The organism is Sulfitobacter sp. 1A12157 (assembly GCF_043557345.1).
In the GTDB taxonomy this organism is placed as follows: domain Bacteria; phylum Pseudomonadota; class Alphaproteobacteria; order Rhodobacterales; family Rhodobacteraceae; genus Sulfitobacter.
The window spans coordinates 57,166-169,844 of the sequence record NZ_JBIFFV010000007.1 but is presented as its reverse complement, the minus strand read 5'-3'; the positions used below and the strand labels follow the sequence as shown (position 1 = coordinate 169,844).

Annotated in this window: 105 protein-coding genes, 2 tRNA genes, 1 pseudogene and 1 riboswitch (2 of these 109 only partly in view); of the genes and pseudogenes, 77 read left to right on the top strand and 31 right to left on the bottom strand. The window is 63.3% G+C overall.

The features are described from left to right. Positions 1–346 carry the 5' portion of a gamma-glutamylcyclotransferase family protein gene (locus ACGYLC_RS13360; RefSeq protein ID WP_394423312.1) on the bottom strand. The gene continues 245 nt to the left of window position 1, outside the view, so 346 of the gene's 591 nt are visible here — the first part of the coding sequence; its start codon is at positions 344–346; the stop codon falls past the left edge of the window. 101 nt (positions 347–447) lie between these two features. Then, a riboswitch (glycine riboswitch) is annotated at positions 448–534 on the top strand. Positions 535–683: 149 nt separating this feature from the next. On the opposite strand from ACGYLC_RS13360, the gene gcvT reads away from it, so the two are divergent. The 3 genes from gcvT to gcvP all read left to right on the top strand — a co-directional run bounded on the left by gcvT (position 684) and on the right by gcvP (position 5,152). Then, positions 684–1,817 (top strand): glycine cleavage system aminomethyltransferase GcvT, encoded by a 1,134-nt coding sequence (gene gcvT / locus ACGYLC_RS13355; RefSeq protein ID WP_394423311.1) that lies wholly within the window; start codon positions 684–686, stop codon positions 1,815–1,817. A 21-nt stretch (positions 1,818–1,838) separates the two neighbouring features. Beyond that, positions 1,839–2,198, top strand: coding sequence for a glycine cleavage system protein GcvH (gene gcvH / locus ACGYLC_RS13350; protein WP_394399640.1), 360 nt, complete (start codon positions 1,839–1,841; stop codon positions 2,196–2,198). Positions 2,199–2,305: 107 nt separating this feature from the next. Beyond that, positions 2,306–5,152, top strand: coding sequence for an aminomethyl-transferring glycine dehydrogenase (gene gcvP / locus ACGYLC_RS13345; protein WP_394423310.1), 2,847 nt, complete (start codon positions 2,306–2,308; stop codon positions 5,150–5,152). Positions 5,153–5,185: 33 nt separating this feature from the next. On the opposite strand, the gene ACGYLC_RS13340 is transcribed toward gcvP, so the two are convergent. Together ACGYLC_RS13340 and ACGYLC_RS13335 are read right to left on the bottom strand one after the other, a co-directional pair. Beyond that, positions 5,186–7,717, bottom strand: coding sequence for an ABC transporter permease (locus ACGYLC_RS13340; protein ID WP_394423309.1), 2,532 nt, complete (start codon positions 7,715–7,717; stop codon positions 5,186–5,188). Beyond that, positions 7,714–8,382, bottom strand: coding sequence for an ABC transporter ATP-binding protein (locus ACGYLC_RS13335; RefSeq protein ID WP_067265258.1), 669 nt, complete (start codon positions 8,380–8,382; stop codon positions 7,714–7,716). Before ACGYLC_RS13335 ends, ACGYLC_RS13340 begins: the two co-directional genes overlap by 4 nt. Positions 8,383–8,432: 50 nt before the next feature. Here ACGYLC_RS13335 and ACGYLC_RS13330 point away from each other — a divergent pair, with 50 nt between their 5' ends. Beyond that, complete coding sequence (locus tag ACGYLC_RS13330; RefSeq protein ID WP_394423308.1) at positions 8,433–9,089, top strand: arylesterase; 657 nt, start codon at positions 8,433–8,435, stop codon at positions 9,087–9,089. A gap of 49 nt (positions 9,090–9,138) precedes the next feature. Here ACGYLC_RS13330 and ACGYLC_RS13325 read toward each other — a convergent pair whose 3' ends face one another. After that, positions 9,139–9,345, bottom strand: coding sequence for a cold-shock protein (locus tag ACGYLC_RS13325; RefSeq protein ID WP_067265254.1), 207 nt, complete (start codon positions 9,343–9,345; stop codon positions 9,139–9,141). A 331-nt stretch (positions 9,346–9,676) separates the two neighbouring features. Between ACGYLC_RS13325 and ACGYLC_RS13320 the strand changes: the two genes are divergently transcribed. Beyond that, positions 9,677–11,008, top strand: a complete 1,332-nt coding sequence (locus ACGYLC_RS13320; RefSeq protein ID WP_394423307.1) for an NAD(P)-dependent oxidoreductase — start codon at positions 9,677–9,679, stop codon at positions 11,006–11,008. 25 nt (positions 11,009–11,033) lie between these two features. Beyond that, positions 11,034–12,347 (top strand): NAD-dependent dihydropyrimidine dehydrogenase subunit PreA, encoded by a 1,314-nt coding sequence (gene preA / locus ACGYLC_RS13315; protein WP_394423306.1) that lies wholly within the window; start codon positions 11,034–11,036, stop codon positions 12,345–12,347. A gap of 25 nt (positions 12,348–12,372) precedes the next feature. Here preA and ACGYLC_RS13310 read toward each other — a convergent pair whose 3' ends face one another. Together ACGYLC_RS13310 and ACGYLC_RS13305 are read right to left on the bottom strand one after the other, a co-directional pair. Continuing rightward, a complete protein-coding gene (locus ACGYLC_RS13310; RefSeq protein WP_394399625.1) occupies positions 12,373–12,585 on the bottom strand; it encodes a hypothetical protein in 213 nt (70 codons plus the stop codon). A gap of 99 nt (positions 12,586–12,684) precedes the next feature. Then, complete coding sequence (locus ACGYLC_RS13305) at positions 12,685–13,323, bottom strand: TetR family transcriptional regulator C-terminal domain-containing protein (protein WP_394423305.1); 639 nt, start codon at positions 13,321–13,323, stop codon at positions 12,685–12,687. A 156-nt stretch (positions 13,324–13,479) separates the two neighbouring features. On the opposite strand from ACGYLC_RS13305, the gene ACGYLC_RS13300 reads away from it, so the two are divergent. Next, complete coding sequence (locus ACGYLC_RS13300; RefSeq protein ID WP_394423304.1) at positions 13,480–14,730, top strand: Zn-dependent hydrolase; 1,251 nt, start codon at positions 13,480–13,482, stop codon at positions 14,728–14,730. Here the strand turns inward: ACGYLC_RS13300 and ACGYLC_RS13295 are convergent, their stop codons facing one another. Continuing rightward, positions 14,731–14,871, bottom strand: a complete 141-nt coding sequence (locus ACGYLC_RS13295; protein ID WP_394423303.1) for a hypothetical protein — start codon at positions 14,869–14,871, stop codon at positions 14,731–14,733. 115 nt (positions 14,872–14,986) lie between these two features. Between ACGYLC_RS13295 and ACGYLC_RS13290 the strand changes: the two genes are divergently transcribed. The 6 genes from ACGYLC_RS13290 to ACGYLC_RS13265 all read left to right on the top strand — a co-directional run bounded on the left by ACGYLC_RS13290 (position 14,987) and on the right by ACGYLC_RS13265 (position 20,386). Further along, on the top strand, positions 14,987–15,346 hold the full coding sequence (locus ACGYLC_RS13290; protein WP_394423302.1) for a hypothetical protein: 360 nt from the start codon (positions 14,987–14,989) through the stop codon (positions 15,344–15,346). A gap of 12 nt (positions 15,347–15,358) precedes the next feature. Continuing rightward, positions 15,359–16,819 (top strand): dihydropyrimidinase, encoded by a 1,461-nt coding sequence (hydA, locus tag ACGYLC_RS13285; protein WP_394423301.1) that lies wholly within the window; start codon positions 15,359–15,361, stop codon positions 16,817–16,819. Between the two features lie 74 nt (positions 16,820–16,893). Beyond that, positions 16,894–17,679: an ABC transporter ATP-binding protein gene (locus ACGYLC_RS13280; RefSeq protein ID WP_394423300.1), complete on the top strand. Its 786-nt coding sequence runs from the start codon at positions 16,894–16,896 to the stop codon at positions 17,677–17,679. Then, positions 17,679–18,539, top strand: coding sequence for an ABC transporter permease (locus tag ACGYLC_RS13275; RefSeq protein WP_394423299.1), 861 nt, complete (start codon positions 17,679–17,681; stop codon positions 18,537–18,539). The genes ACGYLC_RS13280 and ACGYLC_RS13275 overlap by 1 nt, the downstream gene beginning before the upstream one ends. Next, complete coding sequence (locus ACGYLC_RS13270; RefSeq protein WP_394399614.1) at positions 18,539–19,378, top strand: ABC transporter permease; 840 nt, start codon at positions 18,539–18,541, stop codon at positions 19,376–19,378. Before ACGYLC_RS13275 ends, ACGYLC_RS13270 begins: the two co-directional genes overlap by 1 nt. A 27-nt stretch (positions 19,379–19,405) precedes the next feature. After that, positions 19,406–20,386, top strand: a complete 981-nt coding sequence (locus tag ACGYLC_RS13265; RefSeq protein ID WP_394423298.1) for an ABC transporter substrate-binding protein — start codon at positions 19,406–19,408, stop codon at positions 20,384–20,386. A gap of 243 nt (positions 20,387–20,629) precedes the next feature. Here the strand turns inward: ACGYLC_RS13265 and ACGYLC_RS13260 are convergent, their stop codons facing one another. Together ACGYLC_RS13260 and ACGYLC_RS13255 are read right to left on the bottom strand one after the other, a co-directional pair. Continuing rightward, positions 20,630–21,181 carry a L,D-transpeptidase gene (locus ACGYLC_RS13260; protein WP_394399609.1) on the bottom strand — a complete coding sequence of 184 codons (552 nt, stop codon included), beginning with the start codon at positions 21,179–21,181 and terminating at the stop codon, positions 20,630–20,632. Positions 21,182–21,322: 141 nt separating this feature from the next. Continuing rightward, positions 21,323–21,529 (bottom strand): cold-shock protein, encoded by a 207-nt coding sequence (locus ACGYLC_RS13255; protein ID WP_067265226.1) that lies wholly within the window; start codon positions 21,527–21,529, stop codon positions 21,323–21,325. 373 nt (positions 21,530–21,902) lie between these two features. Here ACGYLC_RS13255 and ACGYLC_RS13250 point away from each other — a divergent pair, with 373 nt between their 5' ends. Next, a complete protein-coding gene (locus ACGYLC_RS13250) occupies positions 21,903–22,880 on the top strand; it encodes a PleD family two-component system response regulator (RefSeq protein ID WP_394423297.1) in 978 nt (325 codons plus the stop codon). A 283-nt stretch (positions 22,881–23,163) separates the two neighbouring features. On the opposite strand, the gene ettA is transcribed toward ACGYLC_RS13250, so the two are convergent. Then, entirely contained in the window at positions 23,164–24,819 is a 1,656-nt protein-coding gene (ettA, locus tag ACGYLC_RS13245; RefSeq protein WP_394423296.1) for an energy-dependent translational throttle protein EttA, read from the bottom strand. A 351-nt stretch (positions 24,820–25,170) separates the two neighbouring features. Here ettA and ACGYLC_RS13240 point away from each other — a divergent pair, with 351 nt between their 5' ends. From ACGYLC_RS13240 to ACGYLC_RS13230, 3 genes are all read left to right on the top strand, one after another. Then, the gene (locus ACGYLC_RS13240) at positions 25,171–25,608 is read left to right on the top strand and encodes a universal stress protein (protein ID WP_394399603.1); all 438 of its coding nucleotides are present in this window, start codon (positions 25,171–25,173) and stop codon (positions 25,606–25,608) included. Positions 25,609–25,619: 11 nt separating this feature from the next. Beyond that, entirely contained in the window at positions 25,620–27,167 is a 1,548-nt protein-coding gene (locus ACGYLC_RS13235; protein WP_394399601.1) for an alanine/glycine:cation symporter family protein, read from the top strand. Positions 27,168–27,249: 82 nt separating this feature from the next. Beyond that, positions 27,250–27,843: a nicotinate-nucleotide adenylyltransferase gene (locus ACGYLC_RS13230; RefSeq protein ID WP_394423347.1), complete on the top strand. Its 594-nt coding sequence runs from the start codon at positions 27,250–27,252 to the stop codon at positions 27,841–27,843. Here ACGYLC_RS13230 and ACGYLC_RS13225 read toward each other — a convergent pair. Further along, the gene (locus ACGYLC_RS13225; protein WP_209217051.1) at positions 27,835–28,668 is read right to left on the bottom strand and encodes a DMT family transporter; all 834 of its coding nucleotides are present in this window, start codon (positions 28,666–28,668) and stop codon (positions 27,835–27,837) included. The two genes, ACGYLC_RS13230 and ACGYLC_RS13225, sit on opposite strands and share 9 nt — an antisense overlap. Positions 28,669–28,768: 100 nt before the next feature. Between ACGYLC_RS13225 and dacB the strand changes: the two genes are divergently transcribed. Continuing rightward, the gene (gene dacB, locus ACGYLC_RS13220) at positions 28,769–30,379 is read left to right on the top strand and encodes a D-alanyl-D-alanine carboxypeptidase/D-alanyl-D-alanine-endopeptidase (RefSeq protein ID WP_394423295.1); all 1,611 of its coding nucleotides are present in this window, start codon (positions 28,769–28,771) and stop codon (positions 30,377–30,379) included. Positions 30,380–30,386: 7 nt separating this feature from the next. On the opposite strand, the gene ACGYLC_RS13215 is transcribed toward dacB, so the two are convergent. After that, entirely contained in the window at positions 30,387–30,809 is a 423-nt protein-coding gene (locus ACGYLC_RS13215; protein WP_067268129.1) for a tellurite resistance TerB family protein, read from the bottom strand. A gap of 122 nt (positions 30,810–30,931) precedes the next feature. Here ACGYLC_RS13215 and ACGYLC_RS13210 point away from each other — a divergent pair, with 122 nt between their 5' ends. The 3 genes from ACGYLC_RS13210 to ACGYLC_RS13200 all read left to right on the top strand — a co-directional run bounded on the left by ACGYLC_RS13210 (position 30,932) and on the right by ACGYLC_RS13200 (position 35,423). Beyond that, a complete protein-coding gene (locus tag ACGYLC_RS13210) occupies positions 30,932–32,512 on the top strand; it encodes a lysine--tRNA ligase (RefSeq protein WP_394423294.1) in 1,581 nt (526 codons plus the stop codon). A gap of 60 nt (positions 32,513–32,572) precedes the next feature. After that, positions 32,573–32,986 (top strand): DUF4864 domain-containing protein, encoded by a 414-nt coding sequence (locus tag ACGYLC_RS13205; protein WP_394423293.1) that lies wholly within the window; start codon positions 32,573–32,575, stop codon positions 32,984–32,986. Positions 32,987–33,134: 148 nt separating this feature from the next. Continuing rightward, a complete protein-coding gene (locus tag ACGYLC_RS13200) occupies positions 33,135–35,423 on the top strand; it encodes a glycosyl hydrolase family 28-related protein (protein ID WP_394423292.1) in 2,289 nt (762 codons plus the stop codon). A gap of 59 nt (positions 35,424–35,482) precedes the next feature. Here ACGYLC_RS13200 and ACGYLC_RS13195 read toward each other — a convergent pair whose 3' ends face one another. Next, complete coding sequence (locus ACGYLC_RS13195) at positions 35,483–36,154, bottom strand: hypothetical protein (RefSeq protein ID WP_394423291.1); 672 nt, start codon at positions 36,152–36,154, stop codon at positions 35,483–35,485. A 133-nt stretch (positions 36,155–36,287) separates the two neighbouring features. Beyond that, entirely contained in the window at positions 36,288–36,473 is a 186-nt protein-coding gene (locus ACGYLC_RS13190; RefSeq protein WP_394399585.1) for a PLDc N-terminal domain-containing protein, read from the bottom strand. Positions 36,474–36,654: 181 nt separating this feature from the next. Between ACGYLC_RS13190 and ACGYLC_RS13185 the strand changes: the two genes are divergently transcribed. Further along, on the top strand, positions 36,655–37,011 hold the full coding sequence (locus tag ACGYLC_RS13185) for a PRC-barrel domain-containing protein (protein ID WP_394423290.1): 357 nt from the start codon (positions 36,655–36,657) through the stop codon (positions 37,009–37,011). Positions 37,012–37,243: 232 nt separating this feature from the next. After that, complete coding sequence (locus ACGYLC_RS13180; protein WP_209217057.1) at positions 37,244–37,513, top strand: GlsB/YeaQ/YmgE family stress response membrane protein; 270 nt, start codon at positions 37,244–37,246, stop codon at positions 37,511–37,513. 58 nt (positions 37,514–37,571) lie between these two features. On the opposite strand, the gene uvrB is transcribed toward ACGYLC_RS13180, so the two are convergent. Both uvrB and ACGYLC_RS13170 read right to left on the bottom strand, forming a co-directional pair. Then, positions 37,572–39,776, bottom strand: a complete 2,205-nt coding sequence (uvrB, locus tag ACGYLC_RS13175; protein WP_394423289.1) for an excinuclease ABC subunit UvrB — start codon at positions 39,774–39,776, stop codon at positions 37,572–37,574. 87 nt (positions 39,777–39,863) lie between these two features. After that, a complete protein-coding gene (locus ACGYLC_RS13170; protein WP_394423288.1) occupies positions 39,864–40,148 on the bottom strand; it encodes an antifreeze protein in 285 nt (94 codons plus the stop codon). A gap of 141 nt (positions 40,149–40,289) precedes the next feature. Here ACGYLC_RS13170 and ACGYLC_RS13165 point away from each other — a divergent pair, with 141 nt between their 5' ends. Both ACGYLC_RS13165 and ACGYLC_RS13160 read left to right on the top strand, forming a co-directional pair. Next, complete coding sequence (locus ACGYLC_RS13165) at positions 40,290–40,601, top strand: ETC complex I subunit (RefSeq protein WP_067268114.1); 312 nt, start codon at positions 40,290–40,292, stop codon at positions 40,599–40,601. A gap of 224 nt (positions 40,602–40,825) precedes the next feature. Further along, positions 40,826–42,280: an alanine/glycine:cation symporter family protein gene (locus tag ACGYLC_RS13160; RefSeq protein WP_394399575.1), complete on the top strand. Its 1,455-nt coding sequence runs from the start codon at positions 40,826–40,828 to the stop codon at positions 42,278–42,280. A 161-nt stretch (positions 42,281–42,441) separates the two neighbouring features. Here the strand turns inward: ACGYLC_RS13160 and ACGYLC_RS13155 are convergent, their stop codons facing one another. Further along, on the bottom strand, positions 42,442–43,860 hold the full coding sequence (locus ACGYLC_RS13155) for an amidase (RefSeq protein WP_394423287.1): 1,419 nt from the start codon (positions 43,858–43,860) through the stop codon (positions 42,442–42,444). Between the two features lie 145 nt (positions 43,861–44,005). Beyond that, positions 44,006–44,812, bottom strand: coding sequence for an IclR family transcriptional regulator (locus ACGYLC_RS13150; RefSeq protein WP_394423286.1), 807 nt, complete (start codon positions 44,810–44,812; stop codon positions 44,006–44,008). A 148-nt stretch (positions 44,813–44,960) separates the two neighbouring features. Between ACGYLC_RS13150 and ACGYLC_RS13145 the strand changes: the two genes are divergently transcribed. The 15 genes from ACGYLC_RS13145 to ACGYLC_RS13075 all read left to right on the top strand — a co-directional run bounded on the left by ACGYLC_RS13145 (position 44,961) and on the right by ACGYLC_RS13075 (position 60,767). Then, positions 44,961–46,517 (top strand): M81 family metallopeptidase, encoded by a 1,557-nt coding sequence (locus tag ACGYLC_RS13145; RefSeq protein ID WP_394423285.1) that lies wholly within the window; start codon positions 44,961–44,963, stop codon positions 46,515–46,517. A gap of 33 nt (positions 46,518–46,550) precedes the next feature. Next, on the top strand, positions 46,551–48,161 hold the full coding sequence (locus ACGYLC_RS13140) for an ABC transporter substrate-binding protein (protein WP_394423284.1): 1,611 nt from the start codon (positions 46,551–46,553) through the stop codon (positions 48,159–48,161). 112 nt (positions 48,162–48,273) lie between these two features. Next, positions 48,274–49,215, top strand: coding sequence for an ABC transporter permease (locus ACGYLC_RS13135; RefSeq protein WP_067266948.1), 942 nt, complete (start codon positions 48,274–48,276; stop codon positions 49,213–49,215). A gap of 1 nt (position 49,216) precedes the next feature. Next, positions 49,217–50,104, top strand: coding sequence for an ABC transporter permease (locus ACGYLC_RS13130; RefSeq protein ID WP_394423283.1), 888 nt, complete (start codon positions 49,217–49,219; stop codon positions 50,102–50,104). Between the two features lie 3 nt (positions 50,105–50,107). Further along, positions 50,108–51,793: an ABC transporter ATP-binding protein gene (locus ACGYLC_RS13125; protein WP_394423282.1), complete on the top strand. Its 1,686-nt coding sequence runs from the start codon at positions 50,108–50,110 to the stop codon at positions 51,791–51,793. Then, positions 51,790–52,962: a M20 aminoacylase family protein gene (locus tag ACGYLC_RS13120; protein ID WP_394423281.1), complete on the top strand. Its 1,173-nt coding sequence runs from the start codon at positions 51,790–51,792 to the stop codon at positions 52,960–52,962. The genes ACGYLC_RS13125 and ACGYLC_RS13120 overlap by 4 nt, the downstream gene beginning before the upstream one ends. 69 nt (positions 52,963–53,031) lie before the next feature. Then, positions 53,032–54,171: a M20/M25/M40 family metallo-hydrolase gene (locus ACGYLC_RS13115; protein WP_394423280.1), complete on the top strand. Its 1,140-nt coding sequence runs from the start codon at positions 53,032–53,034 to the stop codon at positions 54,169–54,171. A gap of 25 nt (positions 54,172–54,196) precedes the next feature. Next, a complete protein-coding gene (locus tag ACGYLC_RS13110) occupies positions 54,197–54,436 on the top strand; it encodes an SDR family NAD(P)-dependent oxidoreductase (protein ID WP_394423346.1) in 240 nt (79 codons plus the stop codon). 54 nt (positions 54,437–54,490) lie between these two features. Continuing rightward, a complete protein-coding gene (locus ACGYLC_RS13105; RefSeq protein WP_394423279.1) occupies positions 54,491–54,859 on the top strand; it encodes a hypothetical protein in 369 nt (122 codons plus the stop codon). A gap of 222 nt (positions 54,860–55,081) precedes the next feature. Further along, positions 55,082–56,212 (top strand): TRAP transporter substrate-binding protein, encoded by a 1,131-nt coding sequence (locus ACGYLC_RS13100; RefSeq protein ID WP_067266961.1) that lies wholly within the window; start codon positions 55,082–55,084, stop codon positions 56,210–56,212. A 75-nt stretch (positions 56,213–56,287) separates the two neighbouring features. Then, positions 56,288–56,872 carry a TRAP transporter small permease subunit gene (locus ACGYLC_RS13095; RefSeq protein ID WP_067266971.1) on the top strand — a complete coding sequence of 195 codons (585 nt, stop codon included), beginning with the start codon at positions 56,288–56,290 and terminating at the stop codon, positions 56,870–56,872. Beyond that, entirely contained in the window at positions 56,869–58,287 is a 1,419-nt protein-coding gene (locus ACGYLC_RS13090) for a TRAP transporter large permease subunit (RefSeq protein WP_394399554.1), read from the top strand. The genes ACGYLC_RS13095 and ACGYLC_RS13090 overlap by 4 nt, the downstream gene beginning before the upstream one ends. Positions 58,288–58,294: 7 nt before the next feature. Then, the gene (locus tag ACGYLC_RS13085) at positions 58,295–59,632 is read left to right on the top strand and encodes an amidase (protein ID WP_394423278.1); all 1,338 of its coding nucleotides are present in this window, start codon (positions 58,295–58,297) and stop codon (positions 59,630–59,632) included. A gap of 10 nt (positions 59,633–59,642) precedes the next feature. Next, complete coding sequence (locus tag ACGYLC_RS13080; protein WP_394399551.1) at positions 59,643–59,804, top strand: hypothetical protein; 162 nt, start codon at positions 59,643–59,645, stop codon at positions 59,802–59,804. Between the two features lie 3 nt (positions 59,805–59,807). Continuing rightward, positions 59,808–60,767 carry a 2-hydroxyacid dehydrogenase gene (locus ACGYLC_RS13075; RefSeq protein WP_394399549.1) on the top strand — a complete coding sequence of 320 codons (960 nt, stop codon included), beginning with the start codon at positions 59,808–59,810 and terminating at the stop codon, positions 60,765–60,767. Between the two features lie 13 nt (positions 60,768–60,780). Here ACGYLC_RS13075 and ACGYLC_RS13070 read toward each other — a convergent pair whose 3' ends face one another. Then, a complete protein-coding gene (locus tag ACGYLC_RS13070) occupies positions 60,781–61,716 on the bottom strand; it encodes a DMT family transporter (protein WP_394423277.1) in 936 nt (311 codons plus the stop codon). 18 nt (positions 61,717–61,734) lie between these two features. Beyond that, on the bottom strand, positions 61,735–62,268 hold the full coding sequence (locus ACGYLC_RS13065; RefSeq protein WP_394423276.1) for a TetR/AcrR family transcriptional regulator: 534 nt from the start codon (positions 62,266–62,268) through the stop codon (positions 61,735–61,737). Positions 62,269–62,354: 86 nt separating this feature from the next. Between ACGYLC_RS13065 and ACGYLC_RS13060 the strand changes: the two genes are divergently transcribed. The 12 genes from ACGYLC_RS13060 to ACGYLC_RS13005 all read left to right on the top strand — a co-directional run bounded on the left by ACGYLC_RS13060 (position 62,355) and on the right by ACGYLC_RS13005 (position 76,738). After that, entirely contained in the window at positions 62,355–63,425 is a 1,071-nt protein-coding gene (locus tag ACGYLC_RS13060; RefSeq protein WP_394423275.1) for an alcohol dehydrogenase family protein, read from the top strand. A 141-nt stretch (positions 63,426–63,566) separates the two neighbouring features. Beyond that, complete coding sequence (locus tag ACGYLC_RS13055) at positions 63,567–64,751, top strand: ROK family protein (RefSeq protein ID WP_394423274.1); 1,185 nt, start codon at positions 63,567–63,569, stop codon at positions 64,749–64,751. 3 nt (positions 64,752–64,754) lie between these two features. After that, on the top strand, positions 64,755–65,681 hold the full coding sequence (locus tag ACGYLC_RS13050; protein WP_394423273.1) for a carbohydrate kinase: 927 nt from the start codon (positions 64,755–64,757) through the stop codon (positions 65,679–65,681). Positions 65,682–65,830: 149 nt separating this feature from the next. Beyond that, positions 65,831–67,294, top strand: coding sequence for a glucose-6-phosphate dehydrogenase (zwf, locus tag ACGYLC_RS13045; protein WP_394423272.1), 1,464 nt, complete (start codon positions 65,831–65,833; stop codon positions 67,292–67,294). Beyond that, positions 67,291–69,099, top strand: coding sequence for a phosphogluconate dehydratase (gene edd / locus ACGYLC_RS13040; protein WP_394423271.1), 1,809 nt, complete (start codon positions 67,291–67,293; stop codon positions 69,097–69,099). The genes zwf and edd overlap by 4 nt, the downstream gene beginning before the upstream one ends. 3 nt (positions 69,100–69,102) lie before the next feature. Continuing rightward, positions 69,103–69,756 carry a bifunctional 4-hydroxy-2-oxoglutarate aldolase/2-dehydro-3-deoxy-phosphogluconate aldolase gene (gene eda / locus ACGYLC_RS13035; protein ID WP_394423270.1) on the top strand — a complete coding sequence of 218 codons (654 nt, stop codon included), beginning with the start codon at positions 69,103–69,105 and terminating at the stop codon, positions 69,754–69,756. A gap of 105 nt (positions 69,757–69,861) precedes the next feature. Then, positions 69,862–70,893 carry a LacI family DNA-binding transcriptional regulator gene (locus tag ACGYLC_RS13030; protein ID WP_394423269.1) on the top strand — a complete coding sequence of 344 codons (1,032 nt, stop codon included), beginning with the start codon at positions 69,862–69,864 and terminating at the stop codon, positions 70,891–70,893. A 115-nt stretch (positions 70,894–71,008) separates the two neighbouring features. After that, positions 71,009–72,313: an ABC transporter substrate-binding protein gene (locus ACGYLC_RS13025; protein ID WP_394423268.1), complete on the top strand. Its 1,305-nt coding sequence runs from the start codon at positions 71,009–71,011 to the stop codon at positions 72,311–72,313. Positions 72,314–72,430: 117 nt separating this feature from the next. After that, positions 72,431–73,297 (top strand): carbohydrate ABC transporter permease, encoded by an 867-nt coding sequence (locus ACGYLC_RS13020; RefSeq protein ID WP_394423267.1) that lies wholly within the window; start codon positions 72,431–72,433, stop codon positions 73,295–73,297. A 12-nt stretch (positions 73,298–73,309) separates the two neighbouring features. Then, entirely contained in the window at positions 73,310–74,140 is an 831-nt protein-coding gene (locus ACGYLC_RS13015; protein ID WP_136720471.1) for a carbohydrate ABC transporter permease, read from the top strand. 15 nt (positions 74,141–74,155) lie between these two features. Further along, complete coding sequence (locus tag ACGYLC_RS13010; protein WP_394423266.1) at positions 74,156–75,160, top strand: ABC transporter ATP-binding protein; 1,005 nt, start codon at positions 74,156–74,158, stop codon at positions 75,158–75,160. 72 nt (positions 75,161–75,232) lie between these two features. Continuing rightward, positions 75,233–76,738, top strand: coding sequence for a mannitol dehydrogenase family protein (locus tag ACGYLC_RS13005; RefSeq protein ID WP_394423265.1), 1,506 nt, complete (start codon positions 75,233–75,235; stop codon positions 76,736–76,738). Positions 76,739–76,741: 3 nt separating this feature from the next. On the opposite strand, the gene arsJ is transcribed toward ACGYLC_RS13005, so the two are convergent. From arsJ to ACGYLC_RS12990, 3 genes are read right to left on the bottom strand one after another with little or no spacing between them, the layout of a single operon-like run. After that, the gene (gene arsJ, locus ACGYLC_RS13000) at positions 76,742–78,004 is read right to left on the bottom strand and encodes an organoarsenical effux MFS transporter ArsJ (RefSeq protein ID WP_394423264.1); all 1,263 of its coding nucleotides are present in this window, start codon (positions 78,002–78,004) and stop codon (positions 76,742–76,744) included. Continuing rightward, entirely contained in the window at positions 78,001–78,999 is a 999-nt protein-coding gene (locus ACGYLC_RS12995; protein WP_394423263.1) for an ArsJ-associated glyceraldehyde-3-phosphate dehydrogenase, read from the bottom strand. The genes arsJ and ACGYLC_RS12995 overlap by 4 nt, the downstream gene beginning before the upstream one ends. Further along, positions 78,996–79,838, bottom strand: coding sequence for a helix-turn-helix domain-containing protein (locus tag ACGYLC_RS12990; protein ID WP_394423262.1), 843 nt, complete (start codon positions 79,836–79,838; stop codon positions 78,996–78,998). The genes ACGYLC_RS12995 and ACGYLC_RS12990 overlap by 4 nt, the downstream gene beginning before the upstream one ends. A 622-nt stretch (positions 79,839–80,460) precedes the next feature. On the opposite strand from ACGYLC_RS12990, the gene ACGYLC_RS12985 reads away from it, so the two are divergent. Both ACGYLC_RS12985 and ACGYLC_RS12980 read left to right on the top strand, forming a co-directional pair. After that, positions 80,461–81,180 carry a LuxR family transcriptional regulator gene (locus ACGYLC_RS12985; protein WP_394423261.1) on the top strand — a complete coding sequence of 240 codons (720 nt, stop codon included), beginning with the start codon at positions 80,461–80,463 and terminating at the stop codon, positions 81,178–81,180. A gap of 67 nt (positions 81,181–81,247) precedes the next feature. Beyond that, positions 81,248–81,955, top strand: a complete 708-nt coding sequence (locus ACGYLC_RS12980; RefSeq protein ID WP_394423260.1) for an SDR family oxidoreductase — start codon at positions 81,248–81,250, stop codon at positions 81,953–81,955. Between the two features lie 15 nt (positions 81,956–81,970). On the opposite strand, the gene ACGYLC_RS12975 is transcribed toward ACGYLC_RS12980, so the two are convergent. After that, positions 81,971–83,776 carry a histidine kinase N-terminal 7TM domain-containing protein gene (locus ACGYLC_RS12975; RefSeq protein ID WP_394423259.1) on the bottom strand — a complete coding sequence of 602 codons (1,806 nt, stop codon included), beginning with the start codon at positions 83,774–83,776 and terminating at the stop codon, positions 81,971–81,973. Positions 83,777–84,191: 415 nt separating this feature from the next. Here ACGYLC_RS12975 and ACGYLC_RS12970 point away from each other — a divergent pair, with 415 nt between their 5' ends. Further along, entirely contained in the window at positions 84,192–85,694 is a 1,503-nt protein-coding gene (locus tag ACGYLC_RS12970) for an MHYT domain-containing protein (protein ID WP_394423258.1), read from the top strand. A gap of 131 nt (positions 85,695–85,825) precedes the next feature. On the opposite strand, the gene ACGYLC_RS12965 is transcribed toward ACGYLC_RS12970, so the two are convergent. Continuing rightward, positions 85,826–85,902, bottom strand: a tRNA-Arg gene (locus ACGYLC_RS12965). Between the two features lie 104 nt (positions 85,903–86,006). On the opposite strand from ACGYLC_RS12965, the gene ACGYLC_RS12960 reads away from it, so the two are divergent. After that, entirely contained in the window at positions 86,007–86,528 is a 522-nt protein-coding gene (locus tag ACGYLC_RS12960; protein WP_394423257.1) for a superoxide dismutase family protein, read from the top strand. A 322-nt stretch (positions 86,529–86,850) separates the two neighbouring features. On the opposite strand, the gene ACGYLC_RS12955 is transcribed toward ACGYLC_RS12960, so the two are convergent. Next, positions 86,851–86,925, bottom strand: a tRNA-Thr gene (locus tag ACGYLC_RS12955). An 85-nt stretch (positions 86,926–87,010) separates the two neighbouring features. Between ACGYLC_RS12955 and ACGYLC_RS12950 the strand changes: the two genes are divergently transcribed. From ACGYLC_RS12950 to ACGYLC_RS12920, 7 genes are all read left to right on the top strand, one after another. Next, positions 87,011–87,187: a hypothetical protein gene (locus ACGYLC_RS12950; RefSeq protein ID WP_394423256.1), complete on the top strand. Its 177-nt coding sequence runs from the start codon at positions 87,011–87,013 to the stop codon at positions 87,185–87,187. Positions 87,188–87,190: 3 nt separating this feature from the next. Next, entirely contained in the window at positions 87,191–88,462 is a 1,272-nt protein-coding gene (gene murA, locus ACGYLC_RS12945) for a UDP-N-acetylglucosamine 1-carboxyvinyltransferase (protein ID WP_394423255.1), read from the top strand. After that, positions 88,459–88,929, top strand: a complete 471-nt coding sequence (locus ACGYLC_RS12940; protein WP_394399502.1) for a DUF2948 family protein — start codon at positions 88,459–88,461, stop codon at positions 88,927–88,929. Before murA ends, ACGYLC_RS12940 begins: the two co-directional genes overlap by 4 nt. Positions 88,930–88,958: 29 nt before the next feature. Then, positions 88,959–89,288, top strand: a complete 330-nt coding sequence (locus tag ACGYLC_RS12935) for a hypothetical protein (protein WP_394423254.1) — start codon at positions 88,959–88,961, stop codon at positions 89,286–89,288. Positions 89,289–89,339: 51 nt separating this feature from the next. Next, positions 89,340–90,641, top strand: a complete 1,302-nt coding sequence (gene hisD, locus ACGYLC_RS12930; protein WP_394423253.1) for a histidinol dehydrogenase — start codon at positions 89,340–89,342, stop codon at positions 90,639–90,641. Between the two features lie 102 nt (positions 90,642–90,743). Then, complete coding sequence (locus ACGYLC_RS12925; protein ID WP_394423252.1) at positions 90,744–91,298, top strand: UPF0262 family protein; 555 nt, start codon at positions 90,744–90,746, stop codon at positions 91,296–91,298. Next, a complete protein-coding gene (locus ACGYLC_RS12920; protein WP_394423251.1) occupies positions 91,299–91,760 on the top strand; it encodes a low molecular weight phosphatase family protein in 462 nt (153 codons plus the stop codon). 4 nt (positions 91,761–91,764) lie between these two features. Here the strand turns inward: ACGYLC_RS12920 and ACGYLC_RS12915 are convergent, their stop codons facing one another. Continuing rightward, the gene (locus ACGYLC_RS12915; protein ID WP_271689040.1) at positions 91,765–92,127 is read right to left on the bottom strand and encodes a hypothetical protein; all 363 of its coding nucleotides are present in this window, start codon (positions 92,125–92,127) and stop codon (positions 91,765–91,767) included. Positions 92,128–92,340: 213 nt separating this feature from the next. Here ACGYLC_RS12915 and lepA point away from each other — a divergent pair, with 213 nt between their 5' ends. Beyond that, a complete protein-coding gene (gene lepA / locus ACGYLC_RS12910; RefSeq protein ID WP_394423250.1) occupies positions 92,341–94,143 on the top strand; it encodes a translation elongation factor 4 in 1,803 nt (600 codons plus the stop codon). Positions 94,144–94,411: 268 nt separating this feature from the next. Here lepA and ACGYLC_RS12905 read toward each other — a convergent pair whose 3' ends face one another. Continuing rightward, complete coding sequence (locus tag ACGYLC_RS12905) at positions 94,412–94,648, bottom strand: hypothetical protein (protein WP_394423249.1); 237 nt, start codon at positions 94,646–94,648, stop codon at positions 94,412–94,414. Next, positions 94,645–95,223: a hypothetical protein gene (locus ACGYLC_RS12900; protein ID WP_394423248.1), complete on the bottom strand. Its 579-nt coding sequence runs from the start codon at positions 95,221–95,223 to the stop codon at positions 94,645–94,647. Before ACGYLC_RS12900 ends, ACGYLC_RS12905 begins: the two co-directional genes overlap by 4 nt. A 251-nt stretch (positions 95,224–95,474) precedes the next feature. On the opposite strand from ACGYLC_RS12900, the gene ACGYLC_RS12895 reads away from it, so the two are divergent. From ACGYLC_RS12895 to ACGYLC_RS12835, 13 genes are all read left to right on the top strand, one after another. Beyond that, positions 95,475–96,305: a 3-keto-5-aminohexanoate cleavage protein gene (locus ACGYLC_RS12895; protein WP_394423247.1), complete on the top strand. Its 831-nt coding sequence runs from the start codon at positions 95,475–95,477 to the stop codon at positions 96,303–96,305. Positions 96,306–96,385: 80 nt separating this feature from the next. After that, a complete protein-coding gene (locus ACGYLC_RS12890; RefSeq protein WP_394423246.1) occupies positions 96,386–97,156 on the top strand; it encodes an MBL fold metallo-hydrolase in 771 nt (256 codons plus the stop codon). 265 nt (positions 97,157–97,421) lie between these two features. After that, entirely contained in the window at positions 97,422–98,477 is a 1,056-nt protein-coding gene (locus ACGYLC_RS12885) for a C4-dicarboxylate TRAP transporter substrate-binding protein (RefSeq protein ID WP_394423245.1), read from the top strand. Positions 98,478–98,503: 26 nt separating this feature from the next. Continuing rightward, complete coding sequence (locus ACGYLC_RS12880; RefSeq protein WP_394399483.1) at positions 98,504–99,037, top strand: TRAP transporter small permease; 534 nt, start codon at positions 98,504–98,506, stop codon at positions 99,035–99,037. Continuing rightward, on the top strand, positions 99,037–100,377 hold the full coding sequence (locus tag ACGYLC_RS12875; protein WP_394399481.1) for a TRAP transporter large permease: 1,341 nt from the start codon (positions 99,037–99,039) through the stop codon (positions 100,375–100,377). Before ACGYLC_RS12880 ends, ACGYLC_RS12875 begins: the two co-directional genes overlap by 1 nt. Next, complete coding sequence (locus ACGYLC_RS12870) at positions 100,374–101,162, top strand: IclR family transcriptional regulator (protein WP_394423244.1); 789 nt, start codon at positions 100,374–100,376, stop codon at positions 101,160–101,162. The genes ACGYLC_RS12875 and ACGYLC_RS12870 overlap by 4 nt, the downstream gene beginning before the upstream one ends. 17 nt (positions 101,163–101,179) lie before the next feature. After that, positions 101,180–103,276 (top strand): 3-hydroxyacyl-CoA dehydrogenase NAD-binding domain-containing protein, encoded by a 2,097-nt coding sequence (locus ACGYLC_RS12865; protein ID WP_394423243.1) that lies wholly within the window; start codon positions 101,180–101,182, stop codon positions 103,274–103,276. Beyond that, positions 103,273–104,448 (top strand): acetyl-CoA C-acyltransferase, encoded by a 1,176-nt coding sequence (locus ACGYLC_RS12860; RefSeq protein ID WP_394423242.1) that lies wholly within the window; start codon positions 103,273–103,275, stop codon positions 104,446–104,448. Before ACGYLC_RS12865 ends, ACGYLC_RS12860 begins: the two co-directional genes overlap by 4 nt. An 11-nt stretch (positions 104,449–104,459) precedes the next feature. Then, complete coding sequence (locus ACGYLC_RS12855) at positions 104,460–105,659, top strand: acyl-CoA dehydrogenase family protein (RefSeq protein ID WP_394423241.1); 1,200 nt, start codon at positions 104,460–104,462, stop codon at positions 105,657–105,659. Further along, positions 105,656–106,789: an acyl-CoA dehydrogenase family protein gene (locus ACGYLC_RS12850; RefSeq protein WP_394423240.1), complete on the top strand. Its 1,134-nt coding sequence runs from the start codon at positions 105,656–105,658 to the stop codon at positions 106,787–106,789. Before ACGYLC_RS12855 ends, ACGYLC_RS12850 begins: the two co-directional genes overlap by 4 nt. Then, positions 106,770–107,177: a PaaI family thioesterase gene (locus ACGYLC_RS12845; protein ID WP_394423239.1), complete on the top strand. Its 408-nt coding sequence runs from the start codon at positions 106,770–106,772 to the stop codon at positions 107,175–107,177. The genes ACGYLC_RS12850 and ACGYLC_RS12845 overlap by 20 nt, the downstream gene beginning before the upstream one ends. Further along, positions 107,174–107,941: an oxepin-CoA hydrolase, alternative type gene (locus ACGYLC_RS12840; RefSeq protein WP_394423238.1), complete on the top strand. Its 768-nt coding sequence runs from the start codon at positions 107,174–107,176 to the stop codon at positions 107,939–107,941. The genes ACGYLC_RS12845 and ACGYLC_RS12840 overlap by 4 nt, the downstream gene beginning before the upstream one ends. A 53-nt stretch (positions 107,942–107,994) precedes the next feature. Next, positions 107,995–109,494 carry a class I adenylate-forming enzyme family protein gene (locus tag ACGYLC_RS12835; protein ID WP_394423237.1) on the top strand — a complete coding sequence of 500 codons (1,500 nt, stop codon included), beginning with the start codon at positions 107,995–107,997 and terminating at the stop codon, positions 109,492–109,494. Positions 109,495–109,527: 33 nt separating this feature from the next. Here ACGYLC_RS12835 and rpe read toward each other — a convergent pair whose 3' ends face one another. Together rpe and ACGYLC_RS12825 are read right to left on the bottom strand one after the other, a co-directional pair. Further along, positions 109,528–110,217, bottom strand: a complete 690-nt coding sequence (gene rpe, locus ACGYLC_RS12830) for a ribulose-phosphate 3-epimerase (RefSeq protein ID WP_394423236.1) — start codon at positions 110,215–110,217, stop codon at positions 109,528–109,530. Between the two features lie 63 nt (positions 110,218–110,280). After that, positions 110,281–112,679: pseudogene (locus tag ACGYLC_RS12825) on the bottom strand (4Fe-4S double cluster binding domain-containing protein); it runs 807 nt beyond the window's last position.

The following is a 112,679-nucleotide window of genomic DNA, read 5'->3' as shown; positions in this document are numbered from 1 at the left end:
GCAGGATAACGTGATCGCCGTGGTTCACCGCGATGTCGGCGGGGATCGCGTAATGGGCGATGTCGGGGGCGGGGGTCAGGTCATGCACCACCGCGCCGCCTGAGGCGCGGCGTTCGTAGCTGTATTCGCGTTTGTCCAGCGCGGCCCAATCCGCGCCCGGGACGGCGGCGATCAGCCCGTCGATCCGGGTCTCGGGATGCTGCACCACGGAAAGGTAGACGATATCGCGCCCCTCGGTGCGGACCCATTGGCGGCGCCATCCGTCGAGCTGCGCCGGGCGGGCGTCGGGGTAGCTATGGGTGTTGCGGTTCACAAGGCTGCCGTAGCCAAAGAAATAGGGTGTCATGCGGGGTGCTTTCCATCTGTCGTGTTGCCGGTAAGAAAACATGTGTCGCATCCGCTCACAACCATGCTTGACGCAGAGGTATGCCCCAGCATACGAAAGGCCCAATCGTCACGGGAGAATCGGTTAACGCCGATGCCGAAGGAGCAACCGCCCCGGAAACTCTCAGGCCCCAGGACCGTGATGTGACCAAGACTCTGGAGAGAGGCGCGGATGCGCACGCCGAAGGGATAACGATCTCAGGCGGAAGGACAGAGGGGGCATCATGTGCTGCAGCAGCGGCGCTAAGGTGCCGGCATGGTCAAAAGGTCATCCGGAAGCGACAGGAAAGGCGAACCGGATGAGCGATCTCAAGCAGACGGCATTGCATGATTTGCATGTGGAACTGGGGGCCAAGATGGTGCCCTTCGCGGGCTATTCCATGCCCGTGCAATACCCTCTTGGCGTGATGAAGGAGCATCTGCACACCCGCGCCGCCGCCGGGTTGTTCGATGTGGGCCACATGGGGCAGGTTGTCGTCCGGGCGAAATCGGGCAGCTATGAGGATGCGGCTCTGGCGATGGAGCGGCTCGTGCCGGTCGATGTGCTGGGCCTTGGTGAGATGCGCCAGCGCTATGCCATGTTCACCGATCCCAATGGCGGTATTCTGGATGACCTGATGCTGGCCAATCTGGGCGATCATCTGTTTGTCGTGGTGAACGCCGGGTGCAAGGATGATGATATTGCCCTGATGCGGGAGGCCCTGTCGGACGTTTGCGAAATCGAGGTGCTGGACGACCGCGCCTTGCTGGCCTTGCAGGGGCCGCAGGCCGAGCCGGCGCTGGCGCGGCTGCAGCCCTCGGTGGCGGATATGAAATTTATGGATGTGGCGCGGGACGTGGACCTTGACGGGATCACCGTCACCCTGTCGCGCTCGGGCTACACCGGGGAGGATGGCTACGAGATTTCCGTCGCCAATGGTGATGCGGTGGCTCTGGTGCAGAAGCTTTTGGCGATGGAGGAGGTCGAACCGATCGGCCTTGGCGCGCGCGACAGTCTGCGGCTGGAAGGCGGGCTTTGCCTTTATGGCCACGATATCGACACCACCACCACGCCGGTCGAGGCGGCGCTGAACTGGGCGATCCAGAAGGTGCGGCGCGAAGATGGCGCCCGCGCGGGCGGTTTTCCCGGCGCGGGCGTGGTGCTGCAACAACTGGCCGACGGCGCGCCGCGCAAGCGCGTGGGGCTTCTGCCCGAGGGCCGCGCCCCGATGCGCGAGGGTGTGGCGATTTATGATGCCGCCGAGGGCGGCAACGAGATTGGCCGCGTGACCTCCGGCGGCTTTGGCCCCACGGTTGGCGGCCCCGTCGCCATGGGCTATGTCAGCGCCGAGCATGCGAAGGTCGACACCGCGCTTTGGGGCGAGGTGCGCGGCAAGCGCTTGCCACTGACTGTCACGAAAATGCCGTTCGTCGCGGCGAACTTCAAACGCTGAATCTACACAGGGAACTCCATTATGAAATTTACCGAAGAGCATGAATGGCTGCGCGTCGAGGGTGACGAAGTGGTCGTGGGCATCACCAACCATGCCGCCGAGCAGCTGGGCGATGTCGTATTCGTGGAACTGCCCGAGGAAGGCACCACCGTCAGCAAGGACGACGAGGTCGTAGTGATCGAATCCGTCAAGGCGGCGTCGGATATCCTTGCGCCCATCGACGGTGAGATCACGGAAGTGAACTCTGCGCTGACCGACAACCCCAGCATGGTCAACGACGACCCGCAGGGCGAGGCGTGGTTCTTCAAGATGAAGGTCTCCGACGCCAGCCAGATGGACGATTTCATGGACGAAGCCGCCTATCAGAAATTCATCGGCTAAACCGCCGCGCGCGCCGGGGGACCGGCGATGCTGATCACCTGCGTCGCCCCATGGGCGGCGCGCCACAAACAGGGGGCGCCCTGCCGCGCCGTGACGAGGAACCCGACATGAGCTTCAAGCCCACCGATTATCTGCCCTATGATTTCGCCAACCGGCGTCACATTGGCCCGTCCCCTTCCGAGATGTCTCAGATGCTCGACACCGTGGGTGCCGAGAGCCTTGATGCGCTGATCGACGACACGTTGCCGAAGGCGATCCGCGCCAAAGAGCCGCTTGATTTCGGCAAGGCGATGAGCGAGCGTGAGGTGCTAGAGCACATGCGCCGCGTCGCGGGTAAGAACAAGGTGCTCACCAGCCTGATCGGGCAGGGCTATCACGGCACCGTCACGCCCCCGGCGATCCAGCGCAACATCCTCGAGAACCCGGCGTGGTACACCGCCTATACCCCCTATCAGCCCGAAATTTCGCAGGGCCGGCTGGAGGCGCTGTTGAACTTCCAGACCATGGTGAGCGACCTCACCGGGTTGGAGATCGCCAACGCCTCGCTTCTGGACGAGGCCACGGCCTGCGCCGAGGCGATGACCATGGCGCTGCGCAGCGCGAAATCGAAGGCCAAGGGCTTCTTCATCGACGCCAACTGCCACCCGCAGAACATCGCCGTGATGAAGACCCGCGCCGAGCCTCTGGGCATCGAGGTCATCGTCGGTGAACCCGAGGAGATGGAGGCCGAGAAGGTCTTCGGTGCGATCTTCCAGTATCCCGGCACCTACGGCCACGTGCGCGATTTCACCGATCACATGGCGGCCCTGCATGAGGCCAAGGCCGTCGGCATCGTTACCGCAGACCCGCTGTCGCTGACCCTGCTGAAAGAGCCGGGCGCCATGGGTGCCGACATCGCCGTCGGCAGCACGCAGCGGTTCGGCGTGCCCGAGGGCTACGGCGGCCCGCATGCCGCCTATATGGCCTGCAAGGACTCGATGAAGCGGTCCATGCCCGGGCGGATTGTGGGTGTCTCCATCGACGCGCACGGCAACCGCGCCTACCGCCTGTCGCTGCAGACCCGCGAGCAGCACATCCGGCGTGAGAAGGCCACGTCGAACGTCTGCACCGCGCAGGCGCTGCTGGCGGTCATGGCCTCGATGTACGCCGTGTTCCACGGGCCGGAAGGGCTCAAGGCCATCGCGCAGCGCATCCACCGCAAGACCGTGCGTCTGGCCAAGGGACTGCAGGCCGCGGGCTTCGACGTTCAGCCCGACGCCTATTTCGACACGATCACCGTCGAGGTCGGCCCGTTGCAGGCCGCTGTGATGAAATCCGCCGTGGACGAGGGCATCAACCTGCGCCGCGTCGGCACCACCAAGGTCGGCATCACGCTGGACGAACGCACCCGCCCCGACACGATCGAGGCGGTCTGGCGCGCCTTCGGCATCCGTCAGGCGGATGACGATTTCACGCCTGAATACCGCCTGCCCGAAGGGCTGGTGCGCACCAGCGATTACCTTACGCATCCGATCTTCCACATGAACCGGGCCGAGACCGAGATGATGCGCTACATGCGCCGTCTTGCGGACCGCGACCTTGCGCTCGACCGGGCGATGATCCCCTTAGGCTCCTGCACCATGAAGCTGAACTCCGCGGCCGAGATGATGCCGGTGACATGGCGCGAGTTCTCGCTCATCCACCCCTTCGTGCCCGCCGATCAGGCGCTTGGCTACCGCGAGATGATCGACGATCTGTCGGAGAAGCTGTGCGAGATCACCGGCTATGACGCGATCTCCATGCAGCCGAACTCGGGCGCGCAGGGGGAATATGCGGGCCTGCTAACCATCGCCGCCTACCACCGTTCGAAGGGTGAGGGGCACCGCAATATCTGCCTCATTCCGATGAGCGCCCATGGCACCAACCCGGCCTCGGCCCAGATGGTCGGCTGGAAAGTCGTGGTGATCAAGACAGCCTCCAACGGCGACATCGACCTCGACGATTTCCGCGCCAAGGCCGAGCAGCACAGCGAGAACCTCGCCGGTTGCATGATTACCTATCCCTCGACCCACGGCGTGTTCGAAGAAACCGTGCACGAGGTCACCAAGATCACCCATGACCATGGCGGGCAGGTCTATATCGACGGGGCCAACATGAACGCCATGGTGGGGCTCTCGCGCCCCGGCGATCTGGGCGGCGACGTGAGCCACCTGAACCTGCACAAGACCTTCTGCATCCCGCATGGCGGCGGCGGCCCCGGCATGGGCCCGATCGGCGTCAAGTCGCACCTGATCCCGCATCTGCCGGGCCATCCGAACGAGGAAGGCGCTGCCGTCTCCGCGGCACCCTACGGTTCGCCCTCGCTGCTGCCGATCTCATGGTCCTACTGCCTGATGATGGGCGGCGAGGGTCTGACGCAGGCGACCCGTGCCGCGATCCTCAATGCCAACTACATCGCCAAGCGGCTCGAAGGCGCCTACGACGTGCTCTACAAGGGCCCGTCGGGTCGGGTGGCGCATGAATGCATCATCGACGTGCGTCCCTATGAGGAGACGGCGGGGATCACCAATGAGGATGTCGCCAAACGTCTGGTCGACTGCGGCTTCCACGCGCCGACCATGTCCTGGCCGGTGGCGGGCACGCTGATGGTGGAGCCGACCGAGTCCGAGACCAAGGCCGAGTTGGACCGTTTCTGCGACGCGATGCTGGCGATCCGCGAAGAGATCCGCGAGATCGAAGAGGGCCGTATGGACCGCGCAAACAACCCCCTTAAGAACGCGCCGCACACGGTGGAGGATCTGGTGGTGGAATGGGGCGACCGGCCCTACAGCCGCGAACAGGGCTGTTTCCCGCCGGGCGCCTTCCGCGTCGACAAATACTGGCCGCCGGTCAACCGCGTCGACAACGTGCACGGCGACCGCAACCTGATCTGCACCTGCCCGCCGCTGGAGGATTACGCCGAAGCGGCGGAGTAAGGCGAAAGTTTCAGAAAGGCCGAGGGCGCGGGATCACTCCTGCGCCCTTAGCATATCTGCGGGACGTGCGTTCAGCGCCTTCAGCGCAAAGCCCAGACCCGCTAGCACCGTGGCCAAGACGCCGCCCGCGATGATCATCAGCGCGTTGGGCCAGACCACGGCGAAATCGGTCTCCATGACGAAATGGCTCACGGCCCAGCCGCCGGTGATCCCCGCCAGCAGCGCCACCGCCCCGGCAAAGAGGCCGAGCAGCGCGGCGCGCAGCACAAAGCTGGTGGCGATGGCGCGGCGCGAGGCGCCCATGGTTTTCAGCAGCGCCGACTCATAGCTGCGCGCCCCGGTGCCTGCGGCCGCAGCGCCGATCAGCACCATGAACCCCGTCGCCAGCGTGGCCAAGGCGCCAAAGGAGATGGCGGAGGCGAGCCCGGCCAGCACCGCCGCGACCCGGTCGATCGCATCGCGCACGCGGATGGCGGTGATATTCGGGTATTCGCTGGCCAGATCGCGCAGAATGGCCGCTTCGGCCTCGGGTTCGGCATAGACGGTCGAGATGAAACTATGCGGCGCGCCGGCAAGGGCGGCGGGGTTCATCGTCAGCACAAAGCCGATCCCGGCGGTCGAGAAATCGACCTCGCGAAAGCTGGTGATCGTGCCGGTGATGTCGCGGCCAAGGATATTGACGCTGAGCGTGTCGCCCAGTTCCAGCCCAATCTCCTCGGCCTCTTCGGCGGCAAAGCTGATCTGCGGATCGCCGCTGTAATCCTGCGCCCACCACTCCCCCGCCGTGATCCGCGTGTCTTCGCCGGGCAGGGCCGCATAGGTCACCCCCCGGTCGCCGCGCACGACCCAGTGATCGCCCGCAACCTCACGCGCGGGGCGTCCGTTGATCTGGGTGATCACACCGCGCAGCATCGGGGCGCTTTCGATACGCGACACGGCCGGATCGCCCTCAAGCCGCGCGGTATAGCCGGGCATCTGGTCTTTCTGGATATCGACGAAAAAGTAGGAGGGCGCCACGTCGGGCAAGTTGCCCGAGATCGCCCGGCGCAGGTTGCCGTCGATCTGGCCCACGGCGGCCAGCACCGACAGGCCGAGGCCAAGCGCCAACACCACCGCCGTCGCCCCTTCGCCGGGGCCGCCGATGGCCGCCAGCGCCCACCGCAGGCGCGGATGGCCCCGCGCCCGGCGGGCCGCAGCACGGGCCAGCAGACGCAAGAGCGCCGCGGCGCATGCCAGCAGGGCGAGCGTCGCGGCCAGCCCACCCAGCGTCCAGAGTGTGAGCGCCCAGGACCCGTTGAACCAGCCCGCCAGCGCCAACAGGGCGGCCAGCAGTAGCGCCATCGCCATGAGGTAGGGCGCGGCGGGCCAAGGCGATTGCCGTTGCCAGTCGTCGCGAAACAGCGTCGCGGCGCGGACATCGCCGCTGCGTGCTAGCGGCCAGAGGGTGAAAAGGGCGGCGGTCAGCAGCCCGTAGAGCGCAGTCTCGATCAGCGGGGCGGGGTAGAGGGTGAAACGCGCGGGCAGGGGCAGGCTTGCCTTGATCAGCGGCGCGAGTAGCAAGGGCAGCCCCGCCCCGATCAGCAGGCCAAGGGCGACCCCGGCCATGGCCAGAATGCCGACTTGGATGAAATAGGTCTGGAAGATCGTCGCCCGCCGCGCGCCCAAGGCGCGGAAGGTGGCGATCACGGCGGTCTTGCGCTGCAGGTAGGCGCGCACCGCCGCCGCCACACCGACGCCGCCCACGGTCAGCCCCGAGAGGCCCACGAGCACCAGAAAGGCGCCCAGACGTTCGACAAAAAGCGCCACGCCCGGCGCGCCGTTGCGCGCGTCGGTCCAGCGCATTCCGGCATCGGCAAAACGCGCCTTGGCCTCGGCTTCGAGCGGGGCGAGGGCGGTGCCTTGGGGCAATTCGAGACGGTATTTGCTGTTGAAAAGCGTGCCGGGGGCAAGCAGGCCGGCGCCTTCGAGTGCCACGCGTTTCACCAGCGTGCGGGGCCCAAGGGAAAAGCCGCTGGCGGCGGAATCCGGTTCGCGTGTGATCAGCGCGGTCAGGGTGAATTCGGCCTCGCCTAGCGCGAAAGTGTCCCCGGGGGAGAGGGCCAGCCGATCCGCCAGCGCCCGCTCCATCACCGCGCCGGGCAGCGTGGTGGCGGAGGGCGAAAGGGCATCTTCCAACGGCAGGGCGGGGTCCAAGACCATCTCACCGATCAGCGGGTAGAGGTCATCCACAGCCTTCACCTGCGTCAACGCGCGGTCCGAGCTCTCGCCCGCGCCGACCACGGCCATGGACCGAAATTCGACGATCTCGGAGACCCGCGTCGCGCGCTCCGCCATCCATGCCTGCTCCTCCTCGGTGGCGAAACGATAGGTGAAATCAAGCTCGGCATCGCCGCCGAGAAGGGCCGCGCCCTCGGCCTCCAGCCCGGCTTCGATCGCCGCGCGGACGGTCCCGACAGCGGCCAGTGCGGCCACGCCGAGCGCCAGACAGGCCAGCAGCAGGCGAAAGCCGCGCAACCCGCCGCGCATTTCCCGAGGGGCGAAACGGGCGGCAAGGCGCAGGCTCATGCGAGACGCCCGTCGCGAAGTTCCACCACCCGGTCGCAGCGCTGCGCCAGATCATCGGCATGGGTGACCAGCACCAGCGTCGCGCCATGGCGGTCGCGCAGTTCAAACAACAGGTCCATGATCGCGGCCCCGTTGCGGCTGTCGAGGCTGCCCGTCGGCTCATCCGCCAAAAGGATCGCGGGGCGGGGTGCTGCGGCGCGCGCGAGCGCCACGCGCTGTTGCTCGCCCCCCGACATCTGCGCGGGATATTGGTTGATCCGGTGGCCCAGTCCCACGGCCTCAAGCTCGGCCCGGGCGCGGTCAAAGGCGTCATCGGCGCCGGAAAGCTCCAGCGGGGTGGCGACATTCTCAAGCGCGGTCATGGTGGGGATGAGGTGGAAAGACTGAAAGACGATCCCCATGCGCCCCTGCCGGAACCGGGCCAACCCGTCTTCCCGCAGCGCGCTCAGGTCATGGCCGAGGGCGGTGACCTTGCCGCCGGTGGCGCGCTCCAGCCCGCCCATGACCATCAGAAGCGATGATTTCCCCGACCCGGAAGCGCCGGTCAGCGCGATGCTCTCCCCTTGCTGGACCTGCAACGAAATGCCGCGCAGAATATCGACGGGGCCGGCATTGCCCTTGAGGCTCAGCGTGACATCTTGAAGGTCATAGACAGGGTCGCTCATCGGGTCGCCTTTGGCTTGGGGTACGTGATGGATATGGAGGTCCGCGAAGGATGCGCAAGGTATTGATCTGTTTTGCCTTTATTTTAGGCAGCGCGGCGCAGGCCGAGGAGGTGGTGATCGCAGCCCTCGGCGACAGCCTGACCCAAGGCTACGGGCTGCCCGCCGAGGAGGGGTTCGTGCCGCAATTGCAACACTGGCTGTATGCCGAGGGGGTCGAGGCCAAGATCCTCAACGCGGGCGTGTCGGGCGACACCACCGCTGGCGGGCTGGCGCGGGTCGACTGGACCCTGACGCCTGAGGTGGACGCGATGATCGTGACGCTGGGGGGCAACGACATGCTGCGCGGGCTGGACCCGGCGCAGGCGCGCGGCAACATCGACGGCATCCTTGCCGCTGCGGAAAAGGCGGAGGTGGAGGTGCTCTTGGTCGGCATGAGCGCGCCGGGCAACTACGGGGCGGGCTATAAGGCGGAGTTCGAAGGGCTCTACCCCGATCTGGCCGAGGCTTACGGGGCGCTGTTCTACCCGGACTTCTTTACCGGCCTGCTGGCCGAGGAAAAGAATGCCGCCAGCGCGCGGAGCGAGACGGTGCAGCGCTATTTCCAAGGCGACGGCATCCACCCTAATGCCGAAGGCGTGGCGCTGATCGTGGAAGACATTGGCCCTGTGGTGGTGGAGCTTGCCACCCGCGCCGCCGCGCGCCGCTAACAAAAACGGACGCCGCAGCGTCCGTTTCGATCATCATGATGTGGCCCGTTCAGGCCAGCGCGATGTTGCTCGCGCTTTCGCGGCCATCGCGGCCGGCTTCGACGTCAAAGCTGACCTTTTGGTTGTCCGCCAGCCCGGTCAGCCCTGCGCGCTCTACTGCGGAAATATGGACAAAGATGTCTTTGCCGCCCGCATCCGGTGCGATGAAGCCGTAGCCTTTTGTCGTGTTGAACCATTTTACGGTGCCAGTAGCCATGCCCCGTGTCTCCCTCTCTCTGATCTGCCCGCAACATGCGGCAGCGCGGCTCGGTCGAATTCGTGATCGCTGGAGCCTTAGGGCAGCCGGGTCGAAAAGTCTTCGCGTCGCAGTTGTGATATTGGAATCTCTATTTTTAAAATCAAGGATTTTTACGGGGCGAGGGGGCACAAGCAAGGAAGCGCCCATGAAATATAACCTGCCTGTTACAAAACTGGCAGGCATCTCGGGAACTTGCAGAAGGCGCGTTTTTCAAAAATTTACCAGTTGATAAAAAAATGATTCCGTGAGAGCGTTTTCAAAACACCAAGAAAACGACAGGGATTTTGATATGGCACGAGATGTGTTTGAGCCGGGGATCGTTCCGGGGCGGTTAGAACCGCAGAGCTATGCCGAGGGGTTTTCGGATCTTCATCCGCCCTTGGACGAACATGAGGCGCTGGTCGCGGCGGACCGCTGTTACTTTTGCCACGACGCGCCCTGCATGACAGCCTGCCCGACCGACATCGACATTCCGCTGTTCATCCGGCAGATCGCCACCGGCACGCCCGATGCGGCGGCCAAGACGATCCTGAGCCAGAACATCCTCGGCGGCATGTGCGCCCGGGTCTGCCCGACAGAGACGCTCTGCGAAGAGGTCTGCGTGCGCGAAGTGGCTGAGGGCAAGCCGGTGTTGATCGGCCAGTTGCAGCGCTATGCGACGGATCATCTGATGGCGCAGGGCGTGCATCCGTTCAAGCGCGCGGCGGCCACGGGCAAGCGCATCGCGGTGGTGGGTGCGGGGCCGGCGGGTTTGTCTTGCGCGCACCGTCTGGCGATGCTGGGCCATGAGGTCGAGATCATCGACGCGCGGCCCAAGCCCGGCGGGCTGAACGAATATGGCATCGCGGCATACAAGACCCCGAACGGCTTCGCGCAGGCCGAGGTGGATTGGCTGATGCAGATCGGCGGGATCACCTTCCGCCATGAGGTTGCCGTGGGGCGTGATGTCACTCTCGAAGAACTGAAGGCCGATTACGATGCGGTTTTCCTTGGCATGGGGTTGGTCGGCGTCAATGCCCTCGGGGCCGAGGGGGAGGATAAGGCCGGGGTTGCCAATGCGGTCGATTTCATCGCCGAACTGCGGCAGGCCAGTGATATCTCCGGCGTGCCGATTGGCCGTGATGTGGTGGTGATCGGTGGCGGGATGACGGCGGTGGACGCGGCGGTGCAGGCCAAACTGCTGGGCGCGCTCAATGTCACGCTGGTCTACCGCCGGGGGCGCGACCGGATGAATGCGAGTGTGTTCGAGCAAGACCTCGCCGCCTCCAAAGGGGTGCGGATCGTAACCCATGCGGTGCCGATTGCCGTGCATGGCAACGGGTCGGTGCGCGAGATCGAGTTTGAATATGTCGATGAGGCGATGAAGGGCACCGGCCAGACCCTGCGCCTGCAAGCGGATCAGGTGTTCAAGGCCATCGGTCAGACGCTGTTGGGCGAGGGGCTGCCCGAACTCGACGGGCGCAAGATCAAGGTCGATGGCACCGGGCGCACCAGCCTCGCCGGGGTCTGGGCCGGGGGCGATTGCGCCAGCGGCGGCGATGACCTGACGGTGACCGCGGTGGCCGAGGGCCGCGACGCGGCGATGGACATTCACACCACATTGATGGGGGCGGCGGGCTGAGGCCGCGCCGAGAGGGAGACATAACATGGCTGATCTGAGAAGCGACTTCATCGGGATCAAATCCCCCAACCCGTTCTGGCTGGCCTCCGCGCCGCCGACGGACAAGGAATACAACGTGCGCCGCGCCTATGAGGCGGGCTGGGGCGGGGTGGTCTGGAAGACCCTCGGCTCCGAAGGGCCGCCGGTGGTCAATGTCAACGGCCCGCGCTACGGCGCGATCTGGGGCGCGGACCGGCGGCTTCTGGGGCTCAACAACATCGAGCTGATCACCGACCGCCCGCTTGAGGTGAACCTGCGCGAGATGAAGGCGGTGAAACGCGACTATCCCGACCGCGCGCTCATCGCCTCGATCATGGTGCCCTGCGAGGAGGAGGCCTGGAAAGCCATCCTGCCGCATGTAGAGGAGACTGGCGCCGATGGGATCGAGCTGAACTTCGGCTGTCCGCATGGTATGGCCGAGCGTGGCATGGGCTCCGCCGTGGGGCAGGTGCCGGAATACATCGAGATGGTCACCCGCTGGTGCAAGATGTACACCCGCATGCCGGTGATCGTGAAGCTGACGCCGAACATCACCAATGTGCTCTACCCCGCCGAGGCCGCCAAGCGCGGTGGCGCGGATGCGGTGAGCCTGATCAACACGATCAACTCCATCACCTCGGTCGATCTGGACCTTTTCGCGCCCGAGCCCACGATCGACGGCAAGGGCACCCACGGCGGCTATTGCGGCCCGGCGGTCAAACCCATCGCGCTCAACATGGTGGCCGAGATCGCCCGCAACCCCGAGACCCACGGTCTGCCGATCAGCGGCATCGGCGGCGTCACCACTTGGCGCGACGCGGCGGAGTTCCTCGCCCTTGGCGCGGGCAATGTGCAGGTCTGCACGGCGGCGATGACCTATGGCTTCAAGGTGGTGCAGGAGATGATCTCGGGCCTGTCGGAATATATGGACGAAAAGGGGCTGACCTCGGTCGACCAACTGGTGGGCCGCGCGGTGCCGAATGTCACCGACTGGAACCAGTTGAACCTGAACTACGTCGCCAAGGCGAAGATCGACCAAGACCTATGCATCTCCTGCGGTCGTTGCTTTGCCGCTTGCGAGGACACCAGCCACCAGGCCATCGCCATGTCGGAGGATCGCACCTTTACCGTGATCGAAGAGGAATGCGTCGCCTGCAATCTCTGCGTCAATGTTTGCCCGGTCGAAGACTGCATCTCGATGGAGGAACTGGCGGCGGGGACCACCGACCTGCGCACCGGCGAGACGGTGACGCCGGACTATGCCAATTGGACCACGCACCCCAACAACCCCTCCGTTCACGCGGTTGAACCGGCAGAGTAAGGCAAGACCCGCCCGCGCCCCGCGTTCAGGGCTTTCTGCGCGACGGGGCGGCGGTATCGGCCGCGGGGGGCGGTATCTCTGCCACCTCCCGCCGTGCCGCGATCAGTGCCATGGCCGCATCCCGGGCCATCTCTTCGCGGGTGACGGGCGGCGCGCCTGCCGGTTCATCGGACGCTGCCGGATCTGCCCCCTCCGCATCCCGCGCAGCGCCTGCGCCGTTCAAATTACCTACATTCATCACTGCCCCTTTTCCCTTGGAAGGAGCCCACACCCGCCGTCAGACTGGGGGGCATGTGTTAACGGGGACTTAAACGCAGGGTGGAGCTGGCCGTTATGGTTAACCGTTTGGCGCTGGCGCGGGCTGATCCAATAGCGCGCCGAACATCGCCTGAAGATGGGCCTGCGCGCGGGGGCGGGGATCGGTCTCGGGGCCGAGCAGGATTTGCGCCTGCGCCTCGAAATCCGCGTAATGCTGGGTCGTCGCCCAGATGGAAAAAATCAGATGTTGCGGGTCCAGCGCGGGCAGTTTGCCCGCCGCTACCCAGCCCGCGATCACGGCGCATTTCTCGTCGAACAGGGGTTTGAGATGGCTGTGCAACTCCGGCTCGATCCGGGGCGCGCCTTGCAGGATTTCATTGGCGAAAAGACGGCTTTCGCGTGGGAGTTCGCGCGACATGGTCAGCTTGCGTTCGACATAGTCCAAAATCTCGCGCCGGGGGTCGCCTTCGGGGTCCAGTTCCACCAACGGGTCGAGCCATGTTTCCATCAGCTGCGACAGCAAAGTGACGTGAATGTCTTCTTTGCCATTGAAGTAATAGAGAATATTCGGTTTGCTCAGCCCAGCCTCGGCGGCGATTTGGTCCAGCGTGGCACCCCGGTAGCCGTGTTTGGAAAAGACTTCGAGCGCGGCATCCAGAATCACCCGGCGGTTGCGTCGTTGGATGCGGCTGGGTTTCTTGGCGGAGCTTTCGGGCAAGGCAATGATCCTTGGTGCTGCTAAAAAAGGCGTTTGCCGGATCGGCGGCGGGTTGTTTCAAACCAGTTCTTGACAGAGCCTAACCTAATCGCAATCGTGGATTTACCAAATGGTAAAAAAACAACACGGCCCCAGCCGATGACAGAGGAGTGACCTATGCCCGCGCCCGGAGAGAACCTCAAGATTGATCCCGACCGTCTTTGGGATTCCTTGATGGAAATGGCCAAGATCGGCCCCGGCGTGGCGGGGGGCAACAACCGCCAGACGCTGACGGATGAAGACGCCGAAGGCCGCGCCCTGTTCCAAAAGTGGTGCAAAGAGGCGGGCTGTACCATGGGGCTCGACCAGATGGGCAATATGTTCGCCCAGCGGGCGGGCACCGACCCCGATGCGCTGCCGGTCTATGTGGGCAGCCACCTCGACACCCAGCCGACGGGCGGGAAATACGATGGCATCCTTGGCGTGCTTGGCGGGTTGGAGATCATCCGCACGATGAACGATCTGGGCATCAAGACCAAACACCCGATCGTCGTGACCAACTTCACCAACGAAGAAGGCACCCGTTACGCCCCCGCGATGCTGTCGTCGGGGGTTTTTGCTGGCATCCACACGCAAGAGTGGGCCTACGCGCGCACCGATGCCGAGGGCAAGAGCTTTGGCGACGAGTTGCAGCGCATCGGCTGGCGCGGCGAGGAGGAAGTGGGCAAGCGCAAAATGCATGCCTTCTTCGAGTTGCACATCGAACAGGGTCCGATTTTGGAGGCCGAGGGCAAGGACATCGGCGTCGTCACCCACGGGCAGGGCTTGAGCTGGACCCAGGTAACGATCACCGGCAAGGACAGCCACACCGGCTCCACCCCGATGCCGATGCGCCGGGATGCCGGTCTCGGGATGGCGCGGGTGTTGGAGAAGGTGAATGAGATCGCGCTCAGCCACGCGCCCCATGCGGTCGGCGCGGCGGGCCATATCGAGGTCTATCCCAATTCGCGCAACGTGATCCCCGGCAAGACGGTCTTTACCGTCGATTTCCGGTCGCCCGAACTGTCGGTCATTGAGGATATGGAGGCCCGTTTGCGCGAAGAGGGTCAAAAGATCGCCGACGATATGGATGTGCAGATCGAATTCGAAAAGGTAGGCGGCTTTGATCCCGTGGCCTTTGACGAGGGCTGCGTGACGGCTGTGCGCAACGCTGCCCAACGGCTGGGCTATAGCCATATGAACCTGATCTCGGGCGCGGGTCACGATGCCTGCTGGATCAACCGCGTGGCGCCTACGGCGATGGTGATGTGCCCCTGTGTCGATGGTCTGAGCCACAACGAGGCCGAGGAGATCACCAAGGATTGGGCCAAGGCGGGGGCGGATGTGCTGCTCCATGCGGTGCTGGAGACGGCGGAGGTTATCCAGTGACTATTTCTTCTTCGGTGGCTTTTTTGATGGCTTCTGAGTGTACGTCAGATGCGCGCTACGGGTCAGCGGTTTTTGCCGGGGAATTACGATGGCCTGAGCAGGCTTCTTCGGGCCGCCGCCGTCACTTGGTTTATCGTTCATGACAAATACCTTATCGGATAACGCTAAAAAGTTGATAGAGTTAAGCTATAGCCGGTGCCATGATCGACTTCAACTTCAGGCTAGCATCGCGAGTGCTGCCGACCAAAGAGCACTTGTGTCTTCAACGCTATCGATTGCTGCTGCTGCACTAGTTTTTGGTGCACTAGCCGATTCAGAAAACAGTTTTTTACGAATTGGATCAGCACTTTTCTTTAGCGGAGCCGCACTGTTCTCGTCCCTTTCTGCGATGCCAGGTAAACTGTATTCGGCAGGAGGAACTGCGAGCGAGCTTCGAGAGGCGATCAACGACAATGCAAACTACCATGATGTGCTTCTTGTGCTCTGTGAAAACTTCGATCTCGATATCGCCGATAATGAGAAAACGGCATCAAAACGGGCACATCTATATCGTTTCGCCAAAGTGCTTTTTGCGATCGGTATTAGCCTAGCGATATGTGCATTTGTACTAATTTAAGAGGGGGAGAAAATGAGCAAGGTAATCAAGGGTGGCATGGTCTGCACGGCGGACCGAACGTGGAAGGCCGACGTGCTGATCGAGGGAGAAAAGATCAAGCGCATTGGCGAAGACCTTACGGGAGGCGAATATATCGACGCCGAAGGCGCCTATGTGATCCCCGGCGGGATTGATCCGCATACGCATCTGGAGATGCCCTTCATGGGCACCACGGCGGCTGAGACCTTTGAGAGCGGCACATGGGCCGCGGCGGTGGGCGGCACCACGATGGTGGTCGACTTCTGCCTGCCCGGCGCCGATGGCAGCATCAAGAACGCGATTAACGAATGGCACCGCAAGTCGGCGCCGCAGATTTGTTCGGACATCGGCTATCACATGGCCGTTACCGGCTGGGACGAGACCGTCTTCAACGAGATGAAGGACGCGGTCGACATGGGGGTGAACAGCTTCAAGCATTTCATGGCCTACAAGGGCGCCTTGATGATCGAGGACGACGAGATGTTCGCCTCCTTCAAGCGCTGCGCCGAATTGGGCGCGCTGCCGATGGTCCATGCCGAGAACGGCGATCTGGTGGCCGAGTTGCAGCAGAAGTATTTCGATCAGGGCATCACCGGACCGGAGGGTCACGCCTATTCCCGCCCGCCCGAGCTTGAGGGTGAGGCCGCGAACCGCGCCATCACCATCGCCGATACGGCGGGTGTGCCGCTTTATATCGTGCATGTCTCTTGCGAACAGACCCATGAGGCGATCCGGCGTGCGCGGCAGAAGGGGATGCGGGTTTATGGCGAGCCGCTGATCCAGTTCCTGACGCTGGACGAGTCGGAATATTTCAACACCGATTGGGACCATGCCGCGCGCCGCGTCATGTCGCCGCCCTTCCGCTCGAAGGATCATCAGGACAGTCTTTGGGCCGGGTTGCAATCGGGCAGCTTGCAGGTGGTCGCCACGGACCATGCCGCTTTCAGCACTGAGCAGAAACGCGCGGGCCGCGATGATTTCCGCATCATCCCCAACGGCTCGAACGGGCTGGAGGAGCGTCTGGCCGTGCTCTGGACCGAAGGGGTGGAGACGGGCCGGCTGACGCCGAACGAGTTCGTCGCCACGACCTCGACCAATATTGCCAAGATCCTGAATATCTATCCGCAGAAGGGTGCCATCGTCGAAGGCGCGGATGCCGATATCGTGGTCTGGGATCCGAAGATCACCAAGAGGATCAGCCCCGCGAACCATCATTCGGTGCTGGATTACAACGTCTTCGAAGGCTTCGAGGTCAAGGCGCAGAGCCGCTTTACCCTAAGCCGTGGCGAGGTGATCTGGGCCTGGGGGCAGAACAGCCAGCCGCAGCCCGGTCGTGGCCGTTTCGTACCGCGCCCGGCCTTCCCGAGCGCCAATGTCGCGCTCAGTAAGTGGAAGGAACTCAACAGCCCCAAGTTGATCAAGCGTGATCCGCTGAACATCCCGGCGGGGATCTGAGCCATGTAGAACCGCCGCGATAACCGGGTAAAGTGCCGCGCCAAAAGCGGCCGACCAACAGGGAAGTAAAATACGTGAATGACAGCCAGAGCGTGATCAGCGCCAGCAATCTTGACCTGACCTTTCAAACCAATGACGGGCCGGTCCACGCGTTGAAAGACGTGAACCTCGAAATCCACAAGGGGGATTTCGTCAGCTTCATCGGCCCTTCGGGCTGCGGCAAGACGACCTTTCTGCGGGTCATGGCCGATCTAGAGCAGCCCACGGGCGGCACCGTGACCATCAACGGCGTCTCGCCCGAGGAAGCGCGTAAATCACGGGCCTATGGCTACGTCTTTCAGGCGGCGGGTCTTTACCCGTGGCGCACCATCGGCGGCAACATTCGCCTGCCGCTTGAGATCATGGGCGTGCCCCGGGCCGCGCAGGACCAGCGGGTGAAACGGGTGCTCGACCTCGTGGAGCTTTCGGGCTTCGAGAAGAAGTTTCCTTGGCAGCTCTCGGGCGGGATGCAGCAGCGCGCCTCGATCGCGCGGGCGCTGTCCTTCGACGCCGACATCCTGCTGATGGACGAACCCTTCGGCGCGCTGGACGAGATCGTGCGCGACCACCTCAACGAGCAGCTCTTGAAGCTCTGGGCGCGGACCGAAAAGACCATCGCCTTCGTCACCCATTCGATTCCCGAGGCGGTGTATCTGTCGACCAAGATCGTGGTGATGAGTCCGCGGCCCGGACGGATCGCCGACGTGATCGAAAGCCCGCTGCCGCGCGAACGGCCCCTGGAGATTCGCGAAAGCCCGGAATTCCTCGAGATCGCGCACCGCGTGCGCGAGGGGCTGCGCGCCGGGCATGGGGACGATTGATGCGGAATATTATCCCCATTCTCACGGTCGTGGGTCTGTTGATCGTCATCTGGTATGGCGCGGCTGTCGCGCTCAACGCGCAATGGGCGCGGGATGTGGCGGCACGGGGCGACAAGACGCTGACATTCTCGGAACTGGTGGCCGACACATGGTCGCAGGAGAAACCGAAACTTCCCGCGCCGCATCAGGTCGGCGCGGAACTGTGGAAGACCACGGTGGAGAAGAAGGTTACCTCGAAACGCTCGCTGATCTACCACACATGGATCACCTTCAGCGCGACCTTTCTGGGCTTCGTCATGGGCACCGCACTCGGCACGCTTTTGGCGGTGGGGATCGTCTTCAACCGGACCATGGACATGAGCGTGATGCCCTGGGTGATCGCCAGCCAGACCATTCCGATCCTCGCCATCGCGCCGATGATCATCGTGGTCTTGAATGCCGTGGGCCTGTCGGGCCTGCTGCCGAAGGCGATCATCAGCATGTATCTGTCGTTCTTCCCGGTGGTCGTGGGCATGGTGAAGGGGCTGCGCAGCCCCGATCAGATGCAGCTTGACCAGATGCGGACATGGAACGCGAGCGGCTGGCAGACCTTCTGGAAACTGCGGCTGCCGTCGTCGATGCCCTATTTCTTCACCTCATTGAAGGTCGGCGTTGCGGCCTCGCTGGTCGGGGCCATCGTGGGTGAGATGCCGACCGGGGCGGTTGCGGGACTCGGCGCGCGGCTCTTGGCCGGTAGCTACTACGGCCAGACCGTGCAGATCTGGAGCGCGCTTCTGATGGCGGCTGCGCTTGCGGCTGCGATGGTGGGGCTCATCGGGCTGGTGCAGCGGCTGACACTCAAGCGGATGGGGATGGCGTGATGGGCTGGGTTCTTTTCGCCATTTTCGCATGGATCGCGGGCCTGTCGCTCAATGTCTGGCTGGCGCGGCAGCGGCCCTCGCGGGGGGCGTCGCTGGCGGCGCCGCTGGTCTTTGGCATCACGCTCATTGCCGTCTGGGAAGGCGTGGTGCGCGGGTTCGAGATCAACCAGGTGCTGCTGCCCGCGCCCTCGGTCATCGCGGCGCGCATGGCCACGTCGCTCGACATCCTGTGGATCGACTTCGTGCAGACCGTCATCAAGGGGGCGCTGAGCGGCTACATCATCGGCTGCGGCGCGGCCTTCCTGACGGCGCTGGCGATCGACCGCTTCCCCTTCCTGCAACGCGGCCTTTTGCCGGTGGGCAATTTCGTGGCCGCGCTGCCGATCATCGGCATGGCGCCGATCATGGTGATGTGGTTCGGCTTTGGCTGGCAGTCCAAGGCGGCGATTGTCGTGGTCATGGTATTCTTCCCGATGCTGGTGAACACCGTGCAGGGGCTGCAGGCCAGCGACGCGATGCAACGCGACCTGATGCGCACCTACGCGGCGGGCTATTGGCGCACGCTTGTGAAGCTGCGGCTGCCGGCGGCGATGCCTTTCGTCTTCAATGGGCTCAAGATCGGCACCACTCTTGCCCTCATTGGCGCCATCGTTGCTGAATTCTTCGGCTCTCCGGTGCTGGGGATGGGCTTTCGCATCTCCACCTCGGTGGGCCAGCTTGCGCTTGATTTGGTCTGGGCCGAGATTGTTGTCGCGGCGATAGCCGGATCGGCGTTCTATGGTATCATGGCCCTTATCGAAGGACGGGTGACCTTTTGGCACCCCAGCCAAAGGAACTAGAGACGACCAACCAACAGGGAGATAAAAATGAAAACCATCACGAAGATCGCTGCCGGGGCGGCCTTGGGCCTCTGGGGGGGCGTGGCGCAGGCCGCCGACGACCTGACGCTACAGCTTAAATGGGTCACGCAGGCGCAGTTCGCGGGCTACTACGTGGCCAAAGACAAGGGTTTCTACGAAGAAGAAGGGCTCGATGTCACGATCAAGCCGGGCGGGCCGGACATCGCGCCGGTGCAGGTGCTCTTGGGCGGCGGGGCCGATGTGATGGTGGACTGGCTGCCCTCGGCGCTGGCCGCGCGCGAGAAGGGCGCGCCGATCGTCAACATCGCGCAGCCCTTCGCGAAATCCGGCCTGATGCTGACCTGCCTCAAGGAACATGGCATCGAAAGCCCCGAGGACTTCCCCGGCAATACGCTTGGGACATGGTTCTTCGGCAATGAGATCCCGCTGATGAGTTGGATGGGCAAGCTGGGCTATCCCACCGATGGCTCCGAAGGCGGCGTGACGATCCAGAAGATCAACTTCAACGTCGATCCGCTGCTGCAAAAGCAGGTCGAATGCGCCACCACCATGACCTACAACGAATATTGGCAGGTGATCGACGCAGGGCTGACGCCCGAGGATCTGGTGGTCTTCAAATATGAGGACGAGGGCATCTCGACGCTGGAAGACGGTCTTTATACCACCGAGGAGAACCTCGAAGACCCCGAGATGGTCGACAAGCTGGCGCGTTTCGTCCGGGCCTCCATGAAAGGCTGGAAATACGCCGAGGAGAATGTCGAGGAAGCTGCCGAGATCGTGCTGGAAAACGACCAGACCGGCGCCCAGACCGAGAAGCACCAGACCCGCATGATGGGCGAGATCGCCAAGCTGACCGAAGGCAGCGACGGGCGGTTGGACGAGGCGGCCTTTGATCGCAGCGCGGCGATCACTATGGAAGGCGGAATGATCACCAAGGCGCCTGAGGGCGCTTGGACCCATGACATCACGGACAAGGCGCTTCAGTAAGCTTTGGCGTCTATGATGAGGGGAGGGGCTGGCGCGCTGCGTTGGCCCTTTTTTGCTGGGGAGGGCCAGCGCCTGCACGCGGGTCGGCGATCCGACGAAGCCTCGTGCCACTTTATGGTTCAGCCATGGCGCGCCTTCGCGATGGCGCACCCGAACTCACTAAATCGCCTACCCGTCGGGGCGGGCAGGCGATGGCCCGGCGCCTGCGGCTTGATTCCGGGCCAGGTGTTGTCGAAAGGGGCCTTAAAGCACCGTGACCTTCGTCCCGATCGGCACCCGCTGGTACAGGTCGATCACATGCGCGTTCAGCATCCGAATGCAGCCGTTCGACACGGACCGCCCGATGGAGTTCGGCTGCGTGGTGCCATGGATGCGGAAGAAGGTGTCCCGCCCGTTCTGGAACAGATAGAGCGCCCGCGCGCCCAAGGGGTTGCCGGGGCCGCCGGGCTGGGCGTCGGTGTTGCCGATGAAACGCTTGTAGGTCTGCGGCTCGCGTTCGATCATCTCATTGGTTGGCCGCCATGTGGGCCACTCCTTTTTGACGTCGATGGTCGCGGTGCCGGTGAATTCCAGCCCGGCTTTGCCGACGCCCACGCCATAGCGCATCGCTTGGCCCGGCGACGTGACGAAATAGAGGTAATGGCTGCGCGGCAGGATCAGCAATTGCCCGGGCGCATATTGCGCCTTGACCGGGACCATCTGCGGGGCGGGGTCATAGGCGGCGGTGCGGGCCTGCGCCATCAGGGGTAGGGCGGCTGCGGCCACGGTGCTGGTCAAAAAGGTACGGCGGCGCATGGCAGGCTCCATCAAAATATTGCGGTTTCCCCGCATTTTGCCATGGGAGGCCATTTTAGCAAGGCTCGACACAAAAAAACCGACCTGCCGGTATCGGCAGGTCGGTTCGAATTCTTACATCAGGGCCGACGCCCCCGGGCCTTAGGCCAGCGCGAGGTTGGTCGCGGATTCACGGCCGTCGCGGCCAGCTTCGATGTCGAAGGTCACTTTCTGGTTGTCGGCCAGGCCGGTCAGGCCAGCGCGCTCAACAGCGGAAATGTGCACGAAAACGTCTTTGCTGCCGCCGTCGGGTGCGATGAAGCCGAAGCCTTTAGTTGTGTTGAACCATTTTACGGTGCCAGTGGCCATATCCGTAGTCTCCATATTGATGCCATCCGCGTTGGTGCGATGGCCCGGCGTGGTTGGTCTGGATCGATAGACTGAGCGCCGTATGAGGGAGACAGTGGTCGAAAAAGATAACGTCTGCACCGTCTATATTGCACTCGGGGGGGATTCGTTCAAGGGGCATCGCATTTTGGCGGGTTTCGGCGGGACCGAGAACACGGTTTTCGGCAAATTCCCGCCACGAAGTTTCGCGATCCCCATATTTTGCGGGGAACGCGCCAAATTGCACCGTCCCGAGTTTGCCGCAAACCGGTCTCATTACTGCCCGGCGCAGGTGGTTTTTTGCCAGAAAGCCCCAAGTGCGCCTGCCAGCGCCCCCCATGTGGAGTAACGAGACATGATGCGTATCCTTGCCGTAGACGATGACCCGGTCATCCTTGATCTGCTCACAGGTTGCCTGACCGAGAATGACAATTACGAGCTGACCTGCTGCGAAAGCTCGGAAGAGGCGCTGGAGATCATGCAGGAGTCGAACCGGCCCTTCGACTCATTCCTGCTCGATATCATGATGCCGGGCATCAACGGGATCAGCCTGTGCGAGATGATCCGCGATGTGCCCTTTTACCGCGCCGTGCCGATCATTATGATCACGGCGAGCAAAGAGCCTGCGATGATGCAACGGGCCTTTGACGCGGGTGCCACGGATTTCCTTTGCAAGCCATTGGACGGTGTCGAACTCAGCGCGCGGATCAATTCTGCCAGCATGCTGAACGCATCCCTGCTGCGCGAACGCGAGGCGCAGCATACGCTGGCCGAGTTGACGCAGATGATGCAGATCCGCTTTGACGAGGATTTCGACCTCGATGTCTCGGCCTGTAGCAATGTCTCCGCGCTTGAGAATTACCTGCTGCGCCTGCCAAGCGGCTGTTTCTCCATGAGCCTGTTTTCGATCTCGGTCGAGGGGGCGCGCGGCATCTATCGCGCGGTCAAGGCTCCGGCCTTCCGCCGCCAGATGGAGCAGGTGGCCCGCGCCTCCGTGCATTCGCTGGAGGGCATGCGTTTTCATCTGGCCTATGCGGGCAGCGGGCGTTTCATCGGCGTGGTGATGAGCCGCGCACGATTGAACACCGCCTCGATGGCCGAGCGGATGCGCGAGCATCTGGAGAAGAACTGGGACGGCAAGGGCATGAACGGCGGACTGGCCCCGTCCTTGCAGGTGCATTCGGTGACCGAGCAGCGCCTCTGGTCGGGTCTGTCGGCCAGCAACAAGCTGCGCGAATATCTCCAAAGCTGGGATCCGCTGCACGGCTTGGTGCGGCATGATGAGGATAACCTCTTTGCCCAGTTGGAAACGGCGATCGACGACGAACGCTGAGGGCAGGAGTCTTTGAAGGGATAGATCCGTCCGCAGTGCGGGCGGGTTTTTGCGTTCATGTGCAGAGGGCGTCGCCCTCCCTGGGGGGCGATCTTAACGGTTTGGGTTTGCGAGGGGTGAGTAGGGCGCGCTGACGTTTTTGCATGTCGGTACGTTGCAAAATCGCCCTCCGGGGGGGAGGGAGGGCGATGCCCGGCGTGCCGCCGGGGGGGCTTCTAGCAAAGGAGCGCACGAAAAAGGGCGCCGGAAATCCGGCGCCCTCCAAATTGCTAAGTTGCAATCCTTACCGCGCGAACTTCTTGTGTTTCAGGCGCTTGGGCTCCAGCGCATCAGCACCCAGACGGCGCTTCTTGTCCTCTTCGTAATCCTCGAAGTTGCCCTCGAACCATTCCACATGCGCCTCGCCCTCGAAAGCGAGGATGTGGGTACAGATCCGGTCGAGGAAGAAACGGTCGTGCGAGATCACCACGGCGCAGCCCGCGAAATCCACCAGCGCGTCTTCCAGCGCCCGCAGGGTCTCCACGTCCAGGTCGTTGGTCGGTTCGTCCAAGAGCAGGACGTTGCCGCCCTCTTTCAGCAGCCGCGCCATATGCACGCGGTTGCGCTCACCGCCCGACAGGAGGCCGACTTTCTTCTGCTGGTCGCCGCCCTTGAAGTTGAAGGACGAACAATAGGCGCGGCTGTTCACCTCGGCATCACCGAGCTTGATCAGCTCCGCCCCGCCCGAGATCGCCTGCCAGACGGTGTCGTCGGGGTTCAGATCGTCGCGGCTCTGATCGACGTAGGAGAGCTCAACGGTGTCGCCGTACTCGATGCTGCCCTCGTCGGGTTGCTCGTGGCCGGTCAGCATCTTGAAGAGCGTCGATTTACCCGCGCCGTTGGGGCCGATCACGCCGACGATGCCACCGGGCGGCAGCGAGAAGTCGAGCCCGTCGATCAACTGCTTGTCGCCCATGTGCTTTTTGAGCCCCTCGACCTCGATCACCTTGTTGCCGAGGCGCGGGCCGTTGGGGATAACGATCTGTGCGCGGGAAAGCTTCTCGCGTTCGGATTGTTCGGCCATCTCGTTATAGGCCGCGATACGGGCCTTGGATTTTGCCTGACGGGCCTTGGCGCCTTGGCGCATCCATTCGAGTTCGCGCTCCAGCGTCTTTTGCTTGGACTTGTCCTCGCGGGCTTCCTGCGCCAGCCGCTTGGCCTTCTGCTCCAGCCAGTCGGAGTAGTTGCCCTCGTAAGGAATGCCCCGGCCACGGTCCAGTTCAAGAATCCAGCCGGTGATGTCGTCGAGGAAGTAGCGGTCGTGGGTGACGCAGAGGATCGTGCCTTTGTAGTCGATCAGGTGCTGCTGCAACCAAGCGATGGTCTCGGCATCGAGGTGGTTGGTCGGCTCGTCGAGCAGCAGCATGTCGGGCGCTTCCAAGAGCAGCTTGCAGAGCGCCACGCGACGCGCCTCACCGCCCGAGAGGTTTTCCGGCATCGCGTCGTCCGGCGGGCAGCGCAGCGCTTCCATCGAGACATCGATCTGGCTGTCGAGATCCCACAGGTTCTGCGCGTCGATGTCGTCTTGCAGCTTGGCCATCTCCTCGGCGGTCTCATCCGAGTAGTTCATCGCCAGTTCGTTGTAACGGTCGAGGATGGCCTTCTTCTCGGCCACGCCCTCCATCACGTTCTCGCGCACGGTCTTTTCGGGGTCGAGTTTCGGCTCCTGCGGCAGGTAGCCGACCTTGGCACCCTCGGCGGCCCATGCCTCGCCCGAGAAATCCTTGTCGAGCCCGGCCATGATCTTGAGCAGCGTGGACTTACCCGCGCCGTTGACGCCGACGACACCGATCTTCACGCCGGGCAGGAAGTTCAGGTGAATGTTTTCGAATGTCTTCTTGCCCCCGGGATAGGTCTTGGAGACGCCGGACATGTGATAGACGTATTGATAGGCGGCCATTGGAGAATCCTTGCAACGCGTTTTGGGGTTTGCAGTGCAATATCCCCCGGGCGGGGCAATATCAAACACTCTGTATCGCGTAGGCACCCCGCCCGGCGAAGCTTTGCAAGGCGGGCAAGGCGCCTGCGCAAGAAGAGGGCAGGGCGGGCTATTTGATGGTTTTGCAAGGGTTTGGCAGGCGATCCGCCCAGTCGATCGGTGAAATTCGGTCGACTTTTCTGCCGTTTTCGCGCTAGACTCTATTCAATCTGCGGTTAGGTGACGAAGTTCACCAACTTCAGAGTAGGGAGGTTGAAGGCGGTTTTCGCCCGTCATGGGGGCTGCCTTTAGCGCAACAACAGGGAAATACTCATGACTAAATCCACCATCGTTGTGGGTCTGGACGGGTCGGAGGCCGGCGCGCGTGCCTTGGCGTTTGCTCAGTCACAGGCCAAACAGATCGGGGATTGTTCGATCACCGTTTGCTTTGTGATCGAATGGTCGCCTTTCACCTTTCAGACCAAGGAAGAGAACGAGCAGCGCCACAAGCGGCGCGAGCAGGAGTTGCAGCGCGCCCACGATGTCGTGCTCGACCCTGCTGTGGCCGAGGCCAAGGCCGCCGGTGTCGAGGTCGAGGGAATCGTGCGGCATGGCGACGTGGCCGACATCCTCGAAGCGGTGGCCAAGAAGCGTGGCGCGATTCAGATCGTCGTTGGGCGGGTTGGTGAGCGGGGCCTCAAGCGGCTCTTTGGTGGGGTGACGGGCCGGTTGGTCGCAGGCTCCAGCGTGCCGGTCACGATCATTCCCTGAAAGGAAACGCCATGAACAAGTTACTGACCTTTGCGATGGCGGCCTTTGCGTCATTGCTGCCGGGCCTTGCCGCCGCGCAAGAGACTATCGGCATCGACCAACGTATCAACCAGATTTTTGCCGATTATACCGGCTGGTACGTATCTTTCATCTTTGCCCCGCTACCGGGCACAAATTTTTCTTGGATCGCGCTTTGGCTGGTCGTGGGGGCCGTGGTCTTCACCGTCTATTTCGGGGCCATCCAGATTAAAGGGTTCTGGCATTCGATCCAGCTTGTGAGAGGGGATTACTCCGATCCCGACGACGCGGGCGAGGTGAGCCACTTCCAAGCGCTGGCGACGGCGCTGTCGGGCACCGTGGGTCTGGGCAATATCGCGGGCGTCGCGGTGGCGGTCAGCATCGGCGGGCCGGGGGCGACCTTTTGGATGGTGATCGCGGGCCTGTTCGGCATGGCGACCAAGTTCACCGAATGTACGCTTGGTGTGAAATACCGCAATGAATTCCCCGACGGCCATGTCTCGGGCGGGCCGATGTATTACATTGTCAAAGGCTTTTCCGAGCGGGGCTTGCCGCTGGGGGGCTTCATGGCGGTGCTCTTTTCGATCTTCACCATCCTCGGCGCGCTTGGCGGGGGCAATATGTTCCAAGCCAACCAAGCCCATGCCCAGCTTGCGGGTGTCTTGGGGGACTATCCGGGCTGGATCACCGGGGTCGTCCTTGCCGGCGTGACCTTCGCGGTGATCGCGGGCGGTCTGAAATCCATCGCGCGGGTGACTGAAAAGATCGTGCCTTTCATGGGTATCTTCTATGTGCTGGTCTCGATCCTGATCCTGATCATCAATTGGGATATGATCGGCTGGGCCTTCGGGCAGATCTTCATGGGCGCCTTCACCGGCCTCGGGGTGGTCGGCGGCTTTACCGGCGCGCTGATCCAAGGCTTCCGCCGCGCGGCGTTTTCCAACGAGGCGGGCATCGGCTCGGCCGCCATCGCCCACTCGGCGGTGCGCACCAAGGAGCCGGTGACCGAGGGCTACGTCGCCCTGCTAGAGCCCTTCATCGACACGGTGGTGATCTGCACCATGACCGCTTTGGTCATCGTGATCAGCGGCGTGCTCAACCAAGACCCCGAGACCGGTCTCTACATCTGGAACGCCGAAGCTGGCCGGATCGCGACCGAGGGCGAAGTCAGCGGCGTGGCCCTGACCTCGGCGGCCTATGCGCGGGCCTTCTCGTGGTTCCCGGTGCTGCTGATGGTGGCGGTGGTGCTCTTTGCCTTCTCGACCATGATCAGCTGGTCCTACTACGGGCTCAAGGCGTGGACCTATCTCTTTGGCGAGGGGGCGGCGAAGGAGCTGACCTTCAAGGTGATCTTCTGCCTCTTCATCGTGATCGGCGCGGCGGCGAGCCTTGGGCCGGTGATCGACTTCAGCGATGCGATGCTCTTCTCGATGGCGATCGTGAACATCATCGCGCTTTATTTCCTGATGCCGATCGTGAAGCGTGAGTTGAACAGCTATGTCGCGCGGCTGCGCTCGGGCGAAATCGTGAAGCACAAGTAGGGGCTTCGCATTGACAAAGGGCTGCAATGCCCCTCCTTTGGCCCCTGATTTCGGATCGGGGGCCATTTTCTTGCGCAATACCATGCCATTCGCCACCAAAGGGCAGGTTGTGGGCCTGTTGGGCGGGTCGTTTGACCCCGCGCATGAGGGCCATGCGCATATCACCCGCGAGGCCTTGAAACGCTTTGGGCTGGATCGGGTCTGGTGGCTGCTGAGCCCCGGCAACCCGTTGAAAGAGCATGGCCCGGCGCCCATGGCGCAGCGCATGGCGCGGGCGCGGGTGGTGATGGATCATCCCAAGGTCGAGATCACGGATATCGAGGCGCAGCTTGGCACGCGCTACACCGCTCAGACGCTGGCGGCGCTGCGGCAGCACTATCCCGGCGTGCGGTTCGTCTGGCTGATGGGGGCCGATAACCTCGCGCAGTTCCACCTCTGGCAAGACTGGCGGCGGATCATGGAGACGGTGCCGGTGGGCGTGCTGGCAAGGCCCGGCCAGCGCATCTCGGCCCGGATGAGCCGGGCAGCGGCGCTTTATGCGCCCTACCGGATTGCAGGGCGGAACAGCCAGTTGCTGGGCCGCGCCACGGTGCCTGCGTGGTGTTTCGTCAATGTGCCGATGGTCGATGTCTCTTCCACCGCATTGCGCGCGGCGGGGGGCTGGCGCTCAGCGTAGCCGGGCCGAAGTGATGCCCGCGGTGATGATCACCGCAAGCCCTGCCCAAGTCAGCGCATCGGGCAGGGTGCTGAACAGGAACAGCCCCAGCAGCACCGCCGCGATCAGTTGGAAATAGACCAGCGGCGCCAGCCGCGTGGCGGGCGCCCGGCGGTAGGCATAGAGCAGCAGCAGATTGCCCAGCATGGAAAACAGCGCGCTCGCGGTGGCCAGCCCCGCGACGGGCAGGGTCGCTGCGGGCAGGTTCATCAGCCCCAAGGGCAGCAACATCACCGCGCTCATCGCCAGTTGGGTAAAGGTCAGCGCAAGGGGTGGGGCGAGGTCAGACAGCCAGCGCGACATGGTGAGAAAGACGCCGTAGAACAGTCCCGCCGCCACGGCAAAGAGCAGCCCCGGCCCGCCTGTGCCGCCGCCCAGCCCCGGACGCACCACCAGCAGCACGCCGCAAAAACCCATGAGGATCAACGCGCTGCGCAGCAGGCTGATGCGCTCGCGCAGAAAGATCGCGGCCAGCAGATAGCTGATCATCGGCCCGATAAAGAAGGCGGCAAAGACATTGGCAATCGCCTCGGTTCTGAGCGCGGTTTGAATGCAGGTGATCCCCAAGGCCAAGGTGCCCGCCCGCAGCCAGAGCCGCCAATCGCGCATCAGCCCCCATGTGCCACGGGGCAGGAACGGCAGCACCATCAGCGCCCCAATGGCAAAGCGCGACCATGCCACGAAGACCGGTGCCACCCCCATGCCAGAGGTCAGGATTTTCCCCGCGCTGTCCCCTGCGGGGATCAGCGACATGGCGATAAACATGATCGGGATAGCGCGTTGCATGACGTTGGGGTAGCAGGTCGGCGGTTTTGTGCAACTGCGAAAGTTCCACCAATGTCAGAGCGGTTGTGGCCGAACGCCGCTTGGGGTTTATATCAAGCCCATGAGCCAGAATTTTTCACGACGTTTCACACGCCGCATTTTCCTTGGGACGGCTGCCGCTGCACTGGCGGCGGCCTCTGCCTGGGCCGAGCCGCCGACCACTTCATTGCGCCCCGTTGGGCGCGATGCGGACCTGTATAAACAGGCCATTCCGAATGTGTCCGAGATCATTGCCGACAGCGGCATCACCGGCACGGTGGCCTTTGCCGTGGTCGATGTCGACACTGGCATCTGGCTGGAGGCGTCCAACGCCACCGATGGCATCCCGCCCGCCAGCAGCATCAAGGCGATCACCGCGCTTTATGCGCTGGATGAACTGGGGCCGGATCATGTGTTCGAGACGCGCCTTTTGGCGACCGGCGGTGTCGTGGGTGGTGAGGTGCAGGGCGATCTGATCCTCGTCGGCGGAGGGGATCCGACCCTCGATAGTGACAATCTGGGGCAGATGGCCGAGGAGTTGAAAGAGGCGGGCATCATCGGCGTGAAGGGGGCGTTCAAGGTCTATGAAGGCGCGCTGCCTGCGACCTTTGCGATTGATCCCGAACAGCCCGACCATGTGGGCTACAACCCCGGCGTCTCAGGCATCGCGCTGAACTACAACCGGGTGCATTTCGAGTGGAAGCGCAGCGGTGACGGCTATGACGTAACGATGGAGGGCCGCGCGGCGCGCTATGCCCCCGCCGTGCGCGCCGCCACGATGGAGGTCGTGGACCGCAGCGGGCCGGTCTATACCTATGAAAATCGGCCCGAACGCGATGTCTGGACGGTTGCAAAAGGGGCTTTGGGCTCGGGCGGGGCGCGTTGGCTGCCGATCCGACGGCCCGGTGTCTATGCGGGCGACATCTTTGCCACCATCGCCCGGAGCCATGGCATCAAACTGGGCGATGCGGAACTGGTCGAGACGCTGCCAGAGGGCGAGACCCTCGTCACCCACCGCAGCGCCGAGTTGCGGCCCATCCTCAAGGACATGTTGGAGTATTCCACCAATCTGACCGCCGAGATGGTCGGCATGGCCGCCAGCGCCAAACGGTTGGGCACGGTGCCGAGCCTGCGCGCCTCTGCCGCCGAGATGAACAAATGGGCGATTGAGGAACTGGGCATGGAAAACCCGGCGATGATCGACCATTCGGGTCTTGGCGACGACAGCAAGATGACCGTGCATGACATGGCCGGAGGGCTGGCGCGCATTCATGGCACGGGGCTGCGACCGATCCTGAAACCGGTCTATCTGCGCGATGATCGGGGCCGGCCTGAGCGCGACAATCCGATTGAGATCGACGCGAAGACCGGCACGCTGAACTTCGTCTCGGCGCTGGCCGGCTTCCTGACCACGCCCGAGGACCGGGTGCTGGCCTTTGCGATCCTGACCGCGAATATCGAGGAGCGGGCCAAGATCAGCCGGGCCGAGCGAGAGCGCCCGCCGGGGGCGCGGACTTGGAACGCGCGGGCCAAACGTGTGCAACGCGGGCTGCTGGAGCGGTGGGGGCTTTTGTACAACGTGGCCGTGAAGCCCGAGCCGGAGAGCGAAGCCGCGCCAGAGGCTCAAACCGCGCCCGACTCTGATGCCGAAGATATCGGGGCCGAGCCGGAAGTCGCTTTGGAAGAGTCCTAACCCGCGCTCAGGTCAGGTGCCGCGCCCGCGCGCCGCGTTCGATCGCGGCGGCGTGGAGCCGGTCGATGTTAAGCTCATAGCGGATTTCTTCGAGCAGGCGCAGTTCGGCCTCGTCCAGCGTGCCATCGGCGGCGGCCACGTCGCAGGCCAGCGCATAGGCCGTTTCATGCAAACGCTCCGGCAGGGCCTCGCGGATCAGGCCAAAGAGGGCATCCAATCCGTCCTCCTGTTCGAACAGGTCAAAGACCGTTTTGCCAATCGTCGAGACGCGGTCATTGTCATAGCCCGAGAAGACCGGCAGCAGGTTCAGCGCGGATTCGATTTTGACTAGTTCGGCGGTGCGGATGTCCTCATCCGAGGCCGAGACCGCGATCATCAGCGCGACAAGGCTGTCTTGGGCGCTGAGCGAGAGGGAAGACGTGTCGGGCATCGCGGTATCCTTTGCACAGGTATGTTGCGGTGCAGAATATTGACCCTCAGGGAGTGAAGCAATAGGAACGGGCGACCCCGTGCGCATTGGGCGCAGGGACGCCAAGAGATGGATGATCTGACATGTCCGAGACCCGAGACGCGGCACTCAGCAGCAAAGCATGGCCCTTCGAAGAAGCCCGCCGGGTGCTCAAACGCTATGCCAAGAAGCCGCCAGAGAAGGGTTACGTGCTGTTCGAGACCGGCTATGGCCCCTCGGGTCTGCCGCATATCGGGACCTTCGGCGAGGTGCTGCGCACCACGATGATCAAGCGCGCCTTCGAAGAGATCAGCGACATTCCGACCAAGCTGGTCTGTTTCTCGGATGATCTCGATGGCATGCGCAAGGTGCCGGGCAACGTGCCGCAGCGCGAGATGCTCGAAGAGCATATGCACAAGCCGTTGACCTCCGTGCCCGACCCCTTCGGCACGCATGAAAGCTTTGGCCATCACAACAACGCGATGCTGCGCCGCTTCCTCGACACCTTCGGCTTCGAGTATGAGTTCTATTCGGCGCGCGAGTTCTATCGCTCGGGCCAGTTCGACGAGGTGCTGCTGCGCGCCTGTGAGAAGTACGACGAGATCATGGCGGTGATGCTGAAGTCGCTGCGCGAGGAGCGTCGCCAGACCTATTCGATCTTTCTGCCGATCCACCCCGAGACGGGGCGCGTCATGTATGTGCCGATGAAGGAGGTCAACGCCAAGGACGGCACGATCACCTTCGAGGACGAGGACGGCAACGAGATGACCCTGCCGGTCACGGGCGGCAACGTGAAACTGCAGTGGAAGCCCGACTTCGGCGCCCGCTGGGCCGCGCTCGACGTCGATTTCGAGATGTACGGCAAGGAGCACGCCACCAACACCGCAATCTACGACCGCATCTGCGAGATCTTGGGCGGCAAGAAGCCCGAGCATTTCAGCTATGAGCTGTTCCTCGATGAGAACGGGCAGAAGATCTCCAAGTCCTCGGGCAACGGCATCTCGATCGACGAGTGGCTGACCTATGCCAGCACCGAAAGCCTGTCGTATTTCATGTTCCTCAAGCCGAAGACGGCCAAGCGGATGTATTTCGACGTGATCCCGAAGGCGGTCGACGAGTATCACCAGCAGCTGCGCGCCTATGAGACGCAGGACGTGAAGGCACGGCTTAACAATCCCGTCTGGCACATCCACGGCGGTGATGTCCCGAAGTCGGATATGGTGGTGCCCTTCTCGATGCTCTTGAACCTCGCCTCCGTGTCGAGCGCCGAGGACAAGTCGCAGCTTTGGGGCTTCATCCAGCGCTATGCGTCCGAGGCAACGCCCGAGGCCAATCCCGGCATGGATGCGGCGGCAGGTCACGCGGTGCGCTATTTCAACGACTTCGTGAAACCGACGAAGGTGTTCCGCGCGCCCACCGAGTTGGAACGCGAGGCGTTGGAAGACCTGCGCGAGCGGCTCAAGGTCTGGGACGGCGGCCTTGATGCCGAGGCGCTGCAGAGCATGGTTTTCGCCGTCGGCAAGGAGCGTTTCGATCCGCTGCGCGACTGGTTCAAGGCACTGTACCAGGTGCTTCTGGGCGCCGATCAGGGGCCGCGGTTCGGCGGGTTCATCGCGCTGTATGGTGTGGACGAGACCGTGGCGCTGATCGACGACGCGCTTGCGGGCAAGCTGACCGGCGCGTGAAACTTTTGCCTCTGCCCTTGCGTGACTTAGATCATTCAGCAAGGGCAAGGGGGAAAGGCAATGCGCAAAGGGATGTTCACGTTTTTCGGAGGGCTGGTGCTGTCGGCCCTCCTGAGCTTTGGCGCGATGGCGCAGCAGGCCGAGATCGAAGAGACGATCAACCGCCAGTTCGACGCCTTTCGCGCGAATGATTTCGCCACCGCATTAGAATTCGCCACGCCGAATTTGCAGCGCTATTTCCAAACCCCTGAGAACTTTCGCAGCATGGTGAGCAATGGCTACCCCATGGTGCAGAACCCGGCGGAGGTGCGGTTCCTCGACCGGCGCGCGGATGGGGCGCGTTTCTATCAGGTGGTGCAGGTGGTCGATCCTCAAGGGTTCACGCATCTGCTGGGCTATTTGATGGAGAAGACGGAGGCGGGCTGGCGCATTGGCGCGGTGCAAATCCTCGACGCGCCGGGGGCCAATGTCTGACCCTTGTTGCGCGGCTCCCGCACGGCGGGGCAAATGCGGGTTAATACATCGTTGATACTTCCCTGACCTCGCGGTTCGGCCCTCGCCGAGCCTGAGCAGTTGAGCGGCGCGCCCCGGTGGGAGGTGCGGACCGGGGAAAGGAAATGCGATGAACAAGGTGATTACCGATGGCGTGGTGTTGATGCCCACCCCCTTTGCGGCGGGGCTGGATGTCTGGTCAAGCGGCGACGGCACGCCGGGGTCGGACACCTATGAGAACGCGGCCAATGCCGCCTTTGTCCCCGCAGATCAGGATTTCGGCGGGGCGTTGGAACTGCTGAAGACGCAGGCCACGCAACGGCTGCGCTACATGGGGCAAACCCCGCTGCTGCCGGGCTGCTATCTGCGGGTGACAGCGCGGGTGAAGGCGGTCAGTGGTAACCTGCCGACGGTGCGGATCGCGGGCTATCCGGCGCAGGCGGGCGGGGGCCGGGTGAGCGGTGTGACGGAGACCGGGCCGGCGGTTGCGCTGACGGCCTATGGCGAGGTGGTCGAGGTCAGCGCGATCATCGGCAGCGGCGACCGTGGCGGGGTCGACATGGTCTGGGGCACCGGGGCCGTCTACGGGCATCTCGGGCTGGACCTGACTGGGCCCACGGGCGGTGTGGTCCGGATCGACGATATCGTGATCGAGGATGTCACCTCGGTCTTTCTGCGGGACATGCTGGCGCAGGTCGATGTGCGCGATTTTGGTGCGGTCGGCAATGGGGTGAGCGACGACACCGTCGCCTTCGAGGCCGCAAATGCCGCCGCGGCGGGGCGCACGGTACTGGTGCCTGCGGGGAACTACCTGTTGAACGGGGATGTGACCTTTGACACGCAGGTCAAATTCGAGGGTCATGTGACCATGCCGGTGGGGGCGGTGCTGCTGCTGCGCCGCAATTTCGATCTGCCCAGCTATATCGAAGCCTTCGAAAATGAAGAGACCGCTTTTCTGAAAGCCTTTCAGGCGCTTTTGAACAATGCGGATCACGATTCGCTCGATATGGGGGGGCGCAAGGTGAATGTGACCGGGCCGCTCGACATGCAGGCGGCCGTGCCGGACAAGACCAGCTATGCCACCCGCCGGGTGATCCGCAACGGCCAGCTTGAGGCCGCGTCGAGCAGCGCTTGGGATACGGTGGTGGTGACCTCGCAGGGGCGCTACGCGGCTTCGGACGCGCGCAAGCTGACTAATGTCACCAATATCGCCAATGTGCCGGTGGGCGCGCTCGTTGAAGGGACAGGGGTGGGTCGCGAGATCTATGTGCGGTCCAAGAATGTCGCCACGCAGGAGATCACGCTCAACGCGCCGCTTTACGATGCGGAAGGAACGCAGAATTTCACCTTCCGCAAGTTCCAATACATGGTGGATTTCAGCGGCTTCGCCTCGCTGTCGAAATTCGTGCTCGATGATATCGAATTCCAGTGCAACAACCGCTGCAGCGCGATCAACCTTGCGCCTTCGGGGCTGATCTTTCACCTGCGCGACTGTTTCGTCAGCCGTCCGAAAGACCGCGGCGTCACCTCGATCGGCGGGGGCTGTCAGGGCATGTTGATCGACCGCTGCCAGTTTCTGTCGGCGGAGGATGCGCTGACCGTGCCGAACCGGTCCTCCATCGCGCTTAACACCAACGCCAACGACGTGAAGCTGCGCGATTGCCGTGCGACCAAGTTCCGCCACTTCGCGCTGCTTGCGGGGGGCAACAGCATCGTGACGGGCAATCACTTCTTTCAGGGCGATGAGGTCGACAACGGTGTACGCTCGGCGGGGCTGATCCTTGCTTCGGCCCATACCAGCGCGGTGGTGACGGGGAACTACGTCGACAATTGCTTTATCGAATGGACGAATGAGCAAGACCCGACCCCGGCCTTCACCACGGGCTACTCATTCAGTGCGCTCAGCATCAGCGACAATATCTTTTTGTCTGGGGAAGTCGCCCCGTGGTTTAGCTATATCGTAGTAAAACCGCATGGGGCGGGGCATTTCCTGAGCGGGGTGAGCATCACCGGCAACCGTTTCCGCAGTCTCAACGGCAGCATTGACCGGGCCGAGCGGGTGGATACGACCTTTGCCGATCTCGATCTGTCGCGTTGCAAGAACGTGGTAATGAAGGGCAATTCCTTCCATGCGGTGACCACGCAGGTTGAGAATATGGCCGAGATCGAGTTCACCCAATCGACCCCGTCAGAGACGTGGGTGATTGATACCGCCGGGCATCTGCCGTTCGAGGGGCAAGCGCTCAACAGTGATGCGGTGGTGGCCCATGGGGCGATCCGCAACGGCAACAACGTGGCGCAATTCGACATGCCTTATGTGAAACACGCCGAGGGGCCGGACCGGGATCAGTTGCATGTGGTTTGGCCAACGCCGGTGAAGGGCAAGGTCTCTGTCATGGTGCGGATGGACAACCGCTAACCGAGGCGCGGCCCTGAGGTGTGAAGCGGCCCTGCCGGAGATCGGCGGGGCCATTTGCTTTAGAATTCCCGCCAGAGGCTAAGAGTGAGGGCGGAATTTTCTGGCGCGTCGAAGGGGATTTCGCTGCCCAATTGCAGGCGGTATTTGGTGAAGCTGGGCGACAGGACGATGGAAGGGGCGAATTTAGCATAGGTCTCACCCCCGGTGTAGGTGAGAAAGACCTGTGCCATTCCGGTGGTCACGGGGGTGAAGTCGAGCCCGGCGGTGCTGTCGATCTTGATGACCTCTTGGGAAAAGCCAAACTCCCATCTTGCGGAGGCATCGACGGTAAGCCAGCCATTCCGTTCGCCCAAGGTGAAGCCGCGGCCCCAAGACAGCCCGGCCCTGAGGTGGGGCGAGATGAACTCCCCCGACCAGCTTGCCCCGGCACCGATGTCATAGGCCCACCGGCCTGTCTCGCTCGGCTCTCCCAAGGGGAAACGCAGGAAGACGGTGGCATGGCCGCTTTGCAGGCCAAAACGGCTTTGTGCGGTGTTGAGGTCGAAGCCGAGGGTGAGAGATTCGCGCAGCCCGTATTCGATATAGGTGCTTTGGGAGAGGTCGTAGAAGTAGGTTGCCGAGAAAGAACTTGAAATGAAGGTCGTGCCTTCCTCGCGCAGCCATGGCCCGGCATGGGCGGCGGCGGGGCTGAACTGGCAGGCCAGTAGGGTGAGGCAAAGGGCAGATCGCATAGCAGGCTCCTGCTGCGATCTTGGTTAATAGCGGTTAACAAATCGTTGCTTGCGGGGGAAGAACGTGAAAACCCGGCGCCGAGGGCACCGGGTTTCGCAGTTGCTATGTCAGGGGCGTCAGACGTGAGCCCCGTCAGACGTGAGCCTTGTCGCCTCGGGGGCCTGCAATGAGCCAGGCGATAAAGCCCAGCACCGGCAGGATGATGATGCCCAAGATCCAAGCGATCTTGGCCGCGCCCGAGGCGTTTGAGGTAGCGACCTGATAGATGGCGTAGATGTCGGCGATGAGGACGATGAGCCCTAAAAGTCCATATTCCATTGTTTGATCCCTCTCGAATGCGTGCGTTTCTATTGTGTGGACAACCCGAGGGCGGGCTTATTGGTTCCCGCACCGCGCCGCGACGGGGCTGAGCCAATCCTCGCCAGTCTGCCCGTATTGCGGGAACCGGCACCGCCGATCTCGGGTTTTGCCGGTACAGCAATCATGAGAGGAACAAGCCATGACTGACACGACAGCACCCGCATCGCTGGTTTCTTCGGACAACGTGAACGGCACCGCCGTTTTCAGCGCGGATGGGACCGAAATCGGCCATATCGATCACCTGATGATCGACAAGAAATCCGGCAAGGTCGCCTATGCCGTGATGGGCTTCGGCGGTTTTCTGGGCCTCGGGGAAGAGCATTACCCGGTGCCGTGGAATGCGTTGAACTATGACCCGTCGCGCGATGGTTTCATGACGAACATCGACGAGGCGACGGTTAAAGGCGCGCCGGAACGGACCGAGCGGTGGCACAGCGACCGCGCATGGCAAGAGCGGACGTTCGATCACTACGGCGTGCCATATTACTGGATTTGAACAGCTCACCAAGCAGTTAGGGGAGGCGGTGACGCCTCCCTTTCGCTGTGGCGATCCTCTGCGTTCGCCATTGTTTTTGTGCGGCGGATCGGGTCTGATGAGCGTGCGGCTGGTTTGGCCGTGATTGGAAAGGAACCCCGATGCGCCGATTGTTTGCCCTTGGCCTGCTGTTGACCCTTGCGGGATGCGGCGTGCCTTTCGTACCCTTCATTTGATTTAGGAGTTCCCTTCGATGGAAGCCTTTCTTGATACACTTGGCGCCGTGGCGCTGATCGCACTCGTGGTGGTCGGGCTTGCCGCCGGGGCCATTGCCGGCGCCGTGGCGGGCAGGAACCGTATTCTTTACCTTGTTCTGGGTGTCGTCGGCGCCGTGGCGCTGCCCTTCATCCTTGCCGCGCTGGGCGTGACGGTGGTGGCTGCGGGGGGCTTGCTTTTGCTGCTGGTGGTCGCGGCAATCGGTGCGGCGCTGGTGCTGGCCTTGGTGGCGGCGCTGCGACGGTAGCTGCGGCGTTTAGTGTCGGATCGTGCAAGGGCCACCCCGCGGGGGCGGCCCTTTTTCTTTAGCGTTTGCGGCGTTTCACATTGCCGCCACGCATGCCGCCCCGTCCCGAGGTGCTGCGGCCCGAGGCTTGCTGCGCGGCATCGACGGCGCGGTCGACCGCCTGTTGACGCGCCATCGGGTCGTCGGCGACGGCAAGGTCCACGGCCTCGAGCCGTTTGACCTCATCGCGCAGCCGCGCGGCCTCTTCGAACTCGAGGTTCTCGGCCGCCTTGCGCATATCGGCGCGCAGCCCGTCGAGCACGGCCTGAAGGTTCCCGCCCGCCATCGGCTTGTCGACCTTGGCGGTGACGCGGTTCATGTCCACATCGCCTTTGTAAAGCCCGGCGAGAATGTCTTCGACGTTCTTCTTCACCGTGGCCGGGGTGATGCCATGTTCCTCGTTATAGGCGATCTGCTTAGCGCGGCGGCGCTCGGTCTCGCCCATGGCGCGCTCCATCGAGCCGGTGATGCGGTCGGCATACATGATGACGCGACCTTCCGCGTTGCGCGCGGCGCGGCCGATGGTCTGGATCAGCGAGGTTTCCGAGCGCAGGAAACCCTCCTTGTCGGCGTCGAGAATGGCCACCAACCCACATTCGGGAATGTCGAGCCCCTCGCGCAAAAGGTTGATTCCGATCAGCACATCAAAAGCCCCGAGGCGCAGGTCGCGCAGGATCTCGATCCGCTCGATCGTGTCGATGTCGGAGTGCATGTAGCGCACGCGGATGCCCTGCTCATGCATGTATTCGGTAAGGTCCTCGGCCATGCGCTTCGTGAGCACGGTGCAAAGCGTGCGGTAGCCATCGGCGGCCACCTTGCGGACCTCGTCTAGCAGATCGTCGACCTGCATCTCCACGGGGCGGATTTCGACCTTGGGGTCCAGCAGGCCGGTGGGGCGGATGACCTGTTCGGTGAAGACACCGCCCGATTGCTCGATCTCCCATGCCGCGGGCGTGGCGGAGACGAAGATCGACTGCGGGCGCATGGCGTCCCATTCCTCGAACTTGAGGGGGCGGTTGTCCATGCATGACGGCAGGCGGAAGCCGTGTTCGGCCAGCGTAAACTTGCGCCGGTAGTCGCCCTTGTACATGCCGCCGATCTGCGGGACGGAGACGTGGCTTTCATCAGCGAAGACGATGGCATTGTCGGGGATGAACTCGAAGAGGGTGGGGGGCGGCTCGCCCGGGGCACGGCCCGTCAGATAGCGCGAATAGTTCTCGATCCCGTTGCAGACGCCGGTGGCCTCCAGCATCTCGATGTCGAAATTGGTGCGCTGCTCCAGCCGCTGGGCCTCCAGCAGCTTGCCGTCGGCGACCAGCTGGTCGAGCCGGGTGCGCAGCTCTTTCTTGATGCCCTGAATGGCCTGCTGCATCGTCGGTTTCGGCGTCACATAGTGGCTGTTGGCATAGACCCGGATCTGGTCGAACGTGTCGGTCTTCTCGCCGGTGAGCGGGTCGAACTCGGTGATGCTTTCCAATTCCTCGCCAAAGAACGACAGCCGCCAGGCGCGGTCATCAAGGTGGGCGGGGAAGATTTCCAGACTGTCGCCGCGCACCCGGAAAGAGCCGCGCTGGAAGGCGGCGTCGTTGCGCTTGTACTGCTGTGCCACCAGATCGGCGATCACCTTGCGCTGGTCGTACATGCCGCCCGCTTTCAGGTCTTGCGTCATCGCGCCATAGGTCTCGACGCTACCGATACCGTAGATGCACGACACCGAGGCCACGATGATCACATCGTCACGCTCCAACAGCGCGCGGGTGGCGGAGTGGCGCATCCGGTCGATCTGCTCGTTGATCTGGCTTTCTTTCTCGATGAAGGTGTCGGAGCGCGCGACATAGGCCTCGGGCTGGTAGTAGTCGTAGTAAGAGACGAAGTACTCCACCGCGTTGTCCGGGAAGAAGCCCTTGAACTCGCCGTAGAGCTGCGCCGCCAGTGTCTTGTTGGGCGCAAGGATGATGGCGGGTCGTTGGGTTTCCTCGATCACCTTGGCCATGGTAAAGGTCTTGCCGGTGCCGGTGGCGCCCAGAAGCACCTGATCGCGCTCGCCCGAGGTCACGCCTTCGGTCAGCTCCGCGATCGCCGTGGGCTGGTCGCCCGCCGGGGCGAACTCGGTGACGAGGTTGAACTTCTTGCCGCCCTCCAGCTTGGGACGGTTGCGCACGTCAGGTGCGGGGTTTGCCAGCATCGGCATCCCCTCGGTCTTGTCGGAGTGGGCATAGGGCATCGCGGGTATCCTTCGTCAAGCTTCCCATAGGTGCCCTCTTTCACGCGGGGTTCAAGGGGCAGGGGGGCGCGAAGGGCGCTTTTGCCGCTACTTCATCAGCCGTTTGCGATTCTGTCGCACCTTGCGGGCAAGCGGGGCGAGGGAGGCATCCATGATCTGATCGGGGCGCTTGCCCAGCATCATCGCCTGCGTCCCGGCGGCGAAGGCTTTGACCATGGCCGGGCCTTTCTCGGCCACCATGCGGTTGTTCTCACCGGGGCGGGCGGGCAGCGCGCCTGCCATGCCCAAGAGGCGCAACGACATCACGATCTGGGCTTCCACCGCGAGGGCGGCGATCTGGCTTTGTAGGGCGAAGAGGGCGAAGGGGGTCATATGGAACACTCCAATGGGGTGATCTTGATGTAGTCTCTGCACCGCAGCATGGTAGGGTTTATCTGCGCGGGCCTGCATTCCCTTGCCCCTAGGCACGGAATATTAGATAAAGCCCGAGGTTATTGAAGCGAGAGTCCCGAAATGCGCGCACGTATCTATCAACCCGCCCGTACAGCGATGTCCTCCGGCACGGCCAAGACCCGTGTCTGGCTGCTTGAGTTTTCGCCCGCGGAAGCGCGCAGGGTCGATCCGCTGATGGGCTGGACGTCTTCCGATGATACGCAAAGCCAAGTGCGCTTGCAGTTCGACACCCGCGAAGCCGCCGAAGAATACGCCCGCGATCACGGCATCGACGCACAGGTGCAACTGCCCAACAAGCGTAAGCCCAACGTCCGCCCCGGCGGCTATGGCGAGAATTTCGCGACCGGTCGCCGCGGGGCGTGGACGCACTGAGGGTGTGAAGGCAGTCGCAGTGTCGCGCGGGCCATGCGCGGCCTGCGGCCTACGTCATTCTTCATCTGATCGCGTATCAGGTTAATACCATACATTCGCTCGGCGGTGCGCATATTCTGCGAAGCCCATGACTGACCCGCGCCGGGCATTTTCATTTCGGTTCAACGCTTTCCCTTGTCTGTCGACGGGTTAGTTGTTGAACATGTAAACGAGGGGGCAAGATTATGACCGCAATCGTCGATTTCCTGAACACCGTCTTGTGGGGCTACGTCCTCGTCTATGGCCTGCTGGCTGTCGGGCTTTATTTCACCTGGCGCACTGGTTTCCTGCAATTCCGGCATTTCGCCGAGTTCTTTCGCGTGGTCCGATCCTCGCGTGACACTTCCGCCGCGGGCATTTCGCCATTTCAGGCGCTGACGATCTCTCTCGCCAGCCGGGTCGGTACGGGCAACCTCGCCGGGGTGGCTGTGGCGATCTATCTCGGCGGACCGGGGGCTGTGTTCTGGATGTGGGTTGTGGCGCTTGTCGGCATGGCCACGGCCTATGCGGAGTCTACCTTGGCGCAGCTTTACAAGGTTCGGAACGCGGACGGGCAATACCGGGGCGGACCGGCCTTCTACATGTCCCGGGGCATCGGGTCGAACGCCATGGGCTATGTCTTTTCGGTCTGCCTTATCGTCAGCTTCGGTCTGATCTTCTCGGCGGTGCAGGCAAACTCGATCTCGGTCGCGATGGAGGAAGCCTTTGCCATTCCCAAGCTCGTCACCGGCCTTGTCGTCGGCGGTATCGCGGGCATCGTCATCTTTGGCGGGATCAAATCCATCGCGCGGGTGGCGGAAAAGATCGTTCCTGCCATGGCCGGTCTCTATATCGTCGTGGCGCTGCTAATCGTGGTTTTGAACATCGCCGATGTGCCCGCCATGCTGGCCCTGATCGTCAAATCTGCCTTTGGTTTCGAGGCGGCGGCGGGGGGCTTTACCGGTGGCTTCATGGTGGCCCTGCTCAACGGGGTGAAGCGCGGTCTGTTCTCGAACGAGGCGGGCATGGGCTCGGCCCCGAACATCGCCGCCGTCGCGGTGCCCGATCCGCACCATCCATCCAGTCAGGGGCTGGTGCAGGGGCTTGGCGTCTTTATCGATACGCTGGTGATCTGCACGGCGACGGCGCTGATGATCCTGCTGTCGGGCGCGGTCGACTATTCCGAAGGTGCGGCGACCGGCATGGCGCTGACGCAGATCGCTTTGGAACAGCATATTGGCGCATTCGGTCCGATCTTCATCGGGATCGCCATCCTGTTCTTCGCCTTTACCTCGATCATCGGGAATTATTCCTATGCCGAGAATGCGATGGAGTTCCTTGGGATGGGCAAGCGTATCCCGCTTCTCGTGCTGAAGGCGCTTGTGGTCGCGATGGTGGTCTGGGGCTCGTTGCAGGCGGTCACGACCGTGTTCAACTTCGCCGATGCCTCCATGGCGCTGATGGCGACGGTCAACCTGATCGCCATTCTGATCCTGTCCAAGACCGTCGCCAAACTCACGCGGGACTATTTCGCGCAGCGCAAGGCCGGGAAAGAGCCGATGTTCAGGATCGCCGAATATGCCGAGCTTGGCGACGGCGTCGACCATACGATCTGGAACAGCAATGTTGCCCGTGAAACGCAGGGCGCCAAGGCTGACTGAACACGAGGGAAGGCGAGGGGGTGGCCCCTCGCCTTTGCCGTTTCGTGAACTCTAAAGCGGATTTCGCCGCCGCAAGAAGCCGGGAGGCGCTTGGGCTGGCCCTAGAAAATGGCCCGCCTCACAGTAGATGCGGGCCATCGGCGTCACGCTTTGAGGCTACTTCACGCCCCCCACAGCCGCGTGCAAACCGGGGCGATCTCATCTTCGATCGCGGCCATTGCGTCGACGATCAGATCCTCGCGCCAGCGGCGGCCTGCGATTTGCACGCCGATGGGCTGCGGGCCTTGGGGCAGTTCCGCGATATGCGTGGGGATGTTGCCCGCAGGCAGGCCGGTGAAGTTCATCACGAAAGACCAAAGCCCCTTGCCCAAGACGTCGCGCACGCCTTCGCGGCCTTCGGTGTCGCGCCCGGCGGTGAAGAAGGGGGCGAACATGAAGGGGGTCAGCACGAGGGGGTAGTCCTTAAGAAACAGCGACCATTCGCGCGCGTAATGGGTGCGTTTGGCCAGCATGGCGAGCTGTTCGGTGCCTTTGAAAGGCGGGTATTCGGCGTAGTAATCCTCAAAGATCGCCTTCAGATCGTCGGAACCATGGGCTTGGATGTCCTCGCCCATCAGCGCTTCGACTTCGCCCATCAGGGCGCGATAGCCGTTCTTTCCGGCTTCATAGGCAAGGGGTGGTTCCACCTCTTCGACGGCGTAGCCTGCGTTGGACAGGGCAGAGGCGGCTTTGTCGAGCGCGGTGGCCACATCCGGATGCAGGCCAAAGCCGAAGTCATCGCGGGTGAAGGCCACGCGGATCGGGCCTTCGATCGCTTCGCCGCGCCAAGGCAGCGGCACATGGAAGGGGTCACGCGCGTCTGCGGCGATCAGGCTGGGCATCGACAGATGCAGGTCCGCCGCCTTGCGCACGATCAGCCCCTGCACCGACATGGATTGCGCCAAAAGTCCGCGCTCGGCCTTTTGGCTGGGGTTGTAGGCGGGCACCCGGCCCAGACCCGGCTTGACCGTCACCGCGCCATTGGCCGAGGCGGGGAAACGCAGGGAGCCGCCGATGTCGTTGCCATGGGCCAGCGCGCCGATCCCGGCCATGACAGCCGCCCCCGCCCCACCCGAGGAGCCGCCCGCCGAAAGGTGCTGCCCCCAGGGGTTGTGGGTGCGCCCGTAGAGCGGGTTGTCGGTATCGGCGCGAAAGGAAAACTCCGGCGTGTTGGTGCGCCCGATCACGATGGCACCCGCCCGTTTGAGGTTGCGCACCACCGGCGCATCCTCGGGCGCGATGATGTCTTTGAAGGCGGGCACGCCGTTGCTGGTGGCATGGCCTTTTTGGTCGACGTTGATCTTGATCGTGACCGGAACACCATGCAGCGGCCCTTTGGGCGCGTCGCTTTTGTCGAGGGCGGCAGCCTCGGCGCGGGCCTCATCGGCGAGGGTCTCGACCACTGCGTTCAAAGCCGGATTGACCTCTTCCATGCGGGCAATCGCCGCCTCGGTCGCTTCAACCGCCGAGAGTTTTCCTGCGCGGGTCGCGCGTGCGATTTCCTGCGCGTCCCATTGCCAAAGCGGTTTACTGTCGGTCATTCCGGTTCCTTTCGTTCGTGGTTTTCAAAGCCGCATCCGCGCCCTGATGTCGCGAACTTCGGAGAAAGAATTTAGCAACGCAAGTAAATTCGCGGCGAAACCCTTTGCCGAAGGCGGGGGTGACTATATTCGAGGCTTTGGGCCATCACCCGGCCATGATGGCACTGGCGGCCTCTATGGCGAGGGGGGCGGCCTTGGCGACAAATTCCTCCGGCGTGTATTCCGAGAGGGAGCCTGCGAGATGTATCGCGCTTAAGGGCGCGCCGTTCCGGTTGGTGATGGCGACGCCTACCGCCACCTCGCCCAAAGCATATTCATCGCAGACCACGGCAAAGCGGTTTTCGCGGGCGGTGCCAAGCTCGGCCATGATCGCTTCGGGGTCGGTCTTGGTGCTGGCGGTGAAAGGGTGCAAAGGTGCGCGGGTGAGAATTTCGCGCGCCGCGTCATCGGGAAGCTGTGCCAGCGCGGCGCGGCCGCCCGCGGTGCAAAAGGTCGGCACGCTATGACCCACGAGGGTGGCGAAAAAGGTCTCGCGTTTGCTTTGCATGCGCAGGGCATAGATCAGCCGCGTCTCGTCATAGAGGCTGAGATCGACCCGCTCGCGTAGGGATTTGCGCAGTTCCAGCAAGACGGGGGTGGCCTTCTGCACCACGGGGTCGAGCCGCAGCAGATCAAGCGTGTGATCCAGCAGGCGAATGCCCGGCAGGTAGCCGCGGTCATCCCCGCTGCGCCGGATATAGCCGAGTTTGGTGAGCGTATGGACCAGCCGTTGCGCCGCGGATCGGTCGATGCTGGCACTCTTGGCGATGTCGGAAAGGGTCATTGGCCCGGTCGCGTTGTGAAAGGCCCCCAGCACCTGCATTGCGCGATCTGCCGCCCGGACGAACAAACGGTCGTCCTCTGCCTGATTCTGCGCCGCCTGCGAGGCGTCTTCACGGAAAAATCTACTCATAAATGGCCTGTAGTTGACGAATCGTTAAAGCGCCGCTTACGCTTGCTGTGCACTATAGCTGTATTGCAATGCGATACACAATGGGCGTGGCCTTGCCGATGAAGGGGCCGAGAAGGCGAAGGAGACAGGTTTGGAAAGTGGTTCTGGAATGCGCGTGGCTGTTGCGGGCTTTCTGCACGAGACGAACACATTCGCCCCCAACCCGGCGGATATGCAGGCTTTTCAACTGGGCGGCGGCTATGTCCCCATGGTGCGCGGCGCGGCGATGTTGCCCGCCTTCGAAGAGGTCAACCTTGGCATGGCGGGCGCGCTGCGGGTGGGCCAAGTGCAGGGTTGGGAGATCGTTCCGATCCTCTGGGCGGGGGCGATCCCCTCGGCCCATGTCAGCCGCGACGCCTATGAGACGATTGCGGGCGAGATTATCGAAGGCATTCGGCAGGCCGGGCCGCTCGACGGGGTCTTTCTGGACCTGCACGGGGCTATGGTGGCGGAGCATCTCGACGACGGGGAAGGAGAGCTTGTCCGCCGTCTGCGTGCGGTCGTGGGGCCGGAGGTGCCGATCGCTACGGCGCTCGATCTGCACGGCAATATCTCTGAAGATTTCGTTGCGAATGTCGATGTGCTCGTCGGTTTTCGCACCTATCCGCATGTGGACATGGCCGATACCGGCGCCGCCGCGGCCCGTCAGCTCGACCGGATCATGACGACCGGCCAGCGTCCGGCCAAAGCCTTTCGCCAGATGTCGTATTTGGTGCCGATCCCGTTTCAATCGACCGAAATGTCGCCGGGGCGTGAACTCTATGAAGGGGTCGCCGCCTGCGAAGCTGCGGAGGCGCTTACGGCCAGCCTGTTCATGGGTTTCCCGGCGGCGGATATTCCCGATTGCGGCCCCGTTGCCGTCGCCTATGGCGAGACGCAGACCGTAGCAGATGCCGCCGCCGACAGGCTTGCCGCAGCCTATGAGGCGGCAGCGCCTGCCTTTTTGGAAAATGACGCCTATGACCCCGACAGAGCAGTGGCCGAGGCGCTGTCGCGTGCCGCCGGGCCGGGGCGGGGGCCTGTGGTCATCGCCGATACTCAAGACAACCCCGGCGCGGGCGGCGTCTCGGCCACCACGGGCATGTTGCGCGCCTTGGTGAAGGCCGAGGCGCAGAACGCGGCCATCGGGTTGATCGTCGACCCCGCCGCCGCCCAAGCGGCGCATCAGGCCGGGGTCGGTGCCGAGGTTAACCTGCGCCTTGGCGGCCATGCCGACATCGCGGATGACGCGCCATTTGAAACGACGGCGACGGTCCAGCATCTTTGCGACGGCACGCTGCGCGCGACCGGCCCCTATTACGGCGGCACGGCGCTGGACCTCGGCCCTTCGGCCTGCCTGCGCATCGGCGGGGTCCATGTCGTCGTGACCAGCCGCATCGCCCAAATGGCCGACCGCGAGATGTTCCGTTTTGTCGGTATCCAACCCGAAGAGATGGATCTTCTGGTGGTCAAAAGCTCCACCCATTTCCGCGCAGACTTTGCCCCCATCGCGCGCGACATTCTTGTCGCCTGCGCGCCGGGGCCGATGCCCCTCAATCCAGCCGATTTGCCCTTCACGCGCCTGCGTGCGGGGCTTCGGCTGTCCCCGAATGGCCCCCGTTTCGGGGCCGACGGTGCCCAAAGCGCACCACCTGACCATGGCGGCAAGACCGCCGTGGCCCAATAAAAACCAAAAGATCACCCAACAAGGGAAAACCACATGATACCTCTACGATCGGCACTGAAACAGTCGCGCGGACTTGCCGCCGCCTTTGCCGCGACCACGGCGCTTTTGGCACCCGGCTCTCTGGCGGCGCAGGATGGCGAAACGACCATCACCGCGGTCATGCACTCGGGCCTGCGGGTTCTCGATCCGGTCATCACCACCGCACATATCACCCGCAACCACGGCTATATGGTCTATGACGTGCTGACCGCCGTGGACGAAAATTTCGAGCCGCAGCCCCAGATGGCCAGCTGGGAGGTCTCGGATGACGGGCTCGTCTATACTTTCACCCTGCGCGATGGGCTGATGTTCCATGACGGCGCGCCGGTGACTGGCGAGGATGTCGTGGCCTCGCTCAAACGCTGGGGCAAGCGCGACGGCGGCGGCCAGTTGATCTTTGACGTGACCGAAAGCCTTGAGGCCAGCGACGAGAAGACCGTCGTCTGGACCCTGACCGAGCCTTTCGGCCCGCTCTTGTCGGTGATCTCCAAACAATCCGCCGTGCCGCCCTTCATCATGCCCAAGCGCGTGGCCGAAACTTCGGCGGATGAGACGATCACGGAATATATCGGCTCCGGCCCCTTCGTCTTTAACCAAGATGAATACGAGCCCGGCGTGAACGTCACCTATGAGAAGTTCGACGACTACGTGCCGCGCGATGAGGAAGCCTCGTGGATGGCGGGTGGCAAGGTGGTCAATGTCGACCGTGTGGTCTGGACCACGATGCCCGACGCACTCACCGCGATCAACGCGCTCTCGGCCGGAGAGATCGACTATCTCGAACAGGTGCAGATCGACCTGCTGCCGATCCTCGACGCCAGCCCCGAGGTCACGGTCGAGACCCGCGATGACCTTGGCTATGTGACCATCGGCCGGCCCAACCACCTGCACCCGCCCTTTGACAACAAACTGGTCCGTCAAGCGGCGATGGCGGCGCTGGACCAAGAATCCATGCTGCAAACGATGCAGGGCGACCCGGCCTATTACAACGTCTGCGGCGCGATCTTTGGTTGTTCGACTCCTCTGGGCGACGAAGCGGATGCCGAGATCGTGACCGGCGGCGCGGACCCTGAAAAGGCCAAGGCATTGCTCGAAGAGGCGGGCTATGACGGCACGCCCATCGTGCTGATGGCGCCGACGGATGTGATCAGCCTGATCAACCAGCCGGTGGTGGCCGCCCAAGCCCTGCGCGAGGCGGGTTTCGAAGTCGACATGCAGTCGATGGACTGGCAATCGGTCGTGCAGCGCCGCGCCCAGCAAAGCCCGGTCTCTGAGGGTGGCTGGAACATGTTCTTCACCAACTGGATGGTGCCCGAGATTTCGGACCCGCTGACCAACGTGATGGTCAGTGGCCGTGGCGACGAGGCGTGGTTCGGCTGGCCCGATGACCCCGAGATCGAAGAACTGCGTGCGAAGTTCATGAAGGCCGAAGGGCCCGAGGCGCAAAAGGAAGTGGCGGTCGAGATCCAGAAACACGTCATGGATAACGTCAATTACATCATGATGGGGGAGTATCTGATCCCGCAGGCGCGTCGCAACACGATCCAGAACATGCTGCCATCGCCCGTGCCGGTGTTTTGGAACATGACCAAAGAGGCGGAGTAATCCAGCCTCCCGGAGAGCGCGGCCATCGCGCTCTCCACCGTCATCTCTGCCCGCAGGCAGTGCCCCCGCGTCCGGGCCTGCCTTCTTTCCGCCGAAAGGGACCTTCCGGAAAATGCTCGTCTATATCCTGAAGCGCGTCTTGGCCACGATCCCGGTCATGCTGATCGTCGCCATCTTCGTCTTCCTCCTGCTGCGTCTCACCCCCGGTGATCCGGCAGCCATTCTCGCCGGCGATGCCGCCACTCCCGCACAGCTTGAACGGATCCGTGACCGTCTGGGTCTGAACGATCCGCTGCTGACACAGTTCTTCACATGGATCGGGCAATTGCTGCGCGGCGATCTGGGCGTCTCGCTTTTGTCGAACACCTCCGTGGCGGGCATGTTGGGCGACCGGCTGGGGCCGACCATCAATATCGCGCTGATGACCATCACCATTTCCGTCCTGCTGGCGGTGCCGATGGGGGTGATCGCCGCTTGGCGTCACCGCACATGGGTCGACTTTCTGGTGATGTCCTTCTCGGTGCTGGGCTTTTCGGTGCCGGTCTTCGTGATCGGCTATATCCTGATCCAAATCTTCGCGATCGAACTGCGTTGGGTGCCGGTGCAGGGCTACAAGGCGCCCTCGGAGGGCATCGGGCCGTTCTTCTCGCGCGCCATTCTGCCCTCGCTCACGCTGGCCACGATCTATGTGGCGCTTATCGCGCGGATGACGCGGGCCTCCATGCTTGAAGTGCTGGGCGAAGATTACATCCGCACCGCGCGGGCCAAGGGCGTGCGCGAGAATGTCGTGCTGTTCCGCCATGCGCTGCGCAATGCCGCCGTGCCGATCCTGACCATCATCGGCACCGGTTTCGCGCTGCTGATCTCGGGCGTGGTGGTGACCGAGAGCGTTTTCAACATTCCGGGCATCGGGCGGCTTACGGTCGATGCGATCCTCGCCCGCGACTACCCCGTCATTCAGGCGATGATCCTGCTGACGGCGGGCATCTACGTCTTCGTGAACCTCTTGGTTGACGTCTCCTATTCATTCTTCGACCCAAGAATCCGGTACTGACATGATCGAGCAACCCCAATCCCGTCACAGCGCCTTTCAGGTGCTGACCGGACTGCTTTCCCTGCCTGCGGGCGCAAGGGTCGGTATCGGCCCGCTGCTGGCGGCGCTTATCCTCGTGGCCATCGTGCTGGCGTCGATCTTGGCCCCGCTCTACGTGCCCTATGACCCGCTGGCGATGAACTCTGCCGCGCGGCTCAAGCCGCCTTCCGAAACCTATCTTCTGGGCACCGACCCCTATGGCCGCGACACGTTTTCGCGGGTGATGACCGGCGGGCGCGTGTCGCTGCTGATCGGCGTCGGGGCGGCCTTGGTCAGCGTCGCCATCGGCTTGGCCATCGGCCTTGTGGCCGGTTTCTTTCGGGTGGCGGATGGCATCATCATGCGGATCATGGACAGCCTGATGGCGATCCCCGCGATTCTGCTGGCCATTGCGCTGGTGGCGCTGAACGGGCCATCGCTCGGCTCGGTCATCATCGCCATCACGGTGCCGGAGGTGCCCCGCGTGGTGCGGCTGGTGCGCTCGGTCGTGCTCTCGGCGCGCGAGGAGCCTTACGTCGAGGCCGCCATCGCGCTCGGCTCGTCGATGCCCAAGATCCTGATCCAGCACCTGATGCCCAACACCATGGCGCCGCTGATCGTCCAAGGCACCTATATCTGCGCTTCGGCGATCCTGATCGAGGCGATCCTGAGCTTTTTGGGCGCGGGCGTCAGCACCGAGATCCCCACATGGGGCAACATCATGGCCGAGGGGCGGACCTACTTCCAGATCAAGCCGGGGCTGATCTTTTGGCCGGGGCTGCTGCTGTCGCTTTGCATCCTGTCGATCAACCTGTTGGGCGACACCGCGCGCGATCTGCTCGACCCGCGCATGAAGAAACGGGAGGGCTGAGAGATGCAGTTCAAGACCAAAGACTTCTCCGACGCGCGTGAGGTGCTCAAAGTGCGCGACCTGCGCATCGGGCTGGCCGGGCGGCCACAGGCGAAACCGGTGATCGACGGGATCGACCTGACGATCCGGGCGGGCGAGACGCATTGCCTGGTGGGGGAATCCGGCTCGGGCAAATCCGTGACCTCGCTGGCGGCCATGGGGCTTCTGCCAAAATCGGCGCTGGAGGTGCAAAGCGGCAGCATCACGCTGGATGATTTTGAGATCACCAGCGCGAGCCACGCGCAAATGCGCCAGCTGCGCGCGCGTCGGATCGCGATGATCTTTCAAGAGCCGATGACCGCGCTGAACCCGGTGCTGCGGGTGGGCGAGCAGATCATGGAAGTGCTCAATATGCACAGCGATCTGAGCCAATCGGAGGCCAAGAAACGCACGCTCGACATGATGGATCAGGTGCATCTGCCGGATGTGAACCGCATCTTCAGCGCTTTCCCGCACCAACTTTCCGGCGGGCAGCGCCAGCGCATCATGATCGCCATGGCGCTGATCCTCGACCCCGATCTGCTGATCGCGGATGAGCCGACGACGGCGCTGGACGTGACCACGCAGTTGCAGATCCTCAAGCTGATTGCCGAGATGCAGGAGCGCCACGGCACCGCCGTGCTCTTCATCACCCATGACATGGGCGTGGTGGCCGAGATCGCGGATACCGTGACGGTGATGCAGCAGGGCCAGATCGTCGAACGCGCGCCGATTGAAAAGCTGCTGACCAAGCCGGAGAAGGACTATACCCGCACCCTGCTGACCGCCGTGCCCAACCTCACCCCGCGTCCCGCAAGGGCGGCGGCTTCGCAAAGCGAAGTGGTGCGTGTGGCCGGGCTCGACATGACCTATGGCGGCGGCGGTTTTCTGCGCCGCAGCGAGGGTGTGAAAGCCGCGCAGGATGTCAGCTTTACCATCAAACCGGGGCGGACGCTGGGCATCGTCGGAGAGTCCGGTTCGGGCAAATCCACCGTGGCGCGGGCCATCATGCGGCTGATCGACCCGACAGCGGGCAGCGTGAATGTCGCGGGGACCGAGATTGCCAAACTCTCCCGCCGTCAGCTGCGCGATCACCGCAAACATCTGCAAATCGTGTTCCAAGACCCCTACCGCTCGCTCAACCCGCGTTGGACCGTGGCGCGCAGCCTTTGCGAAGGGCCGATCAACTTCGGCACCCCGCGCGAGGAGGCGATGCGCCATGCGGCTGAACTGATGGAATTGGTGGACCTGCCGCGCGATGCGCTCGACCGCTATCCGCATCAGTTCTCGGGCGGGCAGCGCCAGCGTATCGCCATTGCGCGGGCGGTGGCGATGAAGCCCGATCTGCTGGTCGCGGATGAGGCCGTCTCGGCCCTCGATGTAAGCGTTCAGGCGCAGGTGCTCGACCTTTTGGATGACATTCAAGAGAAGTTCGGCGTGGCCATGCTTTTCATCACCCATGACCTGCGCGTTGCCGCGCAGATTTGTGACGAGGTCTTGGTCATGCAGCGCGGGCAGGTCGTTGAATATGGCCCCGCGGGCGATGTGCTGTCCAACCCGCATCACGACTACACACGCAACCTGATCGAAGCGGCGCCGGGCCGCCATTGGGATTTTGCCAACTACCGCGCGCTCGGCAGCGCCACCATGACGACAGGAGCCACCGCATGACCGTCCTTCCCAAGATCGAAGCCTTCGCCGCCGATCTGACTGCCATCCGCCAAGACATCCACGCCCACCCCGAACTGGGGTTTGAAGAGGTCCGCACCGCGGGCATCGTGGCCGAAAAGCTGCGCGCCTATGGTGTGGATGAGGTGCACGAAGGGCTGGGCGGCACCGGGGTTGTGGGCATCATCAAGGGCGCGGGCGGCGGCAACCGCCGTGTCGGCCTGCGCGCGGATATGGACGCGCTGCCGATTGTCGAAGATTCCGGCGTGCCCTATGCCTCGACCAACCCCGGGCGGATGCATGCCTGCGGCCATGACGGCCACACCACCATGCTCTTGGGGGCTGCGCGCTATCTTGCGGAAACGCGGGATTTCGACGGCACCGTGGTGCTGATCTTTCAACCCGCAGAAGAGGGGTTGGGCGGCGCGCGCCGGATGCTGGAGGAGGGGCTTTTCGAGAAATTCCCCTGTGACGAGATCTACGGCATGCACAATGATCCGAATTCAGAGCCGGGGGTGGTCAATGTCACCCCCGGTGCGGCCATGGCGGGGGCGGCCTTTTTTGACATCACCGTCAAAGGCACCGGCAGCCATGCCGCCATGCCCCATCAGTCGCGCGATCCCATCGTCATCGGCACGGCGCTGGTGCAGCAGTTGCAATCTGTGGTCAGCCGCAACACCCCGCCGACCAAACCGATCGTGCTCTCGGTGACGAAGTTCAACGCAGGCTCGGCCTATAACGTGGTGCCGGATACCGCCAGTATCGCGGGCACGATCCGTTATTTCCATGAGGATGTGATCGAAATGGCGGAGGCACGGATGCGCGAACTCTGCGCAGGCATGGCCACAGCCTATGGGATCGAGATCGAGGTCGACATCCGCAATGTCTTTGACGTGTTGATGAACGACCCCGAACTGACTAGCGCCTATGTCGAAGCAGCCGCCAGCGTGGTGGGCGGCGAGAACGCCCATGTCTCGACCGAACAGGCCAGCGGGTCGGAGGATTTCGCCGATATGCTGAAAGTCGTGCCGGGTGCCTATTGCCGGGTGGGCCATGCGGGCAGCGTGCCTTTGCACAACCCCGGCTTCGTGCTGGACGACGCCATTCTGCCTGTCGGTGCCTCGATCTATGCGCGGATTGTTGAGACGCGGCTGCCAAAGGTCGGCGGCTGAACCCCTGCGCCAATTTTTCAATTTAAGCCAACCGCCCGCTGTCGCGCGGCGGAGGAAAGGATTTTGAACATGACCAACCCGCTTGATCTGCCATTTGATACCGAAGAGATGCTCACCGGGCTGCGCCCTTGGATCGAAACCGAAAGCCCCACATTCGACGGGGCGGCGGTGAACCGGATGATGGATGTGGTGCAGCATGATCTGGCGGTCTTGGGCGCGCGGACCGAGCGTATCCCAAGCCCGATGGGGTTGGGCGACAGCCTGCGCGCCGAGATGCCCCATCCCCGCGCGGGCGAGGGGGGCATCCTGCTTCTGGGCCATATGGACACGGTTCACCCCCTCGGCACCTTGGCGAGCCTGCCTTACAAACGCGAGGGCGAGATCTGCTACGGCCCCGGTCTGATGGATATGAAGGGCGGCAATTACGTCTACCTTGATGCGCTGCGCAAACTGCTGGCCGCCGGGGTCGAGACGCCGCTGCCGGTGACGGTGCTCTTTACCCCAGATGAGGAAATCGGCACCCCCGCCACCCGCCGCCTGATCGAGGAGGAGGCCAAGCGCCACAAGTATATCCTCGTGCCGGAGCCTGCCCGCCCCGACGGCGGCGCGGTGATCGGGCGCTACGCCATCGCGCGGTTCAACCTCCAGACCCGGGGCCGCCCCAGCCACGCGGGCTGGGCGCTCTCCGAAGGCCGCTCGGCCATCGCGGAGATGGCCAAAGCCGTGGGCACGATCGAAGGCATGACCACTGAGGATTGCACCTTCTCGCTCGGGGTCTTTCACGCGGGCCAATGGGTCAACTGCGTCTCCTCGGTCTGCGATGCCGAGGTGCTGACCATGGCGAAAACGCAAGAGCAGCTCGACGCGGGCGTCGAAAAGATGATGGCGCTGAACTCGGACGCGGGCGACGTGATCATGGAAATCAGCCGCGGCGTCACCCGCCCGGTTTGGGAGCCCGACCAGCCCGGTACGATGGCGATGCTCAGGCTTGCCCAAGACATTGGCGGCGAACTGGGGATCGAGATCACCGGAAGCTCCGCCGGGGGCGGATCGGACGGCAATTTCACCGGCTTCCTCGGCCTGCCAACGCTGGATTCGATCGGCGTGCGCGGCAAGGGGCTGCATACCTTGCAGGAGCATATCTATGTCGACAGCCTCACCGAGCGCGCGAAGCTGGCGGCGGGGCTGTTCTGTCGCTTGACGCCTTGAGGTATGTGGGGGGGAGGCAGAGGTTCTGCGCGACACTCCCCGCATTGATGCGCTGATCTGCAACGCCGCCATCGCACAGGTGCCAAATCGCCAGTTGACCAAGGCAGGCCACGAAAGTCAGCTCGGCACCAATCACTACGGCCACTTCCTGCTTTGCGGCTTGCTCTTCGACCGGATCGACAAGAGCGGTGGCCGGATCGTGGCGGTGGCAAGCCTTGGCTACAAGATGGGCCTGCGCACCATCCAGTTCGACGACATGAACTGAGATAAGAACTACCGCGCCAACCCGGCCTATAGCCAAAGCAAGCTGGCACAGATAATGTTTGCCTATGACTTGCAGGACCGTGTCGCGCGGACGGGGAGGCAGGTGGCGGTCTATGTCTGTCACCCCGGTGCCTCGGCCACCTCTTTGATCCGCACCTGCGGCGGGCCGATGACCCGGTCCACTTGGTGGCTGATGTCGAAATTGCCGATCGTTCAAACGGCGGAGCGCGGCGCCTATCCCGAGGTCATGTGCGCCACTGAGGACGGGCTAGAGCAGCGCGCGCTTTATGGCCCCACAGGCCGGATGGAGATAGTCGGCCCGGTCGGGCGCGGCAGGTTGGAACCCTATGCCTATGACAAAGAGACGATGGTCAGGCTCTGGGCGCGGTCCGAGGTGGAAACCGGCTTTCGCTGGGCTGTTTGAGGGCGGGCGGAGCCTGTCGCCGCCCCGCTTAGAACGCAGCCAGTCAGCCCCGCAGTAGGGTGTCGATTTTTGCGGCGTTTGCACAATAAAGTTGCACTCGGCGAGTCCCTTGCGGACAATTCTTGCCAAATGAGATCATTTGGTTAGTCTCTGATCTCGGGTCGCCCGACCAATAGCGTATTTCAAGTAAGCAAAGGGGCGGCCACTCTGGGAGGAGGAAACATGACTGAGACTAAAAAGTTCAACCGACGTTCGTTCCTGACGAAGTCCGCACTTGCTGGGGGGGCGGCGACCGGGAGCATGCTGGCCGCACCGGCGGTGCTGGCACAAGCGCCGATCGTCATCAAGATGCAGACGTCGTGGAACGACGCGAACATCTGGCAAGACTTTGCCCGCGATTATGCGACGCGGGTCGAGGAAATGTCGGGCGGGCGTCTGAAGGTCGACGTGCTGCCCGCGGGCGCGGTCGTCGCGGCGTTTCAGGTGCTCGATGCGGTGAATGACGGTTTGATCGACGCGGCGCATTCGGTGCCCGTCTATTGGTACGGCAAGAACAAGGCCGCATCGCTCTTTGGCACCGGCCCGGTCTTCGGCGGTTCTGCCACCACCATGCTGTCATGGTTCTACCAAGGCGGCGGTCAGGAGCTTTATAACGAGCTGACGCAGGATATCATGGGCCTCGACGTTGTCGGCTACATGGGCTTCCCGATGTTCGCCCAGCCCTTTGGTTGGTTCAAGAATGAGGTCAATACCGTCGACGACCTGCAAGGCTTCAAATACCGCACCGTGGGTCTGGCGGCCGATCTGATGGCGAAGTTGGGCATGTCGGTGGCGCAATTGCCGGGCGGGGAGATCGTGCCCGCGATGGAGCGCGGCGTGATCGACGCCTTCGAGTTCAACAACCCCTCGTCGGACAAGGACTTCGGCGCGCAGGATGTGGCCAAGAACTACTACCTGTCGTCCTATCACCAAGCCTCCGAGAGCTTTGAATTCCTGTTCTCCAAGATGTTCCTCGAAGACCTCGACCCCGACCTTCAGGCGATCTTGAAATACGCGGTCGAGGCGGCCTCAACCGCGAACACGGCCAAGGCGATGGACCGCTATTCGGCGGACCTTCAGTTCCTGCAAAACGAGGCTGGCGTGACCGTGCGGCGCACCTCCAAGGAAATCTTGGATGCGCAGCTGAAAGCATGGGATGAGCTGATCCCCGAGTTGGAATCCGATCCCTTCATGAAAAAGACCCTCGACAGCCAGCGCGAATGGGTCGACCGCGTGGCCTATTACGAGTTGATGAACTCGCCGGATTACGGGCTTGCTTATGAGCATTACTTCCCCGGCAAGATCAAACTCTGATCCCGCAAACCCATAACATCACCGCGAACTCCGGCGCATGGCGCGCCGGGGTTCGTGCGAGATACCGAGGGCATCATGATATCTTTCATTCGGTTCGCCGATAACCTTTCCGCATGGTTCGGCAAGGCTTTTGCGTGGCTCATTTTGCTGATGTCCATCGGCACGGGCTACGAAGTTTTTGTGCGCTATGTGCTGAACAATCCCACGGCTTGGGCGCTGGACGTGTCCTTCATCATGTATGGCACGCTCTTTATGATGGGCGGGGCCTATACGCTGTCGCGGGGCGGCCATGTGCGGGGGGATTTCCTCTATCGGCTGTTCCAGCCGCGCACCCAAGGCATGATCGACCTCGTGCTCTATATCATCTTCTTTTTCCCCGGCGTCACCGCGCTGATCCTCGCAGGTTGGAAATATGCCGCCCGTTCGTGGCAATACGGCGAGGTGTCGGTCAACAGCCCGGCGGGGGTTCCGATCTATCAATTCAAGGCAATCATCGTGGCGGCAGGCATCCTGCTGTTCATCCAAGGCATCGCGCAGGTCTGCCGCTGCCTTATTGCCATACGTTCCAACTACTGGCTCGAAGCCGAGGAAGACGTCTTTGAGACCGAAGACCTCATGATGCGCGAAGCCAACAAGGCCGAAAAGGGCCATCTCACATGACCGATCCGCAAATCGCCCTGATGATGCTTGGGCTGTTCATCGTCTTTGTTTTCCTGGGCTTTCCGATTGCTTTCACGCTGATGGCGATGGGCATCGGCTTTGGCTACTACGCCTATTTCGACGCGCGCCGCATGTGGCGCAGTTTCGACCGGCTGGACGAGGGGGCCGGCCAATGGGAGCAATGGTCGACCTGGTTTGAAGGGTTATTCAACAACCGAATATTCGACCTCTTCGTGAACCAGACCTTCACGGTGATGTCGAACGAAGTGCTGACGGCCGTGCCGCTGTTCCTTTTCATGGGCTATATCGTGGAGCGGTCGAATATCGTCGACCGGCTGTTCACCACGCTCAACATCGCGTCCAAGAACATTCCCGGCTCCATGGGTGTGGCGGCGCTGATCACCTGCGCGCTTTTCGCCACCGCCACCGGCATCGTCGGCGCGGTTGTGACGCTGATGGGGCTGCTGGCGCTGCCCGCGATGCTCAAGGCGCGCTACAACCCGTCCTTCGCGGCGGGCATCATCTGCGCGGGCGGCACCTTGGGCATCCTGATCCCGCCCTCGATCATGCTGATCGTCTATGCGGCGGCAACGAATGTCTCCATCGTGCGGCTTTACGCAGCCGCGCTGCTGCCGGGGCTGACGCTGGTGGGGCTTTACCTGATCTACATCGTCGGGCGCTCGCTGCTTCAGCCTTCATCGGCCCCGCGCCCCACGGCGGACGAGGTGCCGGACATGCCGATGGGCAAGCTGATGCTGATGATCGCCACCTCCTTCCTGCCGCTGGCCTTCCTCATTTTCGCGGTGCTGGGCTCGATCCTCTTCGGTCTCGCCACCCCGACGGAGGCGGCCTCGATCGGCGCGCTCGGCGGCATCTTCCTTGCCTTCATCTACCGCGCGATGACATGGCAGCGGATGCGCGAGAGCGTCTATCTCACGGTGCGCACCACGGCGATGGTCTGCTGGCTTTTCGTCGGTTCCTACACTTTCTCGGCGGTGTTCTCCTACCTCGGCGGGGAGCATGTGATCTCGGAGTTCGTGCAATCGCTGAACCTGTCTCCGATCATGTTCCTGATCCTCGCGCAGCTGATCATCTTCCTGTTGGGCTGGCCGCTGGAGTGGTCCGAGATCATCATCATCTTCGTGCCGATCTTCCTGCCGCTGCTGGCGGTTTTCGAGATCGACCCGCTGTTCTTCGGCATCCTCGTGGCGCTGAACCTGCAGACCAGTTTCCTCACGCCACCGATGGCAATGTCGGCCTATTACCTCAAGGGGATCGCCCCGCCCGAGTTGAGGCTGACGCAGATCTTCGCGGGGGTCATGCCCTTCCTGTTCTGCGTAATCCTGTCGATGATCCTGATGTATGTCTTCCCGCAGATCGTCTTCTACCTGCCGGAGGTGTTCTATGGGCGCTGAGCCAAGGATGACCGCCGCAGCAGCGCTTGGCGTGGTTGAACTGCGGGACCGTTTGGCGAGCGGCGCGTTGGACGCGCTGGCGCTGGTGGAAAGCTACATCGCGCGGATCGAAGCGCGCGAGGAGGTGGTGGGCGCTTGGGCGTGGTTCGACCCCGAGTTTGCCCGCGCGCAGGCCCGAACGCTCGACAATCATCGCCGGGCGGGCCGGCCGCTTGGGCGGTTGCACGGGCTGCCGGTGGGGCTGAAAGACGTGATCGACACGCGCAGCATCCCCACCGAAAACGGCGCGGCGCAGGACAAGGGGCGCGTGCCGCTGCGCGATGCTTTCATCGTCGAGCGGCTGCGGGCCGAGGGCGCGATCATCATGGGCAAGACTGTCACGACCGAACTGGCCTTCATGCATCCGAACAAGACCACCAATCCGCATAATCCGGGGCATAGCCCCGGCGGTTCCTCCCAAGGGTCGGCGGCGGCGGTGGCCGATGGGATGGTGCCCTTGGCCATCGGCACGCAGACCGGCGGGTCGGTGATCCGGCCTGCGTCCTATTGCGGGGTCACTGGGTTCAAACCAACCTTCGGCGCGATCCCGCGCCGGGGGGTGCTGACGCAATCGCCCTCGCTCGACACCATCGGTGTCTTTGCCAGCGATCCCGCCGGGGCTGCGCTGCTGGCCGAGGTGCTGTTCGGCCATGACCCCGAGGACAGTGCGACCGAACTCGCCCCGACCCCCGCGCTTTTGGCCGAGGCGCGCAGCGCGCCGCCGATCCCGCCGGTTTTCGGCTTTGTCCGCCCGCCGGGATGGGAGGATGCCGATCCGCAACTGCATGCCGCCTTTAAGGAACTGGTCGCAGCCCTTGGCGATCAGGCTTTCGAGATGCCCCTGCCGCCGGTCTTCAACGAAGCCGCCGAGGCGCGCAAACGCATCAATCTTGCCGAGATGGCCTATCATTTCTACCCCTATCTGCGCGACGGGGCCGAGCTGCTCTCACCCGTGGCGCGGGAGGCGATGGAGGCGGGCAACAAGGTGTTGGCCCGCGACTACCAATCGGCCCGCGACCTGCCCAAGGTGCTGACCGCCGCACTCGAAGAGTTGCTGACCCGTTGCGACGTGCTGCTCTGCCCTGCAGCCACCGGCCCCGCGCCGCGCGGGTTGGAGACCACCGGCGATCCGATTTTCAACGGTCTTTGGACGCTCTGCGGCAGCCCCTGCGTGACCCTGCCGTTGATGACCTCGGAAGAGGGGCTGCCAATGGGGGTGCAACTGGTCGGCGGTCACGGCCAGGATGGGCGTCTGATGCGCAGCGCCCAGTGGCTTTTCGACTGGGCCGATGGTGCAACTGAATGAGGATGAGACCATGAACCGCCTACTTGCCCTGCTCGCCTTTGCCGCGATTTCGGTGTTTTTGCTGATCCTCGCCGTAGAGGTGCCCAGCATCGACCTGATCATCATCGTTGCGGTGACCTTGGCCTTTGTGGCCTATGACTTTTTCACCTCCAGCCGGAAAGATCGGGACTGAGCCATGAGCAAACCCGTCATCTGGATCACGCGGCAGCTCTCCGAAGCCACGCTCGACCGCGCCCGGCGGGATTACGAGGTGATCTGGGATCCTGCCGACAATCCCGGCAGCGCCGAGGAGATCATCGCGATGAGCGCGCGGGTCGATGGGATGATCCCCTGTCATTCCGAGCATTTCAGCGCCGATGTGGTGGCGCGGCTCGACCCGCGGCTCAAGATCATCGCGAACCATTCCGTCGGGGTGGATCACTGCGATCTGCCCAGCCTCAAGGCGCGGGGGATCGTGGTGACGAACACGCCCGGCGTTCTGTCGGATGCCACGGCGGAACTGGCGCTGATGTTGATGCTGGGCGCGGCCCGTCACGCGGTTGCCGGGGACCGGCTGGTGCGCAGCGGTCAGTGGCAGTCGTGGTCGCCTGCGATGCTGGTGGGCAAACAGCTTTCCGGCGCGCGGCTTGGCATCATCGGGATGGGCGGCGTGGGCCGGGCCTTTGCCCGCAAGGCGCGCGGGTTGGATATGGAGGTGCATTACCACAACCGCCGCCGTCTGGACCCCGAAGCAGAGGCAGGCGCGACATATCACGCCGCGTTGGACGACCTGCTGGCGGTCTCGGACTTCCTCTCGCTGCACTGCCCCGCCACGCCTGAGACGGTGGGCCTTATGAACGCCGCGCGCTTGGCGCGGTTGCCAAAGGGCTGCGTCATCGTGAACACCGCGCGGGGCAATCTGGTGGATGAGGCGGCGCTGCTCGACGCGCTCACCTCGGGCCACGTCGGCGCGGCGGGGTTGGATTGCTTTGTGACCGAGCCGGGCGGCAACCCTGCCTTTGCGGCCCACGATAACGTCATGATGATGCCCCATGTCGGCAGCGCCACCGTGGCGACCCGTGATGCGATGGGCTTTAAGGCGCTGGACAATCTCGACCATTTTTTCCGGGGCGAGACGCCGCCGGATCAGCTTTAGCGGCAGCGGCCCTCTAGGTGGCGCGTGAGGGCGGGGCAGGGGTGTTCCGCCGCTGCCGTCGCGGGGCGGGTAGGGTGATGATGGCCAAGCAGCCGATCACCAGCGCCACGCCGACCCAGCCCAGCGGGGGCAGGCGTTCGCCCACAATGACCACGGCCAGCACCGCCGCGACGACCGGCTCGAACAGGGTGATTACGGTCGCCGTGCTCGCTTCAACCCGGGCAAGGCCGTAGCCAAAGGCGATATAGCCCAGAAACATCGGCACAGCGGCCATGTAGAGCCCCACCGCGGCGTTGGTCCAAGAGGCCAGAAACGCCCCGCCCGAGACCGCCAGCACCGGCATCAGCAAGAGCCCGCCCAGCCCAAAGGTCGCCCCCATGGCCACGGCAGAGCGGGTGCCTTGCAGCATCATCCGGCGCGCGCTCCATGAATAAAGCGCGTAGGTGAAGCCGCCGATCAGACCCAGCAAAACGCCCAGAGGGACGGAAGGCGCGCTTGCCGCGCCGCCGTGCGCCTCGCCCTCGGCCAAGCAGATCAGCCCCATGCCGATCAGGCCCACCGCCGCGCCGAAGGACCAGCGCAGGGTCAGGCGGCGGCCATCCAGCAGGTATTCGATCAGCGCCGAAAGCAGCGGGGCAGAGCCGATGGTGATGACCGTGCCCACCGTCACCCCCGCCAGCCGCATCGCGCCGTAAAAGGCCAGCGGATAGACCGCCACCGCCAGCGCGCCGATGACCAGCAGGCGGCGCTGTTGCCAGAGCCGACTGCGTTGGTGCAGGATGCCCCGCCCGGCCCAGAGGGCCTGCGCGACCCCGCCCAGCCCCATGGCAGCGGCACCGATGGCGGCGGCGCTGACCTCGGGGGCGAAGGTGGCAGCGGTGCCGGTCGTGCCCCAGACCACGGCGGCGAAGAGGATGGCGATCACGCCCCAGCGGTGGTTTTGCATCATGGAAACGTCCCTAGCATGTCATTGGTGCGGGCGCGCATCGCGCAGCAGCGTTTTGGCCAAATGCTGCGCGGCAGTCACGGCCTGCGCCCCGCGCAGCGGCCAAGTCTGAGTGAGCCCTTCGAGGATCAACAGCAACTCGGTTTCCGCAGCCGGCAGATCGGCGGCTGCGGCGGCCTTGACCGCGACCTCGGCCTTATGGCGCGAGAGCAGGGCGTGCAGTTGCTCGCTGCCGGGGTCGGCGGCGACGGCGGCGTGGAACAGGCAGCCGTGAGAGGTTTCCGTCTCCATCCACTGCCCGACGCGGGCCAAAATCGTCTCCAGCGCCTCGGTTGGGGGCTCGGGCAGATCGCCGAAGACCAGCGCCAGATAGCGTTGCTGCCGGTTCTCCAGCGCGGCCAGCACCATTTCGGCGCGGGAGGGGGTGTATTTGTAGAGCGTGCGCAGGCTCACCCCGGCCGCATCGCGCAGGTCTTCGACGCTGGGCTCGGCAAAGCCGCGCGTGGCAAAGGCACGTTCCAGCCCGGCGGCGATCTTGCTTTTGGTCTCTGTCATGCTTGACCCTGTAGAGGGGTCGCTCTACCTACGCAAGTAGAGCAATCATTCTACCGCGACCATCTACCCCTGAAGGAGCCCGTGCGATGACCCTACCCAAGACCATGAAAGCCATGCTGCTGACCGGCCATGGCGGCTTGGACAAGCTGGAATGGCGCGAGGATGTCGCGCTGCCAACGCCCGCCCCGGGGGAGGTGCTGGTCCGCGTCGGCGCGGCGGCGGTGAACAACACGGATGTGAACACGCGCACGGGCTGGTACTCCAAAGCGGTGCGCGGCGACACCGGCTCGGCGGCGGGTGAGGGCTACGGCGGCGCGGCAGACGCCGATGGCGGCTGGTCCGGCGCTTTGAGCTTTCCGCGCATCCAAGGGGCCGATTGCTGCGGAGAGGTGGTGGCCGTGGGCGCGGGTGTCGATCAGCACCGCATCGGCGAGCGGGTTTTGATCCGGCCCATGTACAGCCCGGCGGGCGCGGGGCCGGACGATCTGGTCACCTTCGGATCAGAGCGGGACGGCGGTTTCGCGGAATATGCCACCGCCGAGGCCAGCAATGCGCTGCGGGTCGACAGCCCCCTCACGGACGTTGAGCTTGCGTCCTTTCCCTGCGCCTTTTCGACCGCCGAGGGAATGATCCAGCGTGCCACTTTGGGGGCCGAGCGCGTGTTGATCACCGGCGCCTCGGGCGGGGTCGGCTCGGCGGCGGTGCAACTGGCGAAACGGCGCGGCGCCCATGTGACGGCGGTGACCAGCCCCGGCAAAATGGGGGCGCTGAAGGCGCTTGGCGCCGATGAGGCGCGCGACCGGGATGCGACCCTGCCGGAGGACAGCTATGACGTGGTGCTCGACCTCGTGGGCGGGGCGGGTTGGCCCAAACTGCTCGACGCGCTGGTGACGCGCGGGCGCTACGTGACCTCGGGCGCGATTGCCGGGCCGATCGTGGAGTTGGACCTGCGCACGCTCTATCTCAAGGATCAGACTTTGATGGGCAGCACGCGGCAAGAGCCGAGCGTTTTTACCGACCTTGTGGGCTATATCGAACGCGGAGAAATCCGACCTGTCGTCGCGGAAAGCTATGCGCTGCGCGATCTGAAACAGGCGCAGGAAGCCTTTCTTGAGAAATCCCACATGGGAAAGATCGGCATCACGGTGGCCGGTTGAACACGAAGGCGGGCCGTTTGCCCAAAGGCAGGCGGCACTTTCTTGTCGATAAGTAAATTAGATTGATTTAGTCGTTGACTCACCCCCTCCCATTTGGGATTTGTCCCTTGAGACGCCGCATGAACCGGAGGGGAGGCCAGTTTGCAGCAACAACAGACAGTCGCCGACCGCGCCGCGCGCGGGTCGAACCAAAGCGGGATGCGGGCCTATAACGAGCGGCTGGTCCTGTCGCTCATCCGCCGCAGCGGGCCGACCTCCAAGGCCGAGGTTGCCCGGCTCACCGGCCTCTCGGCGCAGACCGTATCCGTCATCATGCGCGCCCTCGAAGCGGAGGGTCTGCTGAAGAAAGGCGCGCGGGTGCGGGGGAGGGTCGGGCAGCCATCGGTGCCGATCAGCCTGAACGCCGAGGGCGCGTTTTTTCTGGGTCTGAAGGTCGGGCGGCGCAGTGTCGAATTGATCCTGACCGATTTCGAAGGGCAGGTGATCCGCCACAGCAGCGAGACCTACGCCCATCCCACGCCCGATGCGGTCATGTCCTTTGCCGCGCGCGCTTTGCAGGAGGCGCTCGCTTCTCTCTCCCCGGACCAGCAGGCGCGGGTGGCCGGACTGGGCGTCGCCTTGCCGTTTGGTATCTGGGAATGGGACGTCGCGGGCGGCGATCTGAGCGCGTGGCAGACCTTTGATATCGAAGCGGCTTTGGCGGAACTGGTCGATCTGCCGATCTATATCTGCAATGACACCTCTGCCGCCTGCGGGGCGGAACTGGTCTTTGGCGCGCAGGACAAACCGCGCGATTTCCTCTATTTCTACATCGGCTATTTCGTTGGCGGCGGGTTGGTGCTGGACCGCAAGCTCTACACCGGCAAAAGTGGCAATGCCGGGGCGCTCGGCTCCATGCCATTGGCCGGGGATCCGGCGCGGCAATTGGTTGACGTGGCTTCCCTAGCGACTTTGGAGGCCGCCTTGCACAAGGCCGGAGAGACCCGCCGCGCCCCGTGGAGCGATCCGGCGGCTTGGGGCTTTGGTGATGACATTTTGCACCCATGGCTCGACAGTACGGCTGAGGCCTTGGCGCAGGCGGTCCGGGCCGCGACATGTTTGATTGATTTCGACACGGTCATGATCGACGGGTCGGTGCCCGCAGAGGTTCGCGCCGCATTGGTCGCCCGCACCCGCCGCCACCTCGCCGCCCGGCCCCTGCCGGGCGTCACCCTTCCCGAATTGCGCGAAGGCACAGTCGGCAGCGACGCCCGCGCGCTCGGCGCGGCGAGTCTGCCGCTCTCGGACCGTTTCCTCGTCGACCGCGACGCATTTTTGAAAGGCTGACAGATGATCCTTTGCTGCGGAGAGGCCCTGATCGACATGATCCCCACGCCGACCAATGCAGGCCCGGATGGCTTTGTGCCCCATGCGGGCGGGGCGGTGTTCAACACGGCCATCGCTTTGGGCCGGCTCGGGGCGCAGGTGGGGATGCTCTCGGGCCTGTCGTCGGACATGTTCGGGCGGCTGTTGGTCGACGGGTTGAAGGCAAGCCATGTGGATGTGTCCCATGTCGCTCTGTCCGACCGTCCGACGACGCTGGCCTTCGTGCGGCTGGTGGGCGGCCACGCAACCTATGATTTCTATGACGAAAACTCCGCCGGGCGGATGATCACGCCCGAGGATATGCCCGCCTTGTCGAGCGCGGTTTCGGCGCTTTATTTTGGCGGGATCAGTCTGGCCTGCGAGCCGGGGGCGGATGCCTATGCCGCGCTGTTGGCGCGCAACGCCGAGGGCCGCGCGGTGATGATCGACCCCAACATCCGCCCCGGTTTCATCAAGGATATCGAAGGTTATCGCCACAGGCTCGACCGGATGCTGGCGCTGTCGGATATCGTGAAAGTGTCGGATGAGGATCTGAACTGGATCAACCCCGCGCCGCTGTCGCTGCGCGACAAGGTGGCCGAGTTGCTAAAGAAGGGCCCGTCGGTTGTCATCCTGACCCGCGGGGGCGAGGGGGCGACGGGCTATCTGGCGAATGGCGAAGAGGTGCAAGTGCCCGCCGTGAAGGCCGAGATCGTCGATACGGTCGGCGCAGGCGACACGTTCAACGCAGGCGTTCTGGCCAAGATGTCCGAGCTGGGGCAGATGCATAAATCGGCGCTCGCCACCCTTCCGCCCGAGGTGCTGTCCGACGCGCTGGCCTATGGCGCGCGGGTTGCCGCCGTGACCGTTTCGCGGGCCGGGGCGAACCCACCTTGGGTAGAGGAAATATGAAATGTTGAAGAACCGCCTATCTTTTTCGCTCAAATATGTTAGCGCTATCAGTGGCCGCCCGGAAGGGCGCGCGAAAGGGGTGGCGATGGCGTTGAACAGTCGAAAACAGGGTGCCGTCGCGCGCCCACGCAGGTAGAAGGGCTGACCCCATGGTATCGCGCGTCATCCCCGTTGATCCTTTCGACCTCGTCATTTTCGGCGCGACCGGCGATCTTGCCCGGCGCAAGATTCTGCCCGGACTGTTCCACCGTTTCACCGTCGGCCAGATGCCTGAGGCCGCGCGGATCGTCGGTGCGGCGCGTTCCGAGCTTGATGCCGAGGCCTTCCGCAAGATGATCCGCGACAGCCTGTTGGAGTTCGCCCCCAAGCTCGTGCAAGAGCGCGCCGCCTTGGAGCGGTTCCTTGGCATGGTGCAATACGTGCGCGTGGATGCCTCGGGCGATGCGGGCTGGGCAGACCTCAAAGACCTGATGCGCGATGATGTGGTGCGGGCCTTCTACCTCTCGGTTTCACCGTCGCTCTTCGGCACGATTGGTGGCAAGCTGCATGACCACGGCATCGCCACAGCCGAGAGCCGCATCGTCGTCGAAAAGCCCTTTGGCCATGATTTGGAAACCGCGCAGGCGCTGAACGCCGATCTGCGGGCCAATTTCGACGAAAGCCAGATTTACCGGATCGACCATTACCTTGGCAAAGAGACGGTGCAGAACCTCATGGCGCTGCGTTTTGCCAATGCGCTGTGGGAGCCGCTGTGGAATTCCACCCATATCGACCATGTGCAGATCACCGTGTCCGAAAGCCTCGGTGTCGAAGGGCGGGGCGAATACTACGATAAATCGGGCGCCATGCGCGACATGGTGCAGAACCACCTGATGCAGCTTTTGTGTCTGACGGCGATGGAGCCGCCCTCGCGGTTTGACCCTAACGCCGTGCGCGACGAGAAGGTGAAGGTGATCGAGGCGCTGGAGCCGGTGGCGCAGAAGGATATCGCCCGCGGCCAGTACCGCGCCGCCAATGGCGCGGGCAGCTACCGCGACCATGCGGGCGACCCCGACAGCCGCACCGAAAGCTTTGTCGCGATGAAGGTGAAGATCGCCAATTGGCGGTGGGCGGGCACGCCGTTCTACCTGCGCACGGGCAAGAAACTGCGAGGGCGCAGTTCCGAGATCGCGGTGATCTTCCGCGACCCGCCGCATATGATCTTCCCCGCGACGGAAGGCCACAAGGGCAACGCCCTGATCATCCGGTTGCAACCGGACGAGGGCATCACCCTGCGCAACACCATCAAAGACCCCGGCCCCGGCGGCATGCGGCTCGCCGAAGTGGCGCTGGATATGACCTTTGCCGATGCCTTGGGCGAGCAGGGCGCCCCGCAAGACGCCTATGAACGGTTGATCATGGATGTGATCCGCGGCGATCAGACGCTTTTCATGCGCGGGGACGAGGTCGAAGCCGCTTGGGCTTGGGCCGATCCGATCATTCATGGCTGGGAAGAGACCCGGCAACCCCCGTACCCCTATGACCCCGGCAGCTCCGGCCCCGAAGAGGCGCTGATGCTGATGCACCGCGACGGTCGCCGCTGGCGCGAGATCACACGAAAGGACGAGACATGACCCTGCATTCCACGATTGACCGCGTCACCGACCGTATCATCGCCCGCAGCGAGGCGACCCGGCGTCCCTACCTCGACCGGATGGAAGCCGCCCGCGCCAAGGGTCCGGCCCGCGCGCATCTGTCCTGTAGCGGACAGGCCCATGCCTATGCCGCCTCTGGTAAGGACAAGGACCGGCTGGCAACCACTAGCGCAGGCAACCTCGGGATCGTGACGACCTATAACGACATGCTCTCGGCGCATCAGCCGTTTGAGCGCTACCCTGATCTGATCCGCGACGCCGTGCGGGCGGCGGGCGGCACCGCGCAGGTGGCAGGCGGGGTGCCCGCCATGTGCGACGGGGTGACGCAAGGCGAAGCGGGGATGGAACTGTCGCTTTTCTCGCGTGATGTGATCGCCTTGGCGGCCTCGGTGGCGCTCAGCCACAACACCTTTGACGCGGCGGTTTTCCTTGGGGTCTGCGACAAGATCGTGCCCGGGCTGGTGATTGCGGCGCAGGCTTTCGGCCACTTGCCCGCCGTCTTCCTGCCTGCCGGGCCGATGGAAAGCGGGCTGTCGAATGACGAGAAAGCCAAGGTGCGCCAGCAGTTCGCCGCGGGCGAAGTCGGGCGCGACGCGCTGATGGCCGCCGAGATGGCCGCCTATCACGGGCCGGGCACCTGCACCTTTTACGGCACTGCCAACACCAACCAGATGTTGATGGAGTTCATGGGGCTGCACCTGCCGGGGGCGAGCTTTGTGCCGCCAAACGGGCTGCTGCGCGATGCGCTGACCCAAGAAGGCGCGAAACGCGCGCTGGCGCTGAGCGCTTTGGGCAATGATTACACGCCCGTCGCCTCGGTTCTGGATGAAAAGGCTTTTGTGAACGGGATCGTCGGCCTCAACGCCACGGGCGGATCGACCAACCTGCTGATCCACCTCATCGCCATGGCACGGGCCGGGGGGATCATTCTGGATTGGGAGGATTTCTCAGACATCTCCGATGTCACGCCGCTACTGGCGCGGGTCTATCCAAACGGTCTGGCGGATGTGAACCATTTCCACGCCGCCGGGGGGTTGGGCTATATGATGGGCGAATTGCTCAACTCCGGCCATCTGCATCCCAATACCCAGACCGTCGCCGGACAGGGGTTGGAGCATTACACCGCCGAGCGAAAGCTGAAGGCCGAAGGGCTGATCTGGGAGAAGGGCGCGGGCGAGAGCCTGAACGAGAAAATCCTCCGCCCCGCCAGCGATCCTTTCCAGCTCACGGGCGGGCTGCGCCGCATGGCGGGGTCGCTCGGGACCGCTTGTATGAAAGTCTCTGCCGTGGCACCCGAACATCACGTTGTCGAAGCCCCGGCGCGGGTTTTCGCGGATCAAAACGAGGTGAAGGCAGCGTTTAAAGCGGGCGAGTTGACTGGCGATCTGGTCGTCGTCGTCCGCTTCCAAGGGCCCAAGGCCAACGGCATGCCCGAGTTGCACAGCCTGACGCCGCTTCTGTCGATCCTTCAGGGGCGCGGGCAAAAGGTGGCGCTGGTCACCGATGGGCGCATGTCGGGCGCGTCGGGCAAAGTGCCTGCGGCGATCCACGTCAGCCCAGAGGCGGTCGATGGTGGCCCCATCGCGCGGGTGCAGGATGGCGATCTGCTGCGCGTCGATTCGGTGGCGGGCAGGCTGGATGTTCTGGCCGGGGGCTTTGAGGACCGCCCCAACGCCACCACCGATCTGTCGGCCTATCACGCTGGCACGGGGCGCGAGCTTTTCGCCATGTTCCGCAATACCGTCGGGGCCGCCACCAGCGGCGCGACCATTTTTGGAGGTTGATCCATGACATTGAACGCAAAAGACGCCAGCCGTCGCACCCGCGACATCTGCGCCCTGGCCCCGATCGTGCCGGTTCTGGTGGTCGAAGACGCCGCAACGGCGCGCCCCTTGGCCGAGGCACTGGTCGCGGGCGGACTGCCCGCTTTGGAGGTGACCCTGCGCACCCCTGCCGCTCTCGACGCGATTGCCGCCATGGCCGAGGTCGCGGGCGGCCATGTGGGGGCGGGCACGCTCATCACCCCCGATGACGTGCGCGCGGCGAAACGGGCGGGGGCGACCTTTGGCGTCTCGCCCGGTGCTACCGATGCGTTGCTCGCGGCCTGCGAGGAGGAAGAGTTGCCCTTGCTGCCCGGCGCCGCCACGGCGAGCGAGGCGATGCAGTTGCTCGCGCGCGGCTATGACATGTTGAAGTTCTTCCCCGCCGAAGCCTCGGGCGGAGCGTCCGCGCTCAAGGCCATCGGCGCGCCCCTGCCGCAGATCACCTTCTGCCCGACGGGCGGTGTCAGCCCCGACAATGCGGAAAGCTACCTGAGCCTGCCAAATGTGCTTTGCGCGGGCGGCAGCTGGGTCGCGCCGAAGAAGCTGATCGACGCCGGGGACTGGGCCGGGATCGAAGCGCTGGCCCGCGCCGCAGCGCAATTGGGCAAGGCCGGTTAACCCCGAAAGAAGGCCTGACTCCCCCCGACCCTTGCTGGCTGGAGGAACTTATCTCTATATTGACTTTAGTTTACGCGCGCTGCGTTTCGTCAAGGGAGGGTTAAGATGAGCCAGCAGAAGATCCGCAATATGGAGGAGTTTGCCGCCGTGAGCGGCATTTCGCGGCCCACCCTGTCGAAATACTTTAACGATGCCGACAGCGTGCGGCGCTCGACCCGGGAGCGGATCGAAGCGGCGCTGAGCCAGTACGATTATCGCCCGAACGTCTATGCGGTGAACCAAAACCGCCGCAAAACCCGTAACATCGGCGTGGTCGTGCCCAACCTCGCCGACCCGTTCTTTTCCGAGATTGGCCGCGAGGTGGAACTGGCCTGTCTGGCCGAGGGTTATAGCCCGATCTTGCTCAGCTCGCACGGCAACCCGGCGCAGGAGCGCGCCAATCTCGACTCGCTTCGGGCGCTGAAACCGGCGGGCGTACTGCTGGCGCCCTTCGGCAAAGCCTCGGACCGCGACGAGATCGCGCGCTTTTGCAAGGACGTGCCGGTGGTGACCTTTGACGCCAATGTCGAAGGGGTTTGCGAGGCCTTTGTCGGCACCGACAACTTCCAAAGCGTTGATTTGATCGTCGAATATCTCTGCCGCAGCGGCGAGCCGCCCTGTTTTTTCGAGATGAAGACCCCCAGCAACCCCAACGCCAACAAGCGCCGCCAAGCCTATCTGGAAGCGATGGAGCGGCACGGCTTTGCGCCGCATATCCATCAGGTGCCGGGGGAGGGCTGGAATTTTGAAGAGATCGGCGCGACCGAGGGCGGCAAGCTGATCTCGGCGGGGGCGCTCGAGACGGATACGGTGCTTTGCTCGAATGACCGTTTGGCCATCGGGATGCTTTCGGCGGCCTATGAGATGGGGCTGCGCGTGGGGCATGGCAAGGATTGCGCCATGCGGATCGCGGGGCAGGACGACCACCCGTTCTCGCGCTATACCTGCCCGCCGCTGACCACCATCGCGCAGGATTACGGGGCCATCGCGAATCGTGCCGCCAGTACCCTGTTTCGCATCATCGAAAGCGAAACCCGGCTGACCGAGCGCGAAGAAACGCTGTTTGACGGCAAGCTGGTGATGCGCGCCTCTGCCTAAGTCATTGAGTTCGCAAGTTGCCCAGAAAATAGTTATCGCGCGTAAATTTTAATTTGACTGCGCGTTGCGTAGGTCGTTAGTCTCGGTTCATCATCTATAGAGGGAGGAACTATCGATGTTCTGCGACAGATCACTTTACGCCGCGACGGCCTTGGGCCTGATCATGGCGGGCGGCGCGGTTGCCGAGACGATCACCATCGCCACCGTGAACAACGGCGACATGATCCGCATGCAAGGCTACACCGACAAATTCACCGAAGAGACCGGCCACGAAGTGGACTGGGTCACCTTGGAAGAGAACGTGCTGCGCCAGCGCGTCACCACCGACATTTCGACCAAGGGTGGCTCTTTCGACATCATGACCATCGGCATGTACGAGACGCCGATCTGGGGTGCGAACGGCTGGCTGGTGCCGCTGGACGACCTGAGCGAAGACTATGACGCAGACGATATCCTGCCCGCCATGGCCGGCGGCCTGAGCCACGAAGGCACGCTTTATGCGGCACCCTTCTATGGCGAAAGCTCCATGATCATGTACCGCACCGATCTGATGGAAAAAGCCGGCATGGAAATGCCGAAAGACCCAACATGGGAATTCATCCGCGAAGCCGCCGCCGCGATGACCGATCGTGAGAACGACATCAACGGCATCTGCCTGCGCGGCAAGGCCGGTTGGGGCGAGGGCGGTGCGCTGATCACGGCGATGTCCAACTCCTTTGGCGCGCGCTGGTTCGATGAAGACTGGAACGCCCAGTTCGACACCGAGGCATGGGCCAACACGATCAATTTCTTCAAAGACCTGATGGATGAAAGCGGCCCGGCGGGCTATGCCTCCAACGGCTTCAACGAGAACCTCTCGCTGTTCCAACAGGGCAAATGCGGCATGTGGATCGACGCCACCGTGGCGGCCTCCTTCGTGACCAACCCCGAGGATTCCACCGTGGCGGACAAGGTTGGCTTTGCGCTGGCACCGGACACCGGCCTTGGCAAACGCTCCAACTGGCTCTGGGCATGGGCGCTGGCGATCCCGGCAGGCACTCAGAAAGAAGATGCCGCGAAAGAGTTCATCGAATGGGCCACCTCGAAAGACTATATCGAGATGGTCGCCGAGAACGAAGGCTGGGCGAACGTCCCTCCCGGTGCGCGCAAGTCGCTTTACGAGAACCCCGAGTACCAAAAAGTGCCCTTCGCACAGATGACGCTCGACTCGATCCTCTCGGCTGATCCTGAGAACTCCACCGTCGATCCGACACCTTATGTCGGTGTGCAATTCGCCGCGATCCCCGAGTTTGCAGGCATCGCGACGGAGGTGAGCCAAGAGTTCTCTGCCGCCTATGCCGGTCAGCAGACCGTCAAAGAGGCGCTTGAGAAGGCCCAAGACCTGACCAACGACGCAATGGAAGCCGCAGGCTACCGTTAAGCCGCCGCTTCACCGCCTAAAGGGCGGCGGCCTGCGCCGCCCTTTTCCGCCCCACCACCCGATATGATACCCTTCACCTGAGCGCGGCATCCGCCGCCGGCAGAGGAGATGTGCCCGATGGCTACCCAACATTCCCGATCAGCGGCACGCTTGATGATGGCCCCGGCGGTGGTCTTGCTGCTTGGATGGATGCTCATCCCGCTGACCATGACGCTCTACTTCTCGTTCAAGAAATACCTGCCGATGCGCGGCGGTGATCTGGGTTGGGTCGGCTTCGACAACTATGTGCGCTTCGTCACCTCCAGTTCCTTCTGGCCCTCGGTGATGACCACGCTGATCATCGTCGGGGGTGTGCTGGCGATCACGGTCTGCCTCGGCATCCTGCTTGCCCTTCTGCTGAACCAGCCGATGTGGGGGCAGGGCTTTGTCCGCATCCTTGTCATCGCGCCCTTCTTCGTCATGCCCACCGTGTCGGCGCTGGTGTGGAAGAACATGTTCATGGACCCGAACTATGGCCTGTTCGCGCATCTGTGGGAGTTTTTTGGCGCCACCCCGGTGCAATGGATGAGCCAAGCCTCGCTCTCGTCGATCATCATCATCGTATCCTGGCAATGGCTGCCCTTCGCGACGCTGATCCTGCTCACCGCGATCCAGTCGCTTGACCGCGAGCAGCTGGACGCCGCCGAGATGGACGGCGCGCCGGTGACCAAGCGTTTCGCCTATATCACCCTGCCGCATCTGGGCCGCGCGATCACCGTGGTGATCCTGATCCAGACGATCTTCCTGCTGTCGATCTTCGCGGAGATCTTCGTGACCACGGGCGGGGCGTTTGGGACCAAAACACTGACCTATCTCATCTTCCAGCGCGTGCTGGAAAGCCAGAACATCGGCCTCGGATCGGCGGGCGGTGTCTATGCAATCATTCTCGCCAATTTCGTCGCCATCTTCCTGATGCGCATCGTCGGCAAGAACCTGGACGCCTGAGGAGGAGACATCATGGCACGCGCAGTCACCAGACAACGCAAGATCGTCAACACGGCCCTCGCTTGGGGCATCGGTTTCCTGATCTTCTTCCCCATCCTTTGGACCATCCTCACCAGCTTCAAGACCGAAGCGCAGGCCATCGCCGATCCGCCGATCTTCCTTGGCTTCGATTGGACGCTGGCGAATTACGAGGCGGTTCTGGAGCGGTCGAACTACGGGCGCTTCCTGTGGAACTCCATCGTGATCGCGGGCGGCTCGACCATCCTTGGCATCATGATCGCTGTGCCCGCCGCATGGTCGATGGCCTTCGTGCCCGGCAAGCGGACCAAGGATATCCTGCTCTGGATGCTCTCGACCAAGATGCTTCCCGCGGTGGGCGTGCTCTACCCGATCTATCTGCTCTGCATCCAGTTCGGCGTGCTCGACAGCAAGATCGCTCTGGTCATCATCTTGATGCTCATCAACCTGCCGATCATCGTCTGGATGCTCTATACCTACTTCCGTGAAATCCCCGGGGAGATCTTGGAGGCGGCCCGGATGGATGGGGCTAGCCTGCGCGAAGAGGTGCTTTACGTCCTCACGCCGATGGCGGTGCCGGGCATTGCCTCAACCCTGTTGCTGAACTTCATCCTCGCATGGAATGAAGCTTTCTGGACGCTCAACCTCACCGCGGCCAAAGCGGCACCGCTCACCGCCTTTATCGCGAGCTATTCCAGCCCCGAAGGGCTTTTCTACGCCAAGCTCAGCGCGGCCTCCACCATGGCCATCGCGCCAATCCTCATCCTCGGCTGGTTCAGCCAGAAACAACTCGTCAGCGGCCTGACTTTCGGCGCGGTCAAGTAAGCAAGGGACAGTCACATGGGACAAATCAAACTCAATCAGGTTTCCAAAAGCTTCGGCGATGTGGAAGTCATTCCACCCCTTGATCTGACCATCGAAGACGGCGAGTTCACGGTCTTTGTCGGCCCCTCAGGCTGCGGTAAGTCGACCCTGCTGCGGCTGATCGCGGGGCTGGAGGACATCACCTCGGGCCTTATCGAGATCGACGGCACCGATGCGACTAACGTGCCGCCCGCGAAACGGGGCTTGGCGATGGTGTTCCAGTCCTACGCGCTTTATCCGCATATGTCGGTGCGCAAGAACATCGCCTTTCCGATGAAGATGGCGGGCGTTCCGGCGGATGAACAGCAACGCCGGATCGAAGCTGCTGCCAAGGCGCTGAACCTCACCGACTATCTTGACCGCCGTCCGGGCCAACTCTCGGGCGGCCAGCGCCAGCGGGTTGCCATTGGCCGTGCCATCGTGCGCGAACCTTCGGCTTTCCTTTTTGACGAGCCGCTGTCGAACCTCGACGCCGCGCTGCGGGTTGGTATGCGTCTTGAGATCAGCGAGTTGCACAAGCGGCTGGCCACGACGATGATCTACGTCACCCACGATCAGGTCGAAGCGATGACCATGGCCGACAAGATCGTCGTGCTGCGGGCGGGGCATATTGAACAGGTCGGCTCCCCGCTTGAGCTTTACTACAAGCCGCGCAACGAATTCGTCGCGGGTTTCATCGGCTCGCCCAAGATGAACCTGATCAAGGGCGTCGAGGCCGAAGCGCGCGGCGCACCAACCATCGGCATCCGGCCTGAACATTTCGACGTTTCCACCACCGAAGGCGCGTGGGAGGGCACCATCGGCGTGGCCGAGCATCTGGGCTCCGACACCTTCTTGCACGTCCATGGCGTGGCGGGCTGCGACCCGATGACCGTGCGCGTGGATGGCGAATTGTCGGTCCGACATGGGGACCGGATTTTCCTGACCCCGCAGGCGGACAAGCTGCACCGGTTCGACGCGCAGGGCCTTCGGGTCGAGTAATGCAAGCGGCAGGAATGACAGGCCGACCCCCGCACCCTCTCCCCGGTGCGCGGCCCTCTGAGGATGTGGATCATGGATAAACTGGTAGACCTTTCGAACGCGACGCTGGGTGATCTCGACATCGCCCACCCCAGCTATGACCGCTGCGCCCTGACCCCCGGCATCGTGCATATCGGCGTGGGCAATTTCCACCGCGCGCATCAGGCGTGGTATCTGCACCGTTTGATGCAGAACGGCCAAGCGCATGATTGGGCGATCCTTGGCGCCGGCGTGCGGCCCTATGATGCGGCCATGCGCGAAAAGCTCCTGGCGCAGGACTGTCTGACGACGTTGATCGAACTCGACCCCGCGCAGACCTCAGCCGAGGTGGTGGGCTCCATGATCGACTACCTGCCGATCGAAGAGGGCAACGGCGCCCTGATCCGCGCCATGGCCGATCCGGCCATTCGCATCGTCGGGCTGACCGTCACCGAAAGCGGCTATTACATCGACCCCGTAAGCAAGGGGTTCGACGCGGCCCATGCCGATATCATCCATGACGCGGCTCATCCCGACACCCCGCGCACCGCCTTTGGGGCCATCGTCGCGGCCCTGCGGCTGCGCCGCGATGCGGGGCAAGGCCCGTTCACCGGACTGAGCTGTGACAATCTGCAAGGCAATGGCGAAATCCTGCGCCAAGCGGTCGTGTCGCTGGCGCGGCTGTCCGACCCGGCGCTGGCCGATTGGATCGAGGCAAACGCCAGTTTCCCCAACTCCATGGTCGATTGCATCGCCCCAGCCACCGGCCCCGCCGAGATTGCGCAGGCGCGGGAGTTCGGTGTGAACGACGCCGCCCCCGTCACCCATGAGGCCTTCCGCCAATGGGTGATCGAAGACGACTTCTGCGCAGGCCGCCCGGATTGGGATCAGGTGGGGGCGACCTTCTCGGACGAGGTGCACGCCTATGAGAAAATGAAGATCCGCATCCTCAACGCGGGCCATCAGGTCTTGGCCAATGTCGGTGAGGTGCTGGGGATCGAGACGATCTCTGCCACCATGGCGCATCCGGCGATCCGTGCGATGTTCCACCGCGTGCAGGCCGAAGAGATCACCCAGACGGTCGCCCCGGTGCCGGGCATGACGCCGCTGGCCTATCTCGATCTGATCGAACAGCGCTTCTCAAACCCGCGCATCGTCGACACCACCCGCCGCGTCGCCTTTGACGGCTCGGCGCGGCACACCGGCTTTGTCCTGCCGATCCTGCGGGATCAACTGGCGGCGGGGCGTTCGGTCAGCGGTCTGGCCTTGGTCGAAGCGCTTTGGGCCCGGATGTGTGCGGGCACGCGGGAGGATGGCAGCGAGATCGTGGCGAATGATCCGATCTGGGAGACTTTGAAAGAGGCGGCGCAGGCCGCGCGGACGCGACCCGAAGCGTGGCTTGAGCAAGAGCGTCTCTACGGTGATCTGGCGCAGGCCGAGGCGTTTCGCGATGCCTTTGTCGCTTGGCTCTCGCTCATTTGGGACGAGGGGGCGGTCGCGGCGATGAGTGCTTATACGCAGGCCGATGAGAGCAACGGCCGCGCCAGCAAGGCCAGCTGAGGATTAACTTTGGTCGGGTTTCAAAAACCCGACCAGCAGCGCCGACAGGGCCACCATGACCGCCGCCGCCCCCAGCATCAGGGGCAGGCCGCCGATCTGATAGCTCAGCCCCGACATGAGCGTGCCTAAGAGCCGCCCGGCGGCATTGGCCATGTAGTAAAACCCCACATCCATCGTCACCCGCTCGGCCTTGGTGAAAGAAAGGATGAGGTAGGAATGCAGAGATGAGTTCACCGCAAAGACCGCGCCAAAGGCCAAGAGGCCGATCACAAGCGTCACGGTGAGCCAACCCTGCGGCCCGTTGCTGACCAGCGCCGCCAGCATGAGCGCCGCGGGCACGGCGGCAAGCGACCATGCCCATCCCTTCGCGGCTAAGATCAGGTCTTCTGCCGGGCGGTATTTCGCGCGGAGCAGGCGCGGGGCGTAGATCTGCACCATGCCGTAGAGGATCACCCAGACCGCCATGAAGGCGCCGATCATGAAAAAGGCGGCGCGGTTGCTTTCCTCCGTCCCGTCCGAGAGGACCGCGTAGAAATAGATCGGGATGCCCACCACGAACCACACGTCCCGCGCGCCGAAGAGAAACACCCGCGCCGCGCTGAGCCAGTTCACATTGGCGGATTTTGAGAAGACTTCCGAGAACTTCGCCCCCTTGCGGCCCTTGGGCAGGCCGGGCGGCATGGCGGTCAGCACGGCAATCAGGATCAGCGCAAGGATCGCGGCCATCCCGAGCACCGCCCAGACAAAACCAAGCGTCGCCAGCAAAGCCGCGCCGAGCAGAAAGCCCAAGCCTTTGACCATGTTCTTGGACCCGGTCAGCAGCGCCACCCAGCGAAACAGCCCGCCATCCTCAGCCGGGGCGAGCAGTTTGACGGCGGATTTCGATGACATTTTGGCCAAATCCTTGGCCACGCCGCTGGCCCCCTGCACCAGCATGACAAAGACGACCGAGGCGCCAACCGCCCATGTGGGGTCAAGCTGCGCCAGCGCCAGCAGCGCCACGATCTGCAACCCCAGCCCCGCATAAAGCGTCGAGGCCAGCCCGAAGCGCGCCGCGATCCAGCCCGCGCAGAGGTTGGTGACAACGCCCGCGATCTCATACAGCACAAAGAGATAGGCCAGTTGCACCGGCGAAAAGCCCAGCCGGTGGAAATGCAGCAACACCAACATGCGCAACGCGCCATCGGTCAGCATGAAGGCCCAATAGGCCGCCGTGACCGCGATATAGGCCGAGAGCCCCTCGGGGCGGGTCGCGCTCGGGCTCACAGGTTTGCCCCGACCATCAGCGCCACATCGACCAGACGGTGGGCATAGCCCATCTCATTGTCGTACCACGCATAGATTTTCACCTGCGTCCCGTTCACCACCATGGTGGAGGGCGCATCGACGATGCTGGACCGCGTGTCATTGGTGTAATCGGTCGAAACCAGCGGGCGCTCCTCATAGCCGAGGATATTTTTCAATTCCCCTTCGGCGGCAGCTTTGAACAGGGCGTTTACCTCTGCCACGGTCGTCTCCCGCTCCACCTCGAAGACGCAGTCCGTCAGCGAGGCGTTCAGCAGCGGCACCCGCACCGCATGGCCGTTCAAGCGGCCTTTGAGTTCGGGATAAATCAGGGTGATCGCCGTGGCGCTGCCCGTGGTGGTCGGGATCAGGGAGTTCAGGGCCGAACGGGCGCGGCGCAGGTCTTTGGCGGGGCGGTCGACGATGGTCTGCGTGTTGGTCACATCGTGGATCGTAGTGATGGAGCCATGTTTGATCCGCAGCGCCTCATGGATGACCTTCACCACCGGGGCGAGGCAATTGGTCGTGCAGCTTGCCGCCGTGACGATCCGGTGGCGGGCAGGGTCATAGACATCGTCATTGACGCCATAGACGATATTGGCCGCATCCCCGTCTTTTACCGGGGCCGAGACAACCACTTTTTTCACCCCCGCTTCGAAATAGGGGGCGAGTTTTGCCTCGGTCTTGAAGACGCCGGTGCAGTCGATCACCACATCCACCCCGTCGAGCGGCAGCGCGCCGAGGTCGTGTGTGCCGATGAAGGACAGGCGGGTGCCGTTGATCGTCACGCTGTCCGCGTCATGGGCGAAATCGGCCTGCCAGCGTCCATGCACCGTGTCGAATTCCAGCAGATGGGCATGCATTTCCGGGTCGCCCACCGCGTCGTTGATCCATGCAATCTCGGCCCCCTGTTCCAGCAGCGGTTTCAGGGCGAGCTTGCCGATACGGCCAAGGCCGTTGATCGCGTAGGTGGTCATGCGGGGGTTCCTCTCTGGTTGGTTTGGCCCGCGTCATCCAGCGCCTTTTGCAGCGAGATACGGTCGAGCGAGGCAATCGGCAGGCTGGTAAAACCCAGCATCCGGTTGCGCAGGGTGCCATAGGCCTGTTGGAAGGCGAGGCTTTTTTCCGCGTCGGAGCCTTCGACCTTGACCGGATCGGGCAGCCCCCAATGCGCCGTGATCGGCTGGCCCGGCCAGGTGGGGCATTCCTCATTGGCGGCTTGATTGCAGACGGTAAAGACGAAGTCGAAGGCAGGCGCATCCGCGGCCTGAAACTCAGAGATATGTTTTGACCTGAGGTGGGCCACATCATGGCCCTTTTGCTTGAGCACTTCGACGGCGAAAGGGTTCAACTCAGATTGCGGGCGGGTGCCTGCGGAATAGGCGTTGAACCGGTCCCCTGCGAGGTCGCGCAGGATGCTTTCGGCAAAGATCGACCGGGCGGAATTGCCGGTGCAGATGAACAGGACATTGAACTTGTCCTCGGTCATGGGTGCGTGTCCATCTGAAGAGATGAGGGGGAGGCAAATCTCGGGCCGGCCACGGCAGCAGTCGTTCAGCAGGTAGCCGATGGTGTCCCGCGCGGCCTCGATGTCGATCGCATAGCGCAGAGAGGTGCCCTGCCGTTTTTGGCTCACCAACCCCACCTGCATCAGCGCGCCGATATAGGTCGAAAGCGTGTTGGGCCTGAGGCCGAGCGCCTGCGCCAGTTCGGTCGCGGGCACCCTGTCAGGGTAGCGGCGCGTGAGCAGCCGAAACAGCGCAAGGCGCTGTGGATGGCCGAGGGTGGCAAGGCGGTTGGGGATCACTTGTTCCATAATTCATGAATTACAGAATTAGTCGGTTTTGCGCCAGTGAAGTTTTTGTAACAGGGCTCTCTCGCTTGTGCCCGGACTGGGCCCTGATCGCCGCGGTTCACCCACACCTATAAATATTACCAGCTTTACAGATGCGCCCAGGCACGCGCAGTCAAGATGCGCCGGAAATTTAATCAAACTATAACAAATGCTTGAAGATCGCCGGCGCGAATCTTGCTATCCGAGTTTGCGGCTGTGTTGAATGGCAGTCAGACATAAGATGCGCGCTTAGGCTGACGCGACCTTTTGACAGGGCCTGCCATTTGGCTCTGTTCCGGTCCCCGCTTTCGGAAGCCGCGCCCCTGTCCGCTGTGTTGGACGATCGTGTTTTTGTAAGGGGCGCATTGGTTTTTGGGCGGTGGCCGCTTTATGCTCTGCGCCATCTCGCGGGCAGGCGGACGTGCCGACCCTTCGTCGGGCGGCCCGTTTGCTTGACCCTTGGTCACCGGGGCAAAATTGCAACGCTTTGCCCGGTTTCCCCTATTGCGAGAAATCATTCGAGGGCGGACATATTCCCTCACTGGTTGAGGTGGCCTAACTGAATGCTCAGTTTTTAATCACATGAGCTTTCGAACGCCGCCCTATGGTGACACCGCTTTCCGACCGCTACCTCCTATTGAAAGAGCAACGCCCCGACATCAAACCCGCCGAGATGTTGCAGATCTTGGCGCAGGATATGGGGCTGAACAACCTGTCCTATCTGGGGTTTCACAAGACTGGCGCCAGCGGCAGCGATCCGGTCATTCACTCGACCTATGATCCCGCTTGGCTGACGCGCTACCAAGAGGAAAGCTACCATCTGATCGACCCGGTGGTCGACAAATCCCTCGAAGGCACCCTGCCGGTGGATTGGAGCGAGCTGCCCAAGGTCGACCGGACCACCCGCAATTTCTTTGGCGAGGCGATGGAATTCGGCGTGCGACAGAACGGTGTGTCGATCCCCATTCGGGATCATGTGCATGGCAAGGCGGTGCTGACGCTGAACTCTGACCTGCGGATACACGAATGGCGCAAATACAAGCGCGGGATCATCGCCGATGCGATCTATCTGGGCTGTCTGATCCAAAGCGATATGGTGGCGGATATCGCCCCCGCCGCGCCGGGGCCACGGCTAAGCAACCGTGAAAAGGAAGTGCTGAAATGGGCCGCTGTGGGCAAGACGGCATGGGAGACGGCGCAGATCATGACGGTGGCGGCCAGCACGGTGAACCACCATCTTTACAACGCCTGCGCCAAGCTGGACGTGACCAACAAGACCCATGCGGTGGCCAAGGCGATCCGGGCGCAGATCATCACGATCTGACCGGGCGGGGCAGGGCTTGGCGGCGGCTTTGCCGCACGGTAAGCCGCCCGCAACAAAGGAGAGCGATATGGAACTGCGCGACAAACGTATTTTGGTCACCGGCGGCAGCGACGGGATCGGGCGGCACATCTGTCTGAAGCTGGCGGAGACAGGCGCGCGGCTGGCCATTCTGGGCCGGGATGAGACGCGCCTCTTGGCCGTGGCCGAAGCCTGCCAAGCCGCTGGCGCAGCAGAGGCGGTGGGGCTGACCTGCGATCTGCAAGACCCTTCGGCGATCGACCAGACCGCCGCGCAGGTGGTGGAGCGTTTTGGCGGCTTGGACATCCTGATCAACAACGCAGGGATTTGGCACAAGGCAGGCCCGCTCGACACGATTGCGCCCGAGATGTTGCAGGCCACGGTGCAGACCAATTTGACTGGCCTCATGCAGGTGACACAGGCCACGCTGCCCGCGCTGCGCGACAATGACGAGGCGATCATCCTCAATATCGTCTCCAAATCCGGTGTCGTGGCGCAGGCGGGGCAGTCGGTCTATACGGCCACGAAATACGGCGTGCGCGGCTTTACCGAGGTGCTGAAGGCGGATGAGGAAAACACCGGCGTGCGGGTGGGCGGGCTGTATCAGTCTGGCACCAACACCGGCATGTTCGCCAAGGCCGGAGAGGATGTGCCGAACCATATCTTCACCGAGCCGGATGATCTGGCCGATGTGGTGGTCTTTGTCCTATCGCGTCCGCCGAAGCTTTGGATTCACGATATCCGTATCGAACTGTAAGCGCGGGCGCGGCGTTCAGCCGGTGCTTTGCAGCGCGCTTGGCTTGGCTTGCGGGCCGGCCTCTGGCCCGGCCCCGATGCCGAACTCGACATGAAAGGTCGAGCCGACGCCGACTTCGCTCTCGTAAAACAAATCCCCCGCCATCTGCCGCGCCAGTTGGCGGGAGATATGCAGGCCAAGGCCGGAGCCTTGGGTCGATTTCTGCCCGTCGTCGTCAAGCTGCCCGAAACGGCCAAAGACCTTTTCCTCCATCCCCTCGGGAATGCCGCGCCCATGATCGCAGATCGAGACCCGCACACGCCCGTTGTTGATGCTCAGCGTGCCCTCCACCGTGTCCCCCACATTCGAGAATTTCACCGCGTTCGAGATCAGGTTGTCGACCACCTGTCGGATGGCAAAGGCATCGCCCAAGACCACGGCGGGCTGGTCGATCTTGCCGATGTCCAGCCGCACGCCACGTTCATGGGCATACATGCGGTTTTCCTCGATGCTTTCGCGCAGCAGGGCAGGCAGGTCGACCGGCAGCCATTCGAGCGAGAGCGCCTCCACCTCAAGCTTTTGCACCAGCAGGATATTGTCGACCAACCGCGACAGGCGCACCCCGTTGCGATGGGCAATGTCCAGCGAGGAGCGTAGCGGGCCTTTGATCTCACCCAGCTTGCCGCTGAGAGCCAGAGCCAAGCCGCCTTTCAATGAGGTCAGCGGCGTGCGCAACTCGTGGCTGACGACCGAGATGAATTCATCCTTGGCACGGTTCGCCTCGTCCGCCTCTCTCAACGCCCGCTCTAGGGCCGTGGTGGTGGCGATCCGGTCGGTGACATCGACAAAAGTAACGCTCCAGCCGATGGCCGGGCCTGCGGGGGCGAGGGGGTTTTCGATGGGCTGGACGCGCGGCTCATAAAGCCGTTCGTTACAGGTGATATGGGCCGAGCCATTCTGCGCCACCTGCGCCTTGATCCCCGCTATCAGATCCTCTCCGAATGTCGGATCGGACAGAAGCCCGCTGCGCTTGGCCGCGGCGTTCGAGCGGATCGTGCGGCGTCGCGCGTCCAAAAGGATCAGCGGCTCGCTCATCGTGTCGAACAACGTCGATTGCCCGACCGAGGGCATGTCCATTGTCTTGTTCGTGACCAGCAGCCACGAAAAGGCGAAGATGCCCAAGGTGAACATAAAGGCCGTCGGATCGAGGCCGAGGACGGTAAAACCAAGCAGCGCATAGGCCGCGTTCGCGCCCAAGGGGATCAGCGTGATCACCATCAGCATCGTCAGCAGCGGCCAAGCGGCGCGTTTCGCGCGAAAGAACGCCCGGCCCAGCCAGATAAGAGTCGCCATCACGAAGCAATAGAGCGCGGCAAGGACAAGGAAATACCCCGGCCCGTGTTCAAAGGTGATCTGATCGTCGCCCGGCTGAATCGCGGTTTCGACGGTGTAGATCAGGTGGTGCCAATCGTTCGTCGCGGCAAGGCCGAAGGCCGCAAGCGGCACGGCGATCAGGGCCAGAAGGCTCACCCATCCGCGCGACCGGCTGGAGGGGCCGACATATTCGAAGATAAAGAAGGACCACGCCACCGGCACCAGCCCATGCCCCAGCCACGCAAGCTGCGCCTGTTGCATCTTGCAGGCGTATGCGGGCGATGCCGCTTCGGCCCCGATCATCATCAGGGTCCAGATCATCCCCAAGAAGGTTAGCGCATAGTAGATCTTGCCATGGAACTCTTGGAAGTTGAGCGTTCCAAAGGCGACAGCTGCGGCGATCGTGCTGACGGCGAGCACGGTCCAATAGACCGGGTCGAGCATCAGACCTTGAAAACACGTTAGCATGGCGAAAATACCTATGAACCAAATGAATGTGCGCAGACCAGCATCAAAATACGGCGCAAGTTTGGCGATGTAGTGACTTTAGATAGCCGGTAGATGCAACCCTAGGGCGCAAGGCCGCCCTGTAAGTACCGTCACTCCCGCGCTTTGGTTGCTGTGATTCCTCTCGGGGGATGGGGCGAAACAGCGCTTAGAACGGGCATCTTGACGCCTTCGGTTGCAGGGGCGGGGGGCGATTGACCGACAAACAGCCCGCCTGCGCTGTTTGCAAGGGGGGTGGAGTTTCATCAGATGAAATTACCGCCAAAAAGAACCCCCCCGAACACGGTTTCGACGCAATCCTTGCGCAACACTGGCCTCATTATCTTGAGGTTTAAAAATGCTGACTGTGGCTCATTCTATGCACTCGGACCACGATATGACGCTGGTCTTGCTTGCCGCGCTGTTGTGCGCGTTTGGCAGTTGGGTGATTGCAAATCTTTATCGGCACGCGCTCACCCAGTCGCCGCGACAGGCGCTGTTGTGGTATTTCCTGACCGCCGTGACTTCGGGCATTGCCATCTGGTGCACCCATTTCATTGCCATGCTGGCCTATCAGCCCGACGCGCCGGTCAGCTTTGATTTCGGGTTGACCTTCGTCTCGCTGTTGATCGCAATTATCGGGTCGACCTTGGGCATTTTGATCGCCGGGATGTACCGCAGGCGGATCACGAATGTGATCGGCGGGGTGATCCTGGGGCTGTCGATCTCGGCCATGCATTACACCGGGATGGTCGCCTATCGGATCGAAGGTATGATCCACTGGGACCGGAATTATCTCGTCGCTTCGGTCGTGCTGGCCATGGTGCTCTCCATCGTGGCTTTGTCCTTTGGTGGGCAGGGCGAAAAATACGCCCGGTCAAAAATGACGGCGAGCTTTGCTTTGGCGATCATCGGCCTTCATTTTACCGGCATGGCGGCTTTTCACGTGATGCCGACAACCTTGATCGGCGGTCATAGCAACCCGGATGAGTTCAGATTGCTGGCGATGGTCATCGCAGGAACGGCTGCAATGATCGTGACCGGCGGGCTGTTCACCTATTTCATCGAAAACCGCACCCGGATGGAGAATATCGACGAGCTGCGTCAAGCACGGGATGAAGCCCGCGATGCCAGTCGGGCGAAGTCCGAGTTCATGAGCGTTCTCAGCCATGAGTTGCGCACGCCGCTGACCATCATCAACGGCTACGCCAGTTTCCTGACCAACCTCAAAGGTCATACCATGGCCAAGCTGAAGCCGAACGAGGCGATCACAAAGGTGCATTTCGAAGAACTCGGCGACCAGACGGAGCGTTACGGCGGCCGCATCAAATCGGCAGGTGACCATCTATTGACCATCATCAACGAACTTCTCGACTATACGAGCATCGAGTTGAATTCCGTAAAGCTTACCAAAACCTCATTCGTGGCGGGCGATTTGCTGGCCGAATTGGCAGAGCAATTTCAGGGGCTGGCCAAGGAAAAGCAGGCGGTGCTTGAAATCGAATATGATGAATTCGACGTTTTCGCCGATCGGGGGCGCTGCAAGCAAATCTTGATCAACCTTTTGGGCAACGCGCTCAAGTTCTCGCGCGGAACTAGCATCGTGATCCGCGCCAAGCAGATGGGCGAAAGTTGTCGGCTGGAGGTCGAAGACAATGGCTGCGGGATGCCGGCAGAAGATCTGCAGCGGATCTTCCAAGCTTTCATTCAAGCCGAAACAGCCAGCAAAAGCGCCGATGGTGGCACCGGGCTGGGCCTTGCGATCTGCAAAAAGCTCGCCGTGGCGCATGAGGGGGACATCCGCGTGGAAAGCACCGTCGGGGTCGGCACGAAGTTCACCGTCGATCTGCCGGTCTGCGCCTCCGAAATCGAGGTGGGAAATACGCTTGTGGCGGCGTGATCGGGGGCATCTCGATCGGGGGAAATACATCATAGGGCTGCGAAAGCGCCGGTCCTAGGGCCGCGCGACCTATCCGCATCTAAACGCGGTGGCGATCAAGGTACCTGCCGCGGGGCAGATGTGGTGGAAAATGGCGCTCCCTGAAGGATTCGAACCCTCGGCCTGCCGATTAGAAGTCGGCTGCTCTATCCAGCTGAGCTAAGGGAGCACAGGGCCGCTTATAGGGGCAAGCCTTGCCTTGCATCAAGAGGAACCCGACGCAGGCCGGGTGGGTTGATCCGCCATTGGACATATATTCCAACGGAGGAAGCCATGTATCTGCGCAATATCCTACTCGGGGCCGCTTTGGCCACAACAGGCGCCGTCGCGGCGCAGGCCGAAAGCCATATGCAAACGTCGGCGACGGCTCAGGTCGCGGGCAATTCGAATGATATCTCGGGCAACGTCTCGCTCAACACGACCACTTCGGGCCGCACCTTGGTCAAGATCGACGTGACGGGCGTGCCCGCAGGCACCCACGGCGTGCATTTGCATCAGACTGGCGATTGTTCGGCAGAGGATTTTAAATCTGCCGGTGGCCATATCGCAGGGGACCGCAAGCACGGTGTGCTGGTCAAGGATGGGCCGCACCCCGGGGATATGCCCAATATGGTCGTGGGTGAAGATGGGGTGCTGGAGGCCGAAGTCTTTCTCGACCTGCTCGATATTGAGAGCATGATTAAAGACAATGACGGTGCGGCCTTCATCATCCACAGCGACGCGGATGATTACGAATCGCAGCCATCGGGTGACGCGGGTTCGCGTATTGCCTGCGGCGTGTTTGAGGCGTCGTGATCTAAAGTGAGTATTTGGCGCTTCCGTCTTGATTCGATTATCGCGGCGGGGGCGTCGTTTCGGTTCGAGAACAGGGGCGCAATGTTGGCTCAAGTAAAACGAGCATCGCTTGCGGGGCATGTCGATAGGTGAAGACCGGAAATGGTGCTGCTGGAGAGACCAGCAGGAGTGCTAGACGTGACATATCCGGCGATAAGGGAGGTAAATGGTGCTGCTGGAGAGAATTGAACTCTCGCACTCAGACTGACGCTTAGCGTCGGGCGTAAGTCGAGAGACAAGCACGAGTGCTAGACGTGACATATCCGGCATTGAGGGGGGTTAATGGTGCTGCTGGAGAGAATTGAACTCTCGACCTCTCCCTTACCAAGGGAGTGCTCTACCTCTGAGCTACAGCAGCGCCGTGGGCGGGTGATTAGCCGCAATCGAAAGGGGGCGCAACCCCTGATCTGGACCCTTCTTGCCCCCTGCGCTAGATAGGCGGCATGGCAAAGCAAAACGCCCTGGAAAAGAACGCGAAAACACCCTCTGCACGGGAGGCGCGGCTGAAGGCTGCGCTCAAGGCAAATATGGCCCGGCGCAAGGCGCAGGCCCGCGCGCGGGCCGAGGATGTGGCGCAGGATACAGGCAATGGCCCCGAGGGGCCGGAAAAGGACAGCTGAACGATGGATTCCATTCTGGTCAGGGGCGGCGGTGCGCTCAACGGGCAAATTCCCATCGCGGGCGCGAAAAACGCCTGTCTGGCGCTGATGCCCGCCACGTTGCTGAGCGAAGAGCCGCTGACGCTGACCAATGCGCCGCGTCTGAGCGACATTCGCACGATGACGCAGCTTTTGCAGTCTCTCGGGGCCGAGGTCGCCGCGATGCAGGACGGCAAGGTCATCACCATGGCAAGCCATGGGAAGATCAATACCCGCGCTGAATATGACATCGTGCGCAAGATGCGCGCGTCGAATCTGGTCTTGGGGCCGCTTTTGGCGCGCGAGGGCCATGCCGAAGTCTCGCTTCCCGGCGGCTGCGCGATTGGGGCGCGTCCGATGGACATTCACACCGACGGTTTGGCCAAGATGGGCGCAGAGATCGACCTGCGGGACGGCTATCTTTATGCCAAGGCTGCGGGCGGCAAGCTGAAGGGGGCGGTGATCGACTTCCCCTTCGCCTCTGTCGGCGCGACCGAGAATATCTTGATGGCCGCGACCCTTGCCAAGGGCACCACTGTCATCAACAACGCCGCGCGCGAGCCCGAGATCGTCGATCTGGCGGACTGCCTGCGCGCGATGGGCGCGCAAATCGAGGGCGATGGCACCTCCAGCATCACCATTCAGGGCGTCGACAGCCTGCATGGCGCCACCCATAAGGTCGTGACCGACCGGATCGAGCTTGGCACCTATATGCTGGCCCCGGCCTTCTGCGGCGGTGAGGTCGAGCTTCTGGGCGGGCGAATCGACCTGCTGGAGGCGTTTTGCGAAAAGCTCGACGCGGCGGGCATCGAGGTGACCGAGACCGAGGCGGGCCTCAAGGTAGCGCGGCGCAACGGGCGGATTTCGGCGGTGGATGTCACGACCGAGCCTTTCCCCGGTTTCCCGACCGATCTTCAGGCGCAGATGATGGCGCTGCTCTGCACCGCCGAAGGCACCTCGGTCCTGGAAGAGAGGATTTTCGAGAATCGTTTCATGCACGCGCCAGAGCTGATTCGCATGGGCGCGCGGATTGACGTGCAGGGTGGCACGGCCAAGGTCACCGGGGTCGAAAAGCTCAAAGGGGCGCCGGTTATGGCGACCGATCTGCGAGCGTCGATTTCGCTCATTCTCGCCGGGTTGGCCGCCACTGGGGAGACCACGGTCAGCCGGGTCTATCACCTCGATCGCGGTTATGAGCATGTGGTGGCCAAACTGCGCGGCATCGGGGCGGATATCGAAAGGATCAGTGACAAATGACCGAAGATGCACGTTTCGAAGATGGCCGCGAAGCGCCGCTGAATCTCGGCGCATTGGATGCCGAGGATCTGACGGTGATCGCCTCGCTGACCCAAGACGCGGTCTTTCCCGCCTCCGAAATGCGCTGGCACCGCGCGGGCGCGCGTTTTGCGCTGCTGCTGAACCGCTTGCGGCATGAGGATACGGGGGCGGCGCGTCACGCGCCCGAGCGGGTGCAATCGGTGCTGATGTTCAACAACGTGCAACGTGTCGCCAGCCAAGGCGTGCCCCAGGGCGATGCCGATACGATCCTGTCGCTGCTCGACATCGCGTTTGAAGAGGGCGACGCGCCCTCGGGCCATGTGACGCTGACCTTGGCCGGAGACGGCGCGATCCGGCTGGAGGTCGAAGCGCTTGAGGTGACGCTCAAGGATGTGACCCGCCCCTATCTCGCCCCGTCTAAGAAAAAGCCCGTTCACCCTGAGTGACATCCCGTCACGGTGGCAAGGATCGCAAGATGCCGGAACTGAAACAGAACAGATTTACCCGGGGGCGCGTGGTGGCCCTGACAACCGAGGCGACTGGCTGGGCCCTTTTGCTGCTTGGTCTGGCGCTGGCGGTACGGCATCTGTTGGGCACGGTCACCTTGCCGGGGCTTTTGGCCCCTGCCGCGGCGATTGCGGGCGGGCTGTTTGCCATTCTTGCAGCGCATGTGGCGCGCGCCGTGTTCGACAACGCCCAAGACACCCGCGCGATGCGTTTGGCGCAGCGCTCGGCCCCCAGTGCCGCTGTCAAAACATCGGGCCTGCGGGCCGAGCCCAGCCTGCGCCGCCCATCTGCGCCTTGATACCATTGGGCCAGCCCTGCGCGGCGGCCTCCCTTACGAAAGCTTAAACCCATGCCTGTCACGCTCGATGCCTCCGCAGCCGATTTCGAAGCGGCCTTTGACAAACTGTTGAACGCCAAGCGCGAAGACAGTCCCGATGTCGATGCCGTGGTGGCCGAGATCATCGCCGATGTGCGCGCCCGTGGCGATGCCGCCGTGATCGACCTGTCGCAGAAATTCGACCGCGTGACCCTGACCGCCGAGACCCTGCGCATCAGCGCGGAAGAGGTCGAGGCCGCCGCGGCCGAAGTCTCCCCGGAAGACCGCAAGGCGCTGGAACTCGCCGCCGACCGCATCCGCGCCTATCACGCCCGGCAATTGCCCGAGGATGCGGAGTGGACCGACCCCGATGGCGCGACCTTGGGCTGGCGCTGGACGCCTGTCTCCGCCGCGGGCCTCTATGTGCCCGGCGGGCTGGCAAGCTACCCGTCCTCGGTGCTGATGAACGCGGTTCCGGCCAAGGTGGCGGGGGTGGCGCGCCTTGCCATGGTCGTGCCGACGCCCGATGGCGTGCTGAACCCGCTTGTACTGCTGGCCGCCCGCATCGCCGGGGTGGATGAGATTTACCGCATCGGCGGCGCGCAGGCCGTGGCGGCGCTGGCTTACGGCACCGAAACGATCCCCCCGGTGGACAAGATCACCGGCCCCGGCAACGCTTTCGTCGCCGCCGCCAAACGCCGCGTTTTCGGCAAGGTCGGCATCGACATGATCGCGGGGCCATCCGAGATCCTCGTCATCGCCGATGGAGAGAATGATCCCGATTTCATCGCCCTTGATCTGCTCAGCCAAGCCGAACATGACGAGAGCGCGCAGAGCATCCTGATCACCACCGACCCTGCCTTTGCCCGCGCGGTACAAGAGGCGGTTGAGAAACGTCTGCTCACCCTCGAACGCCGCGCCATCGCGGGCGCAAGCTGGCGCGACAATGGGGCCATCATCACCGTGCCGGACCTCGACGCCGCCGCGGCTCTCAGCAACCGCATCGCGCCGGAGCACCTTGAGCTTTGCGTGGCGGACCCGAAGGCGCTGTCGGACAAGATCACCCATGCGGGCGCGATCTTCCTTGGCCAGTGGACGCCCGAGGCGATTGGCGATTACGTCGGCGGGCCGAACCACGTGCTGCCCACGGCGCGCTCGGCGCGTTTCTCCTCTGGCCTGTCGGTGCTGGATTTCATGAAGCGGACGACGCTGGCGCAGATGTCGCCCGAGGCGCTCAAGGCCATCGGTCCCGCGGCAGAGCGGCTGGCCCAATCCGAAAGCCTTGAGGCGCATGGCCTGTCGGTCACCGCGCGTCTGCGCAAACTCAACGACTAGGGCAGGGGGGGGCAAAGACAGCCCCCGCCTGCGCGCTCTCGGCTCTGCCGATCCTTCTGACGTATCGTCAGATGCGTTGACGGGGCGCAATCGCGGGCGCGCATGCTCTCGCGCATTGCCCCCTCCCCACCGCTGCGCTATCCACGAAAGGGTATCGCCAGCAAAAAGGATGCGCCGATGACCCGCATCACCCATATCGCGCTTGATGACGCGAACATGCCGCCCCCCACGCCCGAGATTGATCAGGAGCGTAAGGTGGCCATGTTCGACCTGCTGGAAGAGAACAGCTTTGTCCTGCCCGAACGCGAAAAGGGGCCGGTGCCCGAAGGGCCTTATCATCTGTCCCTGTCTATCCGCGACAAGCGGCTGGTCTTTGATGTGCAGACCGAAGTGGCTGAAAAGGCGGCGGAATTTCACCTCTCTCTCGGGCCGTTCCGACAGGTGGTGAAGGATTACTTCCAGATTTGCGAAAGCTATTTCGAAGCGGTCAAGAAACTGCCCCCCAGCCAGATCGAGACGATCGACATGGCCCGGCGCGGCATCCACAACGAAGGCTCCCGCGTGCTGCAGGAGCGGCTCTCGGGCAAGGCTGAGATCGACACCGACACCGCGCGGCGGCTATTCACCCTGATCTGCGTTCTGCATTTCGGCGGATAAATGACGCAGGTGCTGCCTCAATCTGTTCTTTTCTGCTGCGATCACAACGCCGTCCGCTCCCCCATGGCCGAGGGGTTGATGAAAAAGTTCTACGGCACCGGCACCTATGTCCAATCCGTCGGCGTCAAGAACGATATGGAGATCGACGGCTTCTCTATCGCCGTATGCAAAGAGTTGGATGTGGAGCTCGACCGCCACCGCAGCCGCAGTTTCGACGAGATGGAGGAATGGGGCGACGATCTGGGGTCATTCGACCTTGTGATCGCGCTCAGCCCCGCCAGCCAGCGCCGGGCGTTGGAACTGACGCGGTTCTATCACCTTGACGTGGAATATTGGCCGATCCTCGATCCCACCGGGCTGGGCGAGGGGCGCGAGGCCAAGCTCACGCAGTTTCGCGCCGCCCGCGATCAGATCGTCGGACGGCTGATTGACCGTTTTGGCCAGCCGCTCAGCCAAGACTGAGCGATCAGGTGTTGGAGCAGGCCGCTGCGGCGCTTTGGCCAAAGGCTTTCCACGTGCTCCAGAAAGCGTTGTCGCTTTTGTTGTCGGATTGGCGCATTTCTTGCAAACGATGCGGGTCACGGAAAATCTTGGCGCCTTGGCGCTGGTCCGAGCGCGACAGCGTCTGATCCGCCACCGCCTGCACGCAGCCGCAGCGCGCATGGCTGGAGCCGCGGCGCCCATCGGCCAGACAGGCCTTTTGGATCGGCCCCGTGGCGAAAAGAACCGGTGTGGGGGAGAAACGTCCTACGGCGGCATCGCTGGAATAACGTGTGCCGCCACAGCCCGCCAAAATGGCGAGCGCCATCAAACTTGCAACTGTCCGCATTGATTTGCCCTATTGTTCTGGACCATGGGGTTTTCCCCTTGTCGGCCCGGTCTGCTCTGCCCGTCATTATGCCGCAAAAGCGGGCTTCGCGCAATTCTCCATTGGGGGGCTGCGCCCTTCGGCCCGCGATAAAGCGCCGTGACGTGCGGGCAGGGGCATGAGCGCGTTCATGGCCAATTGACGCAGGCGCGGCTCTGCGCCATATCCCCTTGCATGACACCGCTTGAAAACATCCGCAACTTCTCCATCGTGGCGCATATCGACCACGGCAAATCCACGCTGGCCGACCGGTTGATCCAACTCACCGGCACGGTCGCCGAACGCGACATGCAAAGCCAGCTTCTGGACAACATGGATATCGAGCGGGAGCGGGGCATCACCATCAAGGCCAACACCGTCCGCATCGAATACCCCGCCAAGGACGGCAAGACCTATGTGCTGAACCTGATCGACACGCCCGGACATGTCGACTTCGCCTATGAGGTTGCGCGCTCCATGCAGGCGGTCGAGGGCTCGCTTCTGGTCGTTGACGCCACCCAGGGGGTCGAGGCGCAGACGCTGGCCAATGTCTATACCGCCATCGACGCGGATCATGAGATCGTGCCGGTGCTGAACAAGGTCGACCTGCCGGCCTCTGACCCCGACCGCGTGCGCGAACAGATCGAGGATGTGATCGGCATCGACGCCTCCGAGGCCTGCCTGATCTCGGCCAAGACCGGCGTCGGCATCCCCGACGTGCTGGAGGCCATCGTCAACAGGCTGCCCTCCCCTGCGGGCGGCGACCCCGACGCACCGCTGAAAGCGATGCTGGTGGACAGTAAATACGATCAATACCTCGGCGTGATCTGTATCGTGCGCATTGTGGAGGGCACTCTGAAAAAGGGCGACCGCATCCGCATGATGAAGACCGGCGGCACCTATGACGTGGACGACGTGGGCGTCTACCGGCCCAAGATGGTCGGCGTCGACAGCCTCGGCCCCGGCGAGATCGGCTATCTGAATGCCTCGATCAAACAGGTCCGCGATACCCGCGTCGGCGACACGATCACCCACGAGAAGCGCAAATGCGAAACCGCGCTGCCGGGCTTCAAACCCTCGGTGCCGGTGGTCTTCTGTGGCCTCTTCCCGGTCGACGCCAATGATTTCGAGGATATGCGCGACGCGATTGAAAAGCTCGCCCTGAACGATGCCTCCTTCACCTATGAGATGGAAACCTCCGCCGCCCTTGGCTTCGGCTTCCGCTGCGGCTTCCTTGGCCTTTTGCACCTCGAGGTGATCCGCGACCGGCTCGAGCGCGAGTATGACATCGACCTCATCACCACCGCGCCTTCGGTGATCTACCACGTCCACATGAAGGACGGGGAGATGCAGGAGCTGCACAACCCCGCCGACATGCCCGACATGACGCTGGTGGACCATATGGAGGAGCCGCGGATCAAGGCCACGATCCTCGTGCCCGACGACTACCTCGGCGACGTGCTGAAACTCTGCCAAGACCGCCGCGGCATTCAGGAAGACCTGACCTACGCCGGCTCGCGCGCCATGGTGGTCTATGACCTGCCGCTCAATGAGGTGGTGTTTGACTTCTACGACCGGCTGAAGTCGGTCACCAAGGGCTACGCCAGCTTCGATTACCAGATGATCGGCTACCGTCAGGACAATCTGGTGAAGATGCAGATCCTCGTGAACGACGAGCCGGTAGATGCGCTCTCCACGATGGTCCACCGCGACCGCGCCGAAATGCGCGGCCGGGCGATGGTGGAAAAGCTCAAAGACCTGATCCCGCGCCACATGTTCAAGATCCCGATCCAGGCGGCCATCGGCGGCAAAGTGATCGCGCGCGAGACGCTCTCGGCGATGCGCAAGGACGTGACGGCGAAGTGTTACGGCGGCGACGCCACGCGGAAGAAGAAGCTGCTGGAGAAGCAGAAGGCCGGCAAGAAGAAGATGCGCCAGTTCGGGAAAGTGGATATCCCGCAGGAGGCGTTTATTTCGGCGCTAAAAATGGACAGCTAAAAGCTGACCATTTTTAGTGCGCGCGGGAGGCAGCGTATTGCGAAGCAATGCGCGTTCCCGCCAGGGTGTGTTTCACGGTGAACGCCGGTCCCAGGTCCAAAGCCCCGGCATACGCTCCGGGGAAAGTGTAAGGCGTGGACAAGCAAGGCCCCCAGCAGACGGGGGATTAGGCAGTTAATCCTCAAAAACACCCCGCTTGTCTTACAAACGAGGTGCTGAAAGGTGAATTCGGGCGCTTGCCCTTTAGCCGCTTTGGCGGGTGTCGATCTTAAGCCACTTTGACAGTCGGTTTATCACAGCTGTCAAGCTCCTCGGAGGGCGCATCTTCAGAGCCAACTTCGATCATCCAGTCGTTTAATCCTTCAGAACACCAATCGGCATCCGGAATCTGATCGATCAGAGTTTTACTTGCAGGAACGGCCTCAATGCGAGCGATAGCAGCCAGAATGCTTGCCTTGGCGTCAGAAGACTCCACGAGCGCATTTGTTGCAACTTCGTCTGTCATGTCAGTTCCTTTCCAAAATAGTTACCACCATGCGCGACTTGCGGATGGTGGTACCTTGCGTACCCGTATCTTTCGTACTTACCCGAGTCAACGGGATCCTTTATTAGAACGCGCTCGCACCCAAGAAGTTTCCCATACTCTTCGGCACAAGTCAAAATCGGCCAAAGTGCTCTACCGGAAAGATAGTTATGGCCATAAAATCTTTCAATCCACTTAACAGTTAGGTGAGTGCGGGCATTTGATGGGTTCCCCACTGCGAGCGCGACCAGCACCTGGCGACCATCTACTTCCTGCCAGATTGCCAGGTCAAAATGGTCTTTTTGTGGCAAATAACGATACGCGAGTTTTTCCCAAGGTTCTTCAAAACCTCTATGGGTGTCGGGCCCGTAGAACTTGGGCCACTCCTCTTTAGCAAATTTCAATGCATTCCCCTTCTCTGTGCCAAGAATAGAGCAAAGGGTTGTTTTATCCCAATATTTAATCCCGCCAGTTATCAAAAGGCGCTTGTTGATGGCGTTCATCGTGCGACGTCTAGCTTCGTCCTGGAGGACGTAGAAATATGTAAAATCACTCATGTATCTAAAGAACCTAGTGCATCTAACCGATCACTTTGAAAGCTATCTTAAGTTGAATAGGGCGAGTTCGTGTAACCATTGCGCGTAAGTGTAGTGGTTGCAAGAAGTTCGCATCGTTAGAGCGCTTTTTGGTACAACCCCTTATGGCTTCCGGTCACATGTATATTACAAAGTACCTTGCGTTCGGGTTTCAGCTTTCGCTCAAAACCATGACTTTCAAACATCCCATAACCGCCACAGGACCACCACCCATGACCACCCCCTGCATCCTCTGCGTCGCCATCACCGGCTCCGTTCCCACCAAAGCCGCCAACCCTGCAGTGCCGATCTCGATTGCCGAGCAAGTCGAGTCGACCCACGCGGCCTTCGAGGCCGGGGCCTCGATCTGCCACGCCCATGTGCGCAACGATGACGAGACCCCGTCCTCGGACCCCGAGAAATTCGCGCGGCTGATGGAGGGCGTGCAAAAGCACTGCCCCGGCATGATCATCCAGTTCTCCACCGGCGGGCGCTCGGGCGCGGGGCGGGAGCGGGGCGGGATGCTTTCGCTGCGGCCCGACATGGCCTCGCTCTCGGTCGGGTCCAACAACTTCCCCACGCGCGTCTACGAGAATCCGCCGGAATTGGTGGATTGGCTGGCCTCGGAGATGAAAACCCACGCGGTCAAGCCCGAGATCGAAGCCTTTGACCTCAGCCACATCCACAAGGCCGCCGAGATGAACCGCGACGGGCGCATTCCGGGCCAACTCTATGTGCAATTCGTCATGGGCGTGAAAAACGCCATGCCGGTGGACCGTGAGACCTTTGATTTCTATATCCAGACGCTCAACCGCCTTGCGCCCGATGCGCAGTGGTGTGCCGCCGGGATCGGGCCGAACCAGATCGTGCTGAACGAATGGGCCATCGCCGCGGGCGGGCACACCCGGGCGGGGCTTGAGGACAACGTGCGGCTGGACCGCGAGACGCTGGCGCCGTCGAACGCGGCGTTGATCCAGCGCGCGGCTGATTTATGTGCAAAATACGACCGCCCCGTCGCCACGGCTGCACAAGCGCGTGAGATTCTGGGTCTGCGCCCGGCATAGGCTTGCCGCCAGACGGGTGCCGCGTTGAAATGCGGGGCGGGGCCGCTATGTCCCGTTCCAGCAACCAACAGGAGCCTGAAATGTCCCAGACCCGCCGCCATTTCCTTGCCACCTCCGCCGCCGCCGCTGGCATCGTCACCCTGCTGCCCTTTGCCGCCCGTGCCGCCACGCAAAGCGGTGACAGGTTCGACACCAACGCAGGCCCGATCACGGTGCATCCCGTCGACCATGCCTCCATCGTGTTGGAGACGCCCGCGGGCGTGATCTATGTCGATCCGGTTGGCGAGCCCGCGCAATACAGCGATTTTCCGGCGGCGGATCTGATCCTCATCACCCATGAGCACGGCGATCACTATAATGCCGATACGCTGGCAGCACTGGCGGGCGATGAGGTGCAGATCATCACCAACCCCGCCGTGTTCGACATGCTGCCAGACGCGCTTGCGGCCAAGGCCAGCAAGATTGCCAATGGGGAGAATACCGAGTTCAACGGTGTGCCGATCGACGCGATCCCGGCCTATAACACCACCGAAGAGCGCAAGAAGTTCCACCCCGAGGGGCGCGACAACGGGTATATCCTCGGCTTCGACGGCTTCCGGGTCTATATTTCGGGCGATACCGAAGACACGCCCGAGATGCGCGGGCTGACCGATATTTCGCTGGCCTTCGTTTGCATGAACCTGCCCTTCACCATGGATTCCAACGCCGCCGCCTCGGCGGTGGCCGAGTTCAAGCCCGCCTACGTCTACCCCTATCACTTCCGGGGCAAAGACGGCGGCACCCAAGACCCACAGGAGTTCGCCAAACGCGTTGGCACCGATGTCGAGGTGAAATTCGGCGACTGGTATTAACCTAAGTGGCCACGCCCGAAGGGGCGTGGCCGCCTCTGATACAGGCCGTCCGATCGAAACCGCCGATTCCGGGATGCGGAGGGGCTGTTCCACGCCTGCGCCCCTCCTCGGGAAATTTTCCCTTAACAAATTCAATAACCTAACTGCTCTCCCTGCCGAAGTCCGAAGTTTCGCTTGATCGCCTTCGGTCCGCGGACTAGCGTGACCTGCGACAAATGCGAAACAACGCTTCGCATTGTGAAACAAGTCTCTGGGAGGAGCCGACATGACAATTTTCAAACACCTGAGCTGCGCTGCAGCTCTGGCGCTGGCTGGTGGCGCGGTAAGCGCTGAGACCGTGCTGATTCACGGGGAAGCCGGGCCGAACCGCGGTGCGCGCGCGCAGGCGTTGCAGTGGTTCGCCGATCAGGTTGCCGAACGGTCCGATGGCGATATGCGCCTCGACATCCAGTGGGGCGGGGCGCTGTTCAAAGCCAATGCCGCCGTGCAATCGCTGGCAGACGGCGTAGCCGACACCGGCTCGGTCATCGCGGTCTACTACCCGCAAGAGATGGCGGGCTACGGTATTGCCGACCTGCCGGTGAACAACCCCGACGCCTGGGTCGGCATGCGCGCCACCGATGAGCTGATGCGCAGCAATGAAGCCATTCAGGAAGACCTCGCCGAAAAGAACCTCGTCTACATCGGCACTTGGACGACCTCTCAGGTGAACATCGGCTGCAAGGGCGGCGCGATCAAATCGGTTGAAGACATCGCCGGCAAGAAGGTTCGCGGCGTGGGCGCCTATGGCAAGGTCTTTGGCGAGCAGGGCGCGAATATGGTCAACATGTCGATCTACGACGCCTATCAGGGTCTCGACACCGGCCTGATCGACTGTTCGCAGGGCTACAGCTATGCCGTCGCGGCGCTGAAACAGGCCGAGGTGATGGACAGCTACACGATCCTCGATTGGGGTCAGGTCGGCGGTCTTGGCATCTTCATGAACAAGGACATGCACGACAGCCTGACCGAAGAGCAGCAGGCCACGCTGGCCGAGGTTGGCGCGGACATGGCCGATGAGTTTGGCCGCCTGATCACCGCCGCCAACGATAAGGCCATCGCTTCCATGAAAGAGCAGGGCGTCGAGGTCATCACCCTGCCCGAAGAGGACCGCGCGCAGCTGGTGAAAGCCGGTGAGAAGTTCCTTAACGAATGGGTTGAGACCGCAAACTCCACCGGCCTGCCCGGTGAGGAACTGCTCGAAGAGTATAAGGCGCTGATCGTCAAATACACCGAAGAGCGTGACGCCAATGGCTACCCTTGGGACGCCGCCGGTAACTGATCGCTGACACTGGGGAGGGGCAGCAAATGTTGGTAAATCTGGAGAAAATCCTGTTGGGACTGGGGGCCTTGGCGGTGATCGCCTTGGGGGTGTTGATCACCTCCAACGTGATCGCCCGCGCGCTCTTTGCCAGTCAGGTGCCCGATAGTGTGACCATGGTGCGAGAGCTCATGGTCGCCGCCATCCTGCTGCCCCTTGCCGCCGCCACCGCGGCCCGTGCCCATGTCTCGGTCGCCTTCGTGACCGACCGTTTCCCCGAGCGTGCCCGCTCGGTGCTGATCGTGGCAGGCTCTGCCATCGGGATGCTGGCGCTGGCGCCGCTGATCTATTCCGGCGGGCGCGAATTTCTCTCCGTGGTGGAGAAGGGCAGCTTTTTCTACGGCGACCTGAACCTGCCGAAATGGCCGGGGCGGTTGTTGTTCCTGATCGGGATGATCGCCACTTTCCTGCGGCTGGCCGAACTGACATGGCGCGACGGGCGCACCGTGCTCGCGGGCGGCGTGGTCTCTGACGAACAACAACATGCGGCCGACCTTCTGGCCGAGAAGGACGTGCTGTAATGGATGCCTCGACCATCGGGATGATCGCCTTTGCCGCGGTGCTGATCATGCTGGCCCTGCGGGTGCCGATCGCCTTCACGCTGGCCTCGGTCGCGACCGTCGCCACCTTCTTCATCTTCGCCTTCCGCACCGGCACCTTCATGCCCGAACGCGCGATCAAGGCGACCACCTCGATGGTGTTCTCGAATTCCTTCGACCTTATTCACTCCTACGACCTGTCGATGATCCCGCTCTTCGTGGCGCTTGGGCATATCGCCTATCGCGCCGACATCACGACCAAGATCTACCACGCCGCCAAGGTCTGGCTGACCAAGTTGCCGGGCGGGGTCGCCATGGCCTCGGTCATGGGCTGCGGCGGGTTTTCCGCGATCACCGGCTCGTCCATCGCCTGCGCCTCGACCATGGGCAAGATCTGCACCCCCGAGATGCTGCGCATGGGCTATGACCCGCGCCTCGCCACCGCCTCGGTCGCGGCGGGGGGCACGCTGGGCTCGCTCATTCCGCCGTCGGTGCTCTTTATCATCTACGGTATCTTTACCGAGACTTCGATTTCCGCGCTTTTCCTCGCCGGTGTCTTGCCGGGGCTGTTGACGCTGGCGGGCTTCGTGCTGGTCATCGCCCTCTGGGTCTGGCGCGATCCGTCGGTCGCCCCCTCGACCGACCAGCGCTACAGCGCGGGGGAGCGTTGGACCGCAGCGCTTGAAAGCTGGCCTGCGATCCTTCTGTTCGTCCTTATCATCGGCGGGATCTACGGCGGCATCTTCACCGCGACCGAGGCCGCCGCCGTCTGCGTCGTCTCGGCCACGCTGATCGGCTTTGCGCAGAAGAAACTCGATTGGGCCGGTCTTTGGGCCGCGGTCAAGGAAACCTGCGTGCAGACCTCTGCCATTTTCCTCATCGCCGCCTCGGCCAAGATCTTCGTGGCCTTCGTGGCGCTCACCGGCGTCGCGGGCACCATCGTGGGCTTCGTCTCTGACGCGCAGTTGTCGCTGGTGGTGCTGATGCTCTGCATCGCGCTGATCTATCTTCTGCTCGGCATGTTCCTCGACCCTATCGGCATCATGGTGCTGACCCTGCCGCTGATGATCCCGCTGGTGGAAAGCTATGATCTGAACCTGATCTGGTTCGGCGTCGTGGTCATCAAGCTGTTGGAGATCGGCCTGATCACCCCGCCGGTCGGCCTCAACGTCTTCGTCATTGCCAATGTGGTGGGGCGCGAAGCGCCGATCGACAAGATCTTTGCCGGGATCACGCGCTTTCTTAGCGTCGACGTGATCGTGCTGATCCTGATCATGTCCTTCCCGATGATCTCGCTTTTGATCCCGATGGCGGCGCGATGAATCAGGCGGCATCCGATACAGGCACGGACCGTAAGTTCGCCAATACGCTGGCGCGGGGGCTTGGCATTCTGCGGGCCTTTCGCGCCAGCGACAGCGGGCTGAGCCATGCCCAGATCGCCGAGCGGACGGGGCTGCCGAAACCCACCGTGTCGCGGCTGACCTATACGCTGTGCGAGTTGGGGTATCTGGCCCATGGTGGGCGCAACGACAAGTTTCGGCTTGGGCCTGCGGCGATTGCGCTCGGCTCCGTCGCCTCTGTCGCGGTGAGCTTCGTGGATATGGCGTCGGATGCGATGCAGGAACTGGCGGATGAGACCGGCACGCTGGCGTTGATCGCCGTGCGCGATGGCGACCGGATGATGCTGGTGCGCACTTGGCGCCCGCGCACCGCTTCGACCATCTGGCTGGAGCCGGGGCATCGCATCCCGGTCTATGGCTCCTCCTCGGGTCTGGCCACGCTGGCCAGTCTCGACGAAGACCGTTTCGAAGCGCTGGAACCCGATGACCGGCTGCGCAATTTCCGCCGCGAGGGCTATGAGCAACTGCTGGCGCAGGGCTTCGTGCTGGCCCCGCCCGACACCCGCTATGCCCGCAATGTAAACGCGGTCAGCGTGCCCTATTACGCCGGTGAATTCGGAGAGCCGGTGTCCTTTAGCTGCGGCGCGCTGCCCGCCGACTTGCCCGACGACCGCATTCTGTCACAAGTGGGGCCAGCCCTGCGCGACGTGGTCAGCGGCATCGAACAACGCACCGGACGGGCGCCCGCCCTGTCACGGCGCGGATAAAGACAAGGAGACATCACATGACCGACAAGATCGCTTATTCCCGCCACGACGACATCGTCGTGCTGCGCATCCAGAACCCGCCCGTCAACGCGCTGAGCCAAGCCGTGCGGCAGGGGCTGGCCGAGGGCATGGACCGTGCCGAGGCCGAAGACGGCGTGCGCGCCGTGATGATCGTGGGCGAGGGCCGTGCCTTCATCGCTGGGGCCGACATCACCGAATTCGGCAAACCGCCGATGGAGCCGCATCTGCCCAACCTCTGCAACCGGATCGAAGCCTCGCCGCTTCTCGTCGTCGCCTCCATGCATGGCGTGAGCCTCGGCGGCGGTCTCGAAGTGGCGCTTTCGGCGCATTACCGCATCGCCCAGCCCTCGGCCCGCGTCGGCCTGCCGGAAGTGCACCTTGGCCTCATTCCCGGTGCTGGCGGCACCCAGCGTCTGCCGCGCCTGATCGGCGTGGAGCCTGCGCTGGATGCCATCACCACGGGCCGCCACATCAAGGCACCGCAGGCGCTGGAGATGGGCATCCTCGACCGGGTGGAGGAGGGCGATCCGCAGGAGGTTGGTCTCGCTTACGTCCGCGAGCTGCTCGACAGCGGTGCCGAGCGCCGTCCAATCTGCGAGATGCCGGCACCCGCGCCCATCGACTGGGACGCCGCCTATGAGGCGACGCTGAAGAAAGGCCGCGGCCAGATCTCCCCCGCTGAGGCCGTGCGCGCCGTGCAGGCAGGTGTGGAGAAACCCTTCGAGGAGGGCATGAAGGCCGAGCGCCGCATCTTCTCGGAACTGATGAACACCGATCAGCGGCAGGGCATGATCCACGCCTTCTTCTCGGAACGTGCGGTCAGCAACCTCCCCGAGTTGAAAGGCGTCGAGCCGCGGGATCTGAAAGCCATCGGCGTGATCGGCGGCGGCACCATGGGCGCGGGCATCGCCACGGCGGCGCTGCTGTCGGGCTTCTCGGTCGTGCTGATCGAGATGAAGGAAGAGGCCGCCAAGGCCGCGCATGAGCGTATCTCGGGCAACCTCCAAGGCGCGCTGAAACGCGGCAAGATCGATCAGGCGAAGTTCGATCACCTCACCGGCGAAGCACTGACCGTTTCCACCGAATACGACAGCCTCAAAAACGTCGATCTGGTCGTCGAAGCGGTGTTCGAGGACATGGACGTGAAAAAGCAGGTCTTCGGCAAGCTCGACGCGGTCTGCAAGCCGGGCTGCGTGCTGGCCTCCAACACCTCCTATCTGGACGTGAACGAGATCGCCGCCAGCACCAAGCGCCCCGAGGACGTGATCGGGCTGCACTTCTTCTCGCCCGCCCATGTGATGAAACTGCTCGAGGTCGTCGTCGCCGACAAGACCGCGAAAGACGTGGTCGCCACGGGCTTTGCGCTCGGCAAGGCACTGGGCAAGGTCTCTGTCCGCGCCGGCGTCTGCGACGGTTTCATCGGCAACCGCATCCTCGCCACCTACCGCACCGCGGCGGACCATATGGTGTTGGACGGCGCCAGCCCCTACAAGATTGACGCGGCGCTGGAAAAGTTCGGCTTTGCCATGGGCCCCTTTGCCGTGGCCGACCTTGCCGGTCTCGACATCGGCTGGGCCACGCGCAAGCGCAAGGCCGCCACGCGCCACCCCGAGGAACGCGTGCCAACCTATATCGACCGGCTTTGCGAGCAGGGCCACTTCGGCCAGAAGACCGGCGAAGGCTACTACATCTACGAAAAGGGCAAGCGCGGCGGCACCCCGAACCCGGAAGTGCTCCGCCTGATCGAGGAAGAGCAGAAAGAGCGCGGCATCACCCCGCGCGACTTCACCGACGCCGAGATCGTGCGCCGCTACATGTGCGCCATGGTCAATGAGGCGGCCAAGGTGCTGGAAGAGGGCATCGCCAAACGCCCGCTCGACATCGATATGACCCTGCTCTTCGGCTACGGCTTCCCGCGCTACTGGGGCGGCCCGATGAAATGGGCCGACATTCAGGGCCTGCCCAATGTGCTGGCGGCGATCGAGGGCTTCGCCGAGCAGGACCCGTGGTTCTGGAAACCCGCGCCGCTGCTGGCCGAACTGGTCAAGACCAACCGCAATTTTGATGATCTGAACAAGGAAGCTGCCAAATGAAACAGGCTGTCATCGTCTCTGCCGTCCGCACCGGGCTGGCCAAATCCTTCCGCGGGTCATTCAACATGACCCACGGCGCCACCATGGGCGGCCATGTCGTTGCCGAAGCGGTCAAGCGCTCTGGCGTCGCCCCCGACGCCATCGAAGACGTGATGATCGGCTGCGGCTACCCCGAGGGGGCCACCGGCTCGAACATCGCGCGCCAGATCGCCTTGCGGGCGGGCCTGCCGGTCACCGCCTCGGGCGTGACCGTGAACCGCTTCTGCTCCTCCGGTCTCCAGACCGTTGCCATGGCCGCCAACGCCATCTGCATGGAGGGCGCGGGCCCGATGGTCGCCGGCGGGGTGGAGAGCATCTCGCTGATCCAGCCCGACGTCAAATCGGTCAAGGAATCCTGGCTGAAAGAGCACAAGCCCGAGGTCTATATGGCGATGATCGACACCGCCGACATCGTGGCCAAACGTTACAATATCAGCCGCGAGGATCAGGACGCCTACGGTCTGCGCAGCCAGCAGCTCATCGCCAAGGCGCAGGAGGCCGGTCTTTTCGACGATGAGATCGTGCCGATGACCACCACCATGGGCGTGCAGGACAAGGAGACCAAGGAGATCTCCACCCGCGAGGTCACCGTGGACCGCGACGAATGCAACCGCCCCAATACCACGATGGAGGGGCTTGCGGGCCTCACCCCGGTGCGCGGCGAGGGGGCCTTTATCACCGCCGGTAACGCCAGCCAGCTGTCCGACGGTGCCGCCGCTTTGGTGCTGATGGACAGCAAACAAGCCGAGCAGCAGGGGCTTCAGGCCATGGGCGCCTTCCGCGGCTTCGCCGTCGCGGGCTGCGAACCCGACGAGATGGGCATCGGCCCCGTCTTCGCCGTGCCACGCCTCTTGGAACGTCATGGGCTGACTGTCGATGACATCGACATCTGGGAGTTAAACGAAGCATTCGCGAGCCAGGCGCTCTACTGCCGCGACCGGCTCGGCATCGACCCGGACAAGTGCAACGTGAACGGCGGCTCGATCGCCATCGGCCATCCCTTCGGCATGACCGGGGCGCGGATGACCGGCCATATCCTGCGCGAAGGCCACCGCCGCGGCGCGAAACTCGGCGTCGTCACGATGTGCATCGGCGGCGGCATGGGGGCGGCTGGCCTCTTCGAAATCTACTAAAGGGGGCCGATATGGACCTGAGCTATACAGACGAAGAACGCGCCTTCCGCGAGGAGGTGCGTCAATTCCTCGCCGAAAAACTGCCCAAGGAACTCTCCGAGAAGGTGCGCCGCGGGCAGGAGCTGACCAAGGACGACCACGAGCGCTGGCACGCGATCCTGAACGAACAGGGCTGGCTTGCCACCAACTGGCCCAAGGAGTTTGGCGGGGCGGCGTGGAACGCCGTGCAGCGTCACATTTTCGAGGAAGAGGCGGCCGCCCACCACGCGCCGCGCATCGTGCCCTTCGGCCTGTCGATGCTGGCGCCGGTGCTGCAGAAGTTCGGCTCGAAAGAGCAGCAGGACTACTGGCTGCCGCGCATCCTGTCGGGTGAGGACTGGTGGTGTCAGGGCTATTCCGAGCCGGGCGCAGGCTCCGACCTCGCCTCGCTGAAGACCACCGCGGTGAAGGACGGCGACCATTACATCGTCAACGGCCAGAAGACATGGACCACGCTCGGCCAGCACGCCAACATGATCTTCTGCCTCGTGCGCACCGACAAGGAGGTGAAGCAGCAAGAGGGCATCTCCTTCCTGCTGATCGACATGGAAACGCCGGGCATCACCGTGCGCCCGATCATCCTGCTGGATGGCGGCGCCGAGGTGAACGAGGTCTTCTTCGACAACGTGAAAGTGCCCGCCGAGAACCTCGTCGGCGAGGAGAACAAGGGTTGGACCTACGCCAAGTACCTGCTGACCCATGAGCGCACCAACATCGCGGGCGTGGGCTTCTCCCAAGCCGGTCTTCAGGCCGTCAAACGCATCGCTCGCTCCGAGATGGCCGGGGGCCGCCCGCTGATCGAGAACCCGCATTTCGCCGCCCGTGTGGCACAGGCCGAGATCGACCTGATGGCGATGGCCACGACCAACCTGCGGATCATCTCGAAAGCCGCCGCAGGGCAGGCGCCGGGCGTGGAAAGCTCCATGCTGAAGGTCAAAGGCACGATCATCCGGCAGGAGATCAATGATCTGGCGCGCCGCGCCGCCGGGGTCTACGCCATGCCCTTTGCCTCCGAAGCGGTCGCCGGGAGCAACGATGCGCTGCCCGACCCGCATGAAGCCGGCCCCGTGGCCGCGCAATATTTCAACAACCGCAAGCTGTCGATCTTCGGCGGCTCCAACGAGATCCAGCGCCAGATCATCGCCAAGACCATGCTCGGAGGTGGCAAATGAATTTTGACCTGACTGAAGAACGCCAGATGTTGCAGGACAGCCTGCGGCGCTTCCTGCGCGACAAATACGACACCGAGACTCGCAACCGCATCCTCGAGAGCGACACCGGCTATTCCAGCGAAATCTGGGAAGGTCTGGCCGAGTTGGGAGTGATCGGCGCGCTCTTCACCGAAGAGCAGGGCGGTTTCGGCGGCGCGGGTTTCGACCTCGCCGTGGTTTTCGAGGAACTGGGCCGCGCCGGTGTGGTCGAGCCGCTTCTGGACAGCGCCGTGCTGGCCGGGGGGCTGATCGCCGACCTCGGGACCGAAGAACAGCAGGAGCATATCGAGCAACTGATCGGCGGCGCGCTGCAACTGGCCTTCGCCCATGGCGAGCCGGGCAGCCGCTATGACCTCGAGCGCGTCACCACCTCGGCCACGCAAAACGGCGACCAGATCGTGCTAAGCGGCCGCAAGGCCGTGGTGGCCAATGCCGAGGCCGCCGACATGCTCGTCGTCTCCGCCCGCGAAAGCGGGGAGGCAGGGGACCGCGATGGCATCTCGCTTTTCCTCGTGCCCGCCGATGCCAAGGGTTTGACCGTGACTGGCTACGCGCTGCTCGCAGGTGGCCGCGCCGCCGAGGTGACACTCGATGACGTGACCCTGCCGGAAAGCGCCCGTCTGAGCGCGCCGGGCAAGGCATTCGAGGCCATCGAGACCCGCACCGCCAAGGCCACCGCCGCGCTTTGTGCCGAGACGCTCGGCGCGATGGAGACCGCCTGCGCCCTGACGCGCGAGTATCTCGGCACCCGCAAGCAGTTCGGCCGCCCGATCGGCTCCTTCCAGGCGCTGGCGCACCGCATGGCGGACCTGCTCATCGACCTCGAACAGGCGCGCTCGGCCGTGATCAACGCGGCGGGCCATCTGGAGGACGACCGCGAAAGCCGCGAGCGTCACGTCTCGGCGGCGAAGAACCTGATGGGCCGGGTGGGGCGTCTGGTCTCGGAGGACACGATCCAGATGCACGGCGGCATCGCCATGACGCAGGAGTACGAACTGGCGCATATCGCCAAGCGCATCACCATGGCAGACCACCGCTTTGGCGACGTCGATCATCATCTGGAGCGGTTCATTGCACTATCCGCCGCATGAAGCTCCGACCAGCGGGGTTCAACAGCTGATCGGGTTTCAGCCCGACCTGTCGAACCCCGATGGCAGCACCCGCGTCACGCTCGACCTCGGGCCACAGCACCTCAATGTCTCGGGCGTGCTGCACGGCGGGCTGCATACGCTGATGCTTGACGTCGCCGCCGGTTTCGCCTGCGCGCGGCACTGCGCGATGAACGGGCCTTTCGTGCCAATGCTGACGCTCTCGCTGACCACCGATTACATCGGCGCGGTCCGGGAGGGGCGGATCATCGCCACGGGGCGCGTCACCGGCGGGGGCTTCAAGATTCTCTACGCCGAGGCGCAGTTGCACGATGCCGAAGGCCGCCTGCTGTCGCGCGCCACCGGCGTGTTCAAGAGGGCCAAGACATGAGCGCAAGGATCGAGGACCGCGGCGACCGGCTGATCGTCTGGAACGGCAACGCCGAGAAACGCGGCGCGCTGACGCCCGCGCTCTACGACGCCATCGCCGAGGCGATGCGGCTGGCCGAGGAGCCGCGCATCCGCGCGGTGATCCTGACCTCCGAGGGGCGGTTCTTCTGCGCCGGGGGCGATCTCAACGTGCTGATCGAACGCCGCAAGCTGACCGAAGAGGTCCGCCGCGAGCGGGTCGATGCGCTGCATGATCTGGTGCGGTCGATCCGCGCCTGCCCGGTGCCGGTCATCGCCGCCGTCGAAGGCGGTGCGGCGGGCGCGGGCCTGTCGCTTGCGTTGGCCTGCGATATGATCGTGGCCTGCGAAGACGCGCAGTTCACCGCCGCCTACGTCAAGGCCGGTCTGGTGCCCGACGCCGGGCTTACCGCGTCACTCGCCCGGCTGCTGCCGCGCCCCTTGGCGATGGAGATGTGCCTCTTGGGCCGCCCGGTCATGGCCATGCGCTTTGCTGAACTGGGTGCAGTGAACCGCATTTGCCCCAATGGCCGCGCGCTCGACGAAGCCCTGATGCTGGCCGACACGCTGGCCGCAGGGCCGCGCGACGCGCAAGCCATGATCCGGGCCTTGGTAGGGCAGGCCTATGAGACCGACGAGGCCGCGCAGCTCGACGCCGAGCGCAACGCCATGGCCCGTGCCGCGGGCGGCGACGAGGCCGCCGAGGGCATCGCGGCCTTTTTGGAAAAACGAAAGCCCCGGTTTTAGCCGGGCGGCGGCTGCCGGAGGAGGGGGCCGCCATTAGGCAGGAGGAGACACCCATGAATGCCAGGGTACAGGATTTTCTAGCTGAGCAATTGGCGACCCGCCCAGAGGCGGCGGCGCTGAGCGATGCCAGCGGTGCGGCTTGGAGCTTTGCCGATCTGGACCGCGCGCGCGTTGCCTTGGCGGCAGAGTTGCGCGGCGCGGGGGTGCAGGCAGGCGACCGCGTGCTGTTGATGGTGGAAAACTGCGTTTCCGCCGTGGCCGGGCTCTATGCCGCGTGGGAATTGGGCGCGGTGGCAATCCCCGTCAACGCCCGCCAGACCGAGGCGGAGGTCACCCGCATCATCAACCACGCCACCCCGGCGGCGGTGCTGCTGACCTGCGAGGTCTCGCCCGAGGCGGCGGCCCATGCAGCGCGGCTGGACGCAGGCGAGATTGCGGGCGATTTCGGCAAGCTGCATCTGGCCACGCCACAGCCCAGCAGCCCGGACGCCGATCTGCACGACGTGGCGGTGCTGCTTTATACCACCGGCACCACGGGCGACCCCAAAGGCGTTATGCTGTCCCATGACAACCTGCGTTTCGGGGCGCGGGCCTCGGCCGATCTGCGGCAGATGGTGCCGGGGGATGTGGTCTATGGCGTCTTGCCGATGACCCATGTCTTCGGCCTCGTCTCGGTCCTGATGGCCGCCGTGAGCGCGGGCGCGAAGGTGCGGCAGGAGAGCCGTTTTTCGGCTGCGAAACTCCATGCCGCGACCCATGAAGACGTGACGATCCTGCCTGCGGTGCCGCAGATGCACGCGCTGGTCATGCAATATTCGCGCGAGCGCGGGATGCCGAAACTGGAAAGCCCGACCCTGCGCTATGTCTCCTCCGGCGGTGCGCCGCTTGACCCTGCGTGGAAGCGCAAGGCCGAGGCCTTTTACGAACTGCCCTTACAGAACGGTTTCGGCATGACCGAGACCTGCTCGGGTGCCTCGGCCACGGCCAATGCGCTTGGCTCGTCCGATACCTCCGTCGGGCCGGTGACACCGGGCACCGAGTGCAAGATCGACGACCAAGCCCCCGGCGGCAATGGCGCGGGCGAAGGCGAGGTTCTGGTGCGCGGCCCGCATGTGATGAAGGGCTATTACCGCAACCCGACCGAGACCGACAAAGCCATCGACGCCGAGGGCTGGTTGCACACGGGCGATCTGGGCAAGCTCGATGAGGAGGGGCGGCTGCATATCCTCGGACGTTCGAAGGAATTGATCATCCACGGCGGTTTCAACGTCTACCCGCCCGAGGTGGAAGCCGCCTTGAACGATCACCCGCGCGTGGTGCAATCGGCGGTGGTCGGACGGCGGCGCGAGGGCGATGAAGAGGTGCTGGCCTTCGTGCAGGTGGCACCGGGGGACGAGGTCACGGCAGAGGAGCTGCGCGGTTTCGTCAAGGAACGGCTCACGGGCTACAAACGCCCGTCGCAGATCATCGTGGCGACCGATCTCCCCGCAGCGCCCACGGGCAAGATCCTGAAGCACCGCTTGCTGACGGCCTTTGCCGATCAACTGGCGTGACGGGGCGGGGCGCAGAAGCGCCCCGCATCTTTATCAGACGTAGGTGCCTTCGGCGGCAGCGCGGATCGCACGGATGTTCTCGCCATAGGGCGCCGGATCGCTGACCGAACCGCCCTTGAAGACCGCCGAGCCCGCTACCAACACATCGGCCCCGGCCTCGGCCACCAGCGGCGCGGTCTTGGGATCGACGCCGCCGTCGATCTCGATATGCACCGGCCGGTCGCCGATCATGCTGCGCAATTCGCGGATCTTGGCGGTCATGTCGATGAACTTTTGCCCGCCGAAACCGGGGTTCACGGTCATCACGCAGACCAGATCGACCATGTCGAGGATCTCGGCCACGGCGCTTGCCGGGGTGCCGGGGTTCAGCGCCACGCCCGCCTTGGCGCCCGCGCCGCGGATCGCTTGCAGGGTGCGGTGGATATGGGGGGTGGCCTCGACATGGGCGGTGATCACGTCGGCGCCCGCCTTGGCGAAAGCCTCGATATAGGGATCGACCGGGGCAATCATCAGATGCACGTCCATCACGCCCCTAATGTGGGGCCGGATCGCCGCGCAGGTGGCGGGGCCGAAGGTGATGTTGGGCACGAAATGCCCGTCCATCACGTCCACATGCACCCAGTCGGCGCCTTGGGCCTCGATGGCTTGGCATTCGGCACCGAAATTGGCGAAATCGGCAGCGAGGATGGAGGGGGCGATCTTGATCGAACGGTCGAAAGTCATGGGGGCAGCCTTTGTTGCGGGGGTTGGCCCCTCATAACGGCTGACCGCCCCCGGGGAAAGAGCCTAGAGGTCGAGCTCCAGCACGCCGCCGAGCCGTGCGGCGCGGGACTGGCAGAGGATGATCGCCCCTTCGCGTTGCTTGGCGGAAAGCACGAAGTCGCGGTGCTCCACCTCGCCCCCGCGCAACCCGCATTTGCAGACGCCGCAGATACCGTCGGAGCATTTCAGGTCCACCGGCACCCCGGCCGCGATAAGCGCCTCAGCGGCGCTCTCCTCGGCCCCGACCTCGATCTCGCGGCCCGAGGTGAGCTTCAGCCTGAAGGGGTGGTTCTCGTAATCCGGCACCTCGGGGGTGGAGAAATACTCCAGATGTCGCGCCTCTTCGGGGATGCCGGCGGCTTCGGCGGCGGCCAGCACCGCCTGCATGTAGGACTTGGCCCCGCAGGTGTAGACATGGGTGCTTTCGGGGACGCGGGACATGATGGCGGGCAGGTCGGCGCGGGTGCCCTCGGCGGAGATATGCAGATGCACCCGGTCGGCCCATGGCATCGCCGCCAGTTCCTTGGCAAAGGCCGCGGCCTCGCGGGTCGAGGCAGAGTAATGCAGATCGAAGGGCCGCCCGAGCGCATGCAGACGATGCGCGAAGGCGATCATCGGCGTGATGCCGATGCCGCCGCCCATCAGCAGGCTGTGGGGGGCGTCTTCGATGAGTTCGAAATGGTTCACCGGCTTGCCGACGAAGATGCGCCGGCCCTTGGAGAACACCCGGTGCAGCAGCGCCGAGCCACCGCGGCCTTCGTCCTCGCGCAGCACCGCGATGCGGTAGCGGCTGCGGTCTTCGGGATCGCCCAAAAGCGAATAGGGCCGGAGGTATTCGGGGCCACCACCAGATCGAGATGCGCGCCCGCGGTCCAGGCGGGCAGGTCATGCCCCTCGGGGTGGGCGATGTCGTAAAGCCTTGTCGTAGCGTTCAGCTCCTCCACCGCGGTGATGCGCAGGTCGAGCACCGGGGTATCGCTGCCGACTTTGTAGAGATGCAAATGGTCGGTCTCGCCCGCCGCCGTCTTGCGGCGATGTTCGTCGGCGCTGATCAGGGCGGCATGGGCCTTGATCCCGGCCTCGCGGTTCATCGGGTCCGGGTAGGGCCAGGGATGCGGGGCCAGCGGGGCGGGGTAGACGGCCAGCGTCTGGTCCTCGAATTTGAGGTCCAACTCCGGTTGCAGATCTCGCGCGTTGACCGGTTGGGCGGGCGTGTCGAACCGGCCGGAGGGCTTGCGCTCGATGTCCCACCACCATTTCTTCACCGGGTTGAGGCGCCCCTTGCCGACCTTGTCGTCAAGCTTGGCCAAGAGCGATGCGGCGGCGGGAATGTTCGAGGCGGCCCAGCGGAAGGGCGCTTCGGCAAAGAGCCCCTCAAGGTTCCACGGGCAGGTCTTCATGCAGCGCCCGCACATCGCGCCGCCTTGATTGGTGATCCGGTAGGTGGCGCATTTCTGGCTGTCGGATTTCCAGATCTCGTAGCCGTTGAACATCTTCTCCGGCCCGGCGGTGATCGCGCCCGAGGGGCATTCGCGGGCGCATTTGTTGCAGGATTCGCAGAACTTCTGCAGGCCGAAGTCGATGGGCTTGTCGTTGGCGACGGGCAGGGTGGTGGTGACCACGCCGGATTTCAGCCGCGGCCCGAGGAAGGGGTTCAGGATCACCTCCCCGATGCGGCTGACCTCGCCCAGACCGGCGAGCAGCAACAGCGGCGGTTGCAGCACGTCGCCGTCCATCACCGTATGCGCCTTGGCGGCATGGCCGAGGTTGCGCAGATGCTGCGCCAGCACGCCGCCCAGCATCGAGAAGCGCAGATAGGCGCGCATGGATTGCGACACGGCGATCCAGTCGTCGCCCGAGGAGCCTTCCATCGTGTCATACCCCTGGTCGATGATCAGGCTCAGGGCCTGATCATGCGGCGGGGTGATCGGGGTGCCGGTGGCGTCATGGCTGTACCATGTCCAGTCCGGGCAGGCCGAGAGGCCTGCGGCATCGGCGCCGAGGAAATAGCTCGCCGCCTTGAGGTTCGCGGCATTGCGCGCGGCATCCTCGGCCTCGGGGGCGTCTTCGTTCACTGGCCCGTCCTGCAACAGGATCAGCGCGCCCAACAGGCGGCGCTGTGCGGCGGAGGGGGCGGATTTGATGACGTGATGCCCGCCTTTCATGGCGTTCTGGACCTTCGGCCCCATGTCGCCGAACTGGCCACGCGCGAAGAGATCGCCGCGTTTCGGCACGCGCGGCACGTTGGCGGCGTCGATGTAGGTGGTGGGCGCCTCGACGCGCTTCAGCGTCTCGAAAGGATGCGGCCCCATGGCATAGTCGCGCCGGGCGTAGGGATCGACGTTGCGCGCGCTGACCCCGCCGTGGGTGCCCAACTGCCAATGCGGGCCCTTCAGCACCGACCACGGCTGCTCGGAGAGTGG

Bases quoted from the DNA above. Each gene is read 5' to 3' on its own strand.
- ACGYLC_RS12875 (WP_394399481.1), top strand. From the start codon at position 99,037: ATGGATGCCTCGACCATCGGGATGATCGCCTTTGCCGCGGTGCTGATC.
- ACGYLC_RS12935 (WP_394423254.1), top strand. From the start codon at position 88,959: ATGCCGGAACTGAAACAGAACAGATTTACCCGGGGGCGCGTGGTGGCC.
- ACGYLC_RS13065 (WP_394423276.1), bottom strand. From the start codon at position 62,268: ATGACAGAGACCAAAAGCAAGATCGCCGCCGGGCTGGAACGTGCCTTT.
- ACGYLC_RS13075 (WP_394399549.1), top strand. From the start codon at position 59,808: ATGAGCAAACCCGTCATCTGGATCACGCGGCAGCTCTCCGAAGCCACG.
- ACGYLC_RS12835 (WP_394423237.1), top strand. From the start codon at position 107,995: ATGAATGCCAGGGTACAGGATTTTCTAGCTGAGCAATTGGCGACCCGC.
- dacB (WP_394423295.1), top strand. From the start codon at position 28,769: ATGAGCCAGAATTTTTCACGACGTTTCACACGCCGCATTTTCCTTGGG.
- ACGYLC_RS12885 (WP_394423245.1), top strand. From the start codon at position 97,422: ATGACAATTTTCAAACACCTGAGCTGCGCTGCAGCTCTGGCGCTGGCT.
- ACGYLC_RS13215 (WP_067268129.1), bottom strand. From the start codon at position 30,809: ATGCCCGACACGTCTTCCCTCTCGCTCAGCGCCCAAGACAGCCTTGTC.
- ACGYLC_RS12860 (WP_394423242.1), top strand. From the start codon at position 103,273: ATGAAACAGGCTGTCATCGTCTCTGCCGTCCGCACCGGGCTGGCCAAA.
- ACGYLC_RS13195 (WP_394423291.1), bottom strand. From the start codon at position 36,154: ATGCGATCTGCCCTTTGCCTCACCCTACTGGCCTGCCAGTTCAGCCCC.
- ACGYLC_RS12985 (WP_394423261.1), top strand. From the start codon at position 80,461: ATGGTGACACCGCTTTCCGACCGCTACCTCCTATTGAAAGAGCAACGC.
- ACGYLC_RS13135 (WP_067266948.1), top strand. From the start codon at position 48,274: ATGCTCGTCTATATCCTGAAGCGCGTCTTGGCCACGATCCCGGTCATG.
- ACGYLC_RS13265 (WP_394423298.1), top strand. From the start codon at position 19,406: ATGAAAACCATCACGAAGATCGCTGCCGGGGCGGCCTTGGGCCTCTGG.
- ACGYLC_RS12915 (WP_271689040.1), bottom strand. From the start codon at position 92,127: ATGCGGACAGTTGCAAGTTTGATGGCGCTCGCCATTTTGGCGGGCTGT.
- ACGYLC_RS12925 (WP_394423252.1), top strand. From the start codon at position 90,744: ATGCTCTCGCGCATTGCCCCCTCCCCACCGCTGCGCTATCCACGAAAG.
- ACGYLC_RS12880 (WP_394399483.1), top strand. From the start codon at position 98,504: ATGTTGGTAAATCTGGAGAAAATCCTGTTGGGACTGGGGGCCTTGGCG.
- ACGYLC_RS13330 (WP_394423308.1), top strand. From the start codon at position 8,433: ATGCGCAAGGTATTGATCTGTTTTGCCTTTATTTTAGGCAGCGCGGCG.
- rpe (WP_394423236.1), bottom strand. From the start codon at position 110,217: ATGACTTTCGACCGTTCGATCAAGATCGCCCCCTCCATCCTCGCTGCC.
- ACGYLC_RS13100 (WP_067266961.1), top strand. From the start codon at position 55,082: ATGACTGAGACTAAAAAGTTCAACCGACGTTCGTTCCTGACGAAGTCC.
- gcvT (WP_394423311.1), top strand. From the start codon at position 684: ATGAGCGATCTCAAGCAGACGGCATTGCATGATTTGCATGTGGAACTG.
- ACGYLC_RS13090 (WP_394399554.1), top strand. From the start codon at position 56,869: ATGACCGATCCGCAAATCGCCCTGATGATGCTTGGGCTGTTCATCGTC.
- ACGYLC_RS12895 (WP_394423247.1), top strand. From the start codon at position 95,475: ATGACCACCCCCTGCATCCTCTGCGTCGCCATCACCGGCTCCGTTCCC.
- ACGYLC_RS13095 (WP_067266971.1), top strand. From the start codon at position 56,288: ATGATATCTTTCATTCGGTTCGCCGATAACCTTTCCGCATGGTTCGGC.
- ACGYLC_RS13250 (WP_394423297.1), top strand. From the start codon at position 21,903: ATGATGCGTATCCTTGCCGTAGACGATGACCCGGTCATCCTTGATCTG.
- ACGYLC_RS13105 (WP_394423279.1), top strand. From the start codon at position 54,491: ATGTTTGCCTATGACTTGCAGGACCGTGTCGCGCGGACGGGGAGGCAG.
- ACGYLC_RS13210 (WP_394423294.1), top strand. From the start codon at position 30,932: ATGTCCGAGACCCGAGACGCGGCACTCAGCAGCAAAGCATGGCCCTTC.
- ACGYLC_RS13160 (WP_394399575.1), top strand. From the start codon at position 40,826: ATGACCGCAATCGTCGATTTCCTGAACACCGTCTTGTGGGGCTACGTC.
- ACGYLC_RS13150 (WP_394423286.1), bottom strand. From the start codon at position 44,812: ATGAGTAGATTTTTCCGTGAAGACGCCTCGCAGGCGGCGCAGAATCAG.
- ACGYLC_RS12890 (WP_394423246.1), top strand. From the start codon at position 96,386: ATGTCCCAGACCCGCCGCCATTTCCTTGCCACCTCCGCCGCCGCCGCT.
- ACGYLC_RS13070 (WP_394423277.1), bottom strand. From the start codon at position 61,716: ATGATGCAAAACCACCGCTGGGGCGTGATCGCCATCCTCTTCGCCGCC.
- ACGYLC_RS12920 (WP_394423251.1), top strand. From the start codon at position 91,299: ATGACGCAGGTGCTGCCTCAATCTGTTCTTTTCTGCTGCGATCACAAC.
- eda (WP_394423270.1), top strand. From the start codon at position 69,103: ATGACATTGAACGCAAAAGACGCCAGCCGTCGCACCCGCGACATCTGC.
- ACGYLC_RS13335 (WP_067265258.1), bottom strand. From the start codon at position 8,382: ATGAGCGACCCTGTCTATGACCTTCAAGATGTCACGCTGAGCCTCAAG.
- ACGYLC_RS13005 (WP_394423265.1), top strand. From the start codon at position 75,233: ATGGATAAACTGGTAGACCTTTCGAACGCGACGCTGGGTGATCTCGAC.
- ACGYLC_RS13020 (WP_394423267.1), top strand. From the start codon at position 72,431: ATGGCTACCCAACATTCCCGATCAGCGGCACGCTTGATGATGGCCCCG.
- edd (WP_394423271.1), top strand. From the start codon at position 67,291: ATGACCCTGCATTCCACGATTGACCGCGTCACCGACCGTATCATCGCC.
- ACGYLC_RS13050 (WP_394423273.1), top strand. From the start codon at position 64,755: ATGATCCTTTGCTGCGGAGAGGCCCTGATCGACATGATCCCCACGCCG.
- ACGYLC_RS13325 (WP_067265254.1), bottom strand. From the start codon at position 9,345: ATGGCTACTGGCACCGTAAAATGGTTCAACACGACAAAAGGCTACGGC.
- hisD (WP_394423253.1), top strand. From the start codon at position 89,340: ATGCCTGTCACGCTCGATGCCTCCGCAGCCGATTTCGAAGCGGCCTTT.
- ACGYLC_RS13010 (WP_394423266.1), top strand. From the start codon at position 74,156: ATGGGACAAATCAAACTCAATCAGGTTTCCAAAAGCTTCGGCGATGTG.
- preA (WP_394423306.1), top strand. From the start codon at position 11,034: ATGGCTGATCTGAGAAGCGACTTCATCGGGATCAAATCCCCCAACCCG.
- ACGYLC_RS12865 (WP_394423243.1), top strand. From the start codon at position 101,180: ATGACCGACAAGATCGCTTATTCCCGCCACGACGACATCGTCGTGCTG.
- ACGYLC_RS13030 (WP_394423269.1), top strand. From the start codon at position 69,862: ATGAGCCAGCAGAAGATCCGCAATATGGAGGAGTTTGCCGCCGTGAGC.
- ACGYLC_RS13170 (WP_394423288.1), bottom strand. From the start codon at position 40,148: ATGACCCCCTTCGCCCTCTTCGCCCTACAAAGCCAGATCGCCGCCCTC.
- ACGYLC_RS13140 (WP_394423284.1), top strand. From the start codon at position 46,551: ATGATACCTCTACGATCGGCACTGAAACAGTCGCGCGGACTTGCCGCC.
- ACGYLC_RS13275 (WP_394423299.1), top strand. From the start codon at position 17,679: ATGCGGAATATTATCCCCATTCTCACGGTCGTGGGTCTGTTGATCGTC.
- ACGYLC_RS12870 (WP_394423244.1), top strand. From the start codon at position 100,374: ATGAATCAGGCGGCATCCGATACAGGCACGGACCGTAAGTTCGCCAAT.
- ACGYLC_RS13060 (WP_394423275.1), top strand. From the start codon at position 62,355: ATGACCCTACCCAAGACCATGAAAGCCATGCTGCTGACCGGCCATGGC.
- ACGYLC_RS12950 (WP_394423256.1), top strand. From the start codon at position 87,011: ATGGCAAAGCAAAACGCCCTGGAAAAGAACGCGAAAACACCCTCTGCA.
- uvrB (WP_394423289.1), bottom strand. From the start codon at position 39,776: ATGCCCTATGCCCACTCCGACAAGACCGAGGGGATGCCGATGCTGGCA.
- ACGYLC_RS13255 (WP_067265226.1), bottom strand. From the start codon at position 21,529: ATGGCCACTGGCACCGTAAAATGGTTCAACACAACTAAAGGCTTCGGC.
- ACGYLC_RS13295 (WP_394423303.1), bottom strand. From the start codon at position 14,871: ATGAACGATAAACCAAGTGACGGCGGCGGCCCGAAGAAGCCTGCTCAG.
- ACGYLC_RS13200 (WP_394423292.1), top strand. From the start codon at position 33,135: ATGAACAAGGTGATTACCGATGGCGTGGTGTTGATGCCCACCCCCTTT.
- ACGYLC_RS13225 (WP_209217051.1), bottom strand. From the start codon at position 28,668: ATGCAACGCGCTATCCCGATCATGTTTATCGCCATGTCGCTGATCCCC.
- ACGYLC_RS13190 (WP_394399585.1), bottom strand. From the start codon at position 36,473: ATGGAATATGGACTTTTAGGGCTCATCGTCCTCATCGCCGACATCTAC.
- ACGYLC_RS12840 (WP_394423238.1), top strand. From the start codon at position 107,174: ATGAGCGCAAGGATCGAGGACCGCGGCGACCGGCTGATCGTCTGGAAC.
- lepA (WP_394423250.1), top strand. From the start codon at position 92,341: ATGACACCGCTTGAAAACATCCGCAACTTCTCCATCGTGGCGCATATC.
- ACGYLC_RS13240 (WP_394399603.1), top strand. From the start codon at position 25,171: ATGACTAAATCCACCATCGTTGTGGGTCTGGACGGGTCGGAGGCCGGC.
- ACGYLC_RS13180 (WP_209217057.1), top strand. From the start codon at position 37,244: ATGGAAGCCTTTCTTGATACACTTGGCGCCGTGGCGCTGATCGCACTC.
- ACGYLC_RS13085 (WP_394423278.1), top strand. From the start codon at position 58,295: ATGACCGCCGCAGCAGCGCTTGGCGTGGTTGAACTGCGGGACCGTTTG.
- ACGYLC_RS13270 (WP_394399614.1), top strand. From the start codon at position 18,539: ATGGGCTGGGTTCTTTTCGCCATTTTCGCATGGATCGCGGGCCTGTCG.
- ACGYLC_RS12850 (WP_394423240.1), top strand. From the start codon at position 105,656: ATGAATTTTGACCTGACTGAAGAACGCCAGATGTTGCAGGACAGCCTG.
- ACGYLC_RS12995 (WP_394423263.1), bottom strand. From the start codon at position 78,999: ATGACCACCTACGCGATCAACGGCCTTGGCCGTATCGGCAAGCTCGCC.
- ACGYLC_RS13120 (WP_394423281.1), top strand. From the start codon at position 51,790: ATGACCGTCCTTCCCAAGATCGAAGCCTTCGCCGCCGATCTGACTGCC.
- ACGYLC_RS13130 (WP_394423283.1), top strand. From the start codon at position 49,217: ATGATCGAGCAACCCCAATCCCGTCACAGCGCCTTTCAGGTGCTGACC.
- ACGYLC_RS13025 (WP_394423268.1), top strand. From the start codon at position 71,009: ATGTTCTGCGACAGATCACTTTACGCCGCGACGGCCTTGGGCCTGATC.
- ACGYLC_RS13235 (WP_394399601.1), top strand. From the start codon at position 25,620: ATGAACAAGTTACTGACCTTTGCGATGGCGGCCTTTGCGTCATTGCTG.
- ACGYLC_RS12970 (WP_394423258.1), top strand. From the start codon at position 84,192: ATGACGCTGGTCTTGCTTGCCGCGCTGTTGTGCGCGTTTGGCAGTTGG.
- ACGYLC_RS13115 (WP_394423280.1), top strand. From the start codon at position 53,032: ATGACCAACCCGCTTGATCTGCCATTTGATACCGAAGAGATGCTCACC.
- ACGYLC_RS13230 (WP_394423347.1), top strand. From the start codon at position 27,250: ATGCCATTCGCCACCAAAGGGCAGGTTGTGGGCCTGTTGGGCGGGTCG.
- ACGYLC_RS12900 (WP_394423248.1), bottom strand. From the start codon at position 95,223: ATGAGTGATTTTACATATTTCTACGTCCTCCAGGACGAAGCTAGACGT.
- ACGYLC_RS13300 (WP_394423304.1), top strand. From the start codon at position 13,480: ATGCCCGCGCCCGGAGAGAACCTCAAGATTGATCCCGACCGTCTTTGG.
- ACGYLC_RS12905 (WP_394423249.1), bottom strand. From the start codon at position 94,648: ATGACAGACGAAGTTGCAACAAATGCGCTCGTGGAGTCTTCTGACGCC.
- hydA (WP_394423301.1), top strand. From the start codon at position 15,359: ATGAGCAAGGTAATCAAGGGTGGCATGGTCTGCACGGCGGACCGAACG.
- ACGYLC_RS12990 (WP_394423262.1), bottom strand. From the start codon at position 79,838: ATGGAACAAGTGATCCCCAACCGCCTTGCCACCCTCGGCCATCCACAG.
- ACGYLC_RS13310 (WP_394399625.1), bottom strand. From the start codon at position 12,585: ATGAATGTAGGTAATTTGAACGGCGCAGGCGCTGCGCGGGATGCGGAG.
- gcvH (WP_394399640.1), top strand. From the start codon at position 1,839: ATGAAATTTACCGAAGAGCATGAATGGCTGCGCGTCGAGGGTGACGAA.
- ACGYLC_RS13145 (WP_394423285.1), top strand. From the start codon at position 44,961: ATGCGCGTGGCTGTTGCGGGCTTTCTGCACGAGACGAACACATTCGCC.
- zwf (WP_394423272.1), top strand. From the start codon at position 65,831: ATGGTATCGCGCGTCATCCCCGTTGATCCTTTCGACCTCGTCATTTTC.
- ACGYLC_RS13165 (WP_067268114.1), top strand. From the start codon at position 40,290: ATGCGCGCACGTATCTATCAACCCGCCCGTACAGCGATGTCCTCCGGC.
- ACGYLC_RS13205 (WP_394423293.1), top strand. From the start codon at position 32,573: ATGCGCAAAGGGATGTTCACGTTTTTCGGAGGGCTGGTGCTGTCGGCC.
- ACGYLC_RS13340 (WP_394423309.1), bottom strand. From the start codon at position 7,717: ATGAGCCTGCGCCTTGCCGCCCGTTTCGCCCCTCGGGAAATGCGCGGC.
- ACGYLC_RS13125 (WP_394423282.1), top strand. From the start codon at position 50,108: ATGCAGTTCAAGACCAAAGACTTCTCCGACGCGCGTGAGGTGCTCAAA.
- murA (WP_394423255.1), top strand. From the start codon at position 87,191: ATGGATTCCATTCTGGTCAGGGGCGGCGGTGCGCTCAACGGGCAAATT.
- ettA (WP_394423296.1), bottom strand. From the start codon at position 24,819: ATGGCCGCCTATCAATACGTCTATCACATGTCCGGCGTCTCCAAGACC.
- ACGYLC_RS12855 (WP_394423241.1), top strand. From the start codon at position 104,460: ATGGACCTGAGCTATACAGACGAAGAACGCGCCTTCCGCGAGGAGGTG.
- ACGYLC_RS13155 (WP_394423287.1), bottom strand. From the start codon at position 43,860: ATGACCGACAGTAAACCGCTTTGGCAATGGGACGCGCAGGAAATCGCA.
- ACGYLC_RS13320 (WP_394423307.1), top strand. From the start codon at position 9,677: ATGGCACGAGATGTGTTTGAGCCGGGGATCGTTCCGGGGCGGTTAGAA.
- ACGYLC_RS12960 (WP_394423257.1), top strand. From the start codon at position 86,007: ATGTATCTGCGCAATATCCTACTCGGGGCCGCTTTGGCCACAACAGGC.
- ACGYLC_RS13260 (WP_394399609.1), bottom strand. From the start codon at position 21,181: ATGCGCCGCCGTACCTTTTTGACCAGCACCGTGGCCGCAGCCGCCCTA.
- ACGYLC_RS12940 (WP_394399502.1), top strand. From the start codon at position 88,459: ATGACCGAAGATGCACGTTTCGAAGATGGCCGCGAAGCGCCGCTGAAT.
- ACGYLC_RS13185 (WP_394423290.1), top strand. From the start codon at position 36,655: ATGACTGACACGACAGCACCCGCATCGCTGGTTTCTTCGGACAACGTG.
- ACGYLC_RS13015 (WP_136720471.1), top strand. From the start codon at position 73,310: ATGGCACGCGCAGTCACCAGACAACGCAAGATCGTCAACACGGCCCTC.
- ACGYLC_RS13080 (WP_394399551.1), top strand. From the start codon at position 59,643: ATGAACCGCCTACTTGCCCTGCTCGCCTTTGCCGCGATTTCGGTGTTT.
- gcvP (WP_394423310.1), top strand. From the start codon at position 2,306: ATGAGCTTCAAGCCCACCGATTATCTGCCCTATGATTTCGCCAACCGG.
- ACGYLC_RS12980 (WP_394423260.1), top strand. From the start codon at position 81,248: ATGGAACTGCGCGACAAACGTATTTTGGTCACCGGCGGCAGCGACGGG.
- ACGYLC_RS12975 (WP_394423259.1), bottom strand. From the start codon at position 83,776: ATGCTAACGTGTTTTCAAGGTCTGATGCTCGACCCGGTCTATTGGACC.